The following is a 115,343-nucleotide window of genomic DNA, read 5'->3' as shown; positions in this document are numbered from 1 at the left end:
AAGTCATTCTTGGAACACAGGAATGAAGGAACTTTTGAACGTGGACGTTCCGGACGATAGTCGCGGTTACTTGCAGGACGTCCATTGGAGCGGAGGTGCATTCGGATATTTTCCGACATACACTTTGGGAAATATCTACGGCGCACAATTGTACGCTTCCTTTCTTTCTAAGCACCCGGAGTTCCCATCGGATTTAAAAGCCGGCAAAACCTCTACGCTTTTGGATTGGCTTCGAAAGAGCGTACATTCCAAAGGAAAGAGATGGAAGGCGGAAGAAATCATTGAACAAGCAACCGGTGAAAAACCGAACGCCAAATTTCTAGTAGAATACCTTTCCGCCAAGATAAACGAACAGGAGTAATCCATGAGCCACGAAGAAAGCGAAGATCAGACAGTAAAATCCTTCGAAGAATTATCCTTTTTCGATAACCTGGCGTTGTATTATTTGTGCAACGAAACCCCGCCCCAGACCCTCGCCCTCGCGTTTCTGATTGGAGACAAAAAAGTATGCGGATCCATGTTGGGAGTTTTGGAGCCGAAAAGAAGAGCTTTCGTACACGAACTGATGGCGAAAGAACAGGATGCGCCTGAGGAGAAAAAAAGGAGCGCAGCCCAAGGGCTGCTTATCATCGCGGAGGGATTATTGACTCGCAACCTGATCCGCAAGCAGGGAAAATTTTATTACGGTACGGAAAGGAAATAAACTGAATTTCCTTCCTAGTATAAAGGTCTACCTAGTAGCGCATTTACGAACAAAGCCAAAGTCAAAGACGCGAAAATCAAACTTGTTACAAGCACACTAGTACGACTCAAATTTTTACGCACAGCAAGCCAGGCAAAAATCGGAAGAATCTGTAAGGAATGGATCCCTAGAAAGTGAGCGATCCTGAAATCCCCGCCTTGCTTGCTCCAGTTCAATAAGGGAATTCCCTCTCCTCCATCCGGAACTCCGACCGAGTGTGCGTTGATCGCGCTCATATAGGATCCGGCAAGAGATGCGAACACGAATATCCATAAGGACATTCTAATAGAAAGCACGATTCGATCATCCAATCCGGAAATCGGTTTTATGAATTTTCGGTCGATTAAAATCGCCACGGGAATCACCGGAAAGATGAATAAGCCCATGATTCCGTATACGATCCCGTCAAACGGTGTGGATTGATTGAAGTGGGAAGACACTCCGCGAGCAGCTTGCAAAGTAATTAAACTTAATTCTACGGCCATCGCGACCGCAAAATATAATTCCGCTTTGCTTTTGAACTTCGAATATTCGCTGTTCAATCGATCCAAAATCCATCCCATCGTCCAGTTGAAAATCCAAATCGATATCGCGAACTTAGCGGGTTTGATCCATGGATTTATTCCCAAAACGGTTCTTTCGTCGAACGCCATTAGAACCAGATACGCAGGTAAAACCAGTATGGCGATCAGTCCTCCAAAAAAAGAGATCGGACGGCGAGTTCTCAAATCGTTAAGAAATCCTCCCGATTCCTCGAAAACCGAAAACGGTGCGCTATATGCCGACATGAATGCCTCCTTTAACCAGTCGTATAACGAAAAAAATAAGAAAACCTATAGGGCCGAACATGAGCGTCAAAAATAAACAGGGAATCAAGACCCATCTGGAAAGCTTGATGGATTCCGCCTCCTTCGATTCCCAAACCCCCAAAAACAAATCGAAAGCCAGATAATGCACCCATCCGCCCAAAAGAATCCAGGGATTCGAAAAGAGGGTCGATACACCCGATAGAGATTGGAAACCGCCCTCGGCACCCAAATGTGTACCGAGAATCAACAAATACCCGACCGATAAAAGTGCGGACCAAATTCCGTTTCGAACCAAAATTAGGGTGATCTTAAGGTTCGGAAAGAACGCCAATAAAATCCAGCCGACTAAGGCGAAGCGGTTCGATATCGTAAAAAGCAATTCAGGCGTCACTAGATGCCCCCTTTTTTTCCCAAAAACCCTAGCGCTAAAGACTTGCCTTGCAAACGATACGGCCCAGGAATGTTACATGTGGTAACACCTAATGTTACCATCGTCAACATATTTTTGGAAAATCTTATGGCGGCTCGAAAAAAAAGCACCAAACCGGCAAAGACTTATCATCATGGAAATTTGGCCGAAACGTTGAAATCTCTGGCCCTCAAAAGATTGAAAGAAAGTAAGGATTCCGCTTTCACAATCAGAGAAATCGCTAGAGAAGCAGGAGTAAGCCACGCTGCCGCATACAGACATTTTCCGTCGCACCGGGATCTCTTAGCGGAAATTTCAAAGGACGGCTTTTTAGGAATTACGAAAGCGTTTCTAAAAGCGGAAGCGGAGGCAAAAGCGGACGACCCTCTGGATCGGCTGGAAAAAATCGGAATCGCTTACGTTTCATTTTGCGTGGAAAACCCGGGATATTACCGGGCTATGTGGCATACGGATCTCGGTCCGAAAGACGATTTATTGGAATTGCAGGAAGCCGGTAAACAGTCCTTCCTCCGTCTTTGGGAAACCGTCCTGGCTTGTAGGGAAAAAGGAGTTTCCGATTTTAGCCCCGAAGAACTCGCAGCGGCTGCCTGGTCGATCGTCCACGGTTTTTCCACTCTCGTCAACGAGAGCCAACTCGTCTATACTTTAGGAATCGACAGAGGAAACGCAAAGGAAGTGGCCAAAACGATGGTCCGACTTTTCGTAAACGGAATTAAAAAAAGGGAATAAACCTAGCCGGAAAACGGTTTCGACCTATAGATGGAAACGAAGCTATCGGTTTTTCCAGGCCGCACATCCGAGTAGCGCCCACCCGGAAAGAAAGCAAAGACCTCCCAGAGGAGTAACGGCTCCTAGAATTTTCACTCCGCTGATCGCAAGTATGTAAAGCGAACCGGAAAACAGGAAAATGCCGGAAAAAAAGAACCAATAGGAAAGTCTAATCAAAGCCGATTTTTGAAACCACGGTCCGATGGACAGCACAAGCAACACCACGGAATGGATCAATTGGTATCTGCTTCCCGTCTCGAAGATGGACAACGAATCTTGACTTAAAACGGATTTTAATATATGAGCGCCGAAAGCTCCCAACGCGACGGCTTTAAAACCGCTGATTGAAGCCAGTAGCAAAGGAAAATTTTTAGAACTTTTGAATTCCATAACTACGAAACCTGATGCACTTCCTACGGAAGATTCCGAATATGTAAGCGGTATTTTCGATATCCAATCTGCTGTCAAACAAAGCTTCAATCGAACTCTCATGCATTTTTTGCCGGAGTTCCTCGTAAAAGCTCGTCGGACCGAACACGAAATTCACCGGTACGAAACTTTCCCTAGAGCCTTGCTTCAAGGGCAATACCAATCGGATCCCGGTTTGGCAACCTTTGCTTTCTCCCTCGAATCTGACGATCCGGTGTTCGGACCAATCCCAACCTTCCAAAGAGGTATGAAACATATCCTTGAACGGGAGCGAAACCGTAGATCGAATCCATCCGTCGAACCCTCCCGTTTTTAACATAGTCGAGCTTGCTCCGTAATGAATAGAAGGATCCCTGAAATTAAATCCGTTCAAGCGCACTTCGTTTTCAGGGGGAATCCCTAAGCCGGTCGGATACGGTTCCGGACTCCGACGAACGAGAGCCCTCCTTCCGCCGGCGGTAATGCAGGAGATTACGGCTGAAAATTCAGCGAGAAGCAGGGCGACTAAAAAAATCCCCTTATAATTGAAGCGAAGATTCATTCCTTCTTCAAAAGCCTTTGTGGTAATTTAACCCCAACACCGGAAACCCGAGTACATTTCTCGAAATACAATCCGAATATGAAAGACCGATAACTGTAATCCGTCTGGACGTCGAAAAGAAGATCCGCCTTATCCTTGATTGCGTTTTGTACGGCACTTTCATAACTCTCGTCTCCCGTATAAACCAACCAAAGCCAACTCGTCCCGCAGGAATTTCCTTCGAGTCGACCGACAGGCTCCATTCCCCGAACGTCCGAATAACTTTGAGAATAATACCAGCCCGGAGATTTGATATTCGTATAAATGCAGGAGGAAAGGAACATAAAACAGAGAGTCGGCACTGTCCGCTTCAGATGTTCGGAAATAAAATTCTTCATTCCCCGATTTTCGAGTTCTTGTCATCTAAAAGTCAAGGTAAAATCCCGAAATCTCCTTGTAGGTTGATTTAGAGGATAGAAACAAGTATCGATGCCTACGAAATCCGCACAATCGTATATAAATCTGGAAAGCGAGTTCGGAGCGTTTAATTACGAACCGCTTCCCGTCGTATTGCACAGAGGTAAAGGGATCTACGTTTGGGATACCGACGATAAAAAATATTTCGATTTCCTGTCAGCTTATAGCGCGGTTAACCAAGGTCATTGTCATCCTCGTATTATAGAAAGTTTAATCGAGCAAGCCCAGCGCTTAACTTTGACCTCCAGAGCCTTTCATAACGATCGGCTCGGCCCCACCGAGAAATTTCTCTGCGAAACCTTCGGTTTCGATCGAATGCTCCCCATGAATACGGGAGTGGAAGCCGCCGAAACGTCGGTAAAACTCGCAAGAAAATGGGGTTATAAAGTAAAAGGTATCCCTGCCGATAGGGCGAAAGTGGTGTTCGCTTCCGGAAATTTTTGGGGAAGAAGTCTAGGCGCGATTTCCGCCTCTACCGATTCGAATAGTCGGAACCAATTCGGTCCTTTTATCCCAGGATTTACGACGATCCCTTATAACGACGTTTCGGCGTTGGAAAGAGAATTAGAAGATTCGAATGTTGCAGCCTTCATGATAGAACCGATACAAGGTGAAGCAGGGGTTATCGTTCCGGATCCGGATTATTTGAGAAAATGCAAAGAGATCTGTAAAAGTAAAAACGTCTTATTGATCTTCGATGAAATCCAAACGGGCCTAGGGCGAACCGGCAAGCTACTCGCCGGAGATCATGAAGGCGTAAAACCGGATTTGCTCGTTTTGGGAAAGGCCCTTTCCGGAGGAACCTTGCCCGTGTCCGCCGTATTGTCCTCCGACGAAGTAATGCTAACGTTAAAACCGGGAGAACACGGATCCACTTTCGGCGGAAATCCTCTTGCATGTTCCGTGGCCAAAACCGCCGTGGAAGTCCTGTTAGAAGAGCAACTTTCGGAAAATGCCGAGGCCCGCGGAATCGAATTCAGACAAGAAATGGAATTGCTACATGGCGACTATCCGGACAAGATCAAACAAGTCCGAGGAAAAGGTTTGTTAAACGCAGTCGAATTCTTCCCCGGAAAAGAAGGATCTCTCGCAAAAAAAGTCTGTTACGATCTCTTGGAGAAAGGACTACTCGCAAAACAAACCCATGATCACACGATCCGATTCGCACCCCCCTTATGCATCAACCGGGAGGAAATAGGAATCGCCTGCGATAAGATCTCGGAATCCGTACGTAAAACCCTTGACGGATCCCCGAGATAAGTCCATAACCTTGAGACATGCAAGCAAACGAGGAAAAATACATTCGGGTTTGGAAAAAAATGAATGTAGGGGAAGTAACTTCTCATCTCCTCATCATAGACGACCTGTACGGGACTTGCGGAAACTGCAAACACCTGGGTTTGAACTATACCAAAGACAGATCTTGTCCTAACTGCGGAGCTAAATTCAAATACCTGGCAACCAATTTAAAATCCCCGGGAGAACTCGCAAAAGTTCTCGCAAGGATCGAAAAAGAAAAACTGGACTTCACTCTTATCGACAGAGAGGACTATAATTTATCTAAGGCCAAAGACGCGGTTAAAGATCTGTTTAAATCGGCGGAATGAAATCGACCTAATTCGAGGAATTTCCTTCCAAAGTCCTTCTGAATCCTTTCAGGCTTTCTTCCAAATCCCGTACTGCAGGCAGTAGCTTTTTGTCGTCTACAAAGGACCGGTTTTCCGTAGATTCCAGCTCCTTGTAAAGTTCTGCCGTCAGACTCCGAAAGGAGGATTGCACGAAGGCAAAAGACTCCTCCAGGTTCCTCGGTGCCAAAGCCCTTTTCCGCAATCGATATTTCCGCCCGATTCCGAACAGAAATCTAGAAACCAAGAATCCGTACGCGGGCAACAACAGAATTAAAGCAGTTTTGAACGTAGCAAACAAATCCCAAGACTGGGAAATGGAATGTTGCAGGAAAGACCTGATTCCCGAAACCGCCAAAACGGCAATCGTATAGTTGATCCTTGGGGAAGAGGGGGAAAGACTGTTAAAAACGATCAGGAGCGGGATAGAAAAGAGTAGAACCAGAACCAAGTCCAAAGGAAAGATGTTGGAAACTAATTCCAAAAAATCAACGATGGCGTTATAGGTTTTGACCAGGTTGTCAATGGACTGACTCAACCTGTCAAAGTCCGTCTTCAGATTGGAGAAGAACTGGGTGATCTGGCTCATGAATTTACTCCGCAAAATTCCGGGATGGGAAAAAGGAACCCTCCTACTCGGAAAGCTGCAAGAATTTTCCTTTACTAAGAAGCTCTTTATCGTCTATTCGATTTTCGCTTTATACTTCCTTCTTTACCACGAATCGCATTTACCTTTGTTTTGGATGGTCAGCCTGGCCCTCGTCGGCTACTTGGCCTCCACAGTATTGTTTTGGGGAATCGTTTACTCTTACAGAAAATTAGAGGCCAAAGTAGTGATTCCTGCAATCATCACGGAAGTAGGAATTTCGCGGCCTACCACCGCGTTGGTTCCCTGGATAGAAGCGGCGCTTTTCCTAATTTCGATACTGATCTGCTACTCGACTGAATTTTTCGCGAACAGATCCGGTCTGCTGTTTTTCATCATTTATTGCATCGGTGCGCTTTCGGTTCGATTTTTAGAGAATAAAATCTACTATAAAGCCGGCTTTTTAGGAGTCCTAATTCTTGCTTCCGGTCTCGGCAGCTTTAAAGCTTTACAATTCACGGAAAATTGGGTGGCGTATATTCTATTCAAGCCCGCCTTCCAGGAGAAGGATCTGACTCGCTGGAATTTTGACGAGACTACGAGGATGGTCTCGAATCCGGACTTGAAGCTTTCTTTAAAACTTCCGGAAGATTTTTATTTTCACAACCCCAAAAATCTAACTTGGGAAAACAAGACGGGAACCGGACAGATTGCAGGAATCATTTCGACCAGCGATTCGGACCCGAACCGATATCCTTACATCCGCATCTTTTATGTTCCGCAGCCTTACGTGGAGATAGATCCTTTGATCTCCGAGTTTAAGAAGTACCTGGACCTATTGGTAAGCCGAGGAGATATAGAGGAACTGAACGAGCTGGAGCACGAGGATTTCGACAACCGGTATTCCGGTAAGTTTTGGACTTTTTACGACGTGTTAAGACCGCGTTATGCGAAAACCGGGATCTTCGTTCTTTCAGAAACTAACGAAGGAGACTCTCTCCTCTTTAACGTGACCGAAAGTCTGATCAAAGATCGGAGGCACGAAGAATCGGTGGAGGCCATTCTTACCAGCGTTCGTAGAGAATAAGCGGACGTTCAACCGGAAATTTTTAAATAGCTCAAGTGATTAGCGATATGCATCGCATGAGCCATTTCATATTCTTCTTTCGAGAGTTTGCCGTAGGCAAAATGCGGAGCAAACTCTCCTTTGTGATTGATAAAAGATTCCATGGCCTTCCGAAGATTCGCTACTCCTTCTTCCAAAGTTCCCTGTTTCGGCAATTCCGGCGCACCGGGAATCGGCGCGTTCAAATCGTGGGACATTTTTCCCCGAATAGAAAAACTTAACAACGCGAACTTTCCTAGAGTCGACTGAAACAATTTCGATTTACCTTCAGGATAGCCGACGATAGAATACCGGATACTTTCCGCGCAATGCACGAGAACCTGAAAGGGACTCCAATCTCCGTAAGGTAGAACTTTTCCCGCTCGACTCAAATTTTCGATTTCATGATCGGCTTCCTGCAAGGTGCGGAATCTGAGCCCCCGATCCGTAGTACCTTCCGCAACATTCGAACACGATTGCAATAAAACCGAAGAGCCGGATAGACAAACCGCAGCCAATGTAAGGCTCGCACCCGACCTTAGAAATTCTTTTCGATCGATCCTCTTTTCCATCCCGGTCCTCGTATCAAAATGATGGAAAACTATGAAAGATTCCTTACGGTTGTCCAGTAAGTTGCGGTGCGTTCGGTGGAAAACTCCGCAACTTCAGCGGGAAGGAACCTTCTTCTCCCTGAAAAGGCCGACTTGGATTGCCGACAAAGGATCTAACATCGTTCCATGAACGCGCAAACCAAGATGAAGATGCGGTCCCGTGGACATTCCTGTACTTCCTATTTTTCCGATGAGATCCCCTTTCTTAACCCTGTCTCCCGATTTTACGGACAACTCGGACTGATGCATATATAACGAATAAATCTCCGAGCCGTGATCGATGACGGTGAAATTTCCTTCATAATGCATCGGTCTGGCCAGAATCACCGTCCCATCGTTGATGGCACGGATCGGCTCTCCGATTCCGCCTTTAAAATCCGCTCCGCCGTGCGGCTTTCCTTTTTCCTTATTATAGATTCTTCTTTTATAAAACGGACTATTCAGTACCGGATTCGATACCGGATAATCGAAGTCCGACGATATCTGCAAATCCGTTTTCGTTTGGAAAGCTTTCGTTTTCGCTTCTGAACATTCCCGTATAAATGCCATGGTCTCCTCCGGAAGAGAGGTCGAAGTGTATTGTTTGTCCATGGTAAGATGCGAAACTTTGGTGGTAGCAAACGGTGTTTTAGAAATCGGAATCTCGTACTTCTTGGACTCGCTTCTTCTAAAAAGATTCTTTTCCGTAATTTCTAATATTCCGGACGATTTGGAAAATTCCGGAGATACCGGTATAAAAACGTAAAATACTCCTTCTTTTTTGGAAACCGGGAGTTCCTGCCCATCCCAAGCCACGCGGACCCGATCCAATTTTGAAAAAATATCCGGAATCGGACGGATGGAAAGAAACAGTAATTCTCCTTGGGCAAATTTTCGTCCGACAAGGCGAAAGGAAAATAAGGACTCTTTTTTTTCTACGATTTCACCTTCCGATCTTTTATTCGTACCCGCTCCGCGACCGGAAGAACTTTTTTTAGAAACTCCGGCCTTTGTTTTTTTCGAAGAGGTATTTTCGGTGATCGTTGTGGCGATTTTTTGATCCTTCGATCCGGCCGTCCCCCCTTTCGACTGGGCATGACTCTGCCAAGTAGAGACTAAACAAATGATCAAAACGATTCCGAACTGTTTCGGCAGGGTAGTTTTTTTCTCCATGAAAATACCTTTTAATCTTCGGATTTTCGCAGTCGCACGTGCGGAAATTTTTTCTATGAAGATTTTGGACGAGACCGAACCCATTTTCATCTCCTTGAATTTTCCCGATCGTGTCCAAAACGGATTCGCTCGAAGAGAACCTCATTTTTTCCCATGAGTTTCCGTTCATTATGTCCCTTAGAATCTTCCGCAGTGAATTTCTCCAAAAAACCCCTCATAAAATTTCCCAATCAACCGATGGATGGAAAAGGACGCAAAATATGACGAACCCAAAAGAGGAATGGTTGGAGCGGATTTATTCCCTATTCGAGGAAGAGATCCGATTGTACTCGGAAATTCTGGAATTGGAGAAGGAAAAAACGACGGCGATCGGGAAGGCAGACGGGAAATCGCTGGAAAGAATCGCAAAGAGAACCTACGAGCTGATCGTTCATGCCAGCGAGATCGAGCGGGTTCGCATGAACACCATCCAAGAAAACCATAGTACGGAAAACTCTAACATCGAGGGAATTTCTTCCTCCGCTACTCTTACCGAATTTCTGAATCGGTTGGATCGCGAATCTGGATACAAATTGAAGCATTTAGGCACTCAATTGAAGGACGTTGTTCATAAACTTAAAGATCGGATCAAGGCTAACGATAAATTGATCCGCACTAGGCAGGACTTCCTGAAAGCGACGATCGATGCGATGAGAGAAAACTCTAAAAGCGGGGAAGTCGCGACATACGAAGGTGAAAGCCCGATGAATTCCAGGACAAAGAAAAAAAGATCTTCGGTTCTGGTAAACGCCTCCGCTTGAGGCAGTAAGGATAAAGGGAGAGAAAATGGGATCCACATTCTCCGGATTGGAAATCGGCAAACGAGGTTTGACCGCCCACCAACAAGCTCTGCAAACAACGGGGCATAACATATCGAACGCCGACAATAAGCATTATTCCCGCCAAAGGGTCGTATTGCAAGCCACGGATCCTCTATACGAGCCTTCCTTAAATAGAGCTCACTTGCCCGGACAAATCGGACAGGGGGTGGAAATTGCCGCCATAGAAAGGGTACGGGACAATTTCATAGACGATAGGATCATAGAGACTTCGGGAGTTAAGGATTACTGGGCGGCAAAAAACGAATATCTCTACCAGACGGAAACGATCTTTAACGAACCCAACGGAACCACCCTTAGGACTTTGATGGATAAATTCTGGTCGTCCTGGGAGGAATTATCCAATTATCCCGAAGATAACGCTCATCGTTCCGTAGTTCTGGAAAAAGCCCAGGGTCTCGGAAGCAGAATGGAAGACGTATTTAGAAAACTTTCCCAACTTCGGGATCAGGCCAATCGAGAAATCGAATCGCATGCCTTGCATCTGAACGTCATCGCGGAGAACATAAGGACCCTGAACGAAAGGATCTCCAAGTCCGAAGCGCTAGGAGATCGACCGAACGATCTGTACGACAAAAGGGATTCCCTATTGCAGGAACTTTCCGGACTAACCGACATTACGATCGGTAGAAGTGACGAAGACGAATTGATGGTCTTTATCGGACAGCAGATTCTCGTACAAGGCGGAAAAGCCAACAAAATAGAGATTCTCGGAAATCCGGCTAAGGACGGTCTTCTGGATCTTTATTGGCAGACAACCGGAGACCCCGTTTTACTCCGAAAAGGAAGACTGCAAGGATTAGTGGAAGTCCGAGACGCCATCTTAAGGGAAAAGATCGATCAAGTAGACGCTCTTGCGGTCAACGTGATGGACGTAATCAATGAGATCCATAAAGACGGATTCGGAATCAACGGTAACACCAACCAAAACTTTTTCGAAATCAGATCTTTGGCTCTCAATACGTTCGGAGAATACGATTCGGATGGAGACGGCCAAAACGACATCACAGCAATTTTCCGGGTTTCGGGTAAAAACACGTTGGACCCGGATAGACCGGTAGGCATTGGCGGAACCCTGACTTTCCACAAGCCGGACGAAAAGGAAACTCCCGTTTTGGTGCCTTACTCGGCAAACGATACTTTAAACGGTATTATTAAACGAATCAATGCATCGAAAGTAGGAGTCGTGGCTTACATGAACCACGACAACCAGCTGGCCTTAAAGGCGACGGTCGCGGAGGATTCCCCGAAACGGAATTTTATTCTGAGACACCTGGAAGATTCCGGAGACCTTCTTGTCGGTTTGACGGGTATTCTAATGGCATCCGGGCCGGCAGGAGCTTACGACTACAAACGTCTAGGCGAAATCACGAAGCTACAGTCCAAACCGGAAGACATTACGCTTTCTCCGCATTTTCATCCTTCCTCTCATTTCAGGATTAGCGAGCAAATCGCCAATAACGTGGCGAACATCGCCGCAGCGAGAGGAAAAGACGTCGGAGGAACCGGAGATTATAATTCTCCCGGCGGACACAAGGACGGAAGAAACGCGCTCTTGGTCGCGTCGGCTCTTCGAAACAATCCCGTCATGGTGGATTATTCCAAAACGACTGACGATTTTTACAACACTCTCGTTTCAAAATTAGGTACGGAAGCCAGGGAAGCCAAACAGGAGTGGGGCATCCAAACGGATTTGATGACCGAACTCGAAAATATGAGACAATCCGTTATGGGAGTCAGCCTGGACGAGGAAATGGCCAATATGGTCCAGTTCCAGCATTCTTACAACGCGGCCGCAAAGATGATCAATACCATGAACGAAATTCTGGATACGATCATCAATCGGCTAGGCGCGTAAACTTCCGCAGGAAATAGCAAGGAGGCCAAGTCATGATGCGGATCACCAACATGATGCAAAATAACACGCTCGTGAGGACTTTGAATCGTCACCAGTTGGCATTGGACGAGACCCAAAATCAGTTGGGTACCGGCCAGAGGATCAAAACTCCTTCCGACGATCCAGGAAGAGCCACAAATCAAATGTTCTTCCGCTCTCGCATAAACGAATTAGAAACTTTTCAATCGAATATAGACGACGGTTTCGGTCGACTGCAGCAGATAGACGGAGAATTGGATCGTATCGGAAATCTTTTTCAGAGAGCCAGAGTTCTCGCAGTACAGGCTTCCAACGGCATCTACCAAGGAGACAAAGGATTCGAGTTGGAAGTAGCCGTCGGCAAGGAGATCGACGAGCTCCTGCGCGCGCTCGTGGACATAGCGAATACCCGGGACGCGACTGGTCGCCCTCTATTCGGAGGACATGTGATCGAGCGTCCGCCTTTCGAACCTATCGAATCTAAAATCAAAGGCCTCCAAGGCTTGGAATTGAAGAACCAATATATAGGCGTGGAATATCGCGGAGATATCGGGGAACAGATCCGGGAGATCGAAAAAGGGGAATATATACCCGTTACGGTTCCCGGAAACAAAGTTTTCTGGGGAACGAACATGAGCGTTACCAGCCGCGTAGACAACTCCGGTTATGTGGCGGTATCCGATCAGAAATTCAAGATCGACGGTGCCGAGATATTGGTGTCCGCAGGCGATACCATCGACGACATCATCGATAAAATCAACAACGCTCCGATAGAAGTCAAAGCGAACAAACTAGCTCAGGACAATATCAGTCTTAGCTCGACGGCGCCCCATCAAATCTGGTTGGAAGACACGGAAGGTGGAACGGTGCTTCGGGATATAGGTCTTATCGACCCGGCGAATTCGGAGCCGCCCAACAATTACAGCAAATCCGCAACGGTAACCGGACTATCCGTATTCGACGTGCTGATACAATTCAGAAACGATTTGATCCAAAAAGACCAGGAACGGATTTCCGGAAGAGACATCCAGGATCTGGACCTTGCATTGGAAAACGTTCTTCGGTACAGAGCGATCACCGGTGCCCGGATGAATCGATTGGAAGAACATTCCCAGAGAGTGGAATTCGATAAATCCTATATGACCGAGCTACTTGCCAAGAATGAAGGTATAGATTTCCCGGAGACCATCATGAATTTGAAATGGTTGGAAACGATCCACCAGTACGCTCTCAATGTAGGATCCAAAATCATTAAACCTACTTTGATGGATTTCCTACGGTAAACAACCCGGGAATTTTCGTTGTAGGAAGCCAATTTAACGTTTAAACTAACGGGATCCGAAAAGATCCCCGTAAAAAGGTCGGTTATGGTTGAAATCCAAAGCAAACCCTTCGGAAAAATTCGAATATCTGAGCGCCAAATGATCCGTTTCCCCGAAGGACTCTTGGGATTCGGGAATTATAAAAACTTCGCCTTGATCGAAGAGGAAGAGGAATCCGTCTTTAAATGGTTGCAATCCGTGGACGAAGTGGAACTCGCTTTCGTTGTCATTCCGCCTTCCTTATTTAAGAAGGAATACGTACCCGTATTGAATCCCGACGAACTTTCTCAGATAGGTATAGCGAGCGTATCCGAGGCCCTTGTTTTAGTTATCGTAACCATTCCGAACGACGATCCCGCCTCTATGACGGCAAATCTCCAAGGTCCGATTTTAATCAACAAGACCGACCTAACGGGCAGACAATACGTTTCTAGAAACGAAAACCATTCGGTTCGCGAACGGATTCTGGAAAGCGCAACCGTGGAGATGTCATAAGTGCTCGTATTAGCAAGAAGAACAAACGAATCGATAATAATCGGAGACGATATCGAAATCGTTATCGTAGACATCAAGGGCGATCAGGTAAAAATAGGGGTTAAGGCCCCGAAGGAAGTTTCCGTACACCGGGCCGAAGTATACCGCGAGATCCAAGCCGAAAATAAAAAAGCGGCGGGAGCAAAAATCAAGCCGGAGGAGCTCGGTAAAATTGGCAACATCCTTAAAAAAGGCGATACGAATAAAAAAGATAAGACTTAGTACCCTTCCCGTCTTATTAAGTCTTGCCCTTCTCTCCTGGGAATGTCTTTCCGCGCAAAGGAAAGAAATGGCCACCTTGTCCGATTCCGCCGTTCTGTTTTATATCCATAAAAGTCGCGAGACTCCCGATTTTTTAGAGCCTGAAACCTGGCTTCCTCTCGCTTCCACCGTGTTAAGAGAAGTCCATTTCGATTCCGACGAAAAAGCCGCCTTCCTGCAAAGATGGGAATCCTTGTTCAAATATCTAGGAGTCAGCGATAATATCGTCGGCGTAAAGGAGCCGATCCGGCTTTTTACGGAAGAAGAATCCCGAATTCTGGGAGAATTGTTATACAAAGCGGAAAAAGAGATTCCGGACGGAAGTCCCAAGGCATACCAGATCATTCTCAAAAGAGAAGATCAGCTCCGGCCCGGGTTGAGGATCAGACGCACGGTTTTCTATCTTAGAAACCGTGCGGATTGTATGCTCTTCGAATTCGGAGAGATCGGGCAAGTCGTGGATTTCCAAACCGCTTATGCATTGCGGGACTGGATCCTCTTTCCGATCCGGGAACCGGAAACTTCTCCCACAAACTCCGTCTTTTTACCCGAAGTTCGTCCTGTCGGTTTAGAGTATGCGGAATCGATTCCGAACCGAAACGCCGTGAAAAATCGTCTTTGTGTCCGTCCGAATTTCTGGACCGAAAAAAAACTTTCCGAACCCGAATCCGTTCCCAAGACAAAATCTCCGAAAGACGCGGCGGATCGTCTGAAAGTTTTAAAAGATCTCTTGGAAAAACGCCTGATTACGAAAGAAGAATATGAACGTAAAAAGGCAGAGATTTTGAAAGATCTCTAAGCCTATTTCTTTCCGCAAAATTACGGGAAGGACCATACATTAGATTAAAAGACCGGAGCGACCCCTTACGGGGTCGCTCACGTAGTGAGAATAGTGAAGAGAATTGGATATATGTTAACTAAGTGATCCGATAAAACCGGTACTCAGGTAACATTCCTTAAGTACCATATACCGAAAACGCATCTGTTGGACAGATTTTTTTTCAAGAAATTTGCGGATTTTTCATAGGAAGGCCGCAAAGCAATATCTCTCTTTAAAAGGCCTTAACGGAGTATTCCTGTCAGCACGTTAGAGACAACTTCCCGTCTCCTCTTTCGAAGATCCGACGAAATTCAGACCCCTCTCTAAGCGTAAAAATTCCGCTGAACGGAAATTTTTCTCTCAACCAAAGGCAAGCGGATCGGAAAGAGACAAAATCAAATGGTTTTGAAAGTCTTTATTTGCGTAGCACAAATTCCGATTCATACTCGGAATCGAACCTACAAATTCGGTCCGATAAATTCCGAATACCAATATAATATTTTCCTTTTTTTGCCCGTTTGGCCTTTTCTCGAAATTTCTCGGACCGAAGATCCAAGTACGGATGGGTCATAAAATATTCGCCTACGGGGGATTCCGTTTTTTCCTCTCCGCCGATGGATTCCTTTAAGTTCTGGAATGTTTTTCCCATCGCAAAGGGATCGTAACCTTCCCGAAGCAGAACTTTGTATCCGTACTCGTCCGCTTCATCTTCCTGGTTTTTGCTAAAACCGGGCTTGAGTAGAATCCCGACGGCTAAATCCGCAAGTTCTCCTAGACCGGCCGCATCTATTTTTCGACTCAAAAGTGCGAAGCGAACCCCATCCATACAATGGGAAAGTTCCACATGTCCGATTTCATGCCCGATCACCGATACCAACTCCGATTCGGATTGGACCGTCCCTAATAGGCCGGATGTAACGAATAAAACGCCGCCTGGCATTGCAAAGGCGTTTGCTTCCCCCGTTTCGAGGATCAAGATCCTATAATGAAAGCCTTTTTTATTTCCCTCGGAAAGTCTTGCGACCAAGGATCTTAAATACGCCAAATCAGGATTTTGTTCGTTCTCTCCATAGCTGGAGTATCTTTCCGCGATCGCATCTCCGAGCTGCTTTTCATCCAAATCCGATATCGGAAGCACCTTGGTCAAACCTCTGTCCAGAGTTTTAAGAGGTTTTCCCAAAAGTTGGAACATCGGAGCCAAGGTGGCCGGTTTCTCCACGCCGATCTTGAATACCGAAACAAAAATCGCCAGGCAGGCGCCGGATAAAATCAAAAGGAGAAAGAACGCACTTCTTTTATTGAACATCCGATTTCTTTCCCTCGGAAACTTTGTATTTGCCGTAAAGTGTATTCATTAAAATTAATATTCCCCCTACTCCTAAGAAAACGAAAGCACGGGTAATCGTGGACGATTTGGAAAGATCCCAAAAAATCAGACGTAAAAGACAAAGCATCATGGCCGTTAACGATGCGTACCTGAAATGACTTTCCCTTAAAAAGAGCCCTACTAAGAATACTACGAACACTTCCGTCATCCAAAGTAAGGTTAGGAAAGCCGTATCGAAACTCCAGAATAGGAATAAGGCTACCGTGATAAAAAGCGGATAGAAGATCATCATATTGACTCTCGCCTCTATCTTCTCGGCGAAACGATCCACTAGAAAGGGAAAGCCTTCCGACGATTGCGGTCGAAAGGAAGGTCTTAAATAGATCAGAATCAGATAACCCGTTTGGAAAAAAAGAGAAATCAGTCCCCCCACCCATTCCTGATCGGCCCAAAAAAGGGAAGGCGTGACGTTAGAGCTAGATAGGAACGCAGTATGTCCGCAAGAAAGCCAAAACAAAACCAAAGAATAGAAATGAAATCTGGAAACCGAGAAGACTGTTTTACTTACCGCTTCCGTCAAAAATGCGAGCAGGATCCAAGCAACCGGTAACCATGTACTCGGAACTTCCAGAGAAACGGCCGTAATCAGAACGACCAGAGCTAACTCCCAAAACAAAGGTAGACAATTTCGAAACCAAATCGGATTCTTTTCTTCCGAAGAAACGGTGGTACAAGCCCAGTAGACGAACGCGCAGATCGCGAAAATCTGCACTAGCAAACGGACCTTCAGGAAACCCACGGAAAACTCGGATTGCAGATGGACCAGGATATGCGCGCCTAAGAACAAGCCCACAAAAACCAGTGCAAAGAAAGCCCAAATCGGAGCGGCTTCCGAAAATCCTCTTTTCCAGCCGGAAAACGAATCCCCCTTTTTTCCCATTAGAAATCGATAAAGTTCTAGATAAAATAGCGAAAACAAAAGCCAAACGATTCCCGGGAGAAACGAGGACGTAGGGTTTCCTAATACGAATATTTGCAAAGCTAAATGAAGCGAAAATAGAACGACGCCGGGTTGCGACAAATATTTGTCCCCGGAGTCGATGCCGCGGATTTTCGATAGCGGAATCGCGGAGAAGCAAAAGACGATGACGGGAAGAACGCGCAAAAATCGATCCACCGCCCCTAGATTTTCCCACGAAGAAAACGCTAGCAAATGAACGGCTATCGCAAAAGGAAAGATTCCTATACCCAAACCGTTCCAATCCGTTCTCTGACGTAAAAAAAGTAGGAGAATTCCGAGGCAGGAAAGAACCCACAAGTCGCGAATTTCGCCTGCAGTCTCGAAGCATAGCGCGGAGAGCAAAAAGCCGCAAAGAATCCCGGCGGGAGAAACTTTCAGCTTTTTGGAAAATCCGTATATATCGTCCCAAGAATTCGATCGATCCGAATATCGAATACTATCCAGGACTTGAGTCATGAGAGAAAGGGAAATCATTCCTAAAGAAGTCGACAAACAAAGGAAGGATCTTAGATCCCCGTTCTCTTCCGTCTTAAAGAACCATAATAAAATCAAAAAGAAAAAAAGGGAAAAATGAAGCAGAGCGCCCCCGACTCTCGTAAGAGTTTCCTCTCTCTCCTCCGAAGCTACGAAGAAGAAGGAGAAAAACAGGAAGCCTAAAATCAAGTTTATGGATAAATAATGTAATTCCCATCTACTTAAGAATATGACCCCTAAAAAGGCAATGCCCAAGGAAACGAGAGTGTCCGTCAGATACAACCAGCGTATGCCGGCCGCTCTCGCTCTTCTCGCATGCAAAAAGACGAAAATGGCGGCAAGAACGAGAATTGGTGCGTTCCATTTGGAACCGGTGGCATAGAATGCGAAGCCGATTGCGGTCGCAAACCAAGAGGCAAAATGACTCAGAAAAGCGAGCTTATCGAACGCAAGCGAAGAATAGATCTTTCTATAATGGACTAAAACTGAGACGGAACCGACCAAAAGGGTACCGATCATTCCGTACATCCTACCTATGGACTCCGGATCCGCGCCGGAGGAAAATACGTGCTCTCTGTACAGAAAATTGATCGCCGCAAAGGAAAGTACGCTATAGATAAGGTGGTATTCCCATTTGAATCTATACGACAAAAACAAACCGAAAACCGAGACACCTATAGCTACGCCGTAGACCAGATCCGTCATCGGCAAAATCGCCAAGGCAAGCAAACTCAGAACGATATGTAGACTGGCAAACTTTTGAAAAGAGGCGAACCAAGCCAGAGAAAGATTGACAAAGACTCCGAGTAAAACTAGCAGTAATCCCAGAGATTCGGTCTCTACCCATTTCATTCCTTGAAAAGAGACGGAGCCTAGACAGGCAAAAAGGACAACCGCACCGGCGGCACTTCTAAGCCAATAAGCGATTTGCTTCCAAAATTCTCTCGTACTCAGATAAATCGAACACGCAAATAGTCCGCCTGCGATTCCCAGTACCATAAGGAACCTGAGAAAGGGAGACATTTTTAAGGCCGCGTAAATTCCGAGGAAACCGACCCCCATTACCAAAATGATTGTTCCGAAAATACCGGTCCAATTCTGAGCCAAGGATTTTTCGATTTTCTCCCAGAGGGAAGACTTCCAAAAGGAAGTATAGAATCGAATCGTCGAGGAGTCGGCAGGCTCCAAAATCGGAGAAGGCTCCCTTTTTTCCGGAAATACCGAGGCTGGGGGAGACGAAGTCGTCAGGGTGGATTTTTTCTCCCGAACCGGTGTCTGGGGTTTTGGGACTTCTTTCGGGACCGAAACGAATTTTCCCGATTCTAATTCATCGATCCGGTTCTCCAACTCCTTCAATCTTCCTTTCAATTCCTTCACCCTCACCCCCAAAAGGAGGGGATAAACGAAGAAAAAGACCAAAACCAAAAAGCCGACAAACCCGAAAAATTCCAACATCGAGCTTTCGATTTAAGAAGAAACGACAAACTTGTAAATTTATTTTTGCATCTTGAACGCCTTTCGCACCCTTTAAAAGTTCTTGCACCGAAGGATTTTACGGTGTAAAAAACCATTCTATCCCTAAAGAGAGAGAATCTACGTTAGATAATCTATCCGCCGAGAAGAAGGCATCGGAGTTTTCGAAAATAACCGTCCGGACAGAAAAAATGGTTTCTGTACCTTTGGATGCTGTTATCTTCTAGGAAACGCGCCTGGACGATCCTAGATTGAATCCGAAACAATTTGAGTCCGAATTTCTATTACAGATTTTCGAAATTTGCCCCGAGGCCATCCTCTTAACGGACCTAAATGGAACCGTACAAAAAACGAATCAGGCGTTTTTGGACCTATTCGGATATTCCGAATCGGAATCTCTTTCCTTAAATCTCTGGGATTTTTTGAGACCAAATGCGGTTTCCCTAGACCCGGAAGAAGCGATTCAAATCTTAGAATTAGAAATCCCTCATAAGAACGGAAAACCCCTTCGCGTGTCGCTAAAATTGCACGTTAGTAAACCGGCCGAAGAAAAGAAAAAAGCCGTTTGTGCCTTTTTTCGGGAGGTGATCGGAATAGGATCCGCCGAATCACGCGATCTCCGGTCCACGAAGGAGAATTGGGAGGCGTTAAAACAAATTTTCGATTTAAATCCGCTACCCATGTCGATTTCCGAAATCGATTCCGGAAAACTGATCGATGTCAACGAACGCTTTTCCCAAGAAGTCGGATACTCGTTGGAAGAGTTGATCGGAAGGGAAACTACCGGTCTCGGAATTTGGGAGAACAACGAACGAAGACAAGAAATCATCGAACGTCTGCACAAGGAAAAATCAGTAAGTAATATCGAATTGCTCTTTCGGAGGAAATCGGGGGAGGAATTCTGGGGTCTCTTTTCCGCACAGATCATCGAGTACAAAGGGCGGCCTGTCTTACTAACGATCACCTCTCCTATATCGGAACGGATCCGGGAGGAACGGGAAAAAAGAAAGCTCCTGGAAGATATGCGGGAAAACCAGGAGATATTGGATCAGATCATACGTTTAAATCCGTCCGCAATCACACTTTCCAAAGCGGACGGCACGTATCTTGAAGTAAACGATCTTTTCCTAGAGTATGTGGGAAAACCTAAGGAAATGGTTCTAGGAAAAACTCCCGTCGAATTGGGAATCTACTACAACCTCAGCGACAGAGAAAAGGTACTAGCGGGATTAAGACAGGACGGGATCGTCAAGAATTTAGAAATCAATATGGAAACCGCCGAAGGTAAAATCCGACCGGTTCTCTTTTCGGCGCGCATGCTTGAATCTAGAGGAGAAAAGAAGATTCTCGCAATCGGATTGGATATCACGGATATCAAGGAGTCCAGGGAAACATTGGAATCCTTGGCCAAAGAGCTGGAAAAAAGTCGGGAATTATTTCAAAGACTTTTTCAACTCATCCCTTCCGCGGTGATTCTAACCGACTTGGAAACGAGGGTCGTAGTGGACGTGAACGAACGTTTTCTGGAACTCACCAAATTTTCAAGGGAAGAGATTCTAGGAATGAACACCGCGAATATGGGAATTTGGGATTTGGTGCCCGAATTCCGGGAATCCGTATATAAGTTGCTCGAATCCAGGACCGAAGTCACCGGGCTGGAGTCGGTATTTAAAACCAAAGACGGTCTCCCTATACCGGTCTTATATTCCGGAAGAATCGTAGTTTTGAACGATCGACCGCACGTAATCTCCGTTTGTACGGACATCTCGGAGAGAAAGAAAGCGGAAGAAGAGTCCCGCAGATTAAACGAAGAGCTATTATTCAACAAGGATCTGTTCGAAAAGATGTTCGAACTCAATCCTGCGGCAGTCAGCCTTTCCGAATTGGAAACCGGAATTTATAGACAAGTAAACCACAACTATTGCGAATTGATCGGGTTTCCGAGAGAAAAAGTCGTAGGAAAGTCTTCGCTCGAACTCGGCATTTGGATGACGAACGTAGATCGACAAGCTCTCGTCGCCGAATTGAAGGAGAAAGGTTGGACCGGTAGCATAGAAGCCACGATCCGACATTCGGACGGAACGGAAAGACAAGTACTATCGGGGAATCGTGTATTTCCCGTAAACGGCAAAATGATGTTGCTCGCTTTGTTGATAGATATCACGGAAAAAAAGAGAGTAGAATCCGAGCGCGACGAATACATGGCGAAGATGTTGGAGAGCAAAGAACTCTTCGAACAGGTATTCGAAATGAACCCCGACACGATCACTATCTCCGAATTAAGCACCGGAAGATATATCAGCGTAAACGAAAGGTTCACCGAGATGCTCCAGTACTCCAAGGAAGAAACGATCGGAAAAACTTCTCTCGAGCTGGGAATCTGGACGAGTTCCGTAAGAAAAGAGATCGTAGATAATCTCAATCAAAAAGGATTAACGCGGGAGATGGATGTAAAACTCGTCCGAAAAGATGGGTCCATGGTGGACGTTATCTTTTCGGGACGGGTCGTTTATTTGGGGAAATCCCCCGCTCTGATTGCCATTACGAGAGACGTGACCCTTTCTAAACTTGCCGCCAAAGAAAAGGAAGAACAAAGCCAAAGGCTTTCCCGCCAGGCAAAAGCTTTCCTCGAGATGGCCACGAATCCGGAATTCGCTTCCGGAAATCTGGACCTTGGAGCTAAAAAAATATGCCGAATGGCTTCGGATACTTTGGATTGCGACCGGGCATCGATCTGGATATTCGAACCGCGGAACAAGGAAACCTGGAAAATGATCGCAGGTTGGGACAGAAAAACCGGAGCTTATTCGGAGACGGGCTCTATGAGAGTTTCCGACTTTCCGAATTTCTTTGCAGCGATAAAAACGGATCGCTTCATCGACGCGAAAGATGCGATTCACGACCCTCGTACTCACGAATTCGCGGAGTCCTACAGTATTCCTCAAGACATAACTTCCATACTGGACGTTCCGATTTTTCTTAGAGGAGAAGTGATAGGTGTGATCTGTATGGAGCATAGGGGTCCGTTGCGGGAATGGAAAGGGTACGAATCCCAATTTTCCGTAACGGTAGCGGAGCAGATCACCCAGCTTTTGCTGAACGCCGAGAGATCGGCAGCCAAAACGGATTTGGAAAAAGCGGTAACCGTCCGCACTTCCGAACTTGCGTCCGCTTTGGACAATCTACGCAAAACCCAGGACCAACTGATTCTATCCGAAAAAATGGCCGCTTTGGGACAATTAGTCGCCGGGATAGCCCACGAAATCAACAATCCTCTCGGCGCAATATCCGCCTTAAGCGGTGAATTAAAAGCCTACTTGAATTCCTCCGCGGATCGATTGGAGAAACTAGGAACGACTCTCGCCTCCGTCAATCCGACACTGATCCGTTCGCTATCCGATTTTATCCGTTACGGAATAGGGAATAAGGAATCTCCTGCTTCCCGAGAAGAGAGGCGGATTTTGCTAAAAGAAATCAAAACGAAACTCGCCGAATTCGGATTCGAGAATCCGTACTATCTCGCCGATCGATTGACCGATATAGGAATGCAATCCGCCTTGAAGGAGTTTCCTGACCTCCTCGAGAATCCGATCAACTTTCCCTTACTCGATTTTGCCATAGACGAAATCCAAACTTACAAAAACGTGATTTCCATCCGCCTAGCGGTCGATCGAACCTCTAAAATAGTCTATGCCTTAAAGAATTACGCACATATAGATCTGGGCGGAAGAAAAGTGGAAACGGACTTAGCGGAAAATATAGAAACCGTCCTGACCATATATCACAATCAAATTAAGAACGGAGTCGAAGTGGAATTGGATTTTCCGATTCGACCGAAAGTCCCCGCTTTCCCGGACGATCTCTTACAGGTTTGGACCAATTTGATTTACAATTCGTTACAGGCGATGAAGTTCAAAGGCAAAATCTGGATTTCCATCCGGGATTCCAACGAAGATGTAACCGTTTCGATAAAAGACAACGGACCCGGAATTCCCCAAGACGTGAAAGCTAAGATTTTCGATCCGTTCTTCACGACCAAAGGACCGGGAGAAGGGAGCGGATTGGGCTTGGACATATCGAGAAGAATCATACTGAAACACGGAGGAAGAATGGAGTTCGATTCCAAACAAGGCGAAACCGTATTCAAAGTGATCCTTCCGAAATCGTGACTTTTTTTCGTTTGATCCTTCTCCGGTTCGAAGAAAATTTTAGCTATGAAAAGGTCGGCCGCAATCTTCGTCACATTCCTTCTAGCTTCGTTTATTTCCATCGGAGGCAAAAGCAAAATCCCGGCTCAAACGGACTCGATTTCCCTGAAGAACGGTCCCATGGTCGGTTACTCGTCCCATAAAGAAGTGAAATTATGGGTGCAGACCAAAAAACCTGCAAAAGTCTATGCGGAGTACTTCCCGATACAGGATCCGAAGACCAGGAAGAAAACCGCAGAAATCACGACCCGCCACGAAAACGGAAATGTGGCTCATCTGATCGCGGACTCCCTCGAGCCGGGTACGGTTTATTCTTACGTAATTTACGTCGATGACGCACCCATAGATATTAGGAATACGCAGCAATTTCGGACTCTACCGATTTGGATAGGAAAACAGAACGGCCCGCCGAATTTCCGTTTCGCTCTAGGTAGTTGTTCGTTTATCAACGATCCGAAATACGATACGCAACCGAAACCGTACGGAGGTAACTACGAGATTTTCCGCTCCATCCTGTCTAAAGAACCCGAATTCATGTTATGGATGGGCGACAATATCTATTTGAGGGAACCCGATTGGGACTCCAGGACCGGCTTTCTATATCGGTACACCCACCAAAGGGCTGTTCCTGAGTTGGCTCCTTTGCTTGCGAGAGTTCACCAGTACGCGATTTGGGACGATCATGATTGGGGACCGAACGATAGCGATTCCTCTTTTTGGCTCCGGGATACGGCGGAAGAAATGTTCAAACTATTTTGGGCGAATCCCAATTATGCGAAATACGGAATCTACGGATCGTTTACCTGGGGAGACTCCCAATTCTTTTTAATGGATGACAGGACCTTTCGGACCGCGAACGACAATAGGACGGGCAAACGATCGTATCTGGGAGAAAAACAATTGGATTGGTTGATCAACTCCTTGGCGTTTTCCAAATACACATTTAAATTCGTGGTCGTCGGCGGACAAGTGTTGAATCCCCTGGAGGTCTATGAAAACTATTCCACGTACTCCGAGGAAAGGAACCGATTGATCGCCGCCATCCGTAAACTAAAGTTGAAAAACGTGATATTTCTGACGGGGGATAGGCACTTTACGGAATTGTCTCTGCTCGAAGAAAACGGAGAAGAACCTCTCTACGACCTTACCGTTTCTCCCTTAACCTCCTCCACCTATCCTCCGATCACGGAAAAAAACCCTTTAAGAATACAGGGAACGCTCGTAGATGACAAACGCAACTTCGGAACGATCGAAGTTTCCGGTCCTTTAAAAAGTCGAAAATTAACCGTTCGCATATTCGATTTTGAAGGCAAAGAACTCTGGACCCGCGAAATTCCGGCAAAATGAGACTTATGATTCTGTTCGGAATCCTATTCGGAGCGATTCTTTTGCTTTGCTCGACTTTTGTCGTACTGCTCTATTACAACCAGGACAAACTTATCTTCTTTCCCGAAATATTGCCGGAGGATTATTCTTATTCTTTTCCCGAACCGTTTGAAGAAGTCGAACTGCAGCTATCCGACGGAGAAAAGATATACGGATTGTATTTTCGGACGACTTCGGAGTCCAAGGGAACCGTACTCTATTTTCACGGAAACGCGGGAAGTCTGAGAACTTGGGGAAGCGTTTCCGAGGACATACTTAGCAACGGCTGGGACATTTTAATAACCGACTATAGAGGATACGGGAAAAGCAGGGCGAGTCTCACGGAGCGTGGATTGTACGAGGACGCGGAGCGTTGGTATTCTTACTTGAAGAACGACAGAGGAATTCCGGAAAATCGCATCGTCCTCTACGGTCGTTCCATAGGAACCGGAATAGTAGTCGACCTATCTTTAAAAACCGAACCGCGTTTTCTAATCCTGGAGACGCCCTATACTTCTATGGTCGATCTCTCGAAAATTTTCTATCCGTTTCTTCCGAGTACCTTTCTTTCCTTCAAGCTGGATTCGAAATCCAAAATTTCGAAAATCTCCTCTCCGATATTCATATTTCACGGAACGGAAGACGAGATTGTTCCTTATTCCCAAGGAAGGTCTCTTTACGATATAGCGATTAGGGAAGGAAAAAAGGCCCAGTTTATCCCCGTTGCGGGAGGAAGCCACAACGATCTCTCCGTTTTTCCGGAATACCGCAAAGAATTAAAACGAATTCTTTCCCGTTAGTTTTGCGAATCTTGCGCACTTTTATTAAATCTTTTTAATATATCGTCCAGATATTCCACCTGGATTTCCTGTATTTCCATCAACTTACGATTTTGATGGGCGATCAAATAATCTATTTTTTCGTGCAGAAGTTTGATCTCCAATTCCGCCTTAAGATTGATTTTGTAATCGTGTTCGCTTCTTGTCCTATCCTTCTGTTCCTGACGATTCTGGCTCATCATAATGATCGGCGCCTGGATCGCCGCTATACAAGAAAGAATCAGGTTCAATAAGATAAACGGATATTCGTCAAAGGGTTTTAAAAGCACATACCCCATGTTCAAGGCGATCCAAAGAAGTATGAATCCGAAAAAGGAAAAAATAAAGGTCCAGCTTCCGCCGAATTCGGCAATTCTATCCGAAAGTTTTTCGCCGAAGGTAAGTTTATGTTCGATGATGGGTTCTATATTTTCGGAAAGAACCTGGTTTTTTTCGATCGAATCTAGAACTTCCTTTTCGATCCGATCCAATTCCTGAGATTCCTCCTGAACCAAATTGCTTAGGTACTTTCTTTGGAATTCCTTTACTTTTTCCGAAGATAAGTAAGAATCCAGGGTCAATCCGGGATACTCTTCTTGTATTTTACGGAAAATGAATTTAGGAAGCGAACCGGCCCTATAACAATTATCCGGATCCAATTCTTTTTTCGTTATAAAGCAAACGGCACTCTCCATAAAAGCACTCCTAAAAAACTTCGAATCCTGAAGAAGCCATCCTACCCCGTCTTCCGACCCGGATAAGAACCCGAATCGAAGACCGGGCATCGAGCTTCAGAAATATTCCGGAAACAGAACTTTGAGTTTCGCCACGGTTTCGGAATTTCTCCGTTCAGGCGCCGTAATGATCGAAAACTTAGTGCTGTTCTTTAAAGACAGATCGTCTCCGTTTCCTATATCGGAAATCAACGCTGTGAGCAACCTCTTAGCGCTGTCCGCATTTTTTCCCAAATTGGCCATCACCATTTCCGCAGTGACCGCTTCTTCGTTTTCTCTCCAGCAATCATAGTCCGTAGACATGCAGATCATTTGGTAGGCGATTTCCGCTTCCCGCGCCAACTTCGCTTCCGGAAGAACGCTCATGTTGATGATATCCGCGCCCCAAGACCGATACATGTGGGATTCGGCCCGCGTGGAGAAGAGCGGACCTTCCATACAAACTAAAGTTTTGTTTTCATGAATGGGCAGGCCGATTTTATCCGCGGCCTTTTTGATCCGCGAACTTAGATTAGAGGAAAAAGGATCCGCAAAAGGGGCATGAGCGACGACACCCTTGCCGAAGAAGGTCGAATCCCTTCCACGGGTTCTATCTATAATTTGGGAAGGAAGGACGAAATCCAAAGGTCGAATCTCTTCGCGAAGACTTCCTACGGAACTAAAGGCAACGATCTCTTCCACACCTAAGAGTTTCAACGCGGCGATATTCGCCTTTCCCGGAACTTCGTGAGGCATCAAAAAATGTCCTACCCCGTGTCTCGGAAGGAAGGCTAGGAGTTTTCCCTGAATCCTACCTATTTTGATGCTATCGGAAGGTTTTCCCCAGGGAGTATCCGGAAGTACTTCTTCCACGAGCTCCATGCCCTCCAGGCTATAAAGCCCCGTTCCTCCGATAATCGCTACTTTCACCTTAGTAGACATTTCTTTCTCCTCTGCCGCAGTGCGGAAATCGTAACTTCCAAAAATGCGACAGGGGGTTGGAATGTAAATCTCGACTTGAATTTAAGAGGAAGTCTGACCGCTTAAAACTCGCAATTCTGCCGCCCGGTTTTTGATGGTCTCGATCTCATCGTTCAATCTGCCGGAGTCTTCGTTGATCTCGTTAATCTCCCTCTCGAGTTCGCCCATGGTCTTAATCATCTCGGCCTGGCCTTGCATCTGCTCTTTCGTGGATTCCAAAATATCGCCGGATACGATCTTAATGCTCTCGATTTCCGAAACGAATTGCTGGACGATCGTACGTTGCTCCGTATAAAGATCGTTCATTTTCTGAATTCGCTCCGAAGTATCCAAAATTTTAAATTTTTGTCTTTCGGTTAATTCTCCCGTTTCTCCGGAAGCGAGTCTGGCTTGCTCTATAAAGTCCCGGGACTGTTTAACGATCGCGGAGATCGATTTTGCGTTTTCAGACGTAAACTCGGCCAATTTACTGACTTCGTTCGCGACTACCGCAAATCCCCTACCGGCAACTCCTGCTCGTGCAGCTTCTATAGAAGCGTTCAAGGCCAAAAGGTTCGTCTTATCGGCGATCTCTCCCATGATCTGATTGATCTCGTCCACTCGGTTAAACGAATTCGCAATATCTACCAGATATAACTTAGTTTTTTCCGCGGCGATCGTGACGTTTTCCATATCCGCCTTGTTGTCTTCGGCGAACTTGGTTAATGCCTGACTATAATCGGAGATATTTTTGATCAGCAGTCCCAGTTTATCCGAGTTTCCGACGAGTTCGGAAAGACTGGAATTCTGTAGCTCGATGGATTGAGAAGTGCTGTTGGATGCCGCCGACAATTCCTCCAGAACGGCATTCGCTTCCTCCAAGGCCGCGGCTTGGGATTCCATCTTCTCCCCCGTTTTACTTATGAATAAGGCGAATTTCCGGATCGAATCCTCCAAATTTTCGGCGGAGCGATTCACCCCGACCCGATTGTCGGAGAGCGTTTCCAACAGCGATTTCGATTCTCGGTGAAGGCGGGAACCTTCCTCCGTTAAACGATAAAACAGTTTCATCAATTGGGCTAAAACTAGACTCGCCGCAAAAATGAAGGCGAGCTTGATGACTTCGGTGGAACCGCTCAAATGTCCGGGAAGTTGCGAAACCTTAGGGTCCTCTACAAGAACGACGCCGACGGACAAACCGCAGGCAAGCGCGATCCCGGACCCGATGGTGCTCAAGCCTCCGATTACGATGACGAAGGAGGTTTCCCCCAACAAACAGGAATACATCATGAAATAGAAATATATGAAAAATAAGATCGGATTTCTGAGAGTGGAAGCCGCCGTATCCGCATCGACCAAGGAATCGAAGATCAAAGTGGAAGTCAGCACGAGAACGTCGCCGATCACTAAAATCTTATGGAATCCGACCGACATTTTGCCTTTGCGATTTCCGATAAACGCGATTACGCAAAAAATTCCCAAAGTCAACGTTCCGAAACAATGCACCAGAAATTGCACCGGTTCGAAGCTTTTGTAAGCTCCCACCAAAGAAACCGTAAAAAGAAGGACCAATCCGAATCGTATCCGATTGATTACTACTCCGCCGTTTTTCCAAAGTTGCAAAATAGAAGATTCCGACTTTTGGAGAGTCGAATGATTGGTTTCCATTGTATCCTTCCTCATTGAACGATCGTTTTTAGTAGGTTTCCGGCGATTCGAACTCTTTCATAATTTTCTCAAGTTCAAAAAGGCCTTCTTCGAACAAAGCCGGCCCGGGCTGTAGAATAATCGCCGGATCCATTTCGAAAATCTTTTGGTTCCTCAACGCCGAAACGTTTTGCCATTCCCGCCTGGTTCTAACCCATTCGAAATCCACAGGTTTACCGCACCAACAGCCGACGATAATGTCGGGGTCCGCATCGGCCACATCCTGCAACGAAACGATTCTATCCTTTGCCAAGGTCTTTTCCCGAAAATCGACGAAGCAATCTTTGCCTCCGGCGATGTCGATCAGTTCGGAAACCCACCGAATTCCGGTAATAACGGGCTCGTCCCATTCCTGGAAAAAAACCTTGGGTTTGGATCTATTCGACGAATTCTTTCGAACGTTATCCAACTTTCTGCGATATCCGTCGATCAATGCGGTGGACTCCTTGGCTTTTCCCACCAATCCCCCGACCAGTCGAATCGCCTCGAAAATCTCTTCGAGGCTCCTTTGGTTCGTAACCAAAACGTTCAGACCTTCCCGGATCAGATCCCTAGCAAGATCGGCCTGTATATCGGAAAATCCGATGACTAGGTCCGGTTTTAGCTCTTTTATTTTTCTAATGTTACCGCTTATAAACGCAGAGACTCTGGGTTTTTCCTCTTTCGCTTTAAGCGGTCTGACCGTGTATGCGGAGATACCTACGATACGATCCTCCTCCCCGAGCAGGTAGAGGAGTTCCGTAGTTTCCTCCGTCAGACAGACGATTCTTTTAGGCCCCATTCCTTTTTCAGCTATGGTATTTCTTTTTGTCCTCTATCAACCGATCTACGATGGACGGGTCGGCCAAAGTGGACGTATCTCCGAGGCCTTCGAATTCCGCCCCGGCGATCTTACGTAAAATCCTGCGCATGATCTTTCCGGATCTGGTCTTGGGAAGGGCCGGAGTCCAATGTATCACGTCGGGCCTCGCGATTTTACCGATCACTTTTTCCACGGTGGAAATCAGTTCCTTTTTGAGGGAATCATTCGTGACCACTCCTTGTTTTACGGTGACATACGCGTAGATACCTTGTCCTTTGATATCGTGAGGAAATCCTACGACGGCTGCTTCCGCCACGGAGGGATTTTCCACCAAAGCGCTTTCCACTTCCGCGGAACCGATCCTGTGACCGGATACGTTGATCACGTCGTCCACTCTACCAGTAATCCAGTAATACCCGTCTTTGTCTCGGATAGCTCCGTCGCCGGTAAAATAATAGCCCTTATAAGTGGAGAAATACGTGTCATAGAATCTTTTCGGATCTCCATAAACTCCCCGCATAATGGAAGGCCATGGGGATCGAATGCAAAGATTTCCGGAAACTTCCTTTTTGCCCTCGAGTTCCTTTCCGTTCTCATCCACTAAGAGAGGTTCGACTCCGAAAAAAGGAAGCGTTGCCGAGCCCGGTTTTTGGGCAATCGCTCCGGGAAGCGGTGAAATCATCACTCCCCCCGTTTCGGTCTGCCACCAAGTATCCAAAACGGGGCATTTGGACTTACCCACGTTCTTATAATACCACTCCCAGGCTTCCGGGTTGATCGGTTCTCCGACGGATCCGATCAATCTAAGAGTCTTCAAACTTCTCTTTTCTATGGGCTCCGTTCCTTCGCGCATAAGGGAACGGATCGCAGTCGGGGCCGTATAAAAAACGGTTACCCCGTGTTTATCGATCACGTCCCAAAATCTGCCCGAATCAGGATAAGTGGGAACTCCCTCGAACATCACCGAAGTCGCTCCGTTTGACAGAGGGCCGTATACCAGATAACTATGACCGGTCACCCAACCTATGTCCGCCGTACACCAATACGTATCGGAAGGCTTAATGTCGAAAACGTAATGGAAACTCATGGTGACCCCGAGAAGATAACCTCCCGTAGTATGCAACACTCCTTTCGGTTTTCCCGTAGACCCCGAGGTGTACAGAATAAACAAAGGATCCTCGGCGTCCATCGCTTCCGGTTTGCAGTATTGTGGTAGAGAAGGGTCCTTCATAAGCAGATGCCACCAATGATCCCTACCTTCCTTCCAACCTAAATTCGCTTCTTGCCCTGTCCTCCGGACGACGATCACGTCGGACACTTTCTCGACCGCGGCATCCAGAGCGGTGTCCACCGCCTTTTTCAGATCCAAGCCCTTTCCGCCTCTGTATCCTCCGTCTGCCGTGATAACAAGCTTGGGTTTGCAGTCGTCCATCCGGCTCTGCAATGCTTCCGGCGAGAATCCCGCGAACACTACGGAATGAACTGCTCCTATTCTCGTACAGGCCAAGAGGGAAATAGGCAATTCCGGAATCATAGGAAGATAGATGAGCACTCTATCACCCTTCTTTACTCCGAATTTCTTCAGAATGTTCGCGAGTTTATTTACTTCGCGATACAGATCATGATAAGTGTATATCTTATACTCGTTAGGGTCGTCGCCTTCCCAAATGATAGCCGCTTTATTTTTTAAGGGAGAATCTAGATGGCGGTCCAAGCAATTGTAGGAAACGTTTAACTTTCCGCCTTTAAACCACTGGACTTTCGCGTTCTTAAAATCGTGCTCTAAAACCTTATCCCATTTTTTGAACCAATGTAGTCTTTGAGAAGCTTCTCTGGACCAGAATTTCTTGGGATTTTCTATGGATTCTTTATAAAGAGCTTTGTATTCTTTCAGGCTGATGTTCGCTTTTTTTTTGAAATCAGCGTTAGGCTGGACGATTCTTTCTTTTGCCATAACCACCTCCGCAAATGCAGCAGGATGTCCTTAAAAAGGAGCTTGTCTACCAATTCTCAGCGGTTCCTTTCGCAAGAAGGACGAATCCGTAAAATATCAATAAAAACTGATTCTTTGTGCTTCGATTTTTTCCTCGGATTTATTCAAATCGATCGAAAAAAAGAATGCGATTAGACCAAGGTATAGCATGTAGGCTCAATGCAGCAAAAAATGGAATCCCCGGAAAAAGACGGACTGAAGCGAAAAATCCTCGTATGGCTGGTTCCTACACTCGTGGTTTTTTTACAGAGGATCATCGGCTTAACCTCTTCTCTCATCGAAATCGGAAAAGAAGAATTCGACTCCCTTTTCAAATCCAAAAAACCGTTCATACTTTCCATTTGGCATACCAACGTTCTGTATTCTCCCTATCTGCATAGAGGAAGAAAGGTAGCCGTATTGATCTCAGAATCCAAGGACGGCGATTTTATCACCGGAGTAGTCCATAGGTTCGGAAATACGAGTATCCGAGGTAGTTCTTCCAAAGGAGGTTCCAAAGCTTTAAAAGCGATGATCGTACATCTGAAAAAGAACCTTCCTGCGGCCTTCACTCCCGATGGCCCGAGAGGTCCCGCTTTGATCGTACAACCGGGTCTCATCGCTTCCGCCCAAGTTTCCCAAGTTCCGATCGTTCCCTTCCATTACGAATGCACCAGGCAATGGATTCTCGAAAAATCCTGGGACAAACACCGTGTCCCGAAACCTTTCACTACCTTCGTAGTTTCTTACGGAAAACCGATCTGGATTCCTAGAAATCTGACAGAGGAAGAATTCGAATCCCAACGTCTCCTTGTTCAAGACGCCATGATAAGGAATAAACAGATCGCGGAAAAAAAAGCAGAGGAATTAAGATCGCAATCCGGTTAGGTCGAACCGGTTCGAATCAGATCCAAAAATTCGTTTCTCGTAACCATGTTCGTTTTGAATTCTCCGAGCATACAGGAAGTAAAGAGTTCCGAATTCTGTTTTTCCACGCCTCTCATCATCATGCAAAGGTGCTTAGCTTTGACCACCACCGCGACACCGAGAGGTTCAAGAACTTCCATTAAGGCGTTTCCGATCTGCTCGGTCATCCGTTCCTGAACCTGCAGTCGTCTTGCGAAGATGTCTACGATTCTAGGAATCTTAGAGATTCCGATGATCTTTTTATTGGGAATATAACCGACGTGTGCCTTTCCGAAAAATGGAAGAAGATGGTGCTCGCAAAGGGAATACATCTCTATATCCCGAACCAGAACCATCCCGCGGCTTTCCTCCTCGAAAATCGCGTTATTAACGATCTTATTAATGTCCGCCGTATAGCCGGATGTTAAGAACTCGTATGCTTTTTTGACCCTCTTTGGAGTATCCAGCAGACCTTCCCGACTGGGGTTTTCTCCGATCGCTTTTAATATTTTGGTGACTTCCTCTTCCAAATCGAACCCTCTTTCGAATAATGAACCTTTTTCGTTTTATCGCGAAAAAAGACAATACTTAGACGAAGAAAAAAAAGCTTGTTCCTTCCTGCGGAACAAATCGGACAAAAAAGCGTAAGACTTGCCAATCTCGGTCCAACACCGAAAATGACTCGATCCGCATGGAATCTCCCATTTTAAAGATAGGCTACGACGCAAGAATGATCGCACATTCCGGAATCGGAATGCGGATCCGAGGAATTCTTTCGGAACTCCCGAAGATCGCGGAAAAAAACGGAATAGAGATCACCGTCCTAGGATCCAGGGAAAAGCTGGAAGCATCCGGATTAGACTCTTCCATTCTTTCATTCTATAAATTCATACCCTATGATGCTCCCGTCTACTCCCTCCGGGAGATGTGGGGAATTTCGGAAATGCGGGAATTCGATATTTTGGATATTCCTCATTTCAATGCGCCCTTACGTTATTTGGAAAAATGCATAGTGACGATTCACGATATTATTCCGTTCCGTTTGAAGCAATTCCATTCCTCACCCGCGAAACAGATTTATATGCACCTCGTTTTTTCCCTACTCAGGTCGGGGGCGGCGCGTATAATAACGGTCTCCGATTTTACGGCTAAGGATTTGGAGGAAGTATTCGGATTTTCCCCATCGACCATGCGAACCGTCTATAACGGAATCGATTTCGGTCTTTTCCATCCGAGACCCGCAAAGGAAATTCAGGCATTCCGCCGCAAGTACGGTCTGGAGCAAAATTATCTACTCAGCGTCGGAATCGGAAAAGAACATAAAAATCTCGGCTTCGTATTGAACGTTCTGAAAGGCCTCTGGTCTTTGGGAAAAACCGAAAGACAATGGGTGATCGCAGGAGCGGATGGAAAACTCCCGGAATATCTGAAAGCGGACGCTTCCGGATGGGAGGACAAGATTCGAATCCTTCCCCGGTTGGAACCGGAAGAACTGAGCGTTCTCTACTCTAGCGCGGGGCTTCTGCTTTTCCCTTCTTTGTACGAAGGTTTCGGCTTTCCTCCTTTAGAAGCGCAAGCCTGCGGATGTCCGGTATTTTCCTCCGATTCGAGCGCAATGCCGGAAATTTTAGGGAAATCCGCGTTTTATTTCTCACCTATGGATAGGGACGGCTTCGAGTCCGGTCTATTAGAACTTTTGCATAAACCGAAGATCGCAACCTCAAAAAAGCGACTCGCAACCTCGAATGTAAAAAAATACGATTGGAAAATTTCCGCAAAAAAAACGGTGGAAGAATACTTACTCTTAGCGAGAAAAAAGAAACGTCTATAAAGGATCCTTAGGTAAAACGGAGGCCGATTTCCGATCCAAAAGTTGCGACCGGATCCGTTTTCTTTCCTCTTCCGTATAGGCCGTCCACATTCCGATCTCTTCCAAGGTTCGAAAGCAGCCTTGGCAGAATCCGGTTTCCGGATCCATTTCGCAGACTTTTATACAAGGGGATCTGACGATCATAAAAACTTATCTCGGCGAAGGTTTCTTCTTCTTAGACGTAGCCGATTTTCTCTTATCGCCTTTTTCGGAAATTAGAGTGTTTCGATTTCCTTCCACCATTTCCTTCAAATCCGTAAAAAGGGAAAGCCCCGATAATCGTCCGGGTACGATCACATGAGACGCTCCGTTATTCTTCAAAACCCCGGCTTCCGCGATATCATCCGTCGTCAAAATGAACTGAGGCTGGTGGTCCCTACAGATACTTTTTAAAGATTCCAATAGTCGGCGGTTTGTCGTTCCCTTAAGAATCATATCCGAGATCGTACATACCACGTATCTGGCTTCCTCTATGCCTAAGTGATGCAGACTTTCTGGATGCGCCAAATCCCCGTAGGCCCATCGTATTCCCTTAGATTCGAGCGTTTGCCTATAAATCGGATTAAAATCCACGACTAAGATCCGCTTCAACCAAGACGGCCTTTCTTTCTCTATTCCTTCGATCAATCCCTGGGCGATCCGGAAATAACCGAGAAGCACGATATCGCGCTTCGGTTCCCCCGTGACCTGCGATTCCAACGGCTCCCTCGCTTCCCGAATTCCCAAAACGGATAAAAACGACAGAATCCCTCTCGCAATCTTATCGTTAAACAGAATCACATACGTGGACACGATGGACGCAAGGATCATGGAAGTAAGAACGATCGCCTGAAGCTCTTTTCCGATATGTTCTTTTTGTACTCCCAAAGCCAAAATAACTAGGGAGAATTCGGAGATTTGAGCCAGATTCAATCCCGCAATGATTCCGGCCCGAAGACCCTTTCCTGAAAGAAAGACGGTAGGCGCCACGATCAAAACCCGGCTCAAAATTACGAAACCTACCGCCAAAAAAGCGATCCGAAGATCGTCGAAATCCGGCGTTTGGATCTTCATCCCGAGCGCCACGAAAAACAAAGTGATGAAAAAATCGCGTATCCCTGAGAGCTTACTAATAACGTCCGCTCCGTACGGAAAGGCGGCTATGCTGACCCCCGCAATCAAAGCTCCCATTTCCTTGGATAACTCCGCTTTTTCCGCGATCCCGCACAGCAGAAAACACCAGGCAATGGAAGTAATCAAAATCAGTTCGGGCTTTGCCGCAGCCGCCAAAAAGAGACGGGAAAGTAAATAGCGGCTAATGACGAATGCGAACACTACCAAAGCGGTTCCTTTCAATAAGGAAGTGGTCACGTTCAGAATTCTCGGATCCTGGAGGTCCGGCTGAATCCCCATGAATAAGATAGCCCAGATATCCTGTAGTACTAGAACTCCGATCGTTAAGCGACCTGGCACGGTACTGATTTCGAACTTATCGTGCAGAAGTTTGACGACGATCATAGTCGAGCTCAAAGATAAGGCGATCGCGAAGTACAATAGATCGAAATTTCCGGAGCCTTTGGAAAATACGCTTTCGAACGCAAACCAAGCAAACGCGACGCCCACAAAAAATTGAACTATGCCCAGAACGAACATGGACAAGCCCATGCGAGCTAATTCCTTTAGATCGATTTCCAGACCGATGATGAATAAGAGTAGAATCAGCCCGATTTCGGATATGAGCTCTATGCTCTCTTCTCCGTGGACATAACCGATTCCTAATTTGGAGTCGATAAAAGGCCCGAATAACGGACCGATCGCTAGGCCCGCCAAAACGTAGCCTAAGACCAGGGGTTGCTTGAACACCTTTGCAATATGAGAAAATAACGTGGCAAAAATAATGCTTAAGGCGATGTCGGTGAGTAGGCTGACCGAATGGTGATCCATTTTGTGAGATCCGAGATTGGTTTGCGTCCAAAGGTAGAAAGCAAAGTCGTACAAAAAAGACTTTTTTAAAAAAGTCCGGCTTTCCCATTCTAATTTTTATGGAACCAGGATTCCATCTTGTCAGGTTCGAAAGGAAAAAGCGGAATCTAGTCCTCGAAAACGTATATGTCCGGAAGGTTACGGAATCTTCCGTCGAAATCCAATCCATATCCGACTACAAACTCGTTACCGATACGCCAGCCTATGTATTTTACGGGATATTCCACGTTCTCCATGCCTTCTTTACAAAGAAGGGACACTACTTCCAAAGTCATAGGGTTACGGGAAAGGATGTGCCGGATCAGAAATTTCAGTGTGAGTCCCGTATCGACTATGTCCTCCAAAAGCAGTACATGACGGTCCGTAATATCGGAGTCCAGATCCTTTAGCAATTCTACCCTTCCGCTCGATCCTTTTCCGGAATAAGACTTTGCCTGTAGAAAGTCCACTTCTACGGGAAAGGGAATGGCTCTCGTCAAATCCGAAAAAAAATAAACACCCCCTCTCAGTACGCAAACGAGTACGGGTTCCTTTCCTAGATAATCCGTCGCTATCCGTTCTCCTATTTGAGCGACTCTCGATTCGATTTCCTGCCGAGAGATTAGCGGTTTTAGAAAAGGGTTCTGTGGAAGAATAAAATCGTTTTTCATGGAATCCAAAACCTCTGCATTTGACAGGGGACAGCTCCGCAATCCTTCCAGTCCGTAGAATTCAATACCAGAGACAGAAACCCGGAAGTCGGAAACTTTAAGAAGAGCGATTCGGGGAAAGTTTCCTTCTTCCCGAAAATCAATCTTTCGGCAAGGTTCTCCAACCCGGGATTATGGCCAACGATTAATACGTTATCTAAATCGTATTCCAACTTCCTTAATAATTCCAAAAGCTCGGATCCTTCCGCTTCATAAAGAGAAGAGACAAAATTCACGTTCTTTGCAAGAGGTTCGGGCACGTTTAATATGCGGAAAGTTTCCTTCGTTCTTTCCGAAGGGGAGACCAAGGCAAGATCTGTCGAAAAGGAGATTTTGTTCAGATATTTCCGTAGTGTTTTCGCGTTCTTTCGTCCCCGTTCTGATAACGGGCGTTCTTTGTCGCGCGAATACGAAGTTTCCCAATCCGATTTGGAATGCCGGATCAAATAAATCGACTTCAAGAACTCGCCTCCGATTCGGAAATAGTGAAATAGGGGAATTTCATTGACAAGGATCTTTCAAGTGGATACAAATTCCGATCTATGGCGAAAGTACTTCTAATGACAGGAGCGGTTCTACTTCTGTTTTCGCCTTTATACATCACGGCACAAATTGCGGGTCCTCCCGACGAGGAAAAAGCCAAGAAGGAACTACAAACGCAATGGACCAAGCGATTTCCCGGAGATAAAGTCCTAAGCATACATTCCACCGGAAAACCTAGATTGATCGAGGGAGATACGTCCGAAGATTCCACTCCCGATGTTCGCTATAAGTTCTCCTTCTTTTTGACTGCGCGGAACAAGGACGGTAGAACGACAAAGACTCCTGTGGGCGTGATTTTCCAGTTTACGAGAAATAAAGGCTGGATCTTTGCCGATATCGGACTAGCTCGGTCAGTAGTTCTGACCGAAGCTGGAAAAGAGCCTCCGAGTAAAGAGGAAGCATACCAACTTGCGGAATCCGCAATCTTCGAGGAAAAAGGCAGAACGAATAAGACTCTGGATTCCTTACGGTTAAGCGAACCCGAATTCGGACAAAATTCCACGCTCAGTAAGGAACAATTTTGGTTTCGCTATGAAGGGGAGTTTGAACTTTCCGAAAACGGAACGAAGACTATCTGTTCGGATATCGTTCTAAGAATGGTCAAGGAAGGGACCTCCGCTACCGAATGGAAGGTGGAATGGGAAGACAGAGGAAAATGTCGTCCCAAGGAAGATCCCTGAATCTTTCCGGGAATTTTCGATCTAAGGATTCGCTTTGATGAAAAAATTCCCCTGCTTTCCCTTCGACCGAGAAGCAGGGATCTTTTCCGTATCAGCAAATTCTCCATTTCGAACCTTTTGCATTAGTAAAACGGAATCTTTTCCTAATAATGGATGGTTTGCAAATCCGCCCAAAAACTGTAATACCCTAGCGTTTTTTTTCGATCCGAAATTTTTCGCGTATGAGACCAATCCGGAAGTCCTTACGGAAGGATGCACGGTCTCATCCGAAACGATTTTTTCCAACGAAGATGCGGCTCCGTCGGATTGGAACCTACCGATAAAATCCAGGATCGCTTTTTGCTCATAGACTCGGACTCCGCTATCTTTTAAGATACCGTTCAAATACGGAATCGGATCGGAAGATAAGCCGGATATCCTGGCGTATTGGTCGTCCCGATTCGTATGCCCCGTCTCGCTCGTGATTTCCCGAATTTTGTTCTTGATCTTTGGATCCAAAAATTGTGCAAATACGTCGGACGGTAACTGGACCACCAGCAGAAAAAAGACGGCGAAGATGGATTCCTTTTTCATTTCAATTTTCCTAATAAGCCAAAGGATTCGAGCGTAAAACCCAACCCTGTTCGCCGGTTAATTGGGATTGATTAACGCTCGCGTTTCCTAACGGAAACATGAGATTCAAACCCCCTGAATTATAGAAACCCGATCCTAAACATCCGGAAATCGTAATTTGACCGTTGGTTCCCGGGTTACGACATTCGGGAGTTTCGGGTAGTGGGTCTACATATACCTGAGAGGATTGATCTATCTCGACCGGATGATATAATCCTAAGAAATGCGAACCTTCATGAGCGATCGTATTTGCGAGAAAGGTAAGATCGTTATCCGATAGATTTCCGCCTGCAACACCGGAAGATCGATGGTTTTCTATAAAAACGGCCATCCCTGATTTAGGAGTTCCGATCTTCCCCGGTAAGCCGGGGATTCCGGCAGCGATTCCCAAAAGACCGTCATGGAGTTTCGGATTCACTGACGAGGAAAGTTCGGAAATAAAAAATACGTTCAACGCGTTCGGATCCTGCGCTGCAGAGGAGGTAGTGTACAATTTTGCCAAAGAACAATTCGTAGGACTAGTCGCGGAATCGTTGAAGATGTCGGAAATTTCGAAGCGGTTTCCGTTCGTTACGTCTCCGCAGGACGCCGCATCATATACGTAATAAGAAAAGGAAAGATCGATTCCGACGGAAGGTTGACCGAAAATCTGAATGAGCCTCGCGGTAAGTGCGTTCGATCCGACCAGCGCGGTAAAAAAAGTCGGATTCGTAAAGACCTGGCTCGCTCCGTTATTCACCTCTATGAATCGGATCGTAAGTCTTTTTCTGGACTGCCAAACCTTACTCAGACCGGTTTGCGAACTTCCGACAACCCCTCCTTGCTCCGGTCGAAATTTATATTCTTCGCAAGTTTGAGGGATATTATTGACCACTTTCCAACCTGAGATAGAAGACGTGATCGCTGATGCGGTCGTCACCATGTACGTCCTGAGTTGGCTATTCGTTCCGAAGTTGTCATAGCCCGATCCGGGAGCCGCGTAATCGGGGGAAGCCCCTACGGGAAACGAAGTAGTGGAAGAATAAGTTCCTCCGCCTTCGTCCTTATTGATCGAACTCTCACCGAAAGCCCCCGCTGCAGTCCAGTACCCGGCCATCATCGCGCTGGAATTTGTCTGATTTTGGGATGCGTAAAGGATCCCCATAGGATTGTATCTGCCGAGACCCGTCCAAGAATCGTATCCGTTCAAATAAATGGTTCCGATTCCGGATTGGTACGCCGAATCGTAAACACTGTAACTCGGATTTATAGCGGATAACGTATATTGCGGAGAGCTCGGAAGATTGGTTCGTACATTCTCACTCGGATCGCAATGGTATTTTATTTCGTCGACGATCATTAGTCCCAAAAGTAGATCCGTATTATTATCCTTCTTGCCCGATTTAGAGCAGGAAAGTAAAAGTAACGGAAGGACGGTAAGGATCGATAGTGACGTAATTTTTTTCATATAATTCTATTTTATCAGGTTTTCCGACGCCATCCGTTGCAAAACTAAAGGTCGCGCTTTTCCGACAAAGAGGGCAATCCTATTTTTCGCCTTGATTCGACGGCTTCCCAATTATAAGGATTGTTTTCCCACAATTTCCGAAACCGATTTGGCCCCAAACTTTTCCAAGGTTTTGTCCAAAAATTCCAGGATCCGTAAGGGCAAAAAGGGACCTTGGTATATATAACCGGTATACAGCTGGATTAAATCCGCCCCGGCCAAAATTTTTTCCAAGGCGGCTTCTCCGGAATCGACTCCTCCGACTCCGATGATCGGCAGCTTCCCCCGTAGCGTTTCATACGCAATCCGAATCAATCGAGTGGATCTATTGCGTAGAGGAAGACCGGAAACTCCCCCTTCGGATTCTACGTTAGGATATCTCTTTAGAACGGTTTTATCTATTGTGGTATTCGTCAGAACCACACCGGACATTCCGGACTCCGGCAGGCATTCCAACAATTCCCTCAGTTCCCTCTCATCCATATCCGGTGCAAACTTGACGAAAGTCGGAACAGGAAATCCGCCTCCTAAACCGCTTCGAATCCCGCCCGCCAACTTGCCAAAATTTTCCGGTTTTTGGAAATTCCTTAAGCCGGGAGTATTGGGAGAAGAAATATTGATCACGAGATAATCCGCAAATCCGATCAACTTACGGATGGAATAAAGGTAATCCTCCACCGCGTTTTCCTCGGATACGATTTTGGATTTCCCGACGTTGATTCCTCTTACTGCAATCCTATTCTGTCTTTGAACGGTATCTAAGACTCGGTCCGCCCCGGGATTGTTAAAGCCCATACGATTGATAAGAGCCTGGTCTTCGGGATAGCGAAAGACTCTCGGCTTAGGATTCCCGGGCTGCGATTGTCCGGTAACCGTTCCGATTTCGATGGAACCGAATCCCATCCTCGAAAGGAAAGGATACAGTTCGCCGGTTTTATCGAATCCCGCCGCAAGACCCACAGGGTTGGAAAATCGAATACCCGCAACTTCCGTTTCCAAGCGAGGGCTTTTAAAACATGTAGAATTTTCAATCGCGAAAAATGCGAACGGCAAATTCGACGATACATCCAGAAGTCTATACGCGAGAAGGTGAGCGGTTTCCGGATCTAGGTTCAGTAGGATCGGTTTGACGGTTTTTTCGTACGCCCATTGTTTCCAGCGGGAAGGTAAATTCAGCATTCTAAGACCATCGAAATATCCGAAGGCCCATTGTCAAAAAAACGAAGCCGAAGATCGTTAATAAAGCGCAAGCTGGTAAACAATCCACAAAGCTGGCACCTTCCACGAATACTGCACGCAAAGAATCCGCCATCAAAGTAAGAGGCAGATTCCGTACGACCGGAAGTACTATTTCCGGAAAATTTTTGTAACTGAAAAAGATTCCGGAAAGCACCATCATCGGGAAGGTGACGGCGTTCACTAAGCCGTTTCCTACCTGCGAACTTTGGGCTCGGGAACCTACCAAAATTCCGATACAAGCAAAGGAGAAATTTCCCGCTAGATACACCGCGACCGCACCCCAGACGGAACCGAAAAATGCGTTATCGAAAACCGTAAACGTGAACGTTAAAAATAGGATCGATTCGAGCACGGTAACGATCAATCTGGTAAAGAAAAACGAAAGCACGAAACCCAACTTATTCATAGGAGTAGCGGACATCCTTCTCAAAAGTTTCTTCATACGCATCTCGATCAGATTCCAACCGACTCCCCAAAGACAGGAATTCATCACTCCCATGGCGAGCATTCCCGGTACCAAATAATCTATATATCTGGTGCCTTTAGAATCCAAGGTCCGTATTCTAGCTCGGGCAGTTTCCATTTTAGATTCCGCGAGCAACGCGTTTGAAAGTAAAAGATAATCCCTTTGTGCATTGGAATTCTTGGGGTCAAAGGAAAACTCCAGATTGCCCTCCGAGTCCTCACTAACGATCAGATTCAATTCTCCTCGTTTCAATGCCCGGAACGCCTCGTCTTCGGATTGGATCTTCGGTCGAACGATCCCTAACCCATGAAGGTTGCCTCCTTCCGTCGTCGCAAACGCCGATTCGATCCTTTTACTTAGGCCTTCCGCATTCGGAGAAGTCGATAGGACCGCCGCCCTGGTTTCCAGGACTCCTCTCGTCGTAAACGCGAGTCCCAAAACTCCGGCAATCGCAATCGGAAAGACGAATGCCCAAAAAATGATTCCGGGCTCCCTATAAAATTCCTTCAGTTGGATCGTGACTAAATGATATATCTGTTTCATTCTCCGAGTCCTCTACCCGTCATCGAAAGAAATAAGTCATCCAAAGTTTTCTGGTGGCATTCCAATTCTTTCAATGCCAATCCTGCCTTGGAAAAAGAGTCTAACATCGCGGGAAGATATTCCGTGATCTTATCCACGAATACCCGACCTTCTTTGTTGGAGGGATTCCAAAGAAATTTGGAACGTCCGAGTTTAGGGAGAAAAACTTCCGGCTCTTTGCCGGCTCCGCCTTCCAAGGTAAATCTTACGATTTCTCCTCCGCCCATTTTTCCGAGTAATTCCGACAGAGTTCCTTGGTCCAAAATCGTTCCTTTATCCATTACGATGATTCTTTCGCAGAGTACTTCCGCCTCTTCCATATAGTGAGTCGTAAGGATCATCGTAGTACCTTCGATTCGAAGGTCTTCCAAAATCTTCCAAATGTCCCGTCGAGCTCCCGGATCCAAGCCGGTCGTCGGCTCGTCCAAAAAAAGAATTTCAGGACGATTCATAATGGAGACGCCTAAAGCGAGTCTTTGTCTCTGTCCTCCGGACAAACTGTTCACAAAGGTTTTTTTCTTTTCTGTCAGGCGGGTCAATTCCAGGATCTCGTTCAATCGTTGTTCCGGAGCTTTGTAGAAACTTCCGAACAGTTCCAGGGTTTCCCACACGGTAGCCTTATCCATGAACCGAGTTTCCTGCAGTGCTAGACCGATCTTTCCTCGAAGGAAAGATTCGTTGTCTTTCCAGGAAGCACCCAATATGGAGATTTTTCCGGAATCCGGAGATTGGATCCCTTCCAGCATTTCAATGAGAGTGGTCTTGCCTGCACCGTTCGGTCCAAGCAAAGCGACGAATTCCCCTTTTCGGATCTCCAAAGAAAGGGAATTCACCGCAGTTATGTCCTTGAATTTTTTGGTTACGTTTTGAACGGAAATAACAGTAGAAGAATTTAACACGATTCGAGCCTGGGGATCAGATTTCCATCCCGGTGATTATCCTTCGATTCTTTTTCCTACTCCGACGACATCCGTTTCGAATAGGGAATCAATTCCGCAAACGACTCGCTTTTTTAGCCCAGTCCCTTTTGAGATAATCGAGAATCCGTTCCTTATTCCTGCGTGCGTCCCTTTTGCCCAACTCGTATGTCTCGCGTACGCCGATCGCATTCGTATAATCGAAACTAGTAATGGGTAAAGGTTCGGAGGGATTCATCAAAAAGCAACGACCCAATAATCTCGGATCCTTGCCGACTAAAGTCGTGGATTCGTAATGGACACCGATAATCTTTGCGGACGGAGGAAACGCTTCCAAAAGGAGATTATTAGTCAGACCTCCGTCCAGATAATATTCCTTTCTATGCTTTTGAAAGGAAACTACCGGAGGAATCGAAGAGGAATTCAGGATAATCTGCTCGATCGTATTCGGATCCTGAAAATCCGATTCGGTAAAAAGGACTTCCTTCATGTTCCAATTCCGAAGAACACGGAACGTTCTCTCCGTATTCAAACCTCGATTTCGGTCCCGCTCATCCTCCAAGAAAGCTCTTCCGGTTTCGGCAATGAGACGCGCCAAACGAAACGTGTTTTTCAAAGAATCTCTCTTCGGAAAAGCGCGAATCGTATGGATATAAACCTTTGCGCCCGATTTGATGATCTTGGGAAAATCCATACCGAACCGGATGGTCTTTCTGTACATCTCTTCGTGCGGAAAAGCGGGTTCTCCACGAAAGAGTTTTGTGAAATAAAAATTACGCGGGTTCTTCCGAACGATTCTTTCGAAAAAAGCCACGGATTCTTCTTCGGATTCGCAGAGAAGACAGAGGACCATAGCGGCTCCCGCAGAAACTCCCGAAACTTGTCTGAGTTTCAATCCCCAGGATTTTAATTCGTGCCCGATTCCTAATCCGTAAAACGCCTTACATCCTCCGCCTGCGATAGCGAAGCAAATTTCGTTTTCCAACCATATCCCCTGGAACACTTCTCCCAGCTTTAAGTTCGATTCCTGGTTTTTTCGGGAAAGAAATTCTGTATCGTCGATGATTGGCATTGGATTCCGCCGGAGTACTTACAACTATTCCATGCGGAAAAGAAAGAGTTTAAAGCGATTTTTCGAACAAATCTCGGAAAAGAAATTTTTCTCCGGAAAAAATGAAAAAGAGAATTCGGGCTTTAAGAATGCGTTTTATTCCCGTTACGCTGGAGTCGAACCAGAACTTCGAAATGGTGCGTGCGCGGAAAGAAATCCGCAAGAACCAAATCCTCTATCCTATATCCGAACTCGTCCAAGGCGCGCAAATCCCGAGCTAAGGTAGTATGATTGCAACTGGAATAAATCAAAGAACGAGGCTTACGCAACTCCAAGGACGCCATGACTTTTTTCGCAGCGCCGGATCTTGGAGGATTCAAAATCCATAAGTCGGATTCCGAAGAAATCTTTTCGGGAAGGGACTCTTTTTCCAAATCCAGCACCTCGAAGGAAAGATTTTTCCTGCCCGCGGTCTCCGCATTTTCCCTCGCCATACGCACCGATCGTCCCGACAATTCATACCCGATCAGTCGTTTTATTTTCGCCGATAAAGAAAGACTGATCAAGCCGGCCCCGCAATAAAGCTCCAAAACGGATTCGGTTCCGGCGGGAATCCAAGAGCGGATCCGTTCCAGCCAAGGTTGGACCAAAAACCGATTCACTTGCGTAAATCCTCCGGCCGGAATCTTCCAAACCAGTCCCTCCTCGAAAAAAGGGCCGACGGTCGCTTCTTCCTTGTCGTACTCGAACACGGAATTTCCGAAAAACCTGAGTCGACATTCTTCCTTGTTTGTCCAGCGCGTGGAATCCTTAAGGACGAAAGAAAGATACTCGTTCATTTCTTTTGGAAGTTGCCTGCATCCCTCCTCCGGGAGGCGGACAAACAGATTCGAATTCTCCCTATAAAATCCGGGGAGAATTCCTTTTTTCGTACGGAGGAGCTTTATCTGTGCGGTATTTCGATAGTGATCGCTAGGACCGGACAAAATTGCGATGGCAGGCAAGCGTGATCGATCGAACTTCGCGATTCCTTGCAGAGTATCCAATAGAAGTCCTTTTTTAATATCGAGTTCTTCTTCATAAGACACATGTCTATAGGAGCAGCCTCCGCATTCCGGAAAGGAGGAACAGTCCGTACCGATCCGAGAAGGCGAAGAATTTCGGACGGATTTTACCCTGCCCCAAAGGAGCTCCGATTTTTCTTTCTCCAACAGAACGGTGACGATCTCTCCGGGAATTCCTGCCTTTATGAATGCGGTCTTACCTTCGGTATGGGCGATGGTTCTTCCTAGGTTCGCCCATCTTTCGAGTGCGATGTCCCTTATCTCGTTTTCTTCGGAAAGATTCCCGTTTTTCGATTTGGAATTCCGAAGGTTTTTTTTCAAATTCCAAGGACGGTTCTTTTCCGAGCCCATAACTAAATCACCTTGACAGGGGCCCCCTTCCTGTCAGTAAAGTATTCCTTAACCGGAGAAGTGGCCGAGTGGTTTAAGGCAGCGGTCTTGAAAACCGTCGTGGGGAAACTCACCGTGGGTTCGAATCCTACCTTCTCCGGATAGGAACGAATGGAGATGTGCCTGAGCGGTCGAAAGGAGCAGTTTGCTAAACTGTCGTATGGGGTAACCTGTACCCAGGGTTCGAATCCCTGCGTCTCCGAATGTTCCCTCCTTTCCGTCTGACACAGCCAGGAAGAAAGAAAATATGTCCTCCCAGAGATTCAATACCCGGGAATTCCTGGAAGATGTTAGAAAACTTTTAGAAGGAGAGGAATACCCGAACTCCTTCGCCGCGATCTCTTATATCCCTTTTTTCGGATGGTTCCTGCCTTGGTTTTTTAGAAAACACCAGGAGATCTGCAAATTCCACGCAATCCAAGCGATGAAGCTAAATGCCGGATTCGTATTTTTGTATCTGGTGGTCTGGTTTCTCCGAGAATTCCCGATCTTAAGTTCCATTTTGAAATTGATTCGCGCCAATCCTATCGTTACGGATTTCTTAAGTTACGTAGCTTGGGTTCTTTTAACGGGATATAGCGTCCTCGGCGCATTATGGGCGTACCAAGGCAAAAAAACAGTATTACCTTTCTTTCCGGAAATAGAAAATGAAGTTCGAAAAATACTCGGTAAAATTCGCGGAACTCAAGGATAAGTTTTTCGCTCGCCTCGAACCGGAACTCAAACGGGGAAGAGAATTCGCGACTTCGGAAACCTTCCGCGTGTATCTCGTGACTCTTCCCTTATTCGGGAATTGGCTCCTCGGATTCACCTTCTTTCCGGGAGAAGAAACCGTTCTCAGATATTCCAAGCTTTCATTCCTAAACCTATTGTACTTCGTGGGATTTCTTTTCTCTTCCTGGATCCTTTCCTGGATTCCGTTTGCGGGCCCCTGGCTGGGAAATCTATCGCATCTGATCGGAATTGTCGTCTATGTCGGTCTATCCGGTTTCTTGCTATACAATTACTCTAAGGGAAAAAAACTGGTCCCGAAACTCCCGGAAGAGCATCTAGCGCTTCTGGAGAGAAAATTTTTTCATTAAAATCCGCGCCCTTAGCTCAGATGGATAGAGTATTTGACTACGGATCAAAGGGTCGGAGGTTCGAATCCTTCAGGGCGCGCCACTTCTTTCTTTAAAATCCTTCGGATCCAAGTATCATCCCTTTTTCTTTCTACCATTTTCGCTCCGAGTTCATCCTTTTATAAAGAGACATAATATGCTGGTCTTGGTATAAATTCTTTTGTTTTTTTTCCTCTAACACTTGACATTTATACTGAGTCTCAAAAACGATAGTACCGTTAGGATAGAGGCCTGTTGGATGGAAAAATGCCATTGCGCTCAAGTGAGATTCGAAACGATCGTACAAAGAGCCGTCTCCGAAGGGAAAGATTATAGAGAGGTAGTACGATCCTGTGGTGCTGCGGATACCTGCACTGCATGCAAAGACTACCTTGTAGCCTATTGTGAAGAGCGATTAAACCTTGCCGCGACTCGATAGAGAATATATAGAAGAATCACTTTACCGGCGACTCCTACAGGAAGCTGCCGCGTCCCCCCGAAAGAGAACAAATCACAATTTTCACGAACTCTCGGAACCGTACCAAAGGTTCCTGAATGTGCTTACAAAGGACACGTACGTCCAACCCCATCGACATAAAAATCCTCCCAAGCCGGAAACGTTTTTAGCACTCCGGGGAAAACTGGGGTTCATTCTCTTCCGAGAAGACGGAAGCGTTCTGGAGACCCAAATTTTGAGTTCGGAAGGACCCGTATACGGAATCGATATTCTTCCGGGAATTTACCATACAGTCGTCTGCCTTTCCGAACATTGTATCTGTTTCGAAGGAAAGTCGGGACCTTACGATCCTCAGTCGGACAAGGAATTTGCCACATGGTGTCCTCCGGAGTCGGACCCGAGCAAAGAAGAGTACCTGAATTTTCTACGTTCTCTTTTTTAATTTTTGAGAAGGTCCTTTTTCCCCAAAAGGGATTCTTACTTAAATTCTTTCTCTTGAATCGAATAGGATTTCGTACAACTCTCGGATTTTCCGCAAGTTTCGACCCGGCAATGTAGGAAAAGGAATGATCCTTGTACTTCCTGCTTCGAACGGGGCCTTTTTTTCTTCTTCCGTTTCGGAAAGATTATGTCCGTTAAATCGAGGGAGATTCTCTCTCTCCATGTTTTATAGATTCGGAAAACGAAGAGTCGGAATTCACTCTTTCTCGAGAGAATTTTCTTTTACGAAGGAGGAAAATCCGGTTTGAAATTTACTAAAACTGTTGCCACAGTATTTTCCCGGGCAAACATGCGAAAGGTTCGGGTGGAGCAACGTCGAAAGCCCGAATCCGCTTCGAATTCCCTTTACGGAAAGGAAAGTTATGCCTGAGTTCGATCAAATCGATCTGATGAACTACGCCGTGTACGGCAATGAACACGACCCGGAATGGGCCGAGATTCGAAATTATATCCGTTCCAATGCTGGAGCCCAAAAGGAATACGAGGAGATGAAACGAAACCTCGCCTCGATCCAACCCCGGAGAAAGCAAAAGGAAACGGGAAGGCCGCAGTCCGGCGGACCGGAACCGAATGAGCGAGGCTCCGGTTCTTCTAAAGCTGCGGAACCGGATAAGAAATGGTGGAACGTATTTTTAGGGGAATAATTTCCCGAACTGGAAACCGGTATGGATAAAGAGGCAAGGGCTTACCTTACGATTCGAAATTTTGTCGCTCCGTTTATCGGAATGGCGGTGAATATCACCGCTTACGGTACGGAACACATCGTTTCCGACGGCAAGTTGATCCTGGTCTGCAACCATCGCTCCGACATGGATCCGTTCATTCTCTCCTGCACATTCCCTAGGTTCATTTCCTGGGTGGCAGCGGAATACACGTTTCGAATTCCGATCTTTAAGGATCTCGCCAAAATTGCGGGAGGAATCCCCATGTCGGTCGACGGTAAGATATCCCTCGCTTCCATAAAAATGATCCAGCAGGTTTTCAAACGAGGAGATGTATTGGGAATTTTTCCGGAAGGCCATGACTACATGGTACAGAACGATTTCAAAAAACCCATGGTGGATTTTCACGAAGGTTTTGCGGCGTTTTCGATCCGGAACAAAGTCGATATTCTTCCCACCGTCATCATCCCTGTGGAAGAGACCTACTCGGATATTCCCATCCCGCCAATCGTTCGTAGCTTCATGGGAATGCCGAAAGAAGTCTGCGAAATCAAAAAGCGGGCGATTTATAAAAAAGTGAAAGTGGTTTACGGGGAAAAAATAGATCACAGACCGTTCTTGTCCGGATCGTTGGAAGAAAATTTAAAAAGCCTTTCCGATGAAGTTCGCGTCCGGATGACGAGATTGTTGGAAGGCCAATACGTGGAAACCTAGACTTCCACAATTCCTGTAAACACTTCCTGAGCCGGGCCAGTCATTAAAACGTGTCCCGATTCCAACCACTGGATGCGAAGGCTTCCCCCTCTTAAATCGATCCGGACGTCTTTTCCGGTTCTTCCGGTCAAATGTGCCGCCGTCATGACCGCACAAGCGCCGGTTCCGCAAGCAAGAGTTTCTCCAGCCCCCCGTTCCCAAGTCCTCTGGTAAAGATGGTCCTTTCCTTTTAAAGAAACGAATTCCACGTTTACCCGTCTCGGAAATAAATCCGTTTTATTTTCGATCAAGGGACCGATTTCGTGAACCGGAAAGGAATCCGGATCTTCCACGAAAATCACGCAATGAGGATTTCCCATGCTTACTGCGGTAAACTTCAAGGATCGGTCTCCGATTCGGATCGACTGCTCTAAAACCGGCCCCTCTCCCGCCAAATTCACCGGAATGAGGGACGGTGCAAGGATCGGCTTTCCCATATCGACGGAAACGAACTCCACCTTATTTACGGAATTTACCGCTAAATCGACTTCGAGTAAACCTGCTCCGGTTTCGATGATCGGATTCTTTTTGGAAGTTAGTCCGTGATCGTACACGTATTTGGCCACGCAACGAATTCCGTTACCGCACATTTCGGACGAAGAGCCGTCGGCGTTGTACATATCCATAAGGAAGTCGCCCCGATTCGAGCTTCGAATGAAGATGACCCCGTCCCCTCCGATTCCGAAATTTCGATCGGAAAGTTTTTGAATCTGTGCCGGGCTTAACCTGAGATCGTCCCGAGTCGCATCTATGTACACGTAATCGTTTCCGATTCCTTCCATTTTGGTGAATTGCACTTTCGCCAATTTACGTACCTGTCCCAAACCGCATTGTATTACATCCATCCTGAAAGCGACCGTCATCAGGGAAAATCCAAAAAGTTCGCCCGTTCGGACCTTTTTTAGACTTAGCCGATCGCACGGTTTTACAAAAATAACACCGCTTCTTAAAGCACTCTCCCTTGGTCCGTAGCTAGGACCAAATTCAGAGCGGAGCGTAAGTCGGGCGCTTCCCAATAACTTCCTGCGGCATGACTTCTTTTTTCCAGAACGGAATCTTTCTTATTCGAATCGGATAGGATCCCCTTTATGTGAATCGCTTCGATTCCAAAGTCCAATGCTCCTTGGATATCTCCTTCCAAAGAATCTCCAATCATATAATCCTGCCCGATCTTCCGGGAATCCAAGCTTAGCGCTTTTTCAAAAATCCGACGGGAAGGCTTTTCCTCACCGACTTCTTCGGAAGTCGTCAAGTGGTATTTAAAGTTGTTCGGAAGTAACACTTTTAATTTTAGAAGTTGTGTTCTGAGATTCTCGTTCGTAAGAAGAATCAAATCCTTATGTTCCTGGATTTCCCGAAGCAACCGAAGTATTTTACCGAACTCATTTCCGTTCTTTCTCTTCCATTCCTTGATTCCGAGCAGGAAAAGACGAAAATATTCGGCTTCCAAATCCAGAACCCATTTTGCCCGAATCGATCCGAATAGGGATTCGGACATTTTTTTGAAGTACAATAGTCGCAATTGATTCGTGGATTTTTTGGGTAAATCCCGTTTTGCTTCGGTTCTTGCCGAAGAATATTTCAGTCGAAATTCTTCCGGATTCTTGAAACCGAATCGTTTCGCGTTTTTCTCCAATTGTTTCAATGTAGATTCGTAAATCGTTACGGAGTCGAAAAGCGTATTGTCCAAATCCAGTAGAAGAGCCATGTGGGAAAATTTTTCCGGCCGGGGGAAAAGCCAAGGAGAATCCTCCGCCCGACATCTTTTCCTTGCAGTACCCGTTCGGTCGGCAAAGATAAGACGAGTATATGAACGAGGATCGTCTTTCCAGGAGAGTATTTCTTTTTACTCTAGCCTTATGCTCCGCGGCATTGGGAATCGGAGCCCTCTTTAAGTTCAGAAGAAAAAAATTAGAAGGATCCATTCTCGGACCGGATAAAAACCTCGGACATAAAATCCGCGATTATTCCCCCGGAAAAAACCCGGTTGGAGAAACGAAAAGAACGAAGGTTCTGATCGTCGGTGGCGGTATTTCCGGACTTTCCACGGGATATTATCTCAAAAATTCCGGGTTCGAGGACTATCTGATTCTGGATTTGGAAAAGGAAGTCGGCGGCAATTCCAGGTACGAGGAACGGGCAGGCTTCCGATTTCCATGGGGAGCGCATTATCTTCCGCAGCCGGGAAAAGAGGCGGTACTCGTACGCAAGTTTCTGGAAGAGATAGGTCTCGTTGTCGGAACGGACAAGTCGGGAGATCCGATTTATGCGGAAACCTCTCTTTGTTTCGATCCGGGCGAAAGACTTTTTTACCAAGGGAGATGGCACGCAGGGTTATTACCTAGAAGGTCCGGGGAGCCCGACGAACAAGAGGAAAAATTCAAAGAAATATTACGTACTTGGAAAAACCGAATCGGCAGAGACGGAAAACGCGCATTCGTGATTCCGATCGATCTGTCTTCGAGAGATCCTTCCATTTTACGGTTGGACATGTTTCCATTTTCCGATTACCTAAAGTCCCAGGGCATCTCTTCTCCCGAAATCCTCTGGTATGCCGATTATTGTGTCCGGGACGACTACGGCGCAAATTCGGAAAGTATATCCGCTTGGGCGGGACTACATTATTTCTGCTCACGACCCCATGACGAGGACGATTTTCCGGCCGTACTAACCTGGCCGGAAGGAAACGGATTCCTGATGGAAAAATTAAAAAGCCGTTCCGAAGGTCGGATCAAAACCTCTCAGTTAGTCTTAAACATAAAAAAAATCGCAAATACATGGGAAACGACCGTCTATGATGCGACGAGAAACCGGGAAACCAAATACGTTTCCGAGCAGGTGGTTTATTCCCTACCTTCATTTACGAGAAAATATATATTGGGGGAAAAAAACCCCGCACTGCATCGACTACAGTATTCCCCTTGGTTGGTCGCAAATTTATTCGTAGACGAAGTTCCGGAAGGGAAGGGACATCCGCCAGCTTGGGAAAACGTGATTTATCGGAGCAAAGGATTAGGGTACGTGGTTTCGACCCACCAAGACCTTAGGGCTCAGAGGCCGCAATCCGTTTTGACTTATTACCACGCTTTCGGCGAAAGGGATACGATCGGTTCCAGAAATTACATGGCTCGGAGTTCCTGGAAAGATTGGAAAGACGGAATTCTCTCCGATTTGCGCAGACCTCATCCGGACATAGACGGACTCGTCACTCGGTTGGATATAATGACGATCGCTCACGGGATGATTCGACCGAATCCGGGCTTTCTCTGGGGAAACGATCGCCAAAGCCTTTCAATTTCCGCTCAGGGTCTTCATTTTGCACATTCCGATTTAAGTGGAGTATCCATTTTCGAGGAAGCTCTCTATAGGGGACACGAAGCCTTTAAGAAAGTGAATAGAGATCTGGGGAGAAGTTTTTGAAACAGGAATCTTCGCAAAAAAATCCTTGGATTTTTTCCGCAAAATTCGATCTGATCTGGATCATCGGTCCCGGAATCTTTTCGGTGTTGATATTGTATTCGCTGGATTTGGCCGGATTATCGAGCGGGATTGCCGGATCAGGTTCGGGTAGAACGAATGGAAAAGCCTTCCCTTCCTGGCTATGGTTGGTTCTCGTTCCCGGCATCGATGTCTCGCACGTATATTCCACTTTATTCCGGACTTATTTTGATAAGCGACAATGGGTAGAGAGAAAAACTCTCCTAACGATCGTTCCGATCTTCTGTTTCTTAGCGGCATTGATACTCCACTCTTTCGGAAAAACGATTTTTTGGAGAATTATGGCTTATCTGGCCGTGTTTCATTTTATCAGACAACAATACGGTTTCTTGGCGCTATACTCCTCCAAGGAACCGAGGGAATCCAAGGTACTTCCTTTCGCTTGGGAAAAATCCACACTTTACGCCGTAACGATCGTTCCAATCGTCTATTGGCATACGACTCCGGAAGGCCGTAATTTTGAATGGTTCTTGGACGGGGATTTTTTCAGTTTTCCTCAGGCGGACATAGCAACCTATTCCCTGATCTTTTTTTGGGGTTGGGTCTTTCTGTATTTTATCTCCCAAGTTTATTCCTACCTTAGATCGGGTAGACTGTCCTGGCCCAAAAACCTATTACTTTTAAACACGGCTATTATCTGGTATGTGGGAATCGTCGTTAAAAACGACGACTTAAGTTTTACCTTGACGAACATAGTGAACCATGGAGTTCCCTACATGGCCTTGCTGTTTATGTACGGAAGATTCGCAAAAGGGAATTTTCCCGCGATATATTACGAAGCCTTTAAAAGGATCGGTTCGGGAGTTTTCGCGTTTATAGGTACTCTAATCCTGCTTTCGTATTCCGAAGAATGGCTTTGGGATACGTTCGTCTGGCGGGAACATCCTCAATTATTCGGAAACGATCCGATCGTAAAATCCGGTATCGGAAGAGGACTCGAATCGGTACTGGTCCCTCTGTTCTTTCTCCCTCAATTCACTCACTACGTTCTGGACGGATTCCTTTGGAAAATCGGAAAACAAAACTCCGAATTGAGGAATTTCTTCGCGCTTCCGAAAAAGGACGAATAGAATACGGAAATGTAAAAGACGAATTTCCGAAGACCCCTGGATTTGGGGAACCACGAACGGCGGCTTTCCATAATAGCCCACTTCGGGATAAAAGCCGGATTCCGTTCTTTTCCCGATTTTGAAACTTCGTATCGATTCCGTCCTTCTACTCGTTTTCCGTAAAGTTACAGAATGAATTCGGAAGGGTCGGGAAAAACCTCGACTGCTCCGAGGTTTTCCGATAGACAAGCTTGGTTTTCCCCCCATAATGACTAAAAAAGAAAATAGGGATCCGCCTCCATGATCATCGTAGAAGGAATCGACTACATCGTAATACCCACGGGAGATTTGGAAAGCTCCGTGAAGTTTTATTCCGAACTATTCGATTTTGAAACCATCGAAGAGCGGACCGGTGAATTTGCAATTATAGGTCTAGATTCGGTTAATATCAAACTTTTACATACGAACGGTAGTAAAGGAGCGCTTAGCGAAGCCAAGTCCCCCGTGCTCAGCTTCGTTTTGGACGTCGATGATTTTACGGAAGCTATCGTGGAATTGGAGTCCAAATCCGTTCAGATTGTGAGAGGACCGGAAGCGAGGGATGGGGGAGAATTCCTGCACTTTTTGGATCCGTCCGGAAACATTTTAGAAATCAATTACAAAGAAGATTGAAAGTCTTAATTTGAGTAGATGAAATTGAAAAGCCCTCTTTTTGAGGGCTTTTTTGTTTTTATAGAAGCGTTCCATTTTAGGATCAGGCGATTTTATCGATGAAAGCGCCTTTGACCTTGTACATATCTCCCGTATAATCCAAGCTCGTGGCTTTACGGTCGTTCGTATTTGCTTGTTTGTTTTCGTAAGGTTCGTTCATCAGCCCTTCCACTTTCGGGAGCTTTCGGTTATCCAGGGAATTCTTTTCCTGCAATCCGAGTTTTATGGAAGAAACGACGCTCATATTTCCACTCACCCAAAATCGTAACTCGCTCCGGGTAAAAAACCAAGCTTTTTTTCCGATAAAGATCCATTAGGGGAAGGATATATTGCAGTTTCCGGTTCCGGCCGTAATAAACATTTGAACTGTATAATATGTCGGGAAGTTGATCGTAGGTTGGTATACCCAGCTTGCAGGGTTAGAAAACGCTCCCATATTGGTCTGGCCACATGTCGGAGAAAAATACGTAATCGCGGCGTACGTGTCGCAACCTATCTTTACATTCGTGGGCCCGTTTAGATTCAAATCCACTCGAATCGCATGCGTTTCGACCTGTCCATTGATGGCAAAACTCTTGGCAGTAGGATAGGTAATTCCTAGCTCCGTTCCGTAGGCTCCGTTATAGGCTTTATAACAATCCACATAGAATTTAGACCCGTAGCAATTGGTCGCGGTGCTTCCGTTCAAAGGGTCACAAAGAACGACTCCGTTGGTTTTCATCACGTACAATAGTCCGGATGAGGCTCCTGCCGGTACAGTCGTCGTGATCGTCGTCGAATTTGCGGTAAGAATGGTAGCGGTCACTCCGTTGATGGTCACTGCGGACGTGGTTATATCCGTACCGAAATTTCTTCCCGTAATCGTCAATTGGGTCGGCAAGTACGGCGCTATCGGAGGAGATCCTGAAGGCGGATCGATTTGCGTGATAACCGGATTTCCCAAACCCAACAAGGTCGAAAGATCCGTATGTTTTGAAGAGTTCTGACAAAAGAGAGAGCCTAGAACTAAAATCGAAACGAGTAGAATCCGCATATTATGAGTCCGCATTTTCCCTACCCTATAACCGATCAAAGAATCGCCTTTTGCTTGCCGCACGGAAAAAACCCGGCAACTTACCCTATTATCGGACAGAATTTACTGCCAGAAACAAGATTTTTCCGGAGATCATCACATGAACCCGACCGTTCTTTATTCCTTGGAAAACAAAATAGCAACTATTACTTTAAATCGTGCTGAGAAAAGGAACGCGATTTCTCGTGAATTGCTCTCTCAGCTTATGTCGCTTATCAATGAGGTATCCGCCGATTCGGAAATCCGGGCTTTAGTCCTTCGGGGGGAAGGGCCCGTATTTTGCGCGGGAGCCGACTTAAAGGAAAGAGAGGGGATGAGCGAAGCGGAAGTGCACTCGTTTTTGGACTCGATCGGAAAATGTTTTCTTTCCTTGGAAAATCTTTCCTGTCCTACAATCGCCGCCTTGGACGGGGACGCTTTCGGAGGAGGACTGGAATTGGCTCTTTCTTGCGACTTTATTATTTTAAGAAAAAGCGTTCGGGTCGGGCTGACTGAAACCGGCTTGGGGATCATACCCGGTGCCGGAGGCACCCAACGTTTGCCTAGACGGATCGGGACTTACCGCGCTATGGAGATGATCCTATCCGGAAGGACGATCGACGCCGAAACCGGTTACGCGTACGGGTTGGCAAATTCGATATCGGATTCCTCGGCCTATGAGGATGCAAAATCTTTTGCCACGGTCCTTTCCGAAAAAGCTCCTATCGCGGTCCGTCTCGCGAAGGGAGCTATACGAAAAGGAATCGGCTTGGAAATGGAAGAAGCATTACGAGTGGAACGCGCCCATTACAACCAAACCTTGGATACCGACGACAGGAAAGAGGCCCTGCTCGCCTTCAAAGAAAAACGGAAGCCGAATTTTAAAGGCAAATGAATCGACCAAAAAATTGCGGCTTAGGTAAACACGATTTCTATTATTGGCAATAATACCGGGTAGAGAGTGGATCAGGATGATATTGACGGGCAAAGAGATTAAAAAGCGTATCGGAACCGATATCCTGATCGATCCTTATTCGGACGAAAGATTGAATCCGAATTCTTACAACCTAAGACTTTACGATGAACTGCTTCAATACACTGCCCTACCGCTGGATATGAAGAAGCCGAACGAAGCGGTAAAACTGAAAATCTCGGAGTCCGGTCTCGAACTAAAGCCCGGCGTATTATATCTCGGTCGCACCGTGGAATATACGGAAACCCACAACTTAGTCCCTATGCTGGAAGGCCGATCCTCCATCGGTAGGTTGGGTATGTACGTTCACGTAACCGCGGGTTTTGGAGACGTAGGATTCAAAGGATTTTGGACATTAGAAATCTCGGTCATCCAACCTTTAGTCATCTATCCGAACGTGGAAATCTGCCAAATTTTCTACCATACGGTGGAAGGCGAGATTACGGAATACAAATCCGGAAAATACCAAGGCAATAAAGGGATCCAGACTTCGATGCTCTACAAAGACTTCGAAAAGGGAAAATATTAACCTTCGGAGCGGTCTCTCTGAATAAGCCTTACCAGCTTCATCGCATTTTCGTTGTTCGGATCCATTTCTAGAGCTTTACGGGCATATTCCATCGCCAATTCGAATTGCTCCGTCTGTCTATACAAATCGGACAAATTGACCAAATTATTGCTGTTGTCCGGTTGTAGGTTCTCCATCTTTTTCGCAGCTAAGATCGCGTCGTCCATATGTCCGATCCTACGATTCGCTAGAGACAAATAGTACCAATACTCCACCAGATCGGGATCGGAGCCCAAATATTTGTTCAAAACCTCGACGGCTTTTGCGTAGTTCTTACCCTTGAAACTGAGCAGGCCTAAAAGTTTGGTTACCTTCGTATTTTCGGGATCGTTTTTATAAAGGGAATCCAAAGCCTTGATCGCGTCCTCGGCCTTCCCGTCCTGATAATCTTCTCTTGCTTTTTTATAGACGGATTTCCAATCTTCGGTTCCCGACTGGACTTCGTCTTCTTCACGATTCCGTCCGGACGGGTCGTATTCTATGCGGAGCAGTGAAAGATCGTCAGTCAATTCTCCGTATTCCCGGATCTCCTCCTCTATTCGTACCAGATCCCCGTTCCCCTTTTCGACGAATTGCAAGAAGAGCATCTCGTCCTCGTTGATCGTTCTTACTTCCTTCTCCGGCGTCAAATCCAGGTCGTCTTTACCGTCAGAGCCTACAATCAGTACGTCTCCCGGTTCCAAATTCGTTTTTAAAACCTTGAATTCGTACTCGGAATCCAGTCCGATCTTTCTTAGAGTCAAACTACTTTCTAGGAATCCGGCGCGACCGTCACGGTAGAGAACGGAAAAGGGGTGCTCCGCGTTAAAGTACCAGACTTTTCCGGTTTCTTCCTCCACTAAGAGAAACGTTCCCGAAATGACCATGGAACCATTAAAGGATTTGAATACGGACTGAGTTTCCAGGTATGTCTCGCTCAACCATTGTTCCGGAGTCATATCCAAAACGCGATCGTTAGCCGCCGAACGAGCCAATATCGAATTCACGACCACTCCCATAACGAGAGAGCCTCCCGCTCCCTGCATGGATTTTCCCATAGCGTCACCATTCATAGCAAAGGTATACCGCTTATAATTATGATCCTTTCCTAATCTCAGGTTACCGGTGACACAGATATCTCCGCCCAAATCCGCGCGCTTCCCTCTGAATTCGAACTGCTTCTTTTGGTGCAAAATGAAATCGGTCTTTACCTTAACGGACTTATTCGCGTCATAAAACAAAGGTTTGGCCAATAAGGAAGTGAGAAAATAGTCCCCGTCCTGTTGCACCTTGAGCCTTTGCAACTCCTCCATTTTTTCGGATAATTCCCGGGTCCTTTCTCTAACCTTGTCGGCGAGGTGTTCGGCATAGTCCTGGAGTTCTCCTCTCGCTTGGCGAATCGAGCTTACCATACTGTTGAAAGAGTCTGAAAGGAATCCGATTTCGTCCTTCACTTCCACGGGAACCTCGACGTTTAAGCTGCCCTCGTTTACCTTTTCCACTCCGCTCAAAAGTCGGTTCAACGGAGTAACCAAACTTTGTCTAAAGAATAGCGGAAAGACGAAAAGAATCACGATCAGAACGACGCCCAAAATGACTGTTTGCTTTACTGCGGTGGGATGCATGAATTCCCGATATCCCCGATACGAATATCCTAACTCGCTAGTAAGATCCTTTTCCGCATCATAATGAATATAGGCTACGAAATGCTGGTGTTCGTCTAGACTCTTACGATAATGCCTGCTCAAAGCCGGTTGGAACGGCCTTAAATACAGTAGGACCTCCGATTTTAATTCTCCGGGAAGTAAATCCCTTCCTTCTAGCGTACATTCCTTCCACTTCGAAAGGATATAATCCCGAAAATGCGATACGTCCGCTGCGGATCCTTTTAGATAGTTTTTTCCTTCCTGACAAAAATCGATCGGAAAGATATAATCCAGCTTGTTCGCCGCGACGAACACATTCCGATTTAAGGAAACTAAGAATTTAAAGAGATTCGATTTTAATTCCTTATCGTCGGTCTTGGGATTTTTTTCCAGATAATCCTCTATGGATTTCCGGTATCCTTGAAAGTATTCATGGCCTTCGCCCAGGACCTTTATTAGGCTGCGTCTAAAATTCTTATCCGGAAGACTTTTGATCCGTTCGAACAATTCCGTATTTCTGAAGTCGGCTTCCAACTGGGGAAGCCTTAGATCGAAGGCTTTGTTATATTTGGAATAATCTACCGGATTATCTCCGCCTTCCCAGTTGACTATATATTCCATTTCGGGGGCCTTCTGCCCCCCCTCCAATACTCTTTCCATGTTCACGATGCTTTTGGTATCGTATTCCGTCTCCTTGTCCTGATCGGAGATGAAAACCAACGCTTGCATGATCAGCATAACCGTCACGAAAGTGATCCCGACGATCTTGATCATGAACGTGGTCTTTTCCTCGCTGAAATTCAGGAACATTACCAAAATCAAAAAAATTGCCAGCGTAATCAATAGAACGATGGAAGTCAAAAATGTGGAGCGTTCTATCACGCCGTCCCTGCTCATGATATTGGTCAGAGCCGGGATCACCCCGCCGACCAACATGGATATCATAAAAGCCGCAATGGCGAATCTCACCCGTCCTTTCGTTATAATCATCTTCCATACGGGAATCACTAAAAAGGACGTGAGAACGAAAGCGCCGATGATAAGCGCAATCGTTCTGGAAACTTTTTCAGCGTTAAAGTCCCAATGGTGAGCCGTAAAGTGGTACTTTTTGGGCGCATTCCATGTCGTATAAAAAAACAGGACGGTGGCCACGATCGCTACGACATACATGCCGATCAAAAGAGACCGGGAAACTTTCGGATTCGTGTCCTCCGGATACCTGGCAATGAACTGCCCCAAATGCAAAATCGCAGGGAAAATAAAACCGACAGTCATCCAGCGATGATATGCGGCCATAGGATGATAGATCATCGCCGCGATAAAATAGCCCAACCAAAGAAAGGAGAGAAACAAGGCACCTAAAGCCAGATGGCGCGTACTGGAGGAGCGTCCCTTTAAAAAAAGAAAAAATAAGGAAGCGAGAAAGACCGTTAAAAAGGCCAAAAGACTTCCGAACGAATAATAATTTAAGAGAATATCTTCTTTTAGGATAGTGAATAATTCCATATTACAGCGGATTCCGATTTCTTAGTAAAAAGAGGATTACGAATGGTTTATTCTAGTCTTACTTATATTCTGATCAAACGAAAAACGCGAGTCTGGCGGAAAGCTAAACCTAACGATTGTTCTAAGATAAAACGCCGTTCGTTAAAGTGAGTCCCAGTCCTTCATTTTCGAAAATGAATGGATCGAGTAGGTCGAATATTTTCCGGGCAACACCCAGCCTTTCAGTATAGACTCCCAATTTTTGGGTTGAATGGAGCGAAGGACCGCTAACAATCCGTTTCCATCCGACAAGTCCTGGCTGATCGCCGTTTTTAAAAATTTACGATAATTTTCGTTTCCCAATTCTCGATAAAGAATTCCTTGCAAACGTACGGATTTGGAGTACAGCCAAGCACCGACCCGAGGATCGTCCGAGTGAAAATTCTCCGCAAGCGGGGGATCTATTTTGGAAGGGCGTTCCGACAACTGCCATTCTTCCGAAACGGATGAAATTTCCTGTTTTGTTAGCTTGAGAATTCCTTTCTTAGCCAGTAAAAACGGCAAAAAAGAGACGATTCCCTCGGCCAGCCAAATAGGCTCCGTAAAATAGTAATGCCCCAATTCGTGCAAAAGCAGCGCTGGGGAACCGATGGGAACCAATCCGGATTCCAAAAAAATTCCTAACTCCTTACCGGTCCCGCCTGAAACATTATTGTATCCGCCGATCCGAGTTCCATTTAAGTAAACCGACTCTTTAAGGACCAAACGGATGCGGTTTTTTTCCGACTCGGGTAAGGTCTTGTAAATCGGTACGGTAGCACGCTGGAAAGAAACTCCCGTATAAGATTCGTAAGCATCGATCAGATCTCTCGTCTTTTCGAAAGCGTATTGGTTCCAGCTATGCGCCGTCGTCTCGTTTCTGATCGTAAAGACCGTATCACCGTCCCGAAATCTGACGGAGCGTTCCATTCCCGAAGTAGCGCCGTATTTCGAAAGGTTCTGGGCGTTTCCTATGCTCGAAATAGACAATAGGAAAACCCCGATCAGAAAACGCCCGCAACAACCGACGGATCGTTTTCCGACGAGGCGTTTCCGTATCACCGGTCCCTCTCGATAAGACGAATCAGTTTGTGAGCGTTTTCGTTTCCAGGTTCTCTCTGCAGGATCTTCCTAGCATATTCCTCTGCACGGTCATAAACTTCCATCAGTCGATATATATCCGCCAGGTTTACTAGGTTGGATAAATTTTCAGGGTCCACTTCCAGCAACTTGAGGCTTGCGGAAAGGGCCTGTTCGTATTTACCCATTTTCTTATTGGCGATCGACAGATAGAACCAGTATTCGTGAAGGTCCGGATCGCTTCCCAGATAGTTATTCAGAACTTCTACCGCAGTCGAATAATCCTTCCCTTTGAAGCTCAATAAACCGAGTAACTTATTCAATTTCTGGTTGGCGCTATCATGCATATAGCCCGTCTTCAAAAGATATAGAGCTTCTTCCAACTTACCGGTTTTATAGAGTTTTCGGGCGTCCTCGTACACCGCATCCGTATTGAGGGCTTTGTCTATATGGTCCTCGGAATCGAAGATATCTTCGATTTCATCCTTCTTGGGCTCGGCTTGGAATTCAATCTTCAGGAGAGATAGGTCGTCCGTAAGTTCCCCGGTTTTTCGGATTTCCGTTTCGATTTCCTCGAGATTGCCTCTGGATTTTTCCACGTGTCGCAAAAATAAGGTCTCGTCCTCGTTGATCGTCCGAACCGTCTCTTCGGGAGTAATGTCTACGTCGTCCCTTCCGTCCGAACCGAGGATCAAAATATCTCCGGTTTGCAATTGAAACGAATGAACCTGGAAATCGAATTCCGAATCCAAACCTAGTTTCCGTAAGGTCAGACCGTCTTCCACGAAACTCGCCTTTCCGTCTCGTAAAAGAACCGTAAACGGGTGTTCCGCATTGAAATACCAGCACTTGCCGGTCTCGTCTTCGACCAAATAAACGCATGCGGAAATCACCATCGAACCGTTGAAAGATTTGAAGACCGCATGAATTTCCAGGTATATATCCGCCAACCATTGTTCCGGTGTGGAATCCAAGATGCGGTTGTTTGCCGCGGATCTGGCCAAAATGGAATTCATAACGACTCCCATTACCAAAGCCCCGCCTGCGCCTTGCATGGATTTTCCCATCGCATCCCCGTTCATCGCGACGGTGAATCTTTTAAAAGAATCGGATCTTCCCAGGCGTAGATTTCCGGTGACGCAAATATCCCCACCCAAATCGGAATGTTTTCCTCGGAACTCGAATTGCTTCTTTTGCCGGATAATGAAATCCGTGGATACCAATTTGGATTTATTCGCGTTATAAAACAGAGGTTTTGCCAAAAGGGAAGTGAGGAAATAGTCCCCGTCCTGCTGCACTTTGAGCCGCTGGACTTCTTCCATTTTTTCCTGCACCTCTCTCGTTCTTTCCCGAACTTTTTCCTCCAAATTTTCGGCGTAATCCTGAAGTTCTCGTCTCGCCTGTTTAATCGAAGAAACCATCGCGTTAAACGAATCGGCGAGAAATCCGATTTCGTCCCGAACTTTCACCGGAACGACTACATCCAGATCTCCCTTGTTGACTTTCTCGACCCCGGCCAGAAGACCGTTGAGTGGATCCACAAGACTATTCTTGAAGAAGAGAGGAAATAAGACCAATACGACGAAGATTACCGAAAGAAGAATGATCGTCTGTTTCACCGCCGTCGGGTGCATGAATTCGCGATAGATCAGATAGGAAAATCCGACTTCGCTCATCTCGCCCGTATCCGGCGAAAATTTCATGAAAGCCACGTAATGCCCGGATCCGTCCAGACTCCTTCGATAGTGGCGTGTTTCGCTCGGCTTAAAATAGCGGAAATATCGGAGAATTTCTTCCTTTAGCTCGTCGTCGGAGAGTTTCTTTCCATCCCAAAGACAATCTTCCGACCAATGCGAAAATATCTCCTGCTTATACGATTCGTTTCCCAGCGAATCGATAAAGGAACGACCCTTTTTGCAGAAATTCGAACCCACAACTCCTTCTAATCGATTGGCGGCGACGAAAGCCTGCTTATTCCATTTTTCCGCCTCGCCTAATAAGGCGGTCTTCAATTCTTCGCCGGAAAGTTTTTCGTTATGAGATACGAATTCCAATATCTGCCGTTTGTAACCGCCGAAATACGTGTGGGTTTGGTCCAGAATTTCCGCCAAAGATTTCCGAAAATTCTTTTCCCGTAAATTCCGGATTTCTTCGTAAATCGTCACGTTCTGAAGATCTATCTCTACCTGTGCGAGATTCAGATCTAATTTCCGATCGTATTCTTTCGAATTTAAAACGTCGCTATTGCCGTTCCACCGTACGATGTATTTTATATCGTCCGTCTTGACCCCGTTTTCAATCGCCCGCTCGATATTAACCATTTTCAAGCTATCATATTCGGATTCTTTTTCCTGACTGGAAATGAATACGAGCGCCTGCATGATCAAGCAGATCGTAAACAGGGTGATCCCCACGATCTTTACCATAAACGTGGTTCTTTCCGCACTATTATTGATGAACGCGATCACGAGAACGGAGAATGACGCCAAAAAGAAGATCACGTTCGAAGTCATGTAAGTGGAACGCTCCATAGCTCCGTCCCGGCTCAAGACGTTGGAGACATTCGGATAGATCGCAGCGACCAAAAACCCTACCGTAAACATGATCAAGGCGACCCGTCTCTTATCCTTCGTTGCGAAAATTCTCCAAATCGGAATGATCAGGAAGCCGACTATGGACACGATGGCGATTACGATGGCCAAATAGCGGCTCGCGTCGTAAGCGTTGACGTCCCAGTGATGAGCGGTAAAGTGATAGATGCGGTCGGCAATGGAAGTCAGGTAAATGAAAAGTATTACGACGACCACGATGACGGAATACTCTACGATCAAGACCCATTTCGCTAAACGCTGGTTGCTATTTCCCGGAAACCTCAAAAGAAATTGGGTATAATGAGTCAAAGCCGGAAGAATAAAGCCCCCCGTGATCCATCGGTGGTACGAAGCGAACGGATGATATAGGAGCGCAGCGAAGAAGTACCCGCTTTCAAAAAAAGTGAAAAGGATAAATCCCAAACCTAAGTGGGTCGTCGCCACCGTTTTATTCTTTAAGGTTAGAAAAAAAATACCGAGAAAGAAGGTGGTCAAAGTGACCAATAAACTTCCGAAAGAATAATAGTTAAATAGGACCAAGTCCCAAGAGATTGTATTTAACCCCATAAACTCCTAAGGTCGCTTCAAACCGCGGATATTGAAAGCGACTCCGACCGATTCTATGTCTTTGGTACGGCTTCTTTCGTTTTTAAGACGAAAGAAATCGCGGAAAAACGATTTAAGCCTTCACTATCAATTTGAAAAGGGAAAAATCAATAGAAAAATACGGGAATCGTCTCGATTCTGTCGATCATGGTCGCCTTTGAAAGAATCCGAAGGTTCAATTCGAATCTGATTTCCCTGATCCGAAAAGAACTATGGTCCCGGGTGCTTCTGGGATTGTTTTTAGGAACGATCGTCGGTCTGTGCTTGAGCCCGGAGTATGAACTGGTTTCGAAGGAGACGAGTTCGATCCTCTCCGCTTGGTTAGGACTGCCAGGGCAATTGTTCCTGATACTTCTACAGATGATCATGATTCCGTTGGTCTTCTCGTCCATCCTGCTCGGGGTCAGCGCCGGCGAAACCGTGGAAAATCTGAGAAAGTTCGGGTTCCAAGTTTTTTTGTACTTCGTCTTTACGACTTTCGTCGCCGTATCGTTCGGAATTGCGATCGCGAGTTTCGTTCGACCGGGAAATTTCGTGGATCCGGCCGGAATCCCCGAAACGGGCATTCTTGCAAAAATCCCTCCGCAAACGGAAGCTCCCAGTTTTCGGAAAATACCCGAGTTGTTTCTTTCTGTCTTACCCAAAAACCCTTTCCAAACTCTGTTCGCCGGGGACATGCTCGGCGTAGTTCTATTAGGGATTTTGGTGGGGGTCGCCTTACTTTCCCTAGACGGACCTACTTTCAAGTCTGTCACGGAGATGTTCCAAGCAGTCTTTAAAACCAGCATGGTTTTCGTGAACTGGGCTATGAAGTTAGCGCCGTTCGCAGTCTTCGGTTTGATCGCACAGATGACCGCAAAAATCGGCTTTCATATTCTCGTAAGTTTGGGCGTATATTTCTTTTGTGTCTTGGGCGGACTAGTCGTCGTTCTGTTATTCTACTCCCTTTTACTCGTCTTCATTGCGAAAAGAAATCCCGTCTGGTTCTTTAAGAATGCGGGGGAACTCCAGCTTCTCGCCTTCTCCACGTCCAGTTCGGCTGCAGTCCTGCCTTTTACCTTAAGGACCGGAATTGAAAAGATGGGAGTGTCCAAAAAAATAGCCGAGTTTATCATTCCTCTGGGTGCAACCATCAACATGGACGGAACCGCACTCTACCAAGCCACCGCTACGGTTTTTCTGGCTCAGGTATATGGGATAGAGCTTACCCTTTTCCAATTGGGATTCGTATTGGTAGCGACCGTGATCGCATCGATCGGTACTCCCAGCACTCCGGGTTTAGGAATCGTGATCCTGGCCACCATTTTGACCGGCGTAGGAATTCCGACGGAAGGAATCGGAATCATTCTAGGCGTAGATCGACTGTTAGATATGTGCAGAACCGTCGTGAACGTAACGGGAGATCTTGTGGCTTGCAACGTATTTCAAAGATTGCAGGACACTAAAGAAAATTCAACCTCTTGAAACGAAAATTTTATCGTCTGGCATTTTATAATATCTTGGCGAACCTAGCCGTCCCCTTAGCCGGGTTAGCGGACGCGGCGGTACTCGGACAGCTGGAAACCCATACTTTTCTAGCGGGCGTAGCGCTTACCAACGTGGTCTTTGATTACCTTTTTTGGAGTTTCGCCTTTTTACGCATGGGGACCACCGGACTTACCGCTCAGGCGTACGGAGAAGAAAACGAATCCAAATCTGATCTCGTACTTTTCCGGTCTCTGTTTTTAGGACTCGGGATCGGATTGTGTATTTTACTACTAAAAAATCCGATACAGGAGTTTTCCTTTTTTCTTTTGCAAGGAGACGAACAGGTAAAATCGGCCGGCTTGGAGTACTTTCAGGCTCGTATCGGAAGCGCACCCGCCACACTTTGCAATTTCGCTTTGATGGGCTGGTTTTTAGGAAGAAGCAAAAGCGGGGTCGTACTATTCGCTACCGTTCTTTCGAACTTATTGAACATAGTCCTGGATTTCTGGTTTGTACTCTACTTCGATTGGCGATCTTGGGGAGCGGGCATAGCTACGACAATCAGCCAGTTCTTTATGCTTTTTATTTTCCTATTATGTTATATACGAGAGAGGGATCGTTTTACTCTTTTCTCCGACGGCTCGGAAAAGTTTTTTTCATGGCCGGATTTCAGATCGCTATTATCTCTGAACAAAGACATCCTATTGCGCACAGTGATGCTGGTTACCGCGTTCGGGATTTTCAGAAATTTCAGTTCGGTTTTCGGGTCCGTGGTTTTAGCCGGGAACGCGATCCTGTTGGAACTGATTTTGGTAGCCGCGTACTGGATAGATGGAACTGCCGTAGCTACGGAAACCTTAGCCGGGGAGGCGAAAGGTAAAAAAGACCTCCGGAGCATGTCGTTTTTACTCGAGCTCGCATTGATTTCCGCAGGAACCATCGGATTTCTATTTTCATTTTTTATCATACTCTTTCCAGATTGGATCTTCCCTTGGATTTCCAAAAATCAGGATGTTCTTAAGATAACTTATCGATATAGATTCTGGTTAGCTCCGGTTCTCTTACTCGGTTCCGTAGCCTTCGTTTTGGACGGATTTTTTTTGGGTCTTTCCGAGGGAAAAATCCTCAGAAACGCTATGGTCATAAGCACGCTTCTGTTTTTTCTTCCCGTCGCGATAACGGGGAAGCAACAGGGAAACAACGACCTACTCTGGTTGTCCTTAGGTTTTTATATGCTTGGTCGTTCCCTCACTCTGGGACGCCAAGCCTTCCGGCTTTTGAACCTAAAAAGTTAACTTCGATCGGCATCCGTGGAACCGGAACCCTTAGGTACAATTCGGATTTCGACTTCCGCCGGGATCGGTTTCCAGTACTCCGAATCTTTCTGTTTGTACATTAACGGAGAAGGGAGACTTCCCGAACTTTCGCTCCTGTATAAATCCAGAACTTCCTCGCTCTTTTGGTACGTACGGGAAGATTCAACGGATTCGGGTTTTACGGAAGAAAGAGGAATCCAACCGAAGCCGGGCACGTAGGCTTCGAGCGCATCCTTAAAAACGGGGGAAGCCGGATTGGAAAGAACCACAGTTCGAACGGGACGGATAGGCACGCCTCCGTCAAGTAATGATTTTTTAAGGCCGTCCCAATCCGATCGGAATAATCTGGAATCGAATATCTTATCGATAAAATAATTTCCCGCTTTTTCTTTTACGGAAATCTTCGTTTTTTGAAAAGGTGATAAGTCGGCCGGAATTTCCTCCTTTTTCTGGAGAAATTCATCCATGATATAAAACCGAACGTTCGTCGTTCTCGCTTCGAATTGGTATTCTAGCGTATGATTTCCTTTGCGATCATCTAGGCCTAACTTTTTCGCCAATCCGCGAACCCCGGAAACGAAGTCTCCTTTGAATTTAGGATCTTTCGCTTTCAAATTTCGGATCCGTTGGTGCTCGGTCGTAGGTGGCGGGAGAAGTCCTAAAGTTCCTCCCATCAAACTAGGCTCGTCGAGATTATAGGTCAGCTTTACGTCGACCAGATATGTGGCTTCTCCGGACGCGAGAAAGCGATCCGTTTCTACGAAGGAAATTTTTTTCACTTCCTTACTGGTCCGGTCCACGACGAAAATCCTGCTTCCTAGAATTGCCAGCCCCCGAACATCTTTGGCAGGACTCCTAACGGAGCCCGTAATTCTGCCGTTGTTCGGGTCGTACCGGTATATATTGCCGTCCGAAGAATCGGAGATCCAAATGCTGTTTCTCGCGTAACAGATATCTTTAGGTCCGGCTCTATCCGTTAAAAAGCCTCCTAGAATCGTCTGCGTGCCTTTGTCATAAACGGATACTTTTCCCGAGTCTGCGTCCAAGATATAAAGGTAATTTTGAAAATTGGCGATTCCGCCGATCTTGTCTATCGGGACGGAAATTCTGTCCGTGACTCCGCCTGTATTCGGCTCGACTTTTAATATTACGCGTTTTGCGGCAACGAATACCTTTCCTTCTCTCGTATCGAAATTCAATCCCGAAAGAAAGGGAATCCCCAGATTAAAGACTTCCTGTCGTCCGGTAGGGTCCACTTTAAAGATAGCTCTGCGCTTGCTGTCTACAAACCAAAAATTCGTGCCGTCATACGACAGCCCGTAAGGATTCTCGGTCAATTGGATATCGAGATCGGCTTCTTCTTGGGCTCCGAGCTGCGGAAACGAAAATAGGATTAGAATAAAAGAAAGCGCAAAGACTAATTTTGTTCGACGAAAAGGTCTCGAATTCCGTTCCATAGCTCCTCTCCTAAGCTAGGCTGGGGTCCTGCGGCAGTAACGATCTCCATGGGCGAAGGCGTAAAAATAAAAACCAATGAAAGCAAAATCGCGATGCCGGAAACTTTCCGGATCGAATCCAAGGGAACCATCGGATCCGGAACGTAAGGATGTTCCACCCTAATGAAATAGTAGATGAGCAATCCCCAAAGGATCCACGCATAATTCCAGAAAGAAAGCGCGAGAAATACGCAGAATAAGTAATAGATCCAGCTCCGGTACTTTTCCCCGAAAACGGCATAAATTACGTGGCCTCCGTCCAATTGGCCGAAAGGAAGTAAATTGATCGCCGTGACCAAAAGGCCCACCCAACCGGCAAACGCAAGCGGATGAATCTCTACTTCGTACAAATTCGCGTCGAAAGGACCCAAGACCAATTGGTTGGCCCAAGCTACGAGTAAGCTCTCTCCGAATCGGACCTGAAACAATTCCGGATTGGCGCCGAGCGATTGGGACAATTCCGAGATCGGTACCAATTTCGAATACTTTAAGCCGATCAGATAGCAGGGGACGGAAAGGATCAGGCTCATCGCAGGTCCCCAGATTCCGATATCAAAAAGCTGCTTTTTGTCCCGGATCGGCTCTTGAATCTTTATAACGGCACCCATTGTACCGACCGGTGAAACGGGCAGAGGAATAAAAAAAGGAAGGGTCGCCCGGATTCCGTAATATCTTGCCGCTAAATAATGACCCATTTCGTGGCAGAATAGAATGCCCAAAACGGGAATCGAATACAAGTACCTCTCCCAAAACTGGGCTCGAATCCAATCCCATTGTAAAAACGGAAGATTTAGAGTCTCTTCCTGAAATGTAAGAGTCAAAAAAGTAAGAAGGAAGAGGATGATATGGAGTCCGTATTTTGGTTTTTCCAATGGCTGATCTCCTTTGTCCCCACCCGAAAGGCGATCGGGTGGTTGCGACGGATTCCTTGTTTACATATAAGGGAACCCTACATAGGGTTTCCGATAGGAGCCTTCTAGGCAAGCGCGAAAGGAACAGGGAATAAGATTGTTCGATAATATTAAAGCGATCCGAAGAAACGACCCGGCGGCAAAGTCTTATATCGAAATCGTACTATGCTATCCGGGATTACATGCGCTCTGGTTTCATTCCGTCGCGCACTCCTTGTACAAGCTCGGCCTTCCCTTAATTCCAAGGATCATCAATACGTTCGCTCGATTTTTGACGGGAGTGGACATCCACCCGGGCGCGAAAATTTCACCCGGCATTTTCATCGACCATGGCCTCGGAGTAGTAATCGGAGAAACGGCTGAAATCGGTAGGGGATGCCTGATTTTGCAGGGAGTAACCTTAGGGGGAACGGGAAAGGAAACCGGAAAAAGACACCCAACTCTGAAGGAAAACGTAGTGGTGGGAGCCGGAGCCAAAATTCTCGGAAATATTGTTATAGAACATAACGTAAGGATCGGGGCCGGTTCCGTAGTACTTCGAGACGTGCCGCCCGATTGCACCGTCGTGGGAATTCCGGGAAAAGTGGTACGTTCCAAAGTGGACTTCGGGGAAGCGGGAGAAAGGATGCTCGATCACAACGAACTTCCGGCCCCGATCGCTCGAATCTTTTCTATCCTAGCTGAAAAGATCGATACTCTACAGCAAGAAGTAAACGATCTTTATGCCAAAGTGAACGCGACTGCGCCGAAGCACTCTCCCGTAAAAGGGGATCAGGAACTTCAGGAATACATCTACGGCGACGGAATTTAGGAGTCGGATTTTAAAATCGTAAATCATTTGACAAAATTGGAAAAAGAAGCAATTTGAGTTCCTGCAAATTCGCTCGAAAACCCCGACTAAGAGATAAGTTATGCACAGCCTAAAACGAATGATTGCCTCTTCTTTTTTGTTCGGTTCGATTCTTCTTACCAATTGCAACGCATTAGTCAGTAACGAACAACTTTGCGGTAAAGATTTAAAGAATTACGATCATTGTCTTTCCATCCTGTTGCTTACGGATCCCGCTTGCGGACAAGGCACCGGCACTTGCACGATAGGCCATGTAGAGTTCGCCAAAAGTATCTGCGGAGATCGTATGAAACTCCAGGGCTGTAGGGCTCATAGGGATTAAAAACTTTTCGCAAACAAATTCCAATCGGAGCAACGATTCCAAAAAAGAAAAGCGACCTCTCTTCGAGATCGCTTGGTTCCGGCTCCGCATCTGTCTAAAAAGATTTATCTTAGGGGAATGAAACAGTCCACTCCGTCTTCTTTCAACTTGGTTTTCAGTTGAAGGGCCTTTCCCCGGTCCGAAAAATCTCCCATCTGAAGTACGAACATCCCTTCTCGCTCGAACAAATAAACTTTTTCGCCGTACTCCGCGGAAAGGTTTTTGCGGTAGTTTTCCGCAAGCTGGCTATTTCTAAAGACTCCTACTTGGACGGTTTGACCCTTCGGAGCGCCCTTTACCAAAGGTGCGGGTGTGATGACTTTTTTCGGAGTCAACTTTTCCGGTTTGGTTTCGTTCAATAGAGCTTCTTCATCGTCCACGTTCTCTAAATCTTCAGTTTCGTCTTTACCGCCCTTGCTGATTACTTTAAGTCCTACCTTTGCGATTCCTACATCCTTAAAGTCCAAGCTTTCTGCGGCCTTTTCCGATAGATCCAGGATCCGATCTTTCGCAAAGGGTCCGCGGTCATTCACTCGTACGGTTACTTCCTTGTCGTTTTCCAAGTTCTTTACTTTGATGACGGACCCGAGAGGAAGGCTCGGGTGAGCGGCAGTCAATTTGGTTTTATCGAATAATTCTCCGCTCGCGGTGGGCTTTCCGTGAAATTTAGGTCCATACCAGGAAGAATATCCGATTTCGTCAAAATCTCCGTCGGTGGGTTTTTTCGCTGCGGGTAAAGTCGCTTTTACAGGTTTATTATCCGAAAGTAGATCGTCCAAACCCCTTTGCCGACCGGCCGAATTTTGCGCCAATGCCATATCCTTTTTCGATTCCTGGTCCATAGGCGAGATTTCTTTTTCGAAGAAGATTTCCGACGGGTCGCCGGAAGCGCTGATGCTCCGTCTAGGTTCTACGGAAGCACAAGCCGTTATGGTGGTTAAAACTACGATCGCGGAAAACCGTTTCATTTTTGTCCTCAGTCGAGATTCTCTCCCTTTATTCATCGGAAAAATCCGGAAATCACCTAAAGACTTTTTCCGATTGCGGAATTTCTTTCTGACGTCGATACTCCAGATATGGCGGAATCTGATTCGCGTAAAAAATTCAACGAGGCCCTTAGACTAGAAAAACAGGGCAAAATCTCCCAAGCCGCGAAATTATACGGAGAAATCGTCCAATCGGAGCCCGGCTTCCAAAAGGCATATCTGAATCTCGGAGCCTTGTATTCCAAGTCCGGGGATTCCGAAAACGCGATCCGGACATACCGAAAAGCCCTGGAAATCGGAAAGACTCCGGAGCTTTACTACAACATGGGCGTTGAGCTATATCGACTGAACAGTCCGGAAGCCGCCATTCGGGCATTGAAAAATTCCTTAGAACTGAACAAGAGATATTTAAACTCCCATCTTCTGCTTGCCTATTGTTATAAACAATTGGAGAAGCCCGAAAAATCGGAGCTCTATCTAAAGAACGTTCTGAAAATCGAACCCAAAAATAGGACCGCGCTTTCCGCCTTAGCTACGATTTATTTCGATACGGAAAAATGGGAAGAGGCTTTGGATGCTACCGAGAAGGCACTGGCCGTGAATCCGAACGACCCTCGGATGGAAATTCTATTAACCGAAATCCATGTAAAATTGGGAAACTACAAACAATCTTTCGAGACTTTAAAGAAAGTCACCGCAACGGCGCAGGGTTTTTCCAATTTTTCGGATTCGGTTCGAAACTCTAAAAGGAATCCCAAACCGGAAGAGAAAATATTCTTCGAAAATTTGGAAACTCTGACCAAAAAGAAGCTGAACGATTTTAAGAATAAGTTGGTGCTTTCTAAAGAAAGTCCGGAAGATTTCGAGGCTCCGGAAGCTCAGGACGCGCTTGATCTTTCGCTCATGTATCTATTTCATGGAGATACCGAGCGTGCCTTAAAATATCTGTTGTATGCACAAAAAAATTTGGAAGAGAATCCCGCTAAAGAGGCTCCTTAATTCGCTTCTCCGAATTTTGATCACCCAACTCTTTTTGAGCGGGTGCGTTTATCCCGTGCGCTATGCGGAAACTTTGGAATCGGATCGCGGGTTTTTGTATCTTTCTTCCGAGCGATTTACGAAGGAAAAGATCGAGTCTATCGAAAGTCCATGGGAAGCCAAATCCCTACGAGGAAAAGCGATTAGCACGGAAGACCACAATAACCTGGGGATCCTTTTTGCTAAGAGATCTCTCTTGGACGAAGCCGAGCAGGAGTTTTTAGAGGCCCGTAAGTCGTCCGCTTCCGATCCGATTCCTATTTTGAATCTGCTTAGACTTTATTATCTGGTTGATGCGATTTCCGAAGCCAAGGCCCTACTTTCGAATTATCTAAAGCAGACAAATCCGACGGAACGGAATAAGATCGAAAAGATCCTACTAGACAATCTGAGAGAGGAAGAATTGGTCATTTTCTGGGACTCGTCCTCTTCCATTCCGGGACAGGAAGTTCATTCTTGGAACGGTCTAGCCGATTATTTTTACAGAAAACAGGATTGGTCAAAGAGCTATTTTTACTTGGAGAAGATTCTAGTCGTCAGTCCGTATCATAAAAACGCCAGAGGACTCATGCTAAAGATGGCGGATACTTTGGAAAAATGGGACGAGGCGATCGTATTCGGTCAGAGTTTGATAGGGACGGCAGAGCGGGTGCCCGATCTAGAGTATTATTTGGCCCACGCGTATTCGGAAAAAAAAAGATATGACGAAGCCCTGGAATGGATCCGGAAAGTTCCCGAATCCGACCGGGGTAATCTGCGTTTCCTGAATCTCTGGAGAACTTGCCTTCTATCCAGAAACCCCCGAGCAGACCTTACTCCGCTGGTACCTTATTTTAGAAGATTGAAAGCCCAAGGTTTGGAAATCTCGGAAGAGGATTTTCTACCTACTACCGTACCGGAAGGAAAAGAAGCCGCCGAAAGAAACATACTCGGTCGTTGATTAAAAATCCTCTCCGTGCGAAAGTTTCCATGTTCGAATCGCTTGAAGAAGTTTAGAAGGCGAATGCGTCCGGATCATAGGGACATTCCGCAGCCACAGGAAAAGTTCGCAGACCGCCGTGGGAACGTCCCGTTCTCCGACCGGAATCCCCCCTAAAGCGTTGCCAAGAAACGACTTCCGAGTCACTGACACCATTAAACTTGGAAATTCGTTCAAGAGTTCCGTCACGGAAGAAAGTACGGAAAAACTGACCGTCGGATCCGGGCTCAAAAAAAAGCCCATGCCGGGATCGTATACTATCCGCTCCGGAGAAATACCCCATTCTTCCAAAGTCCTCTTCCTCTCCCGAAAAAAAGAAACGATCTCTTGCAGTACCGTATCTGGCTCCAAAGGGGAATCTCGCTTCGCTTTGTCACCATGATTATGCGAATACATAACGACGTATTTCGTTACGGAGGAAGGAAATTTCCTCAGGGTCTCTCCGCTCTCCCCATCCGTAAAGGCCCGGATATTATTTATGAAATCGACTCCCTCTTGGAGAGCCTTTTCGATCACGTAAGGTTTGAACGTATCAACGGAAACGGCTATCTTTCGATTTTTAAGCTCAAGGACGATCTCCTTCATCCTGTCCCACTCCGCTTCCGGTTCCACCCAGCCCGCCTCCACATTCGAGGATTGCGCTCCGATATCGACGACGTCCGCCCCCTCCCGAACCAAGGACAGAGCTTTTTGAAAGGCAGCATCCGGATCAAGATATCTGCCTCCGTCGGAGAAAGAGTCGGATGTGATATTCAAAACCCCGAAAATCCGGGGCTTGGGGGGAAATCGCATCCTGTTTCTCGGGTTGAGCACGTCAGTTTCCATATTGATCCTTTGCGGTTTCCTTCCGATACTAGAGGAATCAGGGGGAAAATCCAGGGATTTTCCGAATAGCGAGAATAAACAGTATGTCATTTTACAATCGAAACAGCTTCCCGGATCTCTACTCGCTAAAAGCCTTACTCCTTTCCGCCTGTCTCTTAATCGGAGCTAGTCTTCCTTTTTACGGAGATCGTTGGGCTCAGCCACTCCCTTCCCTAGCGGAACGTTTTTTCGGGCCGCCTTTAAATACCCAAAACGACGAATACAATCCGGTGATCAGTCCCGACGGTCGTTACCTAATTTTCCAATCGAACCGACCGGGCGGAGAGGGGGAAATGGACTTATGGCTTTCCGAAAACGCGAACTACAAAAGCCGCGACGGAGAAACCGATTGGCGGAAGCCGGTGAATTTGAACCAGGATATCTGGGAAAAAAACAAAAAGGAACTCCCTGCGGGAGAACGACCGGCTAAGCTCCTAAATACGGACCGATTCGAAGGAGGAATATCCATCCGTTTCGATGATATCGGAAATCCGGTGGAAATTTTCTTCACTTCGATCAGAAACGAAAAGGCCGATCGGTCCGGTTTCGACGCATTAAATATTTATTATACAAAAAAGGACGATAAAACGAAACTCTGGACCGATCCGGTCCCCGTCCCCGAAATCAATTCCAATTTCAACGATAAGATGCCCGCGATTTCTCCTGACGGGAGATTTCTCGTTTTTTCCTCCGACAGACCCGGGGGATTCGGAGATTACGATCTTTGGATTTCCTACCGAAACCTTTACGACGGCTCCTGGTCTTCTCCCATAAATCTAGGAGATTCCGTAAATTCCAAATCGGGGGAAATACTTCCTTACATACATCCCGATGGAGAGCAGCTCTACTTTTCCACGAATCGAGAAAATGAGCGAAAGAAATTTTCGTTGTTTCGCGTCTTTTTGAATCTTCCCCAAAACTCGGATACGGAGGACGAGGAAGATAAAACCGCTATTTCCAAAACCAATCTCCCTTTTCCTACTCCGGATTCCAAGACCCTGGAAAAACTTCCCCATCCTTTTAATCTGGATCCGGCGGAAGGAATCGATTCGGAAGGAATTTCTTTCGATAGAGAAGGAATTTGGGCGTACATTTCCTCGAATCGAAACGGAGGACAGGGACAGCACGATATCTACCGTTTCCAAGTGCCCGAATCCTTAAGGAATTCCTACGAGGTTTCCTTTTCCGGATTGGTCCTGGACGGCTCCGAACAAACCATGATCGGTCTGGATGCGACCGTAAAAATCTCCGATTCCGTTGGCCCGAGTAGGACTATCACATCTAAACGAATAGGAGGAGATTTATCCAAAGGAAATCCTTCTAACTTCAAAACCGTTCTAAAAACGGGGCGCGTCTACAAAGTCGAAATTTCTTCTCCCGGTTTTTATCCTACGGAAGACCGCTTGGATCTGAGAGGAAACATAGAAAGAGGGAAGAAAATCCATAAAACATACGTTCTTCTTCCTATCCGGGAGGAAGACAAAGCGAAGCCAGAGCAGGTGCCCGTAGAAGAAGGCAAAAAATTCCGCGGAATGAAAGTGTCGGTCGTGGACGCAGTTACGAAAGAGTCCATCCCTGGAGCGAGCGCTACATTGTTTACGCCCAAAAATCGACAAGGAGAAAACCTAAAACGCGATTCGGAAGAAAAATATTTCCAAATACAAAATATCCCTGACACAGATTTCGAAATATTTGCAAAAGCTGAGAAATATATTTCAGAAAGTGTTAACGTTCTTAAGAAGGACGCGAAAGACGGGTCAATAATTTCTATCGCGCTGAAAAAAGAGGCGGACGTACCTGTTGTTCTAGGATTGAAACTCTATTTCGAATTTAATAAAACGAATTTGACCGAGGAACATAAAAGGCAGTTAGACACCATTGTCGATTACCTGAAAAAGAATCCGTCGGATAAGATAGAGATCGGAGGCCATACCGACAATATCGCCTCCAAAGAATACAACACTCGATTGAGTGCAAAAAGAGCGCGAAACGTCTACGACTATATCCGAAGCAAAGGAACCCAAGGAGTTCAACTAAAAACAAGAGCTTACTGGTATTCCAGACCCGAAGAAAACAACTCTACGGAACAAGGTAGAGCTAAAAACAGGAGAGTGGATTTTCGCAAACTCTAAGGAGCGGCGCAGATGGAAGTCGAATATCGATCCTTCCTTCAATCCCCACGCGTTTGGGATAAAATCACTGACCCTGCGAAAGTAGGATACATACTAAAGGAATACGTTCATAACAACGGAATTTTTCTTAAGGAAAATCCCTTGAAACAGGAATTGCAGATCCTGAAAAATTCCGAAGACGGGAAGATACACTTACGCATAGATCCGAACCAAGTAAATAAGGAAAACGAAATTACCGTCTATAAAACCTTAAGCAAGCATATGGAAATCGGCTTCCGTGTGGAACGCGTCGACGACGAAAACGGAATCGCGATCTGCATCCCGGAGTACGTCAAAATCGCGAAAGAGGGAAGAATCACGACTCGAATCGAAGGATTGGCCGGAAAAGTCGTCGCTCACAGATTTCATATCCAAAAAAAAGAACAGGATTCTACCAAAATACTCGGGACTTCGGGACAAATTCTTCTCACAGACTTGCACCGAAACTTGTTGTCAGAGTACCAAAATTCAAGGCTGATATTTCCGAATAGCAAGGATCTGACTCCGGAGCAGGATCTGATAAAACGGACCGGGAAAGCGATCTTTGTATCCGACGCATTCACGCTGGAGCAGCCTCCTTTAAACACACTTACGAATTTCGAAGTAATGGATTTAAGGACCGAGTTGGAGGAAGAAATGATCCTCGAAGATCGGATAAAATTCTTCCGCATGGGCAAGATCAAATCTTTCGTAATGGTGCCTTTATTTTATCGGGACGCAATGGGGGCCAAACTCTTAGCCCTAGGCTATTCCGAATCTAAAGACGGAGCACTCGACCCGGAAATTTTGAAGAAATACAAAGAGCTCGAAGTCGTTTTCAACGCTAGAATCGAGGATTCCAATACCCTAGATCTTGACGTTCGCCAAAACGTCGTAAACGCCTCCGAAGGCGGTATCTTACTGGAAATCACCGAATCCCAGTTGGTCGAATCGTTTTTGCACAAACCTTTCTTTACGGCGGACTTGACGTTTAAAATGCAAGCCCCTTTAAGATTCGCGTTTAAAATCCGACATATTTCTCAATTAGGTGAAATTTATCTCGTCGGTGCAGAAATAGTTGGCTCCAATGATGCTAAGGTGAATATGACTCTATTAAAGAAGAATCTAAGCTTCGTTAAGAGCCTTTAAGCGCATTGGAAAAACAAAAATCTTTTTTACCCACGGCCCCTTATAAGGGCACGAGAGACTTTTATCCGGACGATATGCGGTTTCGCAATTGGATGTTTTCCGTTATGCGGGAGACGGTTCAATCTTTCGGATACCAGGAATACGACGGTCCGATACTGGAATCCTTCGATCTGTACAAGGCCAAGAGCGGTGAAGAAATCGTACAAAGACAATTGTACGATTTTACGGATAAGGGAGATCGCCATGTCGCGATCCGCCCGGAAATGACTCCGACTCTGGCCCGAATGGTTGCCGGAGAAGTCAGAAACCTCGCCAAGCCGATTCGCTGGTTTTCCATACCGAACCTGTGGAGATACGAGCAACCGGGAAAAGGACGATTACGGGAGCATTGGCAGCTCAACGTGGATCTCTTCGGAGTCAATTCGTACCGTGCCGAAGTTGAGATCATACTCATTGCCGATTCCATTCTCAAGAAATTCGGCGCTCCCGCCGGCAGCTATCAGATCAAGATATCTCACCGGGGGATTCTAGATTCCTTTTTATCGAATTCACTTTCCCTACCTTCTGAGAAATGCCAGGCGGTTTCCAAACTTCTGGACAAGAAGGCGAAAATATCGAAAGAAGTTTTCGAACAAGAATTAAGACCGTTATTATCGAATCCCGACGGACAAATCCCCTTGATTTACGCTTATCTGGAAAGCGATTTGGAAAGCTTGTCTCGTTTTAAAGGAATCAACTCCGAGGCTGTGGAATTTATCGGACGCTTGTCGGCGGATTTAAAATCCCTCGGGATAGAGAAGCAGATTTCCTTCGATCCTTCCATTATCCGCGGATTCGACTATTATACGGGCTGCATTTTTGAAGTTTTTGATACGAATCCCGAAAACCGACGATCTCTGTACGGTGGTGGGCGTTACGACAACCTGATCGGTCTTTTTTCCAACGACCAATTGTCCGGAATCGGATTCGGTTTAGGGGACGTGACTTTTCGAAGTTTTTTAGAAGGTCACGGGTTGGTTCCGGATCTTCATCGTAACGATACCGTATTCATTCCGGTCATGGAAGAATCCTTATTTCCGGAAATCCTAAAATTGGCGTACGAACTCCGTTCCGACGGAATCAATGTGGAGACGATGCTGGAATCGGGTAAAGTCGGCAAACAGATCCAAACTGCCGAAAAAAAAGGTTATAGGTTCGTCCTCTTTTTGGGGGAATCTGAAGTCGCAAAACAGGAAATACAATTAAAGGACCTGAAGACCGGCACACAATCCGTGCTTTCGCGTAAGGATCTGTCCTCCAAATTAAAGGATTCGATGCTTGGTTAAAAAAGCGTTGAAGATAAAAAGTCTTTTAGGAAGGGCCGATTACGCTGCAGCCCTTTTCATCCGCGAAAAAATCCACGGTCCCCGCTTGAATCGGATCCTATCCAGAATCAATAGAGGGGAAATGATGATCCTCATCGTAATTCCCTACCTTGCTTACGCAGCTTGGAAAAACATCCTTCCGTATCCTTGGTGGATCGTTTTGCCGTACACGGGGATCGTGTCTTATGCGAACGATCGATTCGTTTTATTTCTGAAGAAGTCGATCGCGAGAAAAAGGCCTTTGATCACAGTAGCGGGAAAAGTGGATGGAAATCCGGACATGAAGCATTCTTTTCCCTCTGCTCACGCGTCGAATTCCATGACCGCGTCTTTACTTCTGGTTTTTCTATTCGGTTTTCCCGAGTGGTTTTTGGTGCTCAGTCTGATGGCAGGGATAGGTCGTCTCCTATCCCTGCATCACTTTCCGAGCGATGTGCTAGGGGGTTGGTTAATTGGAAGCGGATTCGGACTTTTGGGTCTTCTTCTTGGCAGGGGCTTTCTTTTCTTCCTTACCGGTGGAGCCTAAGGCTGCCAGGGTAAGCTTATGGCGGATCTCACCGCTATGAGTCACGGTAGTGGAAGACAGAATTTCGTCCGAAAGATCCAGATTGATTTTCTTCTCTTTCAACAATAGCTTCAGGAAGTTCAGGATATTCTTAGCGAACATTCTAGATGCATCGCCCGGCAGCGATCCCGGTAAATTCAAATGCCCGATTACCGAAACTCCGTTTTTAGTGACGATCGTCTTTCCGTGCTGGGTATATTCGCAGTTTCCACCCATACTGGAAGCAAGGTCGACCACTACGGAACCAGATTTCATCCTATCTACGATCTTTTTAGTGATGAGAATGGGAGCTTTTTTTCCGGGAATCAAAGCGGTAGTAATGATCGCGTCCGCCTTTCCGGCAAACTTATCGATTGCTTCCTGCTGTTTCTTTTTATATTCCTCGGTTTGCTCTACGGCATAGCCTCCCGCTTCTGCGGAATGACGAGCGCCTTCGACTTCCACGAATTTAGCTCCGAGAGATTGAACTTGTTCCTTTACTTCCGGGCGCGTATCGAAAACGTCAACGACTGCTCCCAATCGGCGGGAAGTAGCGATCGCCTGCAAGCCGGCAACTCCGGCTCCGATAATTAATACGGATGCAGGAGTAATCGTACCTGCTGCGGTGGTAAGCATCGGAAAGAATCGGGTAAGATGAGTCGCAGCAAGTAGGACCGCTTTGTATCCCGCCACTGTTGCTTGGGATGATAGAACATCCATAGATTGAGCTCTGGTGATCCTTGCAATCGCATCCAAACTGATAACGGTAACTTGCTGGGCGGATAATTTCTTAATCGTTTGGGCGTTCATCGCCGGCTGGAACATCCCGAGATAAATGCCGCCTTTCTTGATTTTAGAAAGCGTAGAAGAATCCGCTAAATGTATACTAGTCACTATGTCGGATTTTTTTAGGACATCTTGGCGGGTAACAATGGTAGCTCCCGCTTTCTTATAATCCTCATCCGAGAAATAAGAAGACTCTCCGGCACTCTTTTCTACCAGCACGGAAGCTCCGATTTTTTTGAGTGCGTCGACGACGTCGGGAGTGATCGCTACCCGGGTTTCTTCCTTCGCCTCTTTTAATACTCCGATGTTCATACAGCCTGCTCGAAAATAAAGTTTTTCGGTTCGATCCCCGAAAAATCGGGAAAAGTACGTCCAGATTTTCCCGACGAACGATTAATCCAAGTGATTTTTGAAATACTCGATCGTTTTCCGGATTCCGTCTTTTAACGCAACCTTAGGCTCGTAACCTAATTTTTGTCTCGCAAGACTAAGATCGGGTTTACGTCTCACAGGATCGTCTTGAGGCAACGGCCGATAAACGATCTTGGACGGCGATCCCGTTTCGCGAATCACCAACTCAGCCAACTCTTTTACCGTAAATTCTCCGTCATTTCCCAAGTTCACGGGTCCGATAAAATCGGGGGTATCCATTAACCGGATGATCCCCTCCACAAGATCGTCTACGTAGCAAAAAGAACGAGTTTGAGAGCCGTCTCCATAAATCGTGATATCTTTTCCGGCGAGAGCTTGCACCACGAAATTGCTGACCACACGACCGTCATCCGGAAGCATTCTAGGTCCGTACGTATTAAAAATTCGAATAACCCTTATGTCGACTTTATGGTTCCGGTGATAATCGAAGCAGAGCGTTTCCGCCACTCTTTTCCCTTCGTCATAACAGCTACGGATTCCGATCGGATTTACGTTTCCCCAATAGGATTCTTTCTGAGGATGTTCGAGAGGATTCCCGTAAATTTCACTCGTCGAAGCCTGAAGGATTCTCGCTTTTACGCGCTTGGCCATGCCGAGCATATTCAACATGCCTAAAACGTTCGTTTTGATCGTCTTGATCGCGTTTGATTGGTAATGAATCGGACTAGCGGGACAGGCGAAATTATAGATCTTATCCACTTCCAAGCGGATCGGTTCCGTGATATCGTGACGAATTAATTCGAAACGTGGATGATCCAATAATTTTTCCACATTCGCTTTTCTTCCGGTGTGAAAGTTGTCGAGGCAGATCACCTCGTGGCCCATACCGATCAGTCGTTCGCAAAGATGCGACCCGATAAAGCCGGCTCCGCCGGTTACTAAAACTCTGCTACCCATCCAATCACTCTTAATCTTTAAATTCTGTCGGCAGCGGTTTTCCGTTCAGATCCAATCCACGACTTAAAAACCACTCCATAACTTCTGGAGTAACTTCGCCCGGAAAAGGCGATTCTTCGGAAACTCCGTTTGCCGTTAAAACATCGGAATGAGGTTCGGCTAGGTCGGAAGCTTGGCTCGGAGCCACCGCACGTCTTAGGGAAAAGAATATGATGGATACGCTAAAAAAGGACCAGAGGAGGGCAATCAAATATCCTAGAAAGACAACCGATTTGGGCGCCGCGGATTTCGCATCTGTTCCCGTAATCCAACCTGCGAGAATTCCCGCGTCCGTATTTTGAATGTTTTCAGTAAAATCCAAGAGGTCGTAAAGACTATATAACGTAACGCTTGTTCCGAGAAAAACGGTAACTAATCTATCCCATCCGAAAGGTAAGAACGAGCTGATCAAAACGAATAGTCCCCAAGCCAATCCCGTTTTCTGAGCAAGTCCTCCGGATGAAGTGTATTTTAAGGTAAGGAGAAGGATCGCTCCACCGAAGAGTAACAGAGTAGGGCGTACAAGCCTCCCCTTAAATCCTCTGTTAACCAAAAAGCCGCCGACCAAACAACACCCTAAATACCCGGCCGAAACTACGAAAACGAACGGACCTTTTCCTGCAAGAGGAGAGGCTACCGTCTGTCCCGCTTCGTCTCCCTGCAGTTCTATCGTCTGAACACTTCCGCCAGTCAACAGAGTGGCCGTAGCATGACCTGCCTCATGAATTAGAACCACGAAATCTTTCAAATAGGAAACCCAGCCGTGATTCCAGTAGGATAGTAAAGTGGCAACGATGGCCAAGATCAATGCGAGGCGTAGGAAACGATTTTCCATGCTAACATGAATATCGGCACCCGCGCTAGACGGGATGCAAAGAAATCGATACCGACTTTCGAAAAGAAGACCGTCAATCGACGGCGATTCAGGTTTTAAAATGACCCAGAATACTCTTTAATCTCTCGGAATGTTCCAGAGTACCTTCGACGGTATGTTTTATGTCTTCCGATGTAGAGGCGATGTCCTCCGCATTTTTAGAGATTACGCTCATGGAGGCGGAAATTTCTTCCGACGCTCCTTTTTGCTGTTCGGAAGAATTGTTCATCATCTGTCCCAACGTAAGCAATTGGTCGGAGCTCATCCGGATTTCCCGAAGTTTATTGGATTGTTCGGAAAGATGTATCCTGACATCGGATGCGGAAGCATGAACCTTTTCTATGTAATCCTGAAGTTTCTTGAAAACATCCACGGATTGGTTGACCTTTAAAGCGCCCTCGTCGACGGAAAGAGAAGTATTCTTAACCAATTGAACGATGTCTTTGATACTGTGTTTGGTCTGTTCGGCCAACTTGGAAATCTCGTCGGCGACTACGGAAAAGCCTTTGCCGGCTTCTCCCGCTCTTGCCGATTCGATAGAAGCGTTCAGCGCCAATAGATTCGTTCTTTCCGAAATACCGGTGATTATGGAGACGATCTTATTGATTTGATCGGAGAAGGATTTGATCTCTTCCATCGAGCGAATCGCTTCGTTAAAAATCTGTTCGGCTTGCAACGCCTTTCCGGAAACTTCCCCCGTCTGCGACGCCAATTCTTCCATCGAGTGGGAAGTTTCCCGCAAAGAAGAATCGATGGATCCTATACTCGCATTTACATTGGAAAGACTTCTGGTCTGCTCGGCTATGGTGATGACGATCTCTTCGATCGTTTTGGATAACTGCACGGAGGCGGCAGCGGTTTCCTCGACCGACTGGGCTTGCGTTTGGGTGCTGGAACGGAATTTTTGCATAGACTCGAATAGCGTCTCGTAAAGATGCATGTTCCGATCGTAGTTTTCCTTCATCTGTACGATCAAGCCCCAGAGACTGATGGCAAGACATCGTATGTTGGTATAGATCTTATCTACGTCTTCCCTGCCTTCCTGCCTCCGGATTTCCGCAAGCATGTTCCCATTGACCATTTGGCGTACGATTTCGACCACGTCTAGAATCTTCGCACCCTGCTTTTTCATCGTGACCAAGACCAAGAAAGAACCTAGAATTCCCGAAATCGCCGTCACGCTGGAAGAAATCGGATCGGCGGGAAAAAGTCGGAAGCTAAGATACAACCCGGGTAAAAGCACTAGGCTTACTTGAACCGCCGCTAGACCGAAATTGCCCAACGCACTTTGAATGGAATGTATGAAAGAAGAAAGCCGATATCTTAGTCCGAGGCCGCGACTCAATTTCCGGTAAAGTTTCTCCGCCTTATCGATGTCTTGTCGACCCGCTTGTTTGCGAACCGACATATAACCGACGATCTCTCCTTGCTCCAGAATCGGCGTTACCGTCGCGTCCACCCAATAATGATCTCCGTTCTTTGCGCGGTTTTTAACGATTCCGTTCCAGGGTCGTCCGGATTTGATTGTGATCCAGAGATCTTCGAAAACGACAGGAGGAATATCCGGATGTCGGACTATATTATGAGCTTCTCCCAAAAGTTCGCTCTCGCTATATCCGCTGACGTCCGCAAAATCCCGGGATACATAGGTGATTTTTCCCTTCGGATCAGTGCGTGAAATAATGACCGCATTGGCGGGAAACCGAATCTCTCTGTTCGTAACTGGGAGGTTTTTCCTCATGATTTCTTTTTCTATAGTATCGTCATAGGAGTATAGCGAAATAAATCCGTAGAAGGATTTACCTTTGTCAACAAACGTAAAAATGCGATTCGGACGTTATGCCTCTAAGCAGAATGGACTATGGTGCAAAGAACAGTAAATAAGTTTGAATACATCCGACAAGTCCCCCAAGTAATGCACCTAGCAAAATTAAAGTCAATTCGTCTTCCCGAAAAACGGAATGAAGAAGACGCTCGAATTCCGTCGATGGAAGTTGGCTCAGTCTAAGAGAAATGATTCTTTCGATTTCCAGAGTTTCTTCGAGATATCCTTTCATCCTTTCGGCGGTTTCAGGTACCATTCCCACCACCTTATCTGCGATTTTTTCCTGAACCTCTTTTACTTTCGCGTTCCCGAGCAATAATTTCGCGTACGGAATTTTCTCCTTCAATTTTCTCTCCGATAATTCCTTAGCTCTTTCCGCCAATTCGCGTACGATCAAGTCTCCGCCTTTTCCTAGGAAGATCAATCGTATCAGGTTTTCCGTCGTCAGAACTCTGGAAGAAATTACGGAAGCGAATTCCCGAGAAACTTCCTTTTGTCTTTTTAAAAAAAGTCCCTGGTATTTAAAGAGGATGAAGTTTTTCGACTCCAAAGGATGAAATATCATGAGAATCGCCATCCAATTCGTGACGTAACCGACCACAACCCCCATAATGGGTAACGTCCACCATCGGTCGAAAATTTCCCAAAAGCACACCTGAAAACATCCTATTAAAAATCCGAAATAGATGCCCGATCGAACGATAAAATCGAATTCGGGTCCCCCGCATTTTCGAAAAACCTCGACGAGATATTTCGTATTCGGCCCGGACAAGGAAGCACGGACGAATTCCTCTATCCCCATAACCCGATCCAATTCCTTTCCGAAAGAATGATAAACCTCCCGTATTTTGACAGGAATCTCTTCTCGGATCTCTTTTTCTAAAATCTCCTTCGATCCGGGGGGAAGCGTCGCCCAGAGAACCGGGCTTTCCGCGACGATGACGTCTTTGACGATTTCAGATGAACGCATCCGTATCAAGTCTGCGATCAGATCAGCGATCTTTTCGGGACGGACTTTTTTGTACAACTCGTACGGACGAATCAGTTTTGAAGTCAGAATTTGAGCGATCAAACCGCTCATTTTTATCGCATGATGAGGGATAATTCCCTGCCATCCTATAAAACCGAAACCGACTCTTTCGTTCGGATAAAAGATCATTTTTACGGCGATATAGTTGGTAATCCAACCGACAAAGGAGGATGTCGCAAGAATGGAAAGAATTTGAATCGCGTGAGAGTCTGTAAAATTCCATTCCGACATGGACGATTATCCTAGGTCCTTCGACCCTTCTCTTCAACCACAAATCCGAATGTAAAAAGAAAGGGACTCCGAAAGACGCAAGAGGTTGCAAATTCGATGGTCGGATTTTCAGTGGAAGAAAGAAATCATGGATCTTCGGTTCGGTCTTCTTCTATCCGCTTCGATTCATCTTTTAGTGATAATTGGAGTATTTCTTTATTTTCGGAATACTGAGAACGCGCTCGAAATTGCGAACTTGCGTTTAAACCGGGGCGGGATTCCTAGTCTATATTTTTCCTTTCCTCCGGAATCCGGAAAAGGGTCGACTCCCTCGGAGAAAAAAAGCCAAACCGGATCGGAAACGGACGAAATAGAAAGGCTGAAAAACGAAATTCATTTTCCACCCGAAGCGCTGGAGCAGAGGCTAGAATCGGATTGTTCCTGGTTAATCGAAATCGGAAAGAACGGCGAGCCTAAAACGATAACGACCGTAAAGTCTTGCAAATACGCGGTCTTTGAAAATCATTTTCGAAAATCCGTTTCTCGCTGGAAATTTCAATTAAAGGAAGGTACTAGAATAACGGTGCCTGTATCTTTCCGAATAGAATCGAATGACTGATCAAACGAAATTCTGGTATGCGATCTACACCCTTTCCCGGTCGGAAAAGAAACTGGCGAAGGAGTTAGACAAGAAAGGGATCGAAAATTTTTTACCCCTGCTTCCACTTAAAAAACAATGGTCGGATAGGACGAAAACCGTTTTAGAACCGGTGTTTCCTTCCTACGTATTCGTAAAAATGGATTTGAAATCGGAGAAAATCCGGGTATTGCAAACTCCGGGCGCGCATCATATTCTTTCGCTGAATGGAAGTCCCTTGCCGATTCCGGAGGAAGAGATAGAGTTAGTAAAAATATTCGTGCGAGATTTTCCGGAACATTTACGGGTTCAATCCGAGGAGAAATTGGAACCGGGAAATAAGGTACTGATCACTCGAGGATCCTTTAAAGGGTATAGAGCCATCGTAGTCAGAAAGATCAGTTCTGTTTCGGTGAAGGTGAATATCTCCGGCATCCGATCCAGTATTTCGGTGGATTTGGATCCGGATTCCATAGAAACTCAGGAGGAGAAAAACATTGGGCGAAGCTCTTGATAAAGTTCAAAAGGCTTTGGACATAGAGATCGAAGCGATCCGTTATTTTAGGGACAATCTCGATCCGAAAGCGGAGAAGGCGGTGGAACTTATCTTCGCTTCTTCCGGAAAAGTAATCGTGACCGGAGTGGGTAAGTCGGGCGATGTGGGAAAAAAAATCGCTTCCACCCTTTCTTCGACCGGGACACCCGCGTTCTTTCTACATCCTTCGGATGCGGCGCACGGAGATGCCGGGATCGTAGCACAAGGAGATGTGGTCTTAGCAATCGGGAAAAGCGGGGAAAGCGAGGAATTACTGAATTTGATTCCTACGATTAAGAATTTAGGCGCAAAATTGATCAGCCTTACCGCTAATCCGGATTCCCGCTTGGCTCAAGATAGCGATTTGGTCGTACTCACTCCCGTATTAAAAGAAGCTTGTCCTTTGGAATTGGCCCCTACGTCGAGCACCACAATTGCACTTATGTTGGGAGACGCGATCGCGATGGCATTGATGGAGATGAGAAATTTTCAAAAAGAGGATTTTGCACTCTACCATCCCGCCGGCCGATTGGGAAAAAGGCTATCCCTGCGAGTCGACGATGTCATGAGAAAAGGGGAAAGACTTCCGAAAGTATTTCCCGAAGCGAATTTGGAAGTCGTACTTTCGGAAATCACCGCAAAATTGATCGGAGCCACCGCGGTCGTAGGGCGGGACGATACTTTGTTCGGAGTGATCACGGACTACGATGTGAGAAAGTTGCTTAGAGAAGGGAAGTTCCACTCCGACACCAAAGCATCCGAAATGATGAATCCAAAACCTGTTGTTTTCCAATCCGGAATTATGGCTTACGACGTTCTTCAAGCAATGGAAAGAAGGGAACGTCCGATTTCTATCGCACCCATTGTCGACCGGGAAAAACTTTTGGGCTTTGTTTCCGTTCACGATCTTCTGCAAAAAGGTCTATAAACGCTATATGTCCAAGACGGAGAAAATCTATACGGTGCTTACCCTGGACGAGGAAGAGTTCTTTGCATTGCAGGAGCTTCCTCCGGCGGACTTTATAGAAATTCGATTGGACCTGTTCCTGAACGAATCCGGAAAGCCGGAAAAAATACTGGATGCCCTCGATAAATTAAACGCTCGAGCGATCCTTACATACAGACAACCGGAAGATTCCAGCGTAAAAGCCAGATCCATCTGGACTCAGGAAGACGTAATCCCGTTTCTCCGTAAGTTGCAGGGAGGCAATCATTATCTGGATGTGGAATTGGATAAGGATAATTCCATTTTTACCGGAGCGGAGGATTCTAACTTCGGAATCGTCAGATCTATCCATTCTTTTTCCGGAATTCTAGGCTCGGAAGAACTAGAATTCTATTTTCGTACTGTGGCGGAAGAAGCGATCGGCTCCCGCAAAACGAACCTTCCTTTCGATCGGATTCTGAAAGTTGCGGTCATGCCCGATTCCGAAGAGGACAGTAAGGAATTCGTCGAGATCAGTCGGAAGATATCGGAATTGGTCAAAGAAGAGGGGACACGATTCGGTTATTGTGGAATATTAATGGGAGACTCGGGAAAAGAGTTTCGGATCTTTCCCGAAAAAATAGGGTCCCAATTCACTTACGCTTGTTTCAAGAATCCGAAAGCGCCCGGTCAGGTCGGGTTGTCGGAACTTTTAGAAAGCCGAAAAAGCAGCCTTTGATTATCGATCGGAATCGTCTTTTTCCGATTCTTCCGAGCGGGGATTTTCGGATTCGTCTTTCGGACTTCGAGTTCCCGACCGAGTTTCCAAAAATTGTCGAAAAGACTCGTTTTCTTTGAATTTTACGAATTCCTTATCCTTTAAGGCTGAAGTCCAAAGAGAAGGATTCATATCCGCCGCTTTTTTAATATAGTTCGTAGTCGCGTCCATATTTCCGAGCCGCGCTTGACATTTTGCCAACAAATAAAAAGCATTGGCTGAATTTTCGATTTTTTCCAGAAGGGGAACCGCCTTGTCCACGGATCCCGTATAAAAATACGCTTTCCCTAGGTAAAAACGATATTCTCTTTCCTCTTCCTCGTCGGGTTCCACGGATTTGAAATACCGGAGAGCTTTTTCATAATTCCCTGCATTCGTATAATACCTGGCTAATTTCAAGATACCATCGTTATACACTTCAGGCAAATTCTGAAACTTCGGATTTTCCTTTTCGATCGCGGAAGCGATCTCTTTTAGAGTATCATACCCTTCTTCTTTTTTGCCTCCCTGTATTTTACAAAGGGCGACATACATTTTGATTTCCCTGGTTTTTTCTCCGAATTCCAAAGCTTTTTCGGCGGTTTTAATCGCATTCTCGCAGTCCTTAACCTGCCATTTTATCTTAGTGATACCTATTAACGGAAGAACCGTCTGCTTATTCGCATAGGCTTTGCGATAATACTTGGTCGCCTCCTCGAAATTCCTTTTTTTATGGAAGGCAGCCGCCTGCGTTAGATGGGTAAAATAAAGTAATTTTTCCTTTTCGGAAGGGATCTTGGGTTCGATTTTCGCCAGAGCCGCCAATGCCTCATCGTATTTTCCGAGCCTTACCAGAAGCGCGCCGTACTTGTAGCCGTATTCCAGATTTTCGGGTTCGTCTTTTACAAGCTCGGCAAGAATCGTCTCCGATTTTCTGAATTCCTTTTCGTTATAGTAGGCAAGGGAAAGTTGCCACTTTATATTTTTATTATTCGGATCCTTGTTTAGCTTCTTTTCCAGGGAGGCGACGGTTTCCTGTTCTTCTTCTACCTCTTGCGGGAGCGGATTTTTTTGCGGTCGACTCCCCCCCGAATGCTTCTCCTCGGCTGCTGCACGAATTTTTTGGATATGGTTCAGATCGGGTGCGATTTTGAGCAAACGATTCGCATAGGCTATCACCTCGCCGTATTCCCGATGATAATTGTAATAGAGAATGATTTTTGTATAACAATTCACCAGGTCTTTTTTGGGAAGACTCAAAGTTACCGCTTTCTTAAAAGCCTGTATGGACTTCGTATAATCTTTACGGCTTTCATAAATGTAACCCATATACATCCAGGCTTCGCCAGAACTCGGGTTGCTATCGTTGTATTTTTGGAATTGTTTTAGGGCTTCGGTATAATCTTTTCGCGAATAGGCTTTTTTTCCCTCTTTTAGATCCGCCGAAAGCAGCACGGAAGAAGCGAAAAGAAAGTAAAAAACCACGACTCCGGAAAGAGGTTTTGCGAGGTTTAAAAAATCTGTTAAATAGCTTCGTCTGAGATTTTGACGATACCGACTGGGCATATATCCAGTTTCGAAAGGGAGCCTTCCGAATAAAGTGGAATTCTCCCTTTTAGTCTGGAATTAATTATTTCCTAAAATCTCGGATTTTCGAGCCGCCAACGCCCGGGAAGCCCTTAAACTTACGCTCATGGTCGTAATTTGCGGGTTTACCGAAAGTCCTGTGGGAAATACGGATGCGTCTATCACGTAAATATTCTTGTGCCCGTACAGTTCGAAATCCAGATTCACAGCCCCTTTTTCGGAAGAATCGGCCGCCTGCAAGGATCCGTGAGGGTGGGCAGATCCGACCGCAATGCGTCCCGGTTCTATGCTTTTTTCGAGTACCCAATCGAACTTACTGTTTTTATCGACTTTAACGGGTTCTTGGATATCGGGAAACGGGAAAATAATGGATTTAGCTCCGGCCGCCACCTGGACTTCCGCGAGCATTTTAATCCCTTTCAATAAATTTTTTCCATCCGTAGGGGTCAGTTCGAAATATACTTTTCTTCTTCCTAGAGACCATTGGACCGAAGAGTTCGCTTCTCCATCCGCACCGTCTCGAACAAGCACGATCCCGGCGTTCATGTGAGGAAACTTCTTCATGACTTCGAATTGGTTCGCCCCGTAAAAGGGGACCAAAGAACTCGCTAAGGTCGGCCGAAAGGGAGCAACTTCCAACCAAAATCCGTATCCCGTATTATTCTGATTATGGCCGTCTTTGATCACGGCCGACTGCGGAGGTCCGGAGAACATATTGATCTTCTCGTCAAAGATGGCAAAATTCGTACTAGTCGGGTGAAGCTTCAGGTTCCGACCGACCCAATCGTTTCCGAGTCCGGATCGTTGTAAAAGAGCAGGTCCTTCGATGGCTCCTGCGCTTACGATTACGACCGGAGCTTGGATCGTCATCTTTCGGATGATCTCGTCGGGAGCTTTTTCATAAGCGTCCGGTGCAAATTCCGCAACAACCGTTTTGGTGGCTCCGTCCTGGATATACTTCGCCCTCATGTTCGGAACCACCACAGCCCCCGCTTCGATCGCGTCGGGAATCCAAGTTAAAAAAGCCGATTGTTTCGCGTTGATGGGGCATCCTAACCCGCAACGTCCTAAACCGATGCATCCGCGGTTATTATTGCGAAGAACTTCCGGATGCAGTCCCAGACTTTTTCCGCCTTTCATCAACACATTATTGTTAGCATTGATCAGATTGCCGGGCACTTCGTGAACGCCCAATCTTTCGTGGACTTCGGAAATAATTCCTTCCATATCCTCTCTTCCGTATCCTTTCCAGCCGAATCGCTTTTGCCATTCGTCGGTAACATAGTGAGGAGGATAGAGAGATGTTTGCCAATTGACCGTAGTCGATCCTCCAATGGTTTTTCCCTGGAGAATGGAAATGGTCTGCTCCTCCGAAACGATGAAGCCCGCATCCCTATAAAGACGCGCTTGGGAGATAAATTCGTCTCCCGTAAATTTTGCCGGAGTAAAATAGGAACCTTCTTCGATCAGCAGTACTTTCCATCCTGCTTTCGCAAGAGTCGCCGCCGCAACGGCTCCTCCGGAACCGGAACCGATCACAACGACATCCGTTTTTACGTTCCATACGCCGTCAGTGATTCCTTCTTTTTTCAGAAAGTCCGCGTGCTTGCTCGGCACTAGAATTTTATCGTTAGCCGCTGGAATTCCGCCCATATATTTATCCTTCGTATCCTAAGAGTTGTTGGTAGCTCTTCTCTTTGGAGATCAAAAAGAAGGAAAGTTGACGCATGATATTGTACGCGCCCCGCTTCAAAGAGAGTGAGGAATTTTTCCAAGAAAGTAGTCTTTTCTCTCGGTTTTCTTTGGAAAGACTAGCCAATGGAGTAAAAGAAAAATCTAAAGCGAGAGAAACCAAAGTGGAAGTCGGCAAAAAAGCCAAGATCTGAAGAGTCGATTCCGTTTCGATCGGATAAGGATGACCGTAAATATATTGGTCGGCAGCGACGCCTAGATCGAAGTTTTCGATCGGATTTCCCGAAAGGAAAACGTCTTGCAAACTTCGGAAGGCTCGGTATTGGTTTGCCGACAACCCTTTCAAGTTGGGAACGGCTTCTCCGCCGCAGGAGGAAGCCGCCGGAATCAGCACCGCGGAAAGCGCGGCGCTTTTAAATAGAAATTTAAGAAAGCCGCTACGCGAAATCTCTTCTGAAAATAAAGTTTCCACTTAGACCTCCAAAACCTATCGCCCAAGGGCGAAGATTTTATCGTAACGAATGTTCTAAATTATTCTCGATTCTTTGTCCATCCTTTCTTCTGAAATTTTTGCATCTTCACATAAATACGGATTTCTTCGAAATCGATTCGATCCAATTCTACCGAAAGCTGTTCGCCAAGAGTGAAGATTTTGGAATACTTTTTCGAATAAAAAGAAAAATCCGTTTCCGAGGACAGTTCTCCTTCATCGGTAAATTCGAGAGCAGGCAAAACCGCTTCTACCATGGGATTGTCCAGATCTACGAAGGCTAACGAAGATTTAAAGCCCGTCAAAGTTGCATTGAATTCGCGGATTCCCGTTTTTTCCAAAAACCTACAGGCTTTCAGCTTATAATAATCCCTCTCCGCATCCGAAGCTTTTCTTTCCTCGTGGGAAGTATGAAGACTCATTACCCGTATATCTTCTTCATTGTACGGATTTTCCGAATCGAGTAGAATGCTCTGTAGAACCCTATGGCAAACCAAGTCCGGATACCTGCGAATGGGGGAAGTGAAATGGCAGTAATCCTTAAATCCCAAACCCCAATGACCGAGTTGCTCACCCGAGTAGTACGCCTGCATAAAGCTCCGCAGCAGGGATATATTGAACAGACGTTCAGCGTGACTACCGCTGATTATGGAAAGTACGTTCTTGATGGATTCGTAGCTAGCGTCCTGCATCTGAGCTTCGATTCCGTTGAGGTTCAAAAACGCATTCAGGTTGTCCAACTTCTCCGTGTCCATAGGTTCATGAACGCGGTACAGTGTAGGCCTTTTTTTCCTGCGAATAAATTCCGCCACCTTAATGTTCGCTGAAAGCATGAACTCCTCGATCAATATGTGGGATTGCAAGCGTTCGACGGTGGAGATTTCCACGATATTATGATCTCTATCTGTGATTACCTTCGTTTCCTTCAGATTCAGATCCACTCTTCCGTCTCGTAGCCGCTTTTCACGCAGAAGGTTCGCGAATTTCATCATCTTGTATATCCAATTCGTCGGATCTCCGGAAAGGATCTCCGTTTCGGCACGGTTATACGTGTATCTTTCGGCAACCTTGATGATCGATTTATAAAATTTGGCGTGAGTGATATTTCCCTGCCAATCCGCCTCCATCTCCACGGTAAAGGCTAAGCGATTTTTTTTCGCCACTAGGCTGCACAAATTTTCGGATAATTCAGGAGGAAGCATGGGAACGACCCGGCTTCCCATATAAACCGAAGTTGCGCGCTTGTAAGCTTCCTCATCCAAAGGAGAACCAGTCTTTACGTAATTTGCCACGTCAGCGATATGAACATAAAAGCGGATTCTTTTGCCTTCTTCCACAAATGAAATCGCGTCGTCGAAGTCCTTGGAATATTCTCCGTCGATAGTGATGGATCGGAGTTCTCTTAGGTCGGCTCGACTTCCCCAGTCCTCCACCGAACTTTCCTCGACTTCTTCGGGTAAAGCGCCTAATTCCGTGGATTCCGGATAAAGGATCTGATAGTTATATTTCATCAACATCCTCATCAGATCCGTATCTTCCTTCGTATCCGATTCGAATCGTACGAAATGAACCTCGTAAAGGTTTCTTTCCTGAGCGCTGTCTTCTTTCAGATTTACTATGATCACGTCTCCGGGTTTGATTTCGTCCTGCAAATCCCGCAGTAGACTTTTTCTAGGTAGGAATCCTTCCTTTCCGTCTCCATCCATATCCAGAAAAGATCCGATAAGGAACTTTTCCGTTTTTTCCGAGACTTTCATTCTATAAAAATCCCGTCCTCGACGCAGAACCGAAACGACTTCGCCTTCCAATTTTCCTTTTCTTCCGATTCCGGAAGGAAGGATCTGCACCGTATCAGCTTGTATTGAATTTCCCGTATATTGGGAAGGTACGAAAACTTCCGTTCCGGTAGTAAGTTTTACGAAGCCGTCCCCTCTTTTGCTAAGCGAAATCGTTCCTTCCAACGTTTGATCCGGGTGGACGAGCACGTTTTTTCCCTGGATTTCGATCAATCCCTCTCGTTCGAAAAACTCCAGCAAGTCTTCCGTTGATCTCTTCGTTTCCGACGCTTCCCATCTCTCTTTTCTGAATTTCTTTTTCATTCCTCCTTTTTCTCCCATCCGGGAAAGGAGCTCATGATAGGAAAGTAACTTACCCGATCGGGCCTGAAGATATCTTATAAGTTTTCGGCTTGGATCTTTTTCCCTCTCCCAATCGCCGGACTGTTTGTAAAAAGGCCTATGACCGTATCCGGGAATATGGGTCTCTTTCTTGACGGATTTTTTATCGGCGCCGGGTTTAACGCCTTCTTTCTTTTCTTTCTTCGGAACGGGAGCAACGGATTCGAAAACCTCCGGGATCGCCTTCGATTCCGAAATAGCCTTGTCGGCGACGCGATTCTTTGCCCGGGCGCGACTCCTCTCCTCCATCCGCTTTCTCTCGATCCGGCTCTGCTCCGAAATTCGAGCGTCTCTTTCCTTCTCTTCCTCGGTCTTCTTTTTCGTATGTGCACCGATCCGTGCTTTAAAAGCCTCTTTGATTCTTTTTTCCTCTTGCGGAGTCAGTTCGGGCACGCTGATCGCTTCCAACTCGGGAAGCTCTTTCGGTTTTCTCGGAGGGGATTTTTTTTCCTTCGGCTTTTCGGCAGATTTCTTTGCGCTCTGTTTCGGATCTTTCTTAGGCGGAACGGGCGAAGGTTTCTTCTTCGTCTTTTTTTTATCCATTGATTTCTTTGCTGTTTTCTTCATTCTAAAAATACCTTTAATTTATGATCCGCATATGTTCCGCGGATGTAGTTGGGGAGTAAATCCCGGAAGGAAAATCGACTCGGATCGAGAATCGCGCTCTGCAATTGCGCGACGCTTTCCGTTAAAATCGATTCGGAAGAAGGCAAACGATCTTCCATATTCTCGCCGGAAAAGAAATCGGGGCAATCCGTAAATCGTCGGGCGATTAAGTAAGAACTAAGCCTTTCTTCCGGAAGAATTTCCGCGGGTTCCGTCGGAGCAATGTCGAAACTTCCCAGAAAACCGATCCGGTCACGTAAAGCGAAGTATATCTTATTCTGTTTGGCTTCGATTGCAACGATTACTGCCGAATCCTCTTCCCGGAAATAATGTGAGGAATACACCTCTAGGCTATCGAATCCAAGAACGGGAATCTTCCAAATTTGGGCGAAATTTCTGGCTGTGGAAACCGATATTCGGATTCCGGTAAATGATCCCGGCCCCAGAGCCGTGACGATCAAATCCGGGGAACTCCATCCTGACTCTTCCAAACAGATTCCGATTTCCTTAACCAACCTTTCCGCAGATTCCCTGTTGTGAAGCCCGGAGTATCTTTGGAGATTCGTCAACTTCCCATCCTCTGAGAGGTAAAAGGACTCCACGACGATCCATCGATTGGTAGCGTCGAAGAATAGGATCTTTTTCATCCGATTTCCTTCTTTGCCCGGTTCAAAATGGACGCTAGCTCGGAATCGTAACTCATCCAATCGGATCCGAACCATTCTACATTAAGATTTCTAGATTCTTCCGCCCCGTTTTCGTAAATGCTCACGGACGCGGAACACCGCATATTTGAAAACGCTTTCGGAGCTCGATCCCACCATTCTACAATACAGATTCCGCGGCGCCCCCAATATTCTTCAAAACCTAAATCCTCCGTTTCCGCCTCGCCGGAAAGTCGATAAAGATCAAAATGGAAAATCGACAATTTCTCTCCCGCTTCGCTTTGAACCTCGGGTAAAGGATACTCGTTCATGAGAGTGTACGTAGGGGAGTTGACCCAAAGTTTCGGCCCGTTTTTATGCGAGGAAAGTTCTTTATATAATTCCTGCACAAAACGGGACACGAGTGTGGTTTTACCCGAGCCCATATTTCCGGATAGTAGAACGATAGGATATTTCCCCCGTTTCCAGGCCAAAGCCGTGGATTCGGCTAGATCGCTGGCGGGAATTTGCAGATCGTCGAGTCCGATATCGATATAACTCTTATGCATCGTCTCCTTTAAAAAAGTTCTAGGACTTGCTCCTTAGGAAAACGGTAAACGGAATTGCAGAATTCGCAAGTTACTTCGATCTGCCCTTGTTCCTCGGCGATATCCATAGCCTCTTCCTTTCCCAGAGTTTGGATCAGTTCCTTGATCTTCTGTTCGGAACAATCGCATTTAAATTCGGGTTTTCCCTCCTCCAAAGTATGAACGATCGTGCTCCCCAATTTTCCCAATCGATCCAGGCAATCATGAACGTTTTCCGATAGAAAATCGGTCTTATTAGCTTCGATAGCCTCCGCCCATTCCCGAACGGCTTCCACATGCACAGGTTTCGCTTCGGGTAAAGCTTGGAGGAATAATCCGCGGACATTCCAGTGCAGGCCGTCTTGTTTGAAAAAAATGACTAAAAAGGAAGGAACCTGTTCGGAATCCCTAAGATAATTCTCTATGTTCGTCTCGAAACTTACGTTTCGAAAAGGCACAATGGATTGATAAATGCATTCACCGTTTCTCCAACGGAATACTTTTAGAATTCCGAGATTTTCTTCCGAGATTTGATCCTGTTCTACGTCTTCTTCAGGTCTATATCGTAAGGTCGATTTCATTCTTCCGTCGCGCGTACTATATGCCAATACGGAGTGAATTTCGGAATCGTCGTAAAATCTGATCTGCACGCTGACTTTCGTTTCTTCTTTTACCAAATCCGCAAGAAAGAAAGCCGCAAGCATGGTCCTTCCTAAGAGTTCCGTGCCTGTATCGTCTATCCCGTGCAGGTGGGATGCCGCAGTTACCGCGTACGAAATTTCCGCCGCGGAATAGCGAAAATGTACGTCTGGGAGAATACCGTAAACATAAGAGTCTCGATTTTCCATGAAGGGCTTAAAATCGTCCTAATCGAACTTGCACCATTCTATTCTCTACGAATCGCATCGAAAAGACAGTATTTTTTCCTCGTTAAACTCCCGATTCTCAGTTTTCTTTCTGGAAAGGGTAATGGCTTTCCACGAACATCGTCCTACTTATTTTAAAACGACGATCATGAAATTCGGAGCTGATTATTACCCGGAACAATGGACTCCAAACGATTGGAAGGAAGACCTCCGGATCATGAAAGACATGGGACTTTCTGTCGTACGCCTCGCAGAATTTTCCTGGGCCCTCGTCGAACCGAAAGAAGGGTTATTCGATTTTTCCTTTTGGGACAAAATATTGGATTTGGTCGGAAAATTCGGGATGCAGGCGATCTTAGGAACGCCTACGGCAACCTTTCCTCCTTGGCTAGCGCAAAAATATCCGGAAGTCATGCAGATCCGTGATGGGATCACGAGGACCATCGGAACCAGAAGACAGGCCTGTTTTTCTTCCCCCAAATTTAAGAAAGCCGCAGAAAAATTGGTAACCGAAATGGCCAGAGCCTTGGGAAGGCACCCCGCGCTGATCTCTTGGCAAATCGATAATGAGATAGGACACGAAGGTTCGGACATAGATCATTCTCCGACTTCCCTCATCTCGTTCCGAAGCTGGCTCAAAAAGAAATACAAAACTCTCAAGGTTCTGAACGAAACTTGGGGCAGCGTTTTTTGGGGGATCGTTTTCGACGACTGGGACCAGATTCCAATTCCGGGACCTCATGTTTCCGCGAATTTCAATCCGTCCATGATCCAGGATTTTTACCGATTCCATTCGGATACCGTTGTGGACTTTGTCCGCATGCAGGCGCAAATCCTCAGAAAGCTATCTCCGGGAAGAATGCTGACCACCAATCTATATCCCAGTCCGTTTCTTCCCGTGATCGATATGGCCGAGTTATTCAGGAACTTGGATTATGTGTCTTGGGACAATTATCCGACATGGGGAGATCAGCAGGAACCGTTTCCTCACCCGTTCGTTTCGGTCATGCACCAGTACAATCGAGGACTTAAGAATCGCTCCTTTACGGTAATGGAGCAGATATCCGGATTCCAAGGTCATGAAGTTTTAGGTTATCTTCCGGCGCCAGGTCAAACCCAGCTATGGATGAAGCAAGCGATAACACAGGGAGCGGACCAGATTCTTTTTTTCCGTTACAGGACGGCAAGGTATGGTCAGGAACAGCTTTGCTACGGAATTTTGGATCATGACAAGGAATTGACCGAAAGATACTTCGAATTGCAAAAGGGGATCGCGGAGATTCTTCCTTACGCGGAAGATTTTGCATCGGAACCTTTTCCCGCAGAAGTGGCCGTCTTACACGACATCGACAATGCGAGAAATTTCAAACACCAGCCCGTATCTTCCGGATTAAAATTTTCTCCGGTCCCTTTTGCCCAGGTCGGGTACGACTTGGAAATGGCAACCTGGTTCGCGGGTCTGAACATTTTAAATGTGAATACCCACTTCCTTCCCGCCGCGGAGGCTGACTTTTTTAAATACAAGATTTTGGTTCTTCCTTTGTATTCTATGGTAGATGAAGCGACGGTAAAAAAGCTGGAAGAATACGTAAGCGCGGGAGGAACCCTCGTACTCGGTTATCGATCGGGAGCGAAAGACAAAAACGGTTGGATGCTGGATTCTCCTATACCAGGCCCGTTCCGTAAAATGGCGGGAATCAATGTCCGCAAATTCGAAGCGGTAGGAGAAAAACCGGTAAAATTCAGATTCAGGGTGTTACCGGGAACCTGCTCCAAAATCTGCGAAATTCTCGAACCGGAAACCGCCGAGGTTTGGGCGACATATACGGACGGCAAAAAGTTCTATAAAGGAAAACCCGTAATCACACACAATCGGTTCGGAAAGGGATCCGTAGTATATGTCGGAGCGAGTCTTCATCCCATTTCGTTTATGCTCTTATACAGGAGGATTTTGCGAAATGCCGGAGTCGGTTTTTCCTTTTACGGACCGAATGTGGAAAGAGTCTTGCGAAACGGAAAAGAGAAGAATTACGAAATCTATCTGAATCATTCCGGAAAAAACGTTTTTGCGGGCTGGAGACGGCTAAAACCTTTCGAAGTGCGTATTATACCGCGACGAAAATCATGAATCGAAAAGAAATAAGCGAATTGAATTCCATACTAGCGAACGTTCCGAAGGGATCGAATATTCCTCATTCGATTTATGTGGATAATCTTCATACGCCGTTTATAGAATTCGAACAGGATTATGCCCTCCCTCCCTGTTCCGTATTCGAAGTGGATTTTCCTGCGGCAAAATCATTTCTAGAAAGCGTCAAGGAGAGACTACCCGAACTCGTTTCAAATTGCCTGGTTCTTCCGGAACCGAGACCTAAAAGAGATAGCGATCGACTTTTTTTGGTAAAACCGTTTTATCCGGAAGAGGAAACCTTTCGCGAAAATTCTCCAAAATATTGGGAAAAACATCTTCCGCCCTATCTCCTTGTGGTGAGCTTTCAATTGATGTATTTGGGTGGAGCCGAAAAACAGGATGTTCTAGCCCAAGCCGTGCAGGGCAGAACTATGTCCGTTCGTACCAAGAGGATCTATTATTTAGCCCGCGTGGTTCCTCTCGATTACCTAGTGATCGACGACGGCTTGGTCGTGGACTTCTTTCCTCGAAAATACGGGGAGTCAGAATTTATGGTTCAAGTCGGAGCCGAATACCACGATAATATAAGACACACGCATTCCGAGATCTTCGACGAAGTGGACTATTCCAAGCAGATTAAAATCATAGGCGAAACTCTCGGAATCACCTCTAAGGATTGGTTGCTCGGAAGAATCTTCGAGCCTCTGGCAGTGGAATATCTGACATTGACGGCCAGATTTCTAGATAGCTCGTTAGGAAAGATAGCGCGCGATTTTATATCATTCCGGCAAGTTGTTGATCTTTTGTTAACGTCGGACAATATGACTTTTGAAGAATCCGCCCGGGAATCCCTTTATGCCTGGCTTCGATCCCATACCTCGGAACGAATTTTGTCCCCTTCCGGAAATATGGCCTGGAAGATTTTAAGGGAAGAACGGACCTAATATTAACCTGAGTCGAATGCCAATGGAATCACTTGCCCCTCCGATAGATTTTCCCCTGGAAGAAGTCAAAAAACGGATTAAATCCGTTCAGTCGATTTCCGGTTTAGTACTCGAATCTGCGAGAAAATTGCAGAAAGAAATTCGGGTTTTCGGAATCGTCTCGGATTCCGAAGAAAAGGATCGTATCACGAAAGCCGACGAATTGATGGGAAAATTCCTCATCGAATTTCTGAGACAAAACTTTCCCGCCGATTCGATCATATCGGAAGATTACTATCGCCATGAAGGAAGCAATTCCTTTCGTTGGGTATTGGATCCGATAGACGGTTCCATGAATTTTGTTCGAGGCATTCCACTATATGCGGTTTCCGTCGGCTTAGAACATAGAGAAACTCCCGTTGCAGGGATCGTATTCGCTCCGGAACTCGATGCCCGTTACTCCGCTATTCTGAGCCAAGGCGCTTTCAAAAACGGCTTACGGATAGACGTCTCCAATACGGACGCTCTAGCGAGATCCTTGTTGGTATCTAGTTTTCCTACGAACAGAAAAGAAATCCTGAACGAAGTGATCTCCGACATTACCGCCTTTATCAGTTGTGGGCGATCGATGAGAAGAACGGGATCTTTCGTTCTAGATACGTGCTGGGTTGCGGAAGGTGTGCTGGACGGAATCTGGGAAAAGGGCGTAAAACTCTGGGACACCGTAGCCAGTTCCGTTATCCTAATGGAAGCCGGCGGAAAGCTGACCGATTTTCACGGAAAGCATTTCCTCTCCGGACAAACGGAAGTGGTCGCTTCAAACGGAAAAATTCATAAACAGATCATCGATATTTTAAGGAACGTCAGGATTTCGATCGGGAGAAACTGACGAAAACCTATTGGAATTCCGATCGGCGGCTTTTCCACATCGGGAAAAAGCCTCCGATTTTTCTAAGAAACTTTTTCTTCGGATAACATATCCGTCATTTTTTCAAAAACGCTTCTAACGCGGAAATTTCCTCGTCTCCGAAAGGAAACTTGGTCATCAGCTTACTGTTTCTTTTAGGCGTGTATCCTTCCGGATAGCCGCCTTCTCGGATCCGAATCTTTAACAATTCAAGAGAAGAGTTCGCAACCGATGGACCAATGGGACCGTCCAATTTCGGATTTTGATTGTGGCAAGCGGTGCAATTCGCCACGTAGATTCCTTTTCCTTTTGCCTCCAGCTTTTGCTCGGGAGTGAGATTTTCCTCTCCTTTGCAAGCGATGAAAACCGAGGATAGAATAAGAAAGGTTCCGGCCAAAAAATAGAGGCGGCCGAAACCGCCCCTATTTTTACCGAACCCGATATTTCGGGAACGATTCATTTAAGCCGTCCTTATGCGGTTAACAAAGCTTCCATCAAAAGATAGGTTACCAAAGCGAAAACGGATCCGCTAGTAATTACTGCCTTAACGGATTTTATCGGTTTTACGCTCGGTCCGTTTTGGTCGGCAACCAACGCGTTCACTTCGACGATCAACGCGATCAAAGTGATCAATCCCAAAAACATACCCAGTTTATTAGGGCTATACGCCAGGGGAAGGTTGCGAGCCGCACCCATAGCGAAAAGCATCGGGATGGACAAAAATGTGTTCGTTCTGGAAGCCACAAAAGCGCGGTTTGCATTCGGTGCCGGATCAACGGTGGTTTCACCTTTCGCTTTAGCAATCACCACTTTTTGATTCGGCCAGATCACGAACCAAACGTTGGCCCACATAATCGTACCGAAAATTGCGCCTACGAGAATGACCACAACCCACTGGGAGTTATGAGGGATTCCGGTGCTCAAAGCCAGAGCGATCATCGCGATTCCGGAAAGGAAAGTGAACATAGCGCCCCAACGGAACCACCAGAGGGCGCGGGGAACCAATTTTTGCGTTGCGTTCTTTTTCGTATCCGCATCGGTTTCGTTAAAGAAAGGCCCTTGGACGAAATTGAAATAATACAACATTCCGATCCAAGTAATGCCCGCTAGAAAATGGATGTACTTAACTAAAAAGTAAAGACCCTGCTGGGTAAAGAGGGCGAGTTCCATGATTCCTCCGCTCACAGTTCAAAATTTTCAAATTCGGTGAAAAGCCGAACCCTTAATAGGATCCATTTCGAACTAGACCAGTCAAGCAGTTTTAGAAACTTTCTAAATTGAAATACCTTCCAAAGTCTCTCGTTCTCACGGGAACTTATCCTCCGATGTCCTGAACCACTGCCTTTTCAAATTCGGAAACGAAGCTAGGGGAATCGTCCTCGTCCTTTCCCCGAAACGGAAGAAACCGTTCACGCAAAATTTCCGATTCCGTTGTTAAGGTGACTGTCGTCTTGTGTCCGGCTCTTCGAGTAGAGGAGACGAATCTGCTTCCTCCTTTTCCGTCGGAACCATTAACGAGCAATTCGAAGTAGTTCTCAAAATATTGCTCCATATTTCCTGGAATGAAAATGTTTACGAACCCCGGAGGAAAAATGGAAAGAAATCTACCGCCTATTTTTGTCTCCGGAATTTTGGAAAATTTTCCGGTGACTGTATCCGTCTTTCCGTTTCTCGCGAAGTGTAGAGTGTAACCGAGTCCTCGAATATCTATCTTCAAACCGAAGACTCTTAAAAAAAGGTAGAACCTACAATGTAAGGAGTGCGGACGAGACCAGTACCCTTTCGGAGAATGCGGGATCTCGAGACGAATCGTTTTTCCTTCATTATAAATTTCCCAACCTTCGGAAAAGCCTCCGGGTTGGAACACCTGTAATCGAAAGGCGCTTTGCTCTAGTCGTTTGGAGAATTTTTCGTACGCTAGCGGAAAATTCTTCTTCATTCTTTCGGAAAGAGTGTAGGAAAGAAGAATCGAATCCTTTCGTCTTTGCAGATCACATTCCATATTCGAGCATAAAAAACGCTGTAGAGAGGAAAACGTCTCCAAGGGCGGTACTGACGGATTGCGCACATGTTCCAGAAATGATTCCAAATGCGGCATTAAATCGATGACGCTCAATTCGGGAGAAATCATTTGCGTTACTCTCCTGATTTTGTACGTCGGTTCTTCCCTGAAATGTTGCTTTTTAGCCTCTACATAGACCGTATAAGGAGACGATACAGTGAGTTCCGGAGGAGAGTCGGAAAGATTGGGTCGGAAGAAATCCTGTTCCTTCGTAAGGCGCATTCCGAGGACGAGAAGGTCTCCCTTTTCCGCGAATTCCTTTTCGTCGGATGCTTCGGGGTTTCCGTAAAGAATCCTTCGGACCGGACCTTCCTTAAAATCCTTTTGAATCACTTCCTGATACTGAAAATACTTTTCGAAATAATCGGCGGATGTTTTGTTTTTATGAACACAACAGAGAACGGAAAAAATCGGAAATAGAAACAATATATCGCGGATCGTCCTCATGAAGTTCTTCTCCGAATTCTATCTACCTTAACGAATTCGAATAAACGTAGCACAACGGAATCATCTACATTCCTAAAATATTCCTCGTGCAATATCGTTCCCGATCTGGAGTAAACGCGCAAATAAGAGGTTCCGTCCTTTAGACCCTCCGATAAATCCCCTTTCTTATCCAATAAAATGCTTTCGTAATCCTTATCGCGCTCACCCGAAATATAGTCGTTAACAGCGCCTGGCGCCTTATGCAGATCGAGATATGCCAAAAATTCCACGCTATCCTCGTCCTTTAACAAGGTTTGCATCTTCCAATAGATCTTTCTTCCATGCTTCCTGCAAAGAACGATATCTTTGAATCCGCAGCCTAAGAGAAAAAGGGTTTTTCCTTTAGAGGATTCGGAAGTAAACACCTTGCCCTTTTGGTCCTGCATCCGGAATTTAGGAACGGTTCCATTGAGCGAAATAGGAAGAGATACGAGCAGGATCGCGAAGAACAAACATGATTTAGACATTAAAACTTCCTGTCGAAGGTGCTCAGGATAAACGCTGCGTTCGTTTGACAGAGGAAATCGCTCAAACGTTCCCCAAGAATGTTACAGGGAAATTTTTTCGGGAAAAAATTATTTTCTATGTAGTCGGAAAATTCCGTCCCAATCTTTGCCGGGAGTCTGGTTCAAAAAGAATTTGGTCCTTTTCGCATAAAGACGGATCACACTGTCTAGAGGCTTCTTCTTATACAATTCCCTGAATATTGCAAAGGCGGACTTGAAGTCTCCGACCTTATATAATATGATTCCCTCGTTGAGTTTGGATTTTACAGAGTCCTTCCAATCCGCGAGTTCCGGAGGATCGCCCTCGTAAACTTCGTATAAAATCACGGGCTGAGTCTTGCCTTTTACGATCACTGTATCGATTTCCCTAGCACGGACCTCGGAAAGTAGATTCAATCTTAAAAAGGTATGGTGGGTGATCAATATCTTGGTCTTATAGAATGCCGTAAGATTTTGCACCCTAGAAGACAAATTCACCGTGTCGCCGACAACGGTCGTGTCGATCCGGCGATCGCTACCCACGGTTCCTAGAATCAAAGTGCCGGTATTGATTCCGATTCCCAAATCGGCTGGACCCGTCATATCGCCGCCTATAGACCCGGTCAAACGCACCATTTCGATAGCGGATTGAAGAGCATTGTCCGCGGAGTTGAATTTCTCCTTTTCCGCACGGTCGCTATGATCGGAAAATAAAGCCAGGATCGCGTCTCCGATATATTTATCCACGAAACCTGCATTTTTATAGATTCTATCCTCGAAAGCGGAAAGATATCGGTTTAAGTATTTGATATTTTCTTCGGGAGCCAATTTTTCCGATACGGTTGTATAACCTCTTAAGTCGGCAAAAAAAACGGTCATCGTCTTTTCTTTGGAATCTCCGATCTTAATTTCCACAGGGCTTCTTTTATCCAAGATGGAAATGAAATCGGAAGGAACAAATCTATAAAATGCGTCGCGCTGTCTGGATATTTCCAGGTTCAGCATTTGAGATTCTTTATATAAGCTGACGTATCGTGATACGAGCAAGCTAATGATCACGATGATGAATACGGAATATGCGATTTTAAAATAAGGATAATGTATTCCTATTATTTTATAGATCGCGTCCAAAGTGTCCCAGATCCCGAAGAGAGCACAAACCCCGATTCCTATGAATAATTTGACCGAATCCGCCTTTTTTCTACGTATCGCTTGAAAAGAAAAAAACAGCACATATACGAGCATCGGAATCAGCAGGAATTGGTATAGGCGCAAGTTAGCGAGTAGAAACTCGAAAGGGAGAATCCAAGTAGCTAGAAAAAATACGGTGCTCGCTCCGCAAAAAATTCGGATCGCCCAAAAAGTGCCTTCATTTCTATAAAAGAAATCCCGGGCAAAAAGTAAAAAAACGGGGACGATGGGCACCAAACTCGCGAATTCCAGTCTATAAAAATAGCTCGTGTCAGGTCCTCCCGGATAATTGACGAATTTATTATATATAAGATAGGAAGTGGAATAAAAGTAAATCGAGGACAGAAGGGAAAATAATCCGAAAAATAGATAATACGAATCCTGTTTTCTCGTTACGTAGAATAACACATGATAAAAACCGAATATAAAATATATTCCGAATAGGAAAATATCCAGATATTCCGTGCCGGAATCGTAAATTTCCTCCAAGGAGGAGATTTTGAATCCTCCGGCATGATAAAAGCCGAAATGATCGTTCGGAACATATTCCGTCACGGAAGCCTGTCCCTTGAATACAATCGCAATCTCATTCTTACCCGATTTCAAAATTCCCGCAGGAATCGGAACCGTCAGCCCTTTGACCGATCTACGCTTTGCTAGCTCTTTATTCTGCGAATCGAACCACTCTTCGCGAAGCAACTTGTCGTTTAGTCGAATCCGCCAATTTTCTCCTATATCGGGGAGATAAATTCCGGTCGGCATGGACAAAAGGCGGTTCTCTTTGGAAAGATCAAAAGATCCGCGGATATGAACCTCGTATATTCCCGAACGGGGAGAAAGATTGAATATTTTCGTGAACGCTAAGGGAAAGTGCGGTAATTCAATCCAGTGCAATGCGGAACTTTCCGCAGAAAGATTCGATTTTCCCTTCGTTTTCGGTGGACTCGATTTTTCTTGCTCGTCGAGTAACGTTCCTTCCCAACGTATGCTTCCGAGATCGATAGCCTGCGGATAATCCTTTGTTCCCGTACAATTCTGAAAGCCCGAAAAGGAAAGGAAACAAATAAACGTGAGGAATAGGTTTCGGGAAGCGATTCGGCCCAAATCCGGACCTCACATGACCAATTCGTCTTCGCCAGCACGCGCGACGACGATATCGCCGGATTCTTCCAGTTTTCGAATGATGTTTACGATTTTCTGTTGCGCGTCCTCTACGTCTTTGATTCGGATCGGACCCATAAAGTCCATATCCTCCCGGAGAAGGTTAGCGGCACGCTTAGACATGTTTTTGAATATCTTTTCCTGGACTTCCGTGTCGACGGATTTTAACGCTTTTGCCAGATCCGAGTTGTCTACTTCCCGTAAAACTTTTTGGATCGCGCGGTCGTCCAACAATACGATATCTTCGAATACGAACATCCGTTTCTTTATCTCTTCCGCAAGCTCCGGGTCTTCCTCTTCGAGTGCCTCGATGATGGTCTTCTCCGTTCCCCTATCCACGAGGTTCAGAATTTCGACCACGGAATCGATACCTCCCGCCGAGGTATAATCCTCGCTGGCCAGCGTGGATAATTTTCTTTCCAAGACCCGTTCCACCTCTCTAAGAACGTCCGGAGAAACCCGGTCCATGGTTGCGATCCTCTTTGCGACTTCCGCTTGGATCGTATGCGGCAAGTTTGAAAGAATATTGGAGGCTTTTTGCGGATCCAAATAAGAAAGAATTAATGCGATCGTTTGAGGGTGTTCGTTCTGAATGAAGTTTAATAGATGCTGAGGGTCCGTTCTTCGGATGAAATCGAAAGGCCTAACCTGAAGACTTGACGTCAAGCGGTTGATGATATCGATCGCTTTCTGATTTCCTAAGGCTTTTTCCAATAAGCCTCGAGCAAAGTCGATACCTCCGTTAGAGATGAATTCCTGAGCCATCATCAGCTCGTTGAATTCCACTAGGACCTTTTCCTTGTCCTCCGGAGTGATTTTGTCTAGTCTTGCGATTTCGAACGTGATTTGTTCGATCTCATCTTCTCTAAGATGTTTAAAAATCTCGGAAGAAACGTCCGACCCTACGGCGATCAAAAAGATCGCCGCTTTTTGCCTTCCCGTTAAAGTGGTTTTCTTATTCAGCACGGTTACAGTTTCTTTCCTAAAAGATATTATCGGCAAAAAAGCGCATTTTCAAGGCAAAGATTTTTCCGGGCGAATGGCTTGCCAATAAGACATAAATACTCCAATTTGGGAAGAGCGAAGGGGACAATTTTTGAAAACGAAAGTATACGAATATAAAAATTGCAGTACATGCCGGAAGGCATTGAAGTACCTGGAGAGCAAAAAGGTGGATTTCGAGAATTTGCCGATCCGTGAAACGCCCCCGAAAAAAACGGAATTAAAAAAAATGTTAGGCTATCTTAACGGCGATTCGAAGCGTTTATTCAACACTTCCGGCGGAGATTATAAGGAGCTCTCTCTAAAGGACAAATTGCCGAAGATGAGCTTGGATGAGCAATTCGAACTTCTCTCCAAAAACGGAAATTTGGTAAAAAGACCTTTTGTCTTAGGCGAGAACTTCGGACTTGTAGGATTTAAGGAAGAAGAATGGGACGAGATCTTCGGTTGAATCTTTGAAACCGAAACCGGATAACCGCAAATTCATCGGAGACGAATCCGAGGTTATCCGGGAATTTTTAAAACCGCAATGGCGGTTTTATCTTCCGACCGAACTCATCATGGATTCGGGATATCGGGTTCCGAAGGCCACTCCTTTCGGAGAAATGGAATCGATACGCTTCAATTCCTCCTCTGTGAACTTGACCTCTGCAGCTTTCGTGTTCTCCTCCAGATAAGATCTTCGCTTCGTTCCGGGTATGGGAACGATATCCTTTCCTTGGGAAAGCACCCAAGCGAGAGCCAATTGTCCGGGAGAGACGGATTTCTCCGCCGCGATCTCTTTGATTTTAGAAACCAAATCCAGGTTTTTCTGAAAATTTTCCCCTTGGAACCGTGGAGCGAATCTTCGATAATCCGTCGGATCCAAGTCCTCGAACTTAGAGATTTGTCCGGTCAAAAATCCTCGACCTAGAGGGCTGTAGGCGACGAACCCGATTCCCAACTCGCGGCAAGCTTCCAAAAGACCGTCTTCGGGTTCCCTGCTCCAGAGAGAATATTCCGTTTGGAGAGCGGCGATCGGATGGACTTTCGAAGCTTTGCGAATCGTTTCGACTCCGGCTTCGGACAATCCTATGTAACGGATTTTTCCCGCCTTCACTAGATCCGATAAAGCCCCGACCGTATCTTCGATCGGAGTGCTCGTATCCACTCGGTGTTGGTAATATAGATCGATGTGATCCACTCCCAAACGTTTCAGACTAGCGTCGCAGGCAGCCTTTACATACTCGGGTTTTCCGTTGATACCTCGTTTTTGCGGATCGGAGGGATCTCTTACGATTCCGAATTTCGTAGCGAGTATGACGGAATCCCTTTTTCCTCGGATCGCTTTTCCCACCAATTCTTCATTCGTATAGGGACCGTACATATCGGCCGTATCTAGAAAATTGACGCCCAATTCCAAGGCCCGGTGTATGGTAGCTATGGATTCCGAATCGTCTCTTTTACCGTAAAAATCCGACATCCCCATACAGCCTAATCCGATCTCGGAAACGGTGGGACCATTTTTACCTAATTGCCTTTTTTGCATGATATCTCCCAACGCCGGACTTTTCCGCGGATCCGACAGCCGGTCTTACTTTTAAAGATCGGCGACCAAATCCATTCCTTTCCCTTCTCGAACGATCACGATTCCGTCTCCGGCGCAGTCTAGAATCGTGGAAAGTTCCACATCGAATATCCCTCCGTCTACGATGCCGTCCACTTTGGAGCCGTATTCGTTTTCCAACATATCCACATCGATCAAGAATTCCTCCTTAACGAAAACGGAGGTGGAAGTCAAAGGATTCGGATGGATTTCCATAAGAGCTTGGAGATACGGAGAGTCCGGAATTCGAATCCCGATATTCTTCTCTTTTTGGTTGGTAAAAGAAACCCGCGGTAGATGCTTATTCGCCTTTACGATAAACGTAAACGGCCCGGGAGTAATTCGCTTCATTAGACGGAAGGACTCATTAGAAAGTTGTTCGATATAATGCGAAGCGACGGAAATATTCGGGCAGAGGAGGGAAAGCGGTTGGTTTTTGGGAATATTCTTGAGTTTGTAAAGTTTTTCGACGCCGGAGTGGGATTGGGAATCCGCGATCAGTCCGTAAACCGTATCGGTAGGAAATATGTATACACCCCCCTCGGACAGTTTCTTCGATACCTGCCCGAGAATCCTCTTTTCGGGATTTTGGGAGTGAAGGGTTAGGATCATATAACCGAAGTTACACCCCCGTCCACTACGATAGTTTGTCCCGTGACATAGGAAGCCGCGTCGGAAGCCAGATACAATGTCGCGCCGACGAGATCCTCGGGTTTTCCAAGCCTAGCCATGGGTATCCGTGCCTTCATTTGTGCCATAACTTCCGGCTTTTCCTTGATCATTTCAGTCATGTCCGTATCTATAAAACCCGGACAAACAGCATTTACCCGATAACCGGAACTTACCCATTCTACCGCAAGGGCCCGAGTCATATTGATCACCGCCCCTTTCGTGCCGCAATATACGGATGCGAATTTGGTTCCCCGGATTCCCAGAACGGAAGCGATATTAATGATGTTACCGCCTTTCTTTTTATGAATCTTATAATACGCCTGACAGGAACGAAAAACACCCGTAAAATTCGTTTGGATTACGTTTTGGATATCCTCTTCCTTAAAAAATCCTGCCGGAAGATTCGTGGCCACTCCGGCGTTATTCACGAGTACATCCAACTTTCCGTGTTTCTTTACGATGGACTCGATGATCGGATCCATTGCGCCTACCGTACGAACGTCCGCAGGAAAAGCCTCGATTCCAGTCCCCTCCAATCGTTTGACGGATTCTACCGAGGATCCTGTTCCATATACGATCGCTCCGGCTTCTTTAAAGCCTTCCGCAAGTTGTCGTCCGATCCCGCGTGTTGCTCCAGTAACTAGAACGGTTTTACCGCTTATATCAAAAATATTTTTCAAAATTCTACTCCGTCTCTTTCCTGTTTTTTAGGTTCTGAATAGTTCACTTTCGGACGATCCTCTCCGTCGATAGGACTACATGGATGCTCCCGTCTTCTATGGTCCGCCTTTCGCCCTGCGGTAATATCGTACTTCTCGAATAATTTTTTAGAATCCAACCTCATGTTGTTTCCGTAATCCGTGCGTGTGTCCCGGTCTAACTCCCTTTTCTGAGGAAGAGGTTCGAGGGGGTCCGAAGGTTCCTTTTCCTTCCTTGCGGCTTCTCGGATCTTGTATTCGTCCTTCAACACGCCTCTATCGATGTAATGGCTATAACCGTCGTACTCTTCGTGAAAAGGATCGCAATCCGACAAGTCCGGTACGATTTTTAGGCGATCACAGAATAAATCCAAAAATCGACACGATTTTTCAAAGGAAAAGTTTCGGAAGTTCTGTAGATTCATTCCTCGGCAGGAAGATACGGAAACCGCAACCCATACGGAAAGAATCATTTTAACTATGACTCGCATCTATTATCGTTTCGATCCTGGAATCATATGGCTTCTCATTTTTTTTCGGACTTCGTGTCTGTCGCAGGTTTTGCTTCCGAAGAATTCTCACCCTTGGACTCGGGAGGTAGGGACCCTTTTCTGCTTTGGTATACTTTTCGGATGGCGTCTTTCTCTTTCTTTCGGCTCTTCTCTTCCGATTCGTTCAGAACTTCCAGACAATCGTCCCAATACTTCACTTCCTCGGAGTTCAGATAATCCGTTTCCAACACCCGGTTCCGGGATAATTTCGTTTCGGATTCCAGCTTTCCTTCCTTCGCTTTTTCCAGTAGAATTTTCGCCTTATAGAGCTGTAACAACCCTTGTTTGGCAAAATACAATCCCTGGATTTGGTTTCCGGATTCTCTTTCCCCTTTTCCCGCCAACCAAGTGTCACGGAAAATCTGAAGGTGTTTTTCTATGACAGGTACGAACGCTCTTCCTTCGGCCTCTTTGTCGATCTTTAAGTCCACAACTTTCGGCTGGAGTTCCTTTTCGAGACTATCCGATTTAGCTAGAACATCTTTGGAGTGCGAATCCGCGATCTGATCCAGTTTTACCTTTAACGCCTGAAAGGCGGAGGAAGAAGCCTCCCATTCCCCTCTTTGAAAGGCGGATTCCGCTTTGGAATATTCCGCCAATAAGGATTCCCATTCAGTTTTCTTACCGAAATTCAATAGTGTATTTCTTAAATATCGGAGACCGACCCAGGATTTTTTCCGGATCGAAAAGGCTTTGGACTTTGGATCCACGTTCGGATTCCTGCCGGCGACGGCCTGCGCTTCTCCCGAATGTTTGGCGGCTTCATCTTTCGTCGGCGAATCGGAGTTCGATTGAGCCGAAAGGTCGAGAATCAGAAGAGATGCGATAGCAAGTAGAATCGTGCGAAAGGATTTTATAAAAAAAGGAGCAAATCGTTTCATGTCGGCAATCCGTTCGTCCAGTGATATAGATAAAAGGAGTGCCTGGCAAGGCTTTTCTTCAAACATGGGGGAATGCTATACTTACGCTCCCGGTCTCCTCGAAGGAAGGAGGTCTTCGACTTACTCGGGCTTTCCTACAAAGTCGATCCACTAGACTTGGACGAATCGTCTCTGACTCGGGAGAGACCGCTGGAATATTTGGAGAGAATCACTTTAGCAAAACTAGGTCCGAAAGCCGAGAATACTTTGGACCTCCAAGTATCCGCGGATACGATTGTAGTACGCGATGATACTATTTTACAAAAACCCGAAACGGAGGAAAAGGCGCAGGAGATGATCTTAAGTTTAAGCGGCCGTTCGCACCTTGTCTACTCGGGTCTGGGTTTAAGAACGGGTGAGGAAGTGATATTCGACTACGATGTTTCCAGAGTGGTTTTTCGAACTTGGAACAAAAAGGACGCGGAAAATTATATTAGAAGAGCCGAGCCCTTCGATAAGGCGGGGGCATACGGGATACAGGACAACGATTCTCCCGTTCTGTCCTTTGAAGGATCGTATACGAATATCTTAGGATTTCCGGTCCGAAAATTCCTAAGATACCATCGGATATGGTCTTGCTATTTGGGAAATTAAGAAAGAAATCTTACGCGTAAAGATCGAGGATGCTTCCCCGCTTGAGACTCGGATCCGCCTTTAGCGCCTCGCCTTCCGGACCATAAAATTTCAGATTTGAATCGAACCTGGAAAAATCCCTTTGTTTCACAGGATCCACGGGCGGCACGATGCTCCGATTCATGACCGGCTTAACGTAGGTTAGTGCCTCTTCAGGAAAGGATACTCTTTGAATTCCGTCGCTGATTCTCATAAACCGACCGGAAATACATCCGACAGTACAAGGATCGACCGATCGAATCCCGATCTTTACATTATTTTCCCTTTGCCAACGACTTGACTCCTCCGATTTTTAGGGCAACCTGCTTTTGTGGCACTAGCGACACGGGAATCCTCCGCAGGTATGTACGAAAATCTCTTGGATTTTTTACACAAAACCAAGGGTAAAATAGACGATTTTCCTAAGGTACTTTTTGCGGTTACCGAGGATTCTTACGAATTCGGGCTCGTCAGTGATTTGTACAAGGATGCCCTCAAAAAATCGGGCGACACGTACGAAGTCGTCGTATTCGTTTCCGAACCCGGTGATCTGGAAAAATTCCAAGCTGAAGTTTCCAATTTGGATATGTTCGCTGCGAGAAAATTGTTCGTCATCAAATCCGGAACGAATTTCTTCAAACCGCTCCTCGGAAAGGGAAAAGCCAAATCTGGTCCAAATAACCATTTTTCCTCTCTACCGGATTCCGTAAAAATCGTCGTACATTACGACCATTGGGACATTTCAAAGGAACTTCTTTCTTTTTTCGGTGCCGAAGTAAGATATTTCAAATCCGGAAAAATATTTCCTGATAAACGAAAAGAGGCCGTATTAAAAGCATGTAAGGAGCTCGATGTTCGTCTGGATGCTCAGGCGGAAGAGGAATTCCTTTTAAGGATCAATCCCTCCGCAGGTTCTTATCTTAGAAATTTGGAAAAATTAAAACTGTATCTCGGAAAAAAATCCTTCGCAGTCGAGGATTTAAAGGAGGTACTGTTCCAAACTTCCGAATTCAGTGCCCCGGAAACTGTGGACCATTTTTTCGAACGGGACATGGTCCGCTTCGCAAAGGAATTTTCCAAATTTAAAATCGGAAAAGATTCCTTACTCTTGTTTTTAACATTGCTTAAGGATCATACGGATCGTTTGCGTAAATTCAAGATGATCTCCCGCTTTTACGAGAAGGTCTTGTCCGAAAAGGAACAATCCGATTTGCTCGGTATGCAGAATTATTCCCCCGCAAGAAAAAGCCATACCTTGCGAAGATTACGCAAAGAATCTTCCTCCTTTTCCGATAAGGATATTCTTGATATTTACGATTTTGTCATAGATATCAATAAGAAGGCAAAGACCGGATCGGAAAAGGAAGAAACCGTTTACTATTTCCTCAGGAAGGCGGAAGAGTTTTTCCGTCGTTAGATTCGAACAATTCGAACTCGGTGATTTTCCGGTAAATCGTTCGTTCCGAAATTCCTAGGATCCTTGCGGCTTTTTCCCGATTTCCGTTCACTAAGATCAGGTTCTTCCGAATGATCTCGCGTTCGTAATCCTTTAACGGTATACCAGTTCTGACTTCTAATCCGTTCCCTTGCGTGTATCGTGTGGAAAACAATTCAGGAGGGAGATGCTTAGTATCCAGAGTTTTGGAATTATGCATGGAAACCATTCCCTCCAAAAGATTCTTCAATTGGTGAAGATTTCCGGGATAATCGTATTCCAATAGAAAATGACCCAGCTTTTCGGAAACCTTTATGGTTTTCCGATTATAACGTTTTCCGATTTCATCCAAAAATTTTCTGACAAAGCTAGGAATATCTTCTTTCCTCTCGCGAAGAGAAGGCAGTTGGACTTGCAATGTCTGTATCTCGATAAAAAGGGATTCTTGCAGAATTCCCTG

Annotated in this window: 112 protein-coding genes and 3 tRNA genes (2 of these 115 only partly in view); 52 read left to right on the top strand and 63 right to left on the bottom strand. The window is 46.0% G+C overall.

Annotated features, from left to right (window positions below; all coding sequences use genetic code 11):
- A protein-coding gene (locus EHO61_RS05110; protein WP_342776044.1) for a carboxypeptidase M32 crosses the window boundary here: on the top strand, positions 1 to 361 show its 3' end. Its footprint begins 1,193 nt before the window's first position; only the last 361 of its 1,554 coding nucleotides appear in the window; the start codon falls outside the window, past its left edge; the stop codon is at positions 359 to 361.
- A gap of 3 nt (positions 362 to 364) precedes the next feature.
- Positions 365 to 703, top strand: coding sequence for a hypothetical protein (locus EHO61_RS05105; RefSeq protein ID WP_135812513.1), 339 nt, complete (start codon positions 365 to 367; stop codon positions 701 to 703).
- Between the two features lie 14 nt (positions 704 to 717).
- Here the strand turns inward: EHO61_RS05105 and EHO61_RS05100 are convergent, their stop codons facing one another.
- Both EHO61_RS05100 and EHO61_RS05095 read right to left on the bottom strand, forming a co-directional pair.
- Positions 718 to 1,530: a hypothetical protein gene (locus EHO61_RS05100; RefSeq protein WP_135812512.1), complete on the bottom strand. Its 813-nt coding sequence runs from the start codon at positions 1,528 to 1,530 to the stop codon at positions 718 to 720.
- A complete protein-coding gene (locus tag EHO61_RS05095; protein WP_135812511.1) occupies positions 1,517 to 1,942 on the bottom strand; it encodes an ABA4-like family protein in 426 nt (141 codons plus the stop codon). Before EHO61_RS05095 ends, EHO61_RS05100 begins: the two co-directional genes overlap by 14 nt.
- Before the next feature lie 78 nt (positions 1,943 to 2,020).
- Here EHO61_RS05095 and EHO61_RS05090 point away from each other — a divergent pair, with 78 nt between their 5' ends.
- Positions 2,021 to 2,710 (top strand): TetR/AcrR family transcriptional regulator, encoded by a 690-nt coding sequence (locus tag EHO61_RS05090; RefSeq protein WP_246032007.1) that lies wholly within the window; start codon positions 2,021 to 2,023, stop codon positions 2,708 to 2,710.
- A gap of 42 nt (positions 2,711 to 2,752) precedes the next feature.
- On the opposite strand, the gene EHO61_RS05085 is transcribed toward EHO61_RS05090, so the two are convergent.
- The 3 genes from EHO61_RS05085 to EHO61_RS05075 are packed head-to-tail and all read right to left on the bottom strand — an operon-like array spanning position 2,753 to position 4,042.
- Positions 2,753 to 3,139 (bottom strand): DUF423 domain-containing protein, encoded by a 387-nt coding sequence (locus tag EHO61_RS05085; protein ID WP_135812510.1) that lies wholly within the window; start codon positions 3,137 to 3,139, stop codon positions 2,753 to 2,755.
- A complete protein-coding gene (locus EHO61_RS05080; RefSeq protein ID WP_135812509.1) occupies positions 3,120 to 3,719 on the bottom strand; it encodes a hypothetical protein in 600 nt (199 codons plus the stop codon). Before EHO61_RS05080 ends, EHO61_RS05085 begins: the two co-directional genes overlap by 20 nt.
- Positions 3,716 to 4,042: a TRL-like family protein gene (locus tag EHO61_RS05075; RefSeq protein WP_246032021.1), complete on the bottom strand. Its 327-nt coding sequence runs from the start codon at positions 4,040 to 4,042 to the stop codon at positions 3,716 to 3,718. The genes EHO61_RS05080 and EHO61_RS05075 overlap by 4 nt, the downstream gene beginning before the upstream one ends.
- 145 nt (positions 4,043 to 4,187) lie before the next feature.
- Between EHO61_RS05075 and rocD the strand changes: the two genes are divergently transcribed.
- A complete protein-coding gene (gene rocD / locus EHO61_RS05070; protein ID WP_135812507.1) occupies positions 4,188 to 5,435 on the top strand; it encodes an ornithine--oxo-acid transaminase in 1,248 nt (415 codons plus the stop codon).
- Positions 5,436 to 5,452: 17 nt separating this feature from the next.
- A complete protein-coding gene (locus EHO61_RS05065) occupies positions 5,453 to 5,782 on the top strand; it encodes a hypothetical protein (RefSeq protein WP_135812506.1) in 330 nt (109 codons plus the stop codon).
- A gap of 7 nt (positions 5,783 to 5,789) precedes the next feature.
- Here the strand turns inward: EHO61_RS05065 and EHO61_RS05060 are convergent, their stop codons facing one another.
- Positions 5,790 to 6,389 carry a hypothetical protein gene (locus tag EHO61_RS05060; RefSeq protein WP_135812505.1) on the bottom strand — a complete coding sequence of 200 codons (600 nt, stop codon included), beginning with the start codon at positions 6,387 to 6,389 and terminating at the stop codon, positions 5,790 to 5,792.
- Between EHO61_RS05060 and EHO61_RS05055 the strand changes: the two genes are divergently transcribed.
- The gene (locus EHO61_RS05055) at positions 6,388 to 7,473 is read left to right on the top strand and encodes a hypothetical protein (protein WP_135812504.1); all 1,086 of its coding nucleotides are present in this window, start codon (positions 6,388 to 6,390) and stop codon (positions 7,471 to 7,473) included. The two genes, EHO61_RS05060 and EHO61_RS05055, sit on opposite strands and share 2 nt — an antisense overlap.
- Before the next feature lie 8 nt (positions 7,474 to 7,481).
- On the opposite strand, the gene EHO61_RS05050 is transcribed toward EHO61_RS05055, so the two are convergent.
- Both EHO61_RS05050 and EHO61_RS05045 read right to left on the bottom strand, forming a co-directional pair.
- Positions 7,482 to 8,063 (bottom strand): DUF1569 domain-containing protein, encoded by a 582-nt coding sequence (locus EHO61_RS05050; protein WP_135812503.1) that lies wholly within the window; start codon positions 8,061 to 8,063, stop codon positions 7,482 to 7,484.
- A 93-nt stretch (positions 8,064 to 8,156) separates the two neighbouring features.
- A complete protein-coding gene (locus EHO61_RS05045; RefSeq protein ID WP_425460329.1) occupies positions 8,157 to 9,236 on the bottom strand; it encodes a M23 family metallopeptidase in 1,080 nt (359 codons plus the stop codon).
- A 278-nt stretch (positions 9,237 to 9,514) separates the two neighbouring features.
- Between EHO61_RS05045 and EHO61_RS05040 the strand changes: the two genes are divergently transcribed.
- From EHO61_RS05040 to EHO61_RS05015, 6 genes are all read left to right on the top strand, one after another.
- Positions 9,515 to 10,054, top strand: coding sequence for a flagellar protein FlgN (locus tag EHO61_RS05040; protein ID WP_135812502.1), 540 nt, complete (start codon positions 9,515 to 9,517; stop codon positions 10,052 to 10,054).
- A 25-nt stretch (positions 10,055 to 10,079) separates the two neighbouring features.
- On the top strand, positions 10,080 to 11,990 hold the full coding sequence (gene flgK, locus EHO61_RS05035) for a flagellar hook-associated protein FlgK (protein WP_135812501.1): 1,911 nt from the start codon (positions 10,080 to 10,082) through the stop codon (positions 11,988 to 11,990).
- 35 nt (positions 11,991 to 12,025) lie between these two features.
- Positions 12,026 to 13,291, top strand: coding sequence for a flagellar hook-associated protein 3 (locus tag EHO61_RS05030; RefSeq protein WP_135767955.1), 1,266 nt, complete (start codon positions 12,026 to 12,028; stop codon positions 13,289 to 13,291).
- Positions 13,292 to 13,375: 84 nt separating this feature from the next.
- Complete coding sequence (gene fliW / locus EHO61_RS05025) at positions 13,376 to 13,825, top strand: flagellar assembly protein FliW (RefSeq protein ID WP_135812500.1); 450 nt, start codon at positions 13,376 to 13,378, stop codon at positions 13,823 to 13,825.
- Positions 13,826 to 14,086, top strand: coding sequence for a carbon storage regulator CsrA (csrA, locus tag EHO61_RS05020; RefSeq protein WP_135812499.1), 261 nt, complete (start codon positions 13,826 to 13,828; stop codon positions 14,084 to 14,086).
- Complete coding sequence (locus EHO61_RS05015; protein ID WP_135812498.1) at positions 14,037 to 14,924, top strand: SHOCT domain-containing protein; 888 nt, start codon at positions 14,037 to 14,039, stop codon at positions 14,922 to 14,924. Before csrA ends, EHO61_RS05015 begins: the two co-directional genes overlap by 50 nt.
- Positions 14,925 to 15,360: 436 nt before the next feature.
- On the opposite strand, the gene EHO61_RS05010 is transcribed toward EHO61_RS05015, so the two are convergent.
- Both EHO61_RS05010 and EHO61_RS05005 read right to left on the bottom strand, forming a co-directional pair.
- Positions 15,361 to 16,251: a M48 family metallopeptidase gene (locus EHO61_RS05010; protein ID WP_135812497.1), complete on the bottom strand. Its 891-nt coding sequence runs from the start codon at positions 16,249 to 16,251 to the stop codon at positions 15,361 to 15,363.
- Positions 16,241 to 19,222, bottom strand: a complete 2,982-nt coding sequence (locus EHO61_RS05005) for a DUF2339 domain-containing protein (RefSeq protein WP_135812496.1) — start codon at positions 19,220 to 19,222, stop codon at positions 16,241 to 16,243. Before EHO61_RS05005 ends, EHO61_RS05010 begins: the two co-directional genes overlap by 11 nt.
- Positions 19,223 to 19,491: 269 nt before the next feature.
- On the opposite strand from EHO61_RS05005, the gene EHO61_RS05000 reads away from it, so the two are divergent.
- Genes EHO61_RS05000 through EHO61_RS04990 form a run of 3 tightly spaced genes read left to right on the top strand, consistent with a single transcriptional unit; the run spans position 19,492 to position 25,613 of the window.
- Positions 19,492 to 23,409 carry a PAS domain S-box protein gene (locus EHO61_RS05000; protein ID WP_135812495.1) on the top strand — a complete coding sequence of 1,306 codons (3,918 nt, stop codon included), beginning with the start codon at positions 19,492 to 19,494 and terminating at the stop codon, positions 23,407 to 23,409.
- A 45-nt stretch (positions 23,410 to 23,454) separates the two neighbouring features.
- On the top strand, positions 23,455 to 24,795 hold the full coding sequence (locus EHO61_RS04995; protein WP_135812494.1) for an alkaline phosphatase D family protein: 1,341 nt from the start codon (positions 23,455 to 23,457) through the stop codon (positions 24,793 to 24,795).
- Positions 24,792 to 25,613 carry an alpha/beta hydrolase gene (locus tag EHO61_RS04990; RefSeq protein WP_135812493.1) on the top strand — a complete coding sequence of 274 codons (822 nt, stop codon included), beginning with the start codon at positions 24,792 to 24,794 and terminating at the stop codon, positions 25,611 to 25,613. The genes EHO61_RS04995 and EHO61_RS04990 overlap by 4 nt, the downstream gene beginning before the upstream one ends.
- Here the strand turns inward: EHO61_RS04990 and EHO61_RS04985 are convergent.
- The 5 genes from EHO61_RS04985 to acs form a co-directional block, all read right to left on the bottom strand.
- Positions 25,610 to 26,326 (bottom strand): DUF1003 domain-containing protein, encoded by a 717-nt coding sequence (locus EHO61_RS04985; protein ID WP_135812492.1) that lies wholly within the window; start codon positions 26,324 to 26,326, stop codon positions 25,610 to 25,612. The two genes, EHO61_RS04990 and EHO61_RS04985, sit on opposite strands and share 4 nt — an antisense overlap.
- A gap of 96 nt (positions 26,327 to 26,422) precedes the next feature.
- Positions 26,423 to 27,286: an S-methyl-5'-thioadenosine phosphorylase gene (mtnP, locus tag EHO61_RS04980; RefSeq protein WP_135812491.1), complete on the bottom strand. Its 864-nt coding sequence runs from the start codon at positions 27,284 to 27,286 to the stop codon at positions 26,423 to 26,425.
- An 81-nt stretch (positions 27,287 to 27,367) separates the two neighbouring features.
- A complete protein-coding gene (locus EHO61_RS04975) occupies positions 27,368 to 28,972 on the bottom strand; it encodes a methyl-accepting chemotaxis protein (protein ID WP_135812490.1) in 1,605 nt (534 codons plus the stop codon).
- 28 nt (positions 28,973 to 29,000) lie between these two features.
- On the bottom strand, positions 29,001 to 29,792 hold the full coding sequence (locus EHO61_RS04970; RefSeq protein ID WP_135812489.1) for a cobalamin-binding protein: 792 nt from the start codon (positions 29,790 to 29,792) through the stop codon (positions 29,001 to 29,003).
- A gap of 7 nt (positions 29,793 to 29,799) precedes the next feature.
- On the bottom strand, positions 29,800 to 31,767 hold the full coding sequence (acs, locus tag EHO61_RS04965) for an acetate--CoA ligase (protein ID WP_135812488.1): 1,968 nt from the start codon (positions 31,765 to 31,767) through the stop codon (positions 29,800 to 29,802).
- A 198-nt stretch (positions 31,768 to 31,965) separates the two neighbouring features.
- Between acs and EHO61_RS04960 the strand changes: the two genes are divergently transcribed.
- Complete coding sequence (locus EHO61_RS04960) at positions 31,966 to 32,673, top strand: lysophospholipid acyltransferase family protein (RefSeq protein WP_135812487.1); 708 nt, start codon at positions 31,966 to 31,968, stop codon at positions 32,671 to 32,673.
- On the opposite strand, the gene folE is transcribed toward EHO61_RS04960, so the two are convergent.
- Positions 32,670 to 33,221, bottom strand: coding sequence for a GTP cyclohydrolase I FolE (gene folE, locus EHO61_RS04955; protein ID WP_135812486.1), 552 nt, complete (start codon positions 33,219 to 33,221; stop codon positions 32,670 to 32,672). The two genes, EHO61_RS04960 and folE, sit on opposite strands and share 4 nt — an antisense overlap.
- A 161-nt stretch (positions 33,222 to 33,382) precedes the next feature.
- On the opposite strand from folE, the gene EHO61_RS04950 reads away from it, so the two are divergent.
- Positions 33,383 to 34,522, top strand: coding sequence for a glycosyltransferase family 4 protein (locus EHO61_RS04950; RefSeq protein WP_135812485.1), 1,140 nt, complete (start codon positions 33,383 to 33,385; stop codon positions 34,520 to 34,522).
- On the opposite strand, the gene EHO61_RS04945 is transcribed toward EHO61_RS04950, so the two are convergent.
- The 4 genes from EHO61_RS04945 to EHO61_RS04930 all read right to left on the bottom strand — a co-directional run bounded on the left by EHO61_RS04945 (position 34,517) and on the right by EHO61_RS04930 (position 37,673).
- The gene (locus EHO61_RS04945) at positions 34,517 to 34,705 is read right to left on the bottom strand and encodes a DUF1289 domain-containing protein (RefSeq protein ID WP_135812484.1); all 189 of its coding nucleotides are present in this window, start codon (positions 34,703 to 34,705) and stop codon (positions 34,517 to 34,519) included. The two genes, EHO61_RS04950 and EHO61_RS04945, sit on opposite strands and share 6 nt — an antisense overlap.
- 6 nt (positions 34,706 to 34,711) lie before the next feature.
- Entirely contained in the window at positions 34,712 to 36,484 is a 1,773-nt protein-coding gene (locus tag EHO61_RS04940; RefSeq protein ID WP_135812483.1) for a cation:proton antiporter, read from the bottom strand.
- 146 nt (positions 36,485 to 36,630) lie between these two features.
- The gene (gene hpt, locus EHO61_RS04935; protein ID WP_135812482.1) at positions 36,631 to 37,173 is read right to left on the bottom strand and encodes a hypoxanthine phosphoribosyltransferase; all 543 of its coding nucleotides are present in this window, start codon (positions 37,171 to 37,173) and stop codon (positions 36,631 to 36,633) included.
- Entirely contained in the window at positions 37,170 to 37,673 is a 504-nt protein-coding gene (locus EHO61_RS04930) for a SixA phosphatase family protein (protein WP_135812481.1), read from the bottom strand. The genes hpt and EHO61_RS04930 overlap by 4 nt, the downstream gene beginning before the upstream one ends.
- A gap of 81 nt (positions 37,674 to 37,754) precedes the next feature.
- Here EHO61_RS04930 and EHO61_RS04925 point away from each other — a divergent pair, with 81 nt between their 5' ends.
- Positions 37,755 to 38,435: a hypothetical protein gene (locus EHO61_RS04925; RefSeq protein WP_210415295.1), complete on the top strand. Its 681-nt coding sequence runs from the start codon at positions 37,755 to 37,757 to the stop codon at positions 38,433 to 38,435.
- Positions 38,436 to 38,456: 21 nt separating this feature from the next.
- Here EHO61_RS04925 and EHO61_RS04920 read toward each other — a convergent pair whose 3' ends face one another.
- From EHO61_RS04920 to EHO61_RS04890, 7 genes are all read right to left on the bottom strand, one after another.
- Entirely contained in the window at positions 38,457 to 39,008 is a 552-nt protein-coding gene (locus tag EHO61_RS04920) for a hypothetical protein (RefSeq protein WP_135812480.1), read from the bottom strand.
- Positions 39,009 to 39,018: 10 nt separating this feature from the next.
- Positions 39,019 to 40,494 carry a pappalysin-1 domain protein gene (locus EHO61_RS04915; protein ID WP_135812479.1) on the bottom strand — a complete coding sequence of 492 codons (1,476 nt, stop codon included), beginning with the start codon at positions 40,492 to 40,494 and terminating at the stop codon, positions 39,019 to 39,021.
- A gap of 111 nt (positions 40,495 to 40,605) precedes the next feature.
- Complete coding sequence (locus EHO61_RS04910; RefSeq protein WP_135812478.1) at positions 40,606 to 41,712, bottom strand: quinone-dependent dihydroorotate dehydrogenase; 1,107 nt, start codon at positions 41,710 to 41,712, stop codon at positions 40,606 to 40,608.
- A gap of 1 nt (position 41,713) precedes the next feature.
- On the bottom strand, positions 41,714 to 42,781 hold the full coding sequence (locus EHO61_RS04905) for an ABC transporter permease (RefSeq protein ID WP_135812477.1): 1,068 nt from the start codon (positions 42,779 to 42,781) through the stop codon (positions 41,714 to 41,716).
- A complete protein-coding gene (locus tag EHO61_RS04900) occupies positions 42,778 to 43,719 on the bottom strand; it encodes an ABC transporter ATP-binding protein (protein ID WP_135812476.1) in 942 nt (313 codons plus the stop codon). The genes EHO61_RS04905 and EHO61_RS04900 overlap by 4 nt, the downstream gene beginning before the upstream one ends.
- An 88-nt stretch (positions 43,720 to 43,807) precedes the next feature.
- Positions 43,808 to 44,809, bottom strand: a complete 1,002-nt coding sequence (locus EHO61_RS04895) for a patatin-like phospholipase family protein (RefSeq protein ID WP_135812475.1) — start codon at positions 44,807 to 44,809, stop codon at positions 43,808 to 43,810.
- 122 nt (positions 44,810 to 44,931) lie between these two features.
- Positions 44,932 to 46,203, bottom strand: coding sequence for a class I SAM-dependent RNA methyltransferase (locus EHO61_RS04890; protein ID WP_135812474.1), 1,272 nt, complete (start codon positions 46,201 to 46,203; stop codon positions 44,932 to 44,934).
- Positions 46,204 to 46,257: 54 nt separating this feature from the next.
- On the opposite strand from EHO61_RS04890, the gene EHO61_RS04885 reads away from it, so the two are divergent.
- The 9 genes from EHO61_RS04885 (at position 46,258) to EHO61_RS04840 (ending at position 49,676) form a co-directional block, all read left to right on the top strand.
- Positions 46,258 to 46,342 (top strand) — tRNA-Ser (locus EHO61_RS04885).
- Positions 46,343 to 46,355: 13 nt separating this feature from the next.
- Positions 46,356 to 46,444: transfer RNA gene (locus tag EHO61_RS04880), tRNA-Ser, on the top strand.
- Between the two features lie 45 nt (positions 46,445 to 46,489).
- Positions 46,490 to 46,936: a hypothetical protein gene (locus EHO61_RS04875; protein WP_135812473.1), complete on the top strand. Its 447-nt coding sequence runs from the start codon at positions 46,490 to 46,492 to the stop codon at positions 46,934 to 46,936.
- Entirely contained in the window at positions 46,890 to 47,324 is a 435-nt protein-coding gene (locus EHO61_RS04870; RefSeq protein WP_135812472.1) for a hypothetical protein, read from the top strand. Before EHO61_RS04875 ends, EHO61_RS04870 begins: the two co-directional genes overlap by 47 nt.
- 5 nt (positions 47,325 to 47,329) lie before the next feature.
- Positions 47,330 to 47,406 (top strand) — tRNA-Arg (locus tag EHO61_RS04865).
- Between the two features lie 195 nt (positions 47,407 to 47,601).
- Entirely contained in the window at positions 47,602 to 47,781 is a 180-nt protein-coding gene (locus EHO61_RS04860; RefSeq protein ID WP_135767079.1) for a hypothetical protein, read from the top strand.
- On the top strand, positions 47,765 to 48,241 hold the full coding sequence (locus EHO61_RS04855; protein ID WP_135812471.1) for a WbuC family cupin fold metalloprotein: 477 nt from the start codon (positions 47,765 to 47,767) through the stop codon (positions 48,239 to 48,241). Before EHO61_RS04860 ends, EHO61_RS04855 begins: the two co-directional genes overlap by 17 nt.
- Positions 48,242 to 48,662: 421 nt before the next feature.
- On the top strand, positions 48,663 to 48,944 hold the full coding sequence (locus tag EHO61_RS04845) for a hypothetical protein (RefSeq protein WP_135812469.1): 282 nt from the start codon (positions 48,663 to 48,665) through the stop codon (positions 48,942 to 48,944).
- Between the two features lie 21 nt (positions 48,945 to 48,965).
- A complete protein-coding gene (locus EHO61_RS04840; protein WP_135812468.1) occupies positions 48,966 to 49,676 on the top strand; it encodes a lysophospholipid acyltransferase family protein in 711 nt (236 codons plus the stop codon).
- On the opposite strand, the gene dapF is transcribed toward EHO61_RS04840, so the two are convergent.
- Together dapF and EHO61_RS04830 are read right to left on the bottom strand one after the other, a co-directional pair.
- Positions 49,673 to 50,521, bottom strand: a complete 849-nt coding sequence (gene dapF / locus EHO61_RS04835; RefSeq protein WP_135812591.1) for a diaminopimelate epimerase — start codon at positions 50,519 to 50,521, stop codon at positions 49,673 to 49,675. The two genes, EHO61_RS04840 and dapF, sit on opposite strands and share 4 nt — an antisense overlap.
- 140 nt (positions 50,522 to 50,661) lie before the next feature.
- A complete protein-coding gene (locus EHO61_RS04830; protein ID WP_135812467.1) occupies positions 50,662 to 51,423 on the bottom strand; it encodes an HAD family hydrolase in 762 nt (253 codons plus the stop codon).
- A gap of 101 nt (positions 51,424 to 51,524) precedes the next feature.
- On the opposite strand from EHO61_RS04830, the gene EHO61_RS04825 reads away from it, so the two are divergent.
- The 3 genes from EHO61_RS04825 to EHO61_RS04815 all read left to right on the top strand — a co-directional run bounded on the left by EHO61_RS04825 (position 51,525) and on the right by EHO61_RS04815 (position 54,934).
- Positions 51,525 to 53,135 carry an NAD(P)-binding protein gene (locus tag EHO61_RS04825; protein WP_135812466.1) on the top strand — a complete coding sequence of 537 codons (1,611 nt, stop codon included), beginning with the start codon at positions 51,525 to 51,527 and terminating at the stop codon, positions 53,133 to 53,135.
- On the top strand, positions 53,132 to 54,283 hold the full coding sequence (locus EHO61_RS04820; RefSeq protein WP_135812465.1) for a hypothetical protein: 1,152 nt from the start codon (positions 53,132 to 53,134) through the stop codon (positions 54,281 to 54,283). The genes EHO61_RS04825 and EHO61_RS04820 overlap by 4 nt, the downstream gene beginning before the upstream one ends.
- Positions 54,284 to 54,562: 279 nt before the next feature.
- Positions 54,563 to 54,934 (top strand): VOC family protein, encoded by a 372-nt coding sequence (locus tag EHO61_RS04815; protein ID WP_135812464.1) that lies wholly within the window; start codon positions 54,563 to 54,565, stop codon positions 54,932 to 54,934.
- An 82-nt stretch (positions 54,935 to 55,016) separates the two neighbouring features.
- Here the strand turns inward: EHO61_RS04815 and EHO61_RS04810 are convergent, their stop codons facing one another.
- Positions 55,017 to 55,217, bottom strand: coding sequence for a hypothetical protein (locus EHO61_RS04810; protein ID WP_135767089.1), 201 nt, complete (start codon positions 55,215 to 55,217; stop codon positions 55,017 to 55,019).
- A 69-nt stretch (positions 55,218 to 55,286) separates the two neighbouring features.
- Positions 55,287 to 56,021 carry an LIC10067 family putative lipoprotein gene (locus EHO61_RS04805; protein ID WP_135812590.1) on the bottom strand — a complete coding sequence of 245 codons (735 nt, stop codon included), beginning with the start codon at positions 56,019 to 56,021 and terminating at the stop codon, positions 55,287 to 55,289.
- A gap of 124 nt (positions 56,022 to 56,145) precedes the next feature.
- Between EHO61_RS04805 and EHO61_RS04800 the strand changes: the two genes are divergently transcribed.
- Together EHO61_RS04800 and dcd are read left to right on the top strand one after the other, a co-directional pair.
- Positions 56,146 to 56,919: an enoyl-CoA hydratase/isomerase family protein gene (locus EHO61_RS04800; RefSeq protein WP_135812463.1), complete on the top strand. Its 774-nt coding sequence runs from the start codon at positions 56,146 to 56,148 to the stop codon at positions 56,917 to 56,919.
- Between the two features lie 76 nt (positions 56,920 to 56,995).
- Positions 56,996 to 57,526 carry a dCTP deaminase gene (gene dcd, locus EHO61_RS04795; protein ID WP_135812589.1) on the top strand — a complete coding sequence of 177 codons (531 nt, stop codon included), beginning with the start codon at positions 56,996 to 56,998 and terminating at the stop codon, positions 57,524 to 57,526.
- Here dcd and EHO61_RS04790 read toward each other — a convergent pair.
- From EHO61_RS04790 to EHO61_RS04780, 3 genes are all read right to left on the bottom strand, one after another.
- A complete protein-coding gene (locus EHO61_RS04790; RefSeq protein WP_135812462.1) occupies positions 57,523 to 60,696 on the bottom strand; it encodes a SpoIIE family protein phosphatase in 3,174 nt (1,057 codons plus the stop codon). The genes dcd and EHO61_RS04790 overlap by 4 nt on opposite strands.
- Positions 60,697 to 60,837: 141 nt before the next feature.
- The gene (locus tag EHO61_RS04785; protein ID WP_246032005.1) at positions 60,838 to 61,776 is read right to left on the bottom strand and encodes a gluzincin family metallopeptidase; all 939 of its coding nucleotides are present in this window, start codon (positions 61,774 to 61,776) and stop codon (positions 60,838 to 60,840) included.
- Positions 61,773 to 64,952: a SpoIIE family protein phosphatase gene (locus tag EHO61_RS04780; RefSeq protein ID WP_135812461.1), complete on the bottom strand. Its 3,180-nt coding sequence runs from the start codon at positions 64,950 to 64,952 to the stop codon at positions 61,773 to 61,775. Before EHO61_RS04780 ends, EHO61_RS04785 begins: the two co-directional genes overlap by 4 nt.
- Before the next feature lie 186 nt (positions 64,953 to 65,138).
- On the opposite strand from EHO61_RS04780, the gene EHO61_RS04775 reads away from it, so the two are divergent.
- Positions 65,139 to 66,455 (top strand): dicarboxylate/amino acid:cation symporter, encoded by a 1,317-nt coding sequence (locus EHO61_RS04775; protein WP_135812460.1) that lies wholly within the window; start codon positions 65,139 to 65,141, stop codon positions 66,453 to 66,455.
- Positions 66,452 to 67,753 carry an MATE family efflux transporter gene (locus EHO61_RS04770; RefSeq protein WP_135812459.1) on the top strand — a complete coding sequence of 434 codons (1,302 nt, stop codon included), beginning with the start codon at positions 66,452 to 66,454 and terminating at the stop codon, positions 67,751 to 67,753. Before EHO61_RS04775 ends, EHO61_RS04770 begins: the two co-directional genes overlap by 4 nt.
- Here the strand turns inward: EHO61_RS04770 and EHO61_RS04765 are convergent.
- Positions 67,750 to 69,231 (bottom strand): NHL repeat-containing protein, encoded by a 1,482-nt coding sequence (locus EHO61_RS04765; protein ID WP_135812458.1) that lies wholly within the window; start codon positions 69,229 to 69,231, stop codon positions 67,750 to 67,752. The two genes, EHO61_RS04770 and EHO61_RS04765, sit on opposite strands and share 4 nt — an antisense overlap.
- Positions 69,192 to 70,142, bottom strand: coding sequence for a site-2 protease family protein (locus EHO61_RS04760; protein ID WP_135812457.1), 951 nt, complete (start codon positions 70,140 to 70,142; stop codon positions 69,192 to 69,194). Before EHO61_RS04760 ends, EHO61_RS04765 begins: the two co-directional genes overlap by 40 nt.
- Before the next feature lie 136 nt (positions 70,143 to 70,278).
- Between EHO61_RS04760 and cysE the strand changes: the two genes are divergently transcribed.
- Together cysE and EHO61_RS04750 are read left to right on the top strand one after the other, a co-directional pair.
- Positions 70,279 to 70,992, top strand: a complete 714-nt coding sequence (cysE, locus tag EHO61_RS04755; RefSeq protein ID WP_135812456.1) for a serine O-acetyltransferase — start codon at positions 70,279 to 70,281, stop codon at positions 70,990 to 70,992.
- A gap of 118 nt (positions 70,993 to 71,110) precedes the next feature.
- The gene (locus EHO61_RS04750) at positions 71,111 to 71,353 is read left to right on the top strand and encodes a hypothetical protein (RefSeq protein WP_246032004.1); all 243 of its coding nucleotides are present in this window, start codon (positions 71,111 to 71,113) and stop codon (positions 71,351 to 71,353) included.
- 104 nt (positions 71,354 to 71,457) lie between these two features.
- Here the strand turns inward: EHO61_RS04750 and mpl36 are convergent, their stop codons facing one another.
- A complete protein-coding gene (gene mpl36 / locus EHO61_RS04745) occupies positions 71,458 to 72,360 on the bottom strand; it encodes an RlpA family plasminogen-binding lipoprotein MPL36 (protein ID WP_135812454.1) in 903 nt (300 codons plus the stop codon).
- A gap of 108 nt (positions 72,361 to 72,468) precedes the next feature.
- On the opposite strand from mpl36, the gene EHO61_RS04740 reads away from it, so the two are divergent.
- Complete coding sequence (locus EHO61_RS04740; protein WP_135812453.1) at positions 72,469 to 73,377, top strand: tetratricopeptide repeat protein; 909 nt, start codon at positions 72,469 to 72,471, stop codon at positions 73,375 to 73,377.
- 16 nt (positions 73,378 to 73,393) lie between these two features.
- The gene (locus EHO61_RS04735) at positions 73,394 to 74,356 is read left to right on the top strand and encodes a tetratricopeptide repeat protein (protein WP_246032003.1); all 963 of its coding nucleotides are present in this window, start codon (positions 73,394 to 73,396) and stop codon (positions 74,354 to 74,356) included.
- Here EHO61_RS04735 and folP read toward each other — a convergent pair whose 3' ends face one another.
- Positions 74,357 to 75,220, bottom strand: a complete 864-nt coding sequence (gene folP / locus EHO61_RS04730) for a dihydropteroate synthase (RefSeq protein WP_135812451.1) — start codon at positions 75,218 to 75,220, stop codon at positions 74,357 to 74,359.
- A gap of 83 nt (positions 75,221 to 75,303) precedes the next feature.
- Between folP and EHO61_RS04725 the strand changes: the two genes are divergently transcribed.
- The 4 genes from EHO61_RS04725 to EHO61_RS04710 are packed head-to-tail and all read left to right on the top strand — an operon-like array spanning position 75,304 to position 80,448.
- Positions 75,304 to 77,391: an OmpA family protein gene (locus tag EHO61_RS04725; protein WP_135812450.1), complete on the top strand. Its 2,088-nt coding sequence runs from the start codon at positions 75,304 to 75,306 to the stop codon at positions 77,389 to 77,391.
- A 12-nt stretch (positions 77,392 to 77,403) separates the two neighbouring features.
- Entirely contained in the window at positions 77,404 to 78,558 is a 1,155-nt protein-coding gene (locus EHO61_RS04720) for a DUF1577 domain-containing protein (RefSeq protein ID WP_135812449.1), read from the top strand.
- A gap of 5 nt (positions 78,559 to 78,563) precedes the next feature.
- On the top strand, positions 78,564 to 79,883 hold the full coding sequence (hisS, locus tag EHO61_RS04715; protein ID WP_135812448.1) for a histidine--tRNA ligase: 1,320 nt from the start codon (positions 78,564 to 78,566) through the stop codon (positions 79,881 to 79,883).
- Positions 79,884 to 79,896: 13 nt separating this feature from the next.
- Positions 79,897 to 80,448, top strand: coding sequence for a phosphatase PAP2 family protein (locus EHO61_RS04710; RefSeq protein ID WP_135812587.1), 552 nt, complete (start codon positions 79,897 to 79,899; stop codon positions 80,446 to 80,448).
- On the opposite strand, the gene EHO61_RS04705 is transcribed toward EHO61_RS04710, so the two are convergent.
- The 5 genes from EHO61_RS04705 to EHO61_RS04685 form a co-directional block, all read right to left on the bottom strand.
- Complete coding sequence (locus EHO61_RS04705; protein WP_135812447.1) at positions 80,371 to 81,564, bottom strand: Re/Si-specific NAD(P)(+) transhydrogenase subunit alpha; 1,194 nt, start codon at positions 81,562 to 81,564, stop codon at positions 80,371 to 80,373. The genes EHO61_RS04710 and EHO61_RS04705 overlap by 78 nt on opposite strands.
- Before the next feature lie 81 nt (positions 81,565 to 81,645).
- Positions 81,646 to 82,581, bottom strand: a complete 936-nt coding sequence (locus EHO61_RS04700; protein ID WP_135812446.1) for a UDP-glucuronic acid decarboxylase family protein — start codon at positions 82,579 to 82,581, stop codon at positions 81,646 to 81,648.
- Between the two features lie 10 nt (positions 82,582 to 82,591).
- Positions 82,592 to 83,455, bottom strand: coding sequence for a M50 family metallopeptidase (locus EHO61_RS04695; RefSeq protein ID WP_135812445.1), 864 nt, complete (start codon positions 83,453 to 83,455; stop codon positions 82,592 to 82,594).
- Positions 83,456 to 83,543: 88 nt separating this feature from the next.
- Positions 83,544 to 85,235, bottom strand: coding sequence for a methyl-accepting chemotaxis protein (locus EHO61_RS04690; RefSeq protein ID WP_135812444.1), 1,692 nt, complete (start codon positions 85,233 to 85,235; stop codon positions 83,544 to 83,546).
- A gap of 118 nt (positions 85,236 to 85,353) precedes the next feature.
- Positions 85,354 to 86,580: a DUF445 domain-containing protein gene (locus EHO61_RS04685; protein WP_135812443.1), complete on the bottom strand. Its 1,227-nt coding sequence runs from the start codon at positions 86,578 to 86,580 to the stop codon at positions 85,354 to 85,356.
- 127 nt (positions 86,581 to 86,707) lie between these two features.
- Between EHO61_RS04685 and EHO61_RS04680 the strand changes: the two genes are divergently transcribed.
- From EHO61_RS04680 to EHO61_RS04665, 4 genes are read left to right on the top strand one after another with little or no spacing between them, the layout of a single operon-like run.
- Positions 86,708 to 87,178, top strand: a complete 471-nt coding sequence (locus tag EHO61_RS04680; RefSeq protein WP_135812442.1) for an LIC_10042 family TonB-like protein — start codon at positions 86,708 to 86,710, stop codon at positions 87,176 to 87,178.
- Positions 87,171 to 87,710, top strand: a complete 540-nt coding sequence (locus EHO61_RS04675; protein ID WP_135812441.1) for a UpxY family transcription antiterminator — start codon at positions 87,171 to 87,173, stop codon at positions 87,708 to 87,710. The genes EHO61_RS04680 and EHO61_RS04675 overlap by 8 nt, the downstream gene beginning before the upstream one ends.
- Complete coding sequence (locus tag EHO61_RS04670; RefSeq protein ID WP_135812440.1) at positions 87,694 to 88,659, top strand: KpsF/GutQ family sugar-phosphate isomerase; 966 nt, start codon at positions 87,694 to 87,696, stop codon at positions 88,657 to 88,659. The genes EHO61_RS04675 and EHO61_RS04670 overlap by 17 nt, the downstream gene beginning before the upstream one ends.
- A gap of 7 nt (positions 88,660 to 88,666) precedes the next feature.
- Positions 88,667 to 89,395 carry a type I 3-dehydroquinate dehydratase gene (locus tag EHO61_RS04665; protein WP_135812439.1) on the top strand — a complete coding sequence of 243 codons (729 nt, stop codon included), beginning with the start codon at positions 88,667 to 88,669 and terminating at the stop codon, positions 89,393 to 89,395.
- Here the strand turns inward: EHO61_RS04665 and EHO61_RS04660 are convergent, their stop codons facing one another.
- From EHO61_RS04660 to EHO61_RS04630, 7 genes are read right to left on the bottom strand one after another with little or no spacing between them, the layout of a single operon-like run.
- A complete protein-coding gene (locus tag EHO61_RS04660; protein WP_135812438.1) occupies positions 89,396 to 90,979 on the bottom strand; it encodes a tetratricopeptide repeat protein in 1,584 nt (527 codons plus the stop codon).
- Between the two features lie 60 nt (positions 90,980 to 91,039).
- Entirely contained in the window at positions 91,040 to 92,653 is a 1,614-nt protein-coding gene (locus tag EHO61_RS04655) for a GMC family oxidoreductase (RefSeq protein ID WP_135812437.1), read from the bottom strand.
- A gap of 4 nt (positions 92,654 to 92,657) precedes the next feature.
- Positions 92,658 to 93,164, bottom strand: coding sequence for a hypothetical protein (locus EHO61_RS04650; RefSeq protein ID WP_135812436.1), 507 nt, complete (start codon positions 93,162 to 93,164; stop codon positions 92,658 to 92,660).
- Between the two features lie 59 nt (positions 93,165 to 93,223).
- Positions 93,224 to 95,926: a ribonuclease R family protein gene (locus tag EHO61_RS04645; protein ID WP_135812435.1), complete on the bottom strand. Its 2,703-nt coding sequence runs from the start codon at positions 95,924 to 95,926 to the stop codon at positions 93,224 to 93,226.
- Positions 95,923 to 96,612 (bottom strand): tRNA (adenosine(37)-N6)-threonylcarbamoyltransferase complex dimerization subunit type 1 TsaB, encoded by a 690-nt coding sequence (gene tsaB / locus EHO61_RS04640; protein ID WP_135812434.1) that lies wholly within the window; start codon positions 96,610 to 96,612, stop codon positions 95,923 to 95,925. Before tsaB ends, EHO61_RS04645 begins: the two co-directional genes overlap by 4 nt.
- Positions 96,609 to 97,178: a tRNA (adenosine(37)-N6)-threonylcarbamoyltransferase complex ATPase subunit type 1 TsaE gene (gene tsaE, locus EHO61_RS04635; RefSeq protein WP_135812433.1), complete on the bottom strand. Its 570-nt coding sequence runs from the start codon at positions 97,176 to 97,178 to the stop codon at positions 96,609 to 96,611. The genes tsaB and tsaE overlap by 4 nt, the downstream gene beginning before the upstream one ends.
- Positions 97,179 to 97,186: 8 nt before the next feature.
- On the bottom strand, positions 97,187 to 98,044 hold the full coding sequence (locus EHO61_RS04630) for an Hsp33 family molecular chaperone HslO (RefSeq protein WP_135812432.1): 858 nt from the start codon (positions 98,042 to 98,044) through the stop codon (positions 97,187 to 97,189).
- Positions 98,045 to 98,210: 166 nt separating this feature from the next.
- On the opposite strand from EHO61_RS04630, the gene EHO61_RS04625 reads away from it, so the two are divergent.
- The 3 genes from EHO61_RS04625 to EHO61_RS04615 are packed head-to-tail and all read left to right on the top strand — an operon-like array spanning position 98,211 to position 102,005.
- The gene (locus EHO61_RS04625) at positions 98,211 to 100,190 is read left to right on the top strand and encodes a beta-galactosidase (RefSeq protein ID WP_135812586.1); all 1,980 of its coding nucleotides are present in this window, start codon (positions 98,211 to 98,213) and stop codon (positions 100,188 to 100,190) included.
- A complete protein-coding gene (locus EHO61_RS04620) occupies positions 100,187 to 101,137 on the top strand; it encodes an LIC_10030 family protein (protein ID WP_135812431.1) in 951 nt (316 codons plus the stop codon). Before EHO61_RS04625 ends, EHO61_RS04620 begins: the two co-directional genes overlap by 4 nt.
- A gap of 22 nt (positions 101,138 to 101,159) precedes the next feature.
- Positions 101,160 to 102,005 (top strand): inositol monophosphatase family protein, encoded by an 846-nt coding sequence (locus tag EHO61_RS04615; protein WP_135812430.1) that lies wholly within the window; start codon positions 101,160 to 101,162, stop codon positions 102,003 to 102,005.
- A gap of 94 nt (positions 102,006 to 102,099) precedes the next feature.
- Here EHO61_RS04615 and EHO61_RS04610 read toward each other — a convergent pair whose 3' ends face one another.
- The 6 genes from EHO61_RS04610 to fliG form a co-directional block, all read right to left on the bottom strand.
- Positions 102,100 to 102,483: a c-type cytochrome gene (locus EHO61_RS04610; protein WP_135812429.1), complete on the bottom strand. Its 384-nt coding sequence runs from the start codon at positions 102,481 to 102,483 to the stop codon at positions 102,100 to 102,102.
- An 11-nt stretch (positions 102,484 to 102,494) separates the two neighbouring features.
- The gene (locus EHO61_RS04605; protein ID WP_167884800.1) at positions 102,495 to 103,193 is read right to left on the bottom strand and encodes a urate hydroxylase PuuD; all 699 of its coding nucleotides are present in this window, start codon (positions 103,191 to 103,193) and stop codon (positions 102,495 to 102,497) included.
- Between the two features lie 145 nt (positions 103,194 to 103,338).
- Positions 103,339 to 104,532, bottom strand: a complete 1,194-nt coding sequence (locus EHO61_RS04600) for an LIC10025 family lipoprotein (RefSeq protein ID WP_135812427.1) — start codon at positions 104,530 to 104,532, stop codon at positions 103,339 to 103,341.
- Positions 104,529 to 105,038: a hypothetical protein gene (locus EHO61_RS04595; protein WP_246032002.1), complete on the bottom strand. Its 510-nt coding sequence runs from the start codon at positions 105,036 to 105,038 to the stop codon at positions 104,529 to 104,531. Before EHO61_RS04595 ends, EHO61_RS04600 begins: the two co-directional genes overlap by 4 nt.
- A 108-nt stretch (positions 105,039 to 105,146) precedes the next feature.
- A complete protein-coding gene (locus EHO61_RS04590) occupies positions 105,147 to 107,351 on the bottom strand; it encodes an adenylate/guanylate cyclase domain-containing protein (RefSeq protein ID WP_210415294.1) in 2,205 nt (734 codons plus the stop codon).
- 9 nt (positions 107,352 to 107,360) lie between these two features.
- Positions 107,361 to 108,374 carry a flagellar motor switch protein FliG gene (fliG, locus tag EHO61_RS04585; protein ID WP_010416486.1) on the bottom strand — a complete coding sequence of 338 codons (1,014 nt, stop codon included), beginning with the start codon at positions 108,372 to 108,374 and terminating at the stop codon, positions 107,361 to 107,363.
- A 130-nt stretch (positions 108,375 to 108,504) separates the two neighbouring features.
- Between fliG and EHO61_RS04580 the strand changes: the two genes are divergently transcribed.
- Positions 108,505 to 108,861: an arsenate reductase family protein gene (locus EHO61_RS04580; protein WP_135812426.1), complete on the top strand. Its 357-nt coding sequence runs from the start codon at positions 108,505 to 108,507 to the stop codon at positions 108,859 to 108,861.
- An 87-nt stretch (positions 108,862 to 108,948) separates the two neighbouring features.
- On the opposite strand, the gene EHO61_RS04575 is transcribed toward EHO61_RS04580, so the two are convergent.
- From EHO61_RS04575 to EHO61_RS04555, 5 genes are read right to left on the bottom strand one after another with little or no spacing between them, the layout of a single operon-like run.
- Complete coding sequence (locus tag EHO61_RS04575; RefSeq protein WP_135812425.1) at positions 108,949 to 109,938, bottom strand: aldo/keto reductase; 990 nt, start codon at positions 109,936 to 109,938, stop codon at positions 108,949 to 108,951.
- Positions 109,939 to 109,989: 51 nt separating this feature from the next.
- Positions 109,990 to 110,607 carry an L-threonylcarbamoyladenylate synthase gene (locus EHO61_RS04570; protein ID WP_135812424.1) on the bottom strand — a complete coding sequence of 206 codons (618 nt, stop codon included), beginning with the start codon at positions 110,605 to 110,607 and terminating at the stop codon, positions 109,990 to 109,992.
- A complete protein-coding gene (locus tag EHO61_RS04565) occupies positions 110,604 to 111,347 on the bottom strand; it encodes an SDR family NAD(P)-dependent oxidoreductase (RefSeq protein ID WP_135812423.1) in 744 nt (247 codons plus the stop codon). Before EHO61_RS04565 ends, EHO61_RS04570 begins: the two co-directional genes overlap by 4 nt.
- On the bottom strand, positions 111,344 to 111,838 hold the full coding sequence (locus EHO61_RS04560; RefSeq protein WP_246032001.1) for a hypothetical protein: 495 nt from the start codon (positions 111,836 to 111,838) through the stop codon (positions 111,344 to 111,346). The genes EHO61_RS04565 and EHO61_RS04560 overlap by 4 nt, the downstream gene beginning before the upstream one ends.
- 53 nt (positions 111,839 to 111,891) lie before the next feature.
- On the bottom strand, positions 111,892 to 112,797 hold the full coding sequence (locus EHO61_RS04555; RefSeq protein ID WP_135812421.1) for a hypothetical protein: 906 nt from the start codon (positions 112,795 to 112,797) through the stop codon (positions 111,892 to 111,894).
- 72 nt (positions 112,798 to 112,869) lie between these two features.
- On the opposite strand from EHO61_RS04555, the gene EHO61_RS04550 reads away from it, so the two are divergent.
- Entirely contained in the window at positions 112,870 to 113,430 is a 561-nt protein-coding gene (locus EHO61_RS04550; RefSeq protein ID WP_135812420.1) for a nucleoside triphosphate pyrophosphatase, read from the top strand.
- 10 nt (positions 113,431 to 113,440) lie between these two features.
- Here EHO61_RS04550 and EHO61_RS04545 read toward each other — a convergent pair whose 3' ends face one another.
- Positions 113,441 to 113,662, bottom strand: a complete 222-nt coding sequence (locus tag EHO61_RS04545; RefSeq protein ID WP_135812419.1) for a hypothetical protein — start codon at positions 113,660 to 113,662, stop codon at positions 113,441 to 113,443.
- 117 nt (positions 113,663 to 113,779) lie between these two features.
- Here EHO61_RS04545 and holA point away from each other — a divergent pair, with 117 nt between their 5' ends.
- The gene (holA, locus tag EHO61_RS04540) at positions 113,780 to 114,865 is read left to right on the top strand and encodes a DNA polymerase III subunit delta (protein ID WP_135812418.1); all 1,086 of its coding nucleotides are present in this window, start codon (positions 113,780 to 113,782) and stop codon (positions 114,863 to 114,865) included.
- On the opposite strand, the gene EHO61_RS04535 is transcribed toward holA, so the two are convergent.
- Positions 114,834 to 115,343, bottom strand: the 3' portion of a protein-coding gene (locus EHO61_RS04535) for an AAA-type ATPase lid domain-containing protein (protein ID WP_246032000.1). The gene runs 399 nt beyond the window's last position; 510 of the gene's 909 nt are visible here — the last part of the coding sequence; its start codon lies off the right edge, out of view — the gene reads right to left on this strand; its stop codon occupies positions 114,834 to 114,836. The two genes, holA and EHO61_RS04535, sit on opposite strands and share 32 nt — an antisense overlap.

The sequence above is a fragment of the Leptospira fluminis genome, assembly GCF_004771275.1.
Lineage (GTDB): Bacteria > Spirochaetota > Leptospiria > Leptospirales > Leptospiraceae > Leptospira_B > Leptospira_B fluminis.
The sequence above is the reverse complement of the archived record's forward strand: the minus strand, read 5'-3'. Positions and strand labels throughout refer to the sequence as shown.

Excerpts from the sequence above, each read along its gene's own strand:
- EHO61_RS05105 (WP_135812513.1), top strand. The coding sequence starts at position 365 with ATGAGCCACGAAGAAAGCGAAGATCAGACAGTAAAATCCTTCGAAGAA.
- EHO61_RS05100 (WP_135812512.1), bottom strand. The coding sequence starts at position 1,530 with ATGTCGGCATATAGCGCACCGTTTTCGGTTTTCGAGGAATCGGGAGGA.
- EHO61_RS05085 (WP_135812510.1), bottom strand. The coding sequence starts at position 3,139 with ATGGAATTCAAAAGTTCTAAAAATTTTCCTTTGCTACTGGCTTCAATC.
- EHO61_RS05080 (WP_135812509.1), bottom strand. The coding sequence starts at position 3,719 with ATGAATCTTCGCTTCAATTATAAGGGGATTTTTTTAGTCGCCCTGCTT.
- EHO61_RS05075 (WP_246032021.1), bottom strand. The coding sequence starts at position 4,042 with ATGTTCCTTTCCTCCTGCATTTATACGAATATCAAATCTCCGGGCTGG.
- rocD (WP_135812507.1), top strand. The coding sequence starts at position 4,188 with ATGCCTACGAAATCCGCACAATCGTATATAAATCTGGAAAGCGAGTTC.
- EHO61_RS05065 (WP_135812506.1), top strand. The coding sequence starts at position 5,453 with ATGCAAGCAAACGAGGAAAAATACATTCGGGTTTGGAAAAAAATGAAT.
- EHO61_RS05055 (WP_135812504.1), top strand. The coding sequence starts at position 6,388 with ATGAATTTACTCCGCAAAATTCCGGGATGGGAAAAAGGAACCCTCCTA.
- EHO61_RS05060 (WP_135812505.1), bottom strand. The coding sequence starts at position 6,389 with ATGAGCCAGATCACCCAGTTCTTCTCCAATCTGAAGACGGACTTTGAC.
- EHO61_RS05050 (WP_135812503.1), bottom strand. The coding sequence starts at position 8,063 with ATGGAAAAGAGGATCGATCGAAAAGAATTTCTAAGGTCGGGTGCGAGC.
- EHO61_RS05040 (WP_135812502.1), top strand. The coding sequence starts at position 9,515 with ATGACGAACCCAAAAGAGGAATGGTTGGAGCGGATTTATTCCCTATTC.
- flgK (WP_135812501.1), top strand. The coding sequence starts at position 10,080 with ATGGGATCCACATTCTCCGGATTGGAAATCGGCAAACGAGGTTTGACC.
- EHO61_RS05030 (WP_135767955.1), top strand. The coding sequence starts at position 12,026 with ATGCGGATCACCAACATGATGCAAAATAACACGCTCGTGAGGACTTTG.
- fliW (WP_135812500.1), top strand. The coding sequence starts at position 13,376 with ATGGTTGAAATCCAAAGCAAACCCTTCGGAAAAATTCGAATATCTGAG.
- EHO61_RS05010 (WP_135812497.1), bottom strand. The coding sequence starts at position 16,251 with ATGTTCAATAAAAGAAGTGCGTTCTTTCTCCTTTTGATTTTATCCGGC.
- EHO61_RS05005 (WP_135812496.1), bottom strand. The coding sequence starts at position 19,222 with ATGTTGGAATTTTTCGGGTTTGTCGGCTTTTTGGTTTTGGTCTTTTTC.
- EHO61_RS04995 (WP_135812494.1), top strand. The coding sequence starts at position 23,455 with ATGAAAAGGTCGGCCGCAATCTTCGTCACATTCCTTCTAGCTTCGTTT.
- EHO61_RS04990 (WP_135812493.1), top strand. The coding sequence starts at position 24,792 with ATGAGACTTATGATTCTGTTCGGAATCCTATTCGGAGCGATTCTTTTG.
- EHO61_RS04985 (WP_135812492.1), bottom strand. The coding sequence starts at position 26,326 with ATGGAGAGTGCCGTTTGCTTTATAACGAAAAAAGAATTGGATCCGGAT.
- mtnP (WP_135812491.1), bottom strand. The coding sequence starts at position 27,286 with ATGTCTACTAAGGTGAAAGTAGCGATTATCGGAGGAACGGGGCTTTAT.
- EHO61_RS04975 (WP_135812490.1), bottom strand. The coding sequence starts at position 28,972 with ATGGAAACCAATCATTCGACTCTCCAAAAGTCGGAATCTTCTATTTTG.
- EHO61_RS04970 (WP_135812489.1), bottom strand. The coding sequence starts at position 29,792 with ATGGGGCCTAAAAGAATCGTCTGTCTGACGGAGGAAACTACGGAACTC.
- acs (WP_135812488.1), bottom strand. The coding sequence starts at position 31,767 with ATGGCAAAAGAAAGAATCGTCCAGCCTAACGCTGATTTCAAAAAAAAA.
- EHO61_RS04960 (WP_135812487.1), top strand. The coding sequence starts at position 31,966 with ATGCAGCAAAAAATGGAATCCCCGGAAAAAGACGGACTGAAGCGAAAA.
- EHO61_RS04950 (WP_135812485.1), top strand. The coding sequence starts at position 33,383 with ATGGAATCTCCCATTTTAAAGATAGGCTACGACGCAAGAATGATCGCA.
- EHO61_RS04945 (WP_135812484.1), bottom strand. The coding sequence starts at position 34,705 with ATGATCGTCAGATCCCCTTGTATAAAAGTCTGCGAAATGGATCCGGAA.
- EHO61_RS04940 (WP_135812483.1), bottom strand. The coding sequence starts at position 36,484 with ATGGATCACCATTCGGTCAGCCTACTCACCGACATCGCCTTAAGCATT.
- hpt (WP_135812482.1), bottom strand. The coding sequence starts at position 37,173 with ATGAAAAACGATTTTATTCTTCCACAGAACCCTTTTCTAAAACCGCTA.
- EHO61_RS04925 (WP_210415295.1), top strand. The coding sequence starts at position 37,755 with ATGGCGAAAGTACTTCTAATGACAGGAGCGGTTCTACTTCTGTTTTCG.
- EHO61_RS04920 (WP_135812480.1), bottom strand. The coding sequence starts at position 39,008 with ATGAAAAAGGAATCCATCTTCGCCGTCTTTTTTCTGCTGGTGGTCCAG.
- EHO61_RS04915 (WP_135812479.1), bottom strand. The coding sequence starts at position 40,494 with ATGAAAAAAATTACGTCACTATCGATCCTTACCGTCCTTCCGTTACTT.
- EHO61_RS04910 (WP_135812478.1), bottom strand. The coding sequence starts at position 41,712 with ATGCTGAATTTACCTTCCCGCTGGAAACAATGGGCGTACGAAAAAACC.
- EHO61_RS04905 (WP_135812477.1), bottom strand. The coding sequence starts at position 42,781 with ATGAAACAGATATATCATTTAGTCACGATCCAACTGAAGGAATTTTAT.
- EHO61_RS04895 (WP_135812475.1), bottom strand. The coding sequence starts at position 44,809 with ATGCCAATCATCGACGATACAGAATTTCTTTCCCGAAAAAACCAGGAA.
- EHO61_RS04890 (WP_135812474.1), bottom strand. The coding sequence starts at position 46,203 with ATGGGCTCGGAAAAGAACCGTCCTTGGAATTTGAAAAAAAACCTTCGG.
- EHO61_RS04875 (WP_135812473.1), top strand. The coding sequence starts at position 46,490 with ATGTCCTCCCAGAGATTCAATACCCGGGAATTCCTGGAAGATGTTAGA.
- EHO61_RS04870 (WP_135812472.1), top strand. The coding sequence starts at position 46,890 with ATGAAGTTCGAAAAATACTCGGTAAAATTCGCGGAACTCAAGGATAAG.
- EHO61_RS04860 (WP_135767079.1), top strand. The coding sequence starts at position 47,602 with ATGGAAAAATGCCATTGCGCTCAAGTGAGATTCGAAACGATCGTACAA.
- EHO61_RS04845 (WP_135812469.1), top strand. The coding sequence starts at position 48,663 with ATGCCTGAGTTCGATCAAATCGATCTGATGAACTACGCCGTGTACGGC.
- EHO61_RS04840 (WP_135812468.1), top strand. The coding sequence starts at position 48,966 with ATGGATAAAGAGGCAAGGGCTTACCTTACGATTCGAAATTTTGTCGCT.
- EHO61_RS04830 (WP_135812467.1), bottom strand. The coding sequence starts at position 51,423 with ATGGCTCTTCTACTGGATTTGGACAATACGCTTTTCGACTCCGTAACG.
- EHO61_RS04825 (WP_135812466.1), top strand. The coding sequence starts at position 51,525 with ATGAACGAGGATCGTCTTTCCAGGAGAGTATTTCTTTTTACTCTAGCC.
- EHO61_RS04815 (WP_135812464.1), top strand. The coding sequence starts at position 54,563 with ATGATCATCGTAGAAGGAATCGACTACATCGTAATACCCACGGGAGAT.
- EHO61_RS04810 (WP_135767089.1), bottom strand. The coding sequence starts at position 55,217 with ATGAGCGTCGTTTCTTCCATAAAACTCGGATTGCAGGAAAAGAATTCC.
- EHO61_RS04805 (WP_135812590.1), bottom strand. The coding sequence starts at position 56,021 with ATGCGGACTCATAATATGCGGATTCTACTCGTTTCGATTTTAGTTCTA.
- EHO61_RS04800 (WP_135812463.1), top strand. The coding sequence starts at position 56,146 with ATGAACCCGACCGTTCTTTATTCCTTGGAAAACAAAATAGCAACTATT.
- dcd (WP_135812589.1), top strand. The coding sequence starts at position 56,996 with ATGATATTGACGGGCAAAGAGATTAAAAAGCGTATCGGAACCGATATC.
- EHO61_RS04790 (WP_135812462.1), bottom strand. The coding sequence starts at position 60,696 with ATGGAATTATTCACTATCCTAAAAGAAGATATTCTCTTAAATTATTAT.
- EHO61_RS04780 (WP_135812461.1), bottom strand. The coding sequence starts at position 64,952 with ATGGGGTTAAATACAATCTCTTGGGACTTGGTCCTATTTAACTATTAT.
- EHO61_RS04775 (WP_135812460.1), top strand. The coding sequence starts at position 65,139 with ATGGTCGCCTTTGAAAGAATCCGAAGGTTCAATTCGAATCTGATTTCC.
- EHO61_RS04765 (WP_135812458.1), bottom strand. The coding sequence starts at position 69,231 with ATGGAACGGAATTCGAGACCTTTTCGTCGAACAAAATTAGTCTTTGCG.
- EHO61_RS04750 (WP_246032004.1), top strand. The coding sequence starts at position 71,111 with ATGATTGCCTCTTCTTTTTTGTTCGGTTCGATTCTTCTTACCAATTGC.
- mpl36 (WP_135812454.1), bottom strand. The coding sequence starts at position 72,360 with ATGAAACGGTTTTCCGCGATCGTAGTTTTAACCACCATAACGGCTTGT.
- EHO61_RS04740 (WP_135812453.1), top strand. The coding sequence starts at position 72,469 with ATGGCGGAATCTGATTCGCGTAAAAAATTCAACGAGGCCCTTAGACTA.
- folP (WP_135812451.1), bottom strand. The coding sequence starts at position 75,220 with ATGGAAACTGACGTGCTCAACCCGAGAAACAGGATGCGATTTCCCCCC.
- EHO61_RS04725 (WP_135812450.1), top strand. The coding sequence starts at position 75,304 with ATGTCATTTTACAATCGAAACAGCTTCCCGGATCTCTACTCGCTAAAA.
- EHO61_RS04720 (WP_135812449.1), top strand. The coding sequence starts at position 77,404 with ATGGAAGTCGAATATCGATCCTTCCTTCAATCCCCACGCGTTTGGGAT.
- EHO61_RS04705 (WP_135812447.1), bottom strand. The coding sequence starts at position 81,564 with ATGAACATCGGAGTATTAAAAGAGGCGAAGGAAGAAACCCGGGTAGCG.
- EHO61_RS04700 (WP_135812446.1), bottom strand. The coding sequence starts at position 82,581 with ATGGGTAGCAGAGTTTTAGTAACCGGCGGAGCCGGCTTTATCGGGTCG.
- EHO61_RS04695 (WP_135812445.1), bottom strand. The coding sequence starts at position 83,455 with ATGGAAAATCGTTTCCTACGCCTCGCATTGATCTTGGCCATCGTTGCC.
- EHO61_RS04690 (WP_135812444.1), bottom strand. The coding sequence starts at position 85,235 with ATGAGGAAAAACCTCCCAGTTACGAACAGAGAGATTCGGTTTCCCGCC.
- EHO61_RS04685 (WP_135812443.1), bottom strand. The coding sequence starts at position 86,580 with ATGTCGGAATGGAATTTTACAGACTCTCACGCGATTCAAATTCTTTCC.
- EHO61_RS04680 (WP_135812442.1), top strand. The coding sequence starts at position 86,708 with ATGGATCTTCGGTTCGGTCTTCTTCTATCCGCTTCGATTCATCTTTTA.
- EHO61_RS04675 (WP_135812441.1), top strand. The coding sequence starts at position 87,171 with ATGACTGATCAAACGAAATTCTGGTATGCGATCTACACCCTTTCCCGG.
- EHO61_RS04665 (WP_135812439.1), top strand. The coding sequence starts at position 88,667 with ATGTCCAAGACGGAGAAAATCTATACGGTGCTTACCCTGGACGAGGAA.
- EHO61_RS04660 (WP_135812438.1), bottom strand. The coding sequence starts at position 90,979 with ATGCCCAGTCGGTATCGTCAAAATCTCAGACGAAGCTATTTAACAGAT.
- EHO61_RS04655 (WP_135812437.1), bottom strand. The coding sequence starts at position 92,653 with ATGGGCGGAATTCCAGCGGCTAACGATAAAATTCTAGTGCCGAGCAAG.
- EHO61_RS04645 (WP_135812435.1), bottom strand. The coding sequence starts at position 95,926 with ATGAAGAAAACAGCAAAGAAATCAATGGATAAAAAAAAGACGAAGAAG.
- tsaB (WP_135812434.1), bottom strand. The coding sequence starts at position 96,612 with ATGAAAAAGATCCTATTCTTCGACGCTACCAATCGATGGATCGTCGTG.
- tsaE (WP_135812433.1), bottom strand. The coding sequence starts at position 97,178 with ATGCATAAGAGTTATATCGATATCGGACTCGACGATCTGCAAATTCCC.
- EHO61_RS04630 (WP_135812432.1), bottom strand. The coding sequence starts at position 98,044 with ATGGAAAATCGAGACTCTTATGTTTACGGTATTCTCCCAGACGTACAT.
- EHO61_RS04625 (WP_135812586.1), top strand. The coding sequence starts at position 98,211 with ATGAAATTCGGAGCTGATTATTACCCGGAACAATGGACTCCAAACGAT.
- EHO61_RS04620 (WP_135812431.1), top strand. The coding sequence starts at position 100,187 with ATGAATCGAAAAGAAATAAGCGAATTGAATTCCATACTAGCGAACGTT.
- EHO61_RS04615 (WP_135812430.1), top strand. The coding sequence starts at position 101,160 with ATGGAATCACTTGCCCCTCCGATAGATTTTCCCCTGGAAGAAGTCAAA.
- EHO61_RS04610 (WP_135812429.1), bottom strand. The coding sequence starts at position 102,483 with ATGAATCGTTCCCGAAATATCGGGTTCGGTAAAAATAGGGGCGGTTTC.
- EHO61_RS04605 (WP_167884800.1), bottom strand. The coding sequence starts at position 103,193 with ATGGAACTCGCCCTCTTTACCCAGCAGGGTCTTTACTTTTTAGTTAAG.
- EHO61_RS04600 (WP_135812427.1), bottom strand. The coding sequence starts at position 104,532 with ATGAGGACGATCCGCGATATATTGTTTCTATTTCCGATTTTTTCCGTT.
- EHO61_RS04595 (WP_246032002.1), bottom strand. The coding sequence starts at position 105,038 with ATGTCTAAATCATGTTTGTTCTTCGCGATCCTGCTCGTATCTCTTCCT.
- EHO61_RS04575 (WP_135812425.1), bottom strand. The coding sequence starts at position 109,938 with ATGCAAAAAAGGCAATTAGGTAAAAATGGTCCCACCGTTTCCGAGATC.
- EHO61_RS04570 (WP_135812424.1), bottom strand. The coding sequence starts at position 110,607 with ATGATCCTAACCCTTCACTCCCAAAATCCCGAAAAGAGGATTCTCGGG.
- EHO61_RS04560 (WP_246032001.1), bottom strand. The coding sequence starts at position 111,838 with ATGATTCTTTCCGTATGGGTTGCGGTTTCCGTATCTTCCTGCCGAGGA.
- EHO61_RS04555 (WP_135812421.1), bottom strand. The coding sequence starts at position 112,797 with ATGAAACGATTTGCTCCTTTTTTTATAAAATCCTTTCGCACGATTCTA.
- EHO61_RS04550 (WP_135812420.1), top strand. The coding sequence starts at position 112,870 with ATGCTATACTTACGCTCCCGGTCTCCTCGAAGGAAGGAGGTCTTCGAC.
- EHO61_RS04545 (WP_135812419.1), bottom strand. The coding sequence starts at position 113,662 with ATGAGAATCAGCGACGGAATTCAAAGAGTATCCTTTCCTGAAGAGGCA.